This window comes from Duganella violaceipulchra, from assembly GCF_019166075.1.
Classification (GTDB): Bacteria; Pseudomonadota; Gammaproteobacteria; order Burkholderiales; family Burkholderiaceae_D; genus Rugamonas; species Rugamonas violaceipulchra.
The window spans coordinates 114,069-227,713 of the sequence record NZ_JAHTGR010000010.1 but is presented as its reverse complement, the minus strand read 5'-3'; the positions used below and the strand labels follow the sequence as shown (position 1 = coordinate 227,713).

General features: G+C 64.4%; 104 protein-coding genes and 2 tRNA genes. 64 read left to right on the top strand and 42 right to left on the bottom strand.

Annotated features, from left to right (window positions below; translation table 11 throughout):
• The first annotated feature begins 88 nt into the window (after positions 1-88).
• Together rpoD and KVP70_RS19825 are read left to right on the top strand one after the other, a co-directional pair.
• Positions 89-2,581 (top strand): RNA polymerase sigma factor RpoD, encoded by a 2,493-nt coding sequence (gene rpoD, locus KVP70_RS19830; RefSeq protein WP_217943876.1) that lies wholly within the window; start codon positions 89-91, stop codon positions 2,579-2,581.
• A gap of 140 nt (positions 2,582-2,721) precedes the next feature.
• Positions 2,722-3,198 (top strand): hypothetical protein, encoded by a 477-nt coding sequence (locus KVP70_RS19825; protein ID WP_217943875.1) that lies wholly within the window; start codon positions 2,722-2,724, stop codon positions 3,196-3,198.
• A gap of 14 nt (positions 3,199-3,212) precedes the next feature.
• Here the strand turns inward: KVP70_RS19825 and KVP70_RS19820 are convergent, their stop codons facing one another.
• The 8 genes from KVP70_RS19820 to ppc form a co-directional block, all read right to left on the bottom strand.
• Positions 3,213-3,992 carry a 3-hydroxybutyrate dehydrogenase gene (locus KVP70_RS19820; RefSeq protein ID WP_217943874.1) on the bottom strand — a complete coding sequence of 260 codons (780 nt, stop codon included), beginning with the start codon at positions 3,990-3,992 and terminating at the stop codon, positions 3,213-3,215.
• Positions 3,993-4,054: 62 nt separating this feature from the next.
• Positions 4,055-7,015, bottom strand: a complete 2,961-nt coding sequence (locus KVP70_RS19815) for a sensor histidine kinase (RefSeq protein ID WP_217943873.1) — start codon at positions 7,013-7,015, stop codon at positions 4,055-4,057.
• A 39-nt stretch (positions 7,016-7,054) separates the two neighbouring features.
• Positions 7,055-8,176, bottom strand: coding sequence for a PAS domain-containing sensor histidine kinase (locus KVP70_RS19810; protein ID WP_217943872.1), 1,122 nt, complete (start codon positions 8,174-8,176; stop codon positions 7,055-7,057).
• Positions 8,177-8,256: 80 nt separating this feature from the next.
• Positions 8,257-8,982 carry a DsbC family protein gene (locus KVP70_RS19805; protein ID WP_217943871.1) on the bottom strand — a complete coding sequence of 242 codons (726 nt, stop codon included), beginning with the start codon at positions 8,980-8,982 and terminating at the stop codon, positions 8,257-8,259.
• Between the two features lie 24 nt (positions 8,983-9,006).
• On the bottom strand, positions 9,007-9,960 hold the full coding sequence (locus tag KVP70_RS19800; protein WP_217943870.1) for a hypothetical protein: 954 nt from the start codon (positions 9,958-9,960) through the stop codon (positions 9,007-9,009).
• Positions 9,961-9,968: 8 nt separating this feature from the next.
• Positions 9,969-10,484: a nuclear transport factor 2 family protein gene (locus KVP70_RS19795; protein ID WP_217943869.1), complete on the bottom strand. Its 516-nt coding sequence runs from the start codon at positions 10,482-10,484 to the stop codon at positions 9,969-9,971.
• Positions 10,485-10,562: 78 nt separating this feature from the next.
• Positions 10,563-11,495 (bottom strand): EXORDIUM family protein, encoded by a 933-nt coding sequence (locus tag KVP70_RS19790; RefSeq protein ID WP_217943868.1) that lies wholly within the window; start codon positions 11,493-11,495, stop codon positions 10,563-10,565.
• 546 nt (positions 11,496-12,041) lie between these two features.
• A complete protein-coding gene (ppc, locus tag KVP70_RS19785; protein WP_217943867.1) occupies positions 12,042-14,870 on the bottom strand; it encodes a phosphoenolpyruvate carboxylase in 2,829 nt (942 codons plus the stop codon).
• Positions 14,871-15,018: 148 nt separating this feature from the next.
• On the opposite strand from ppc, the gene hemC reads away from it, so the two are divergent.
• Genes hemC through KVP70_RS19765 form a run of 4 tightly spaced genes read left to right on the top strand, consistent with a single transcriptional unit; the run spans position 15,019 to position 19,196 of the window.
• Positions 15,019-16,044, top strand: coding sequence for a hydroxymethylbilane synthase (gene hemC / locus KVP70_RS19780; RefSeq protein WP_255575841.1), 1,026 nt, complete (start codon positions 15,019-15,021; stop codon positions 16,042-16,044).
• 7 nt (positions 16,045-16,051) lie between these two features.
• Positions 16,052-16,855 (top strand): uroporphyrinogen-III synthase, encoded by an 804-nt coding sequence (locus tag KVP70_RS19775; protein ID WP_217943865.1) that lies wholly within the window; start codon positions 16,052-16,054, stop codon positions 16,853-16,855.
• Positions 16,852-17,997, top strand: a complete 1,146-nt coding sequence (locus tag KVP70_RS19770; protein ID WP_217943864.1) for a uroporphyrinogen-III C-methyltransferase — start codon at positions 16,852-16,854, stop codon at positions 17,995-17,997. Before KVP70_RS19775 ends, KVP70_RS19770 begins: the two co-directional genes overlap by 4 nt.
• A gap of 2 nt (positions 17,998-17,999) precedes the next feature.
• Positions 18,000-19,196 (top strand): heme biosynthesis protein HemY, encoded by a 1,197-nt coding sequence (locus KVP70_RS19765; protein ID WP_217943863.1) that lies wholly within the window; start codon positions 18,000-18,002, stop codon positions 19,194-19,196.
• A gap of 55 nt (positions 19,197-19,251) precedes the next feature.
• On the opposite strand, the gene KVP70_RS19760 is transcribed toward KVP70_RS19765, so the two are convergent.
• From KVP70_RS19760 to KVP70_RS34670, 3 genes are all read right to left on the bottom strand, one after another.
• Positions 19,252-19,521, bottom strand: a complete 270-nt coding sequence (locus KVP70_RS19760) for a hypothetical protein (RefSeq protein ID WP_217943862.1) — start codon at positions 19,519-19,521, stop codon at positions 19,252-19,254.
• The gene (locus tag KVP70_RS19755; RefSeq protein WP_217943861.1) at positions 19,508-20,272 is read right to left on the bottom strand and encodes a DUF899 domain-containing protein; all 765 of its coding nucleotides are present in this window, start codon (positions 20,270-20,272) and stop codon (positions 19,508-19,510) included. The genes KVP70_RS19760 and KVP70_RS19755 overlap by 14 nt, the downstream gene beginning before the upstream one ends.
• A gap of 113 nt (positions 20,273-20,385) precedes the next feature.
• On the bottom strand, positions 20,386-20,511 hold the full coding sequence (locus KVP70_RS34670) for a hypothetical protein (RefSeq protein WP_255575839.1): 126 nt from the start codon (positions 20,509-20,511) through the stop codon (positions 20,386-20,388).
• Between the two features lie 417 nt (positions 20,512-20,928).
• Between KVP70_RS34670 and ppa the strand changes: the two genes are divergently transcribed.
• A complete protein-coding gene (ppa, locus tag KVP70_RS19750; protein ID WP_217943860.1) occupies positions 20,929-21,471 on the top strand; it encodes an inorganic diphosphatase in 543 nt (180 codons plus the stop codon).
• Positions 21,472-21,524: 53 nt separating this feature from the next.
• Here the strand turns inward: ppa and KVP70_RS19745 are convergent, their stop codons facing one another.
• Complete coding sequence (locus tag KVP70_RS19745) at positions 21,525-22,163, bottom strand: Crp/Fnr family transcriptional regulator (protein ID WP_229224940.1); 639 nt, start codon at positions 22,161-22,163, stop codon at positions 21,525-21,527.
• Between the two features lie 120 nt (positions 22,164-22,283).
• Entirely contained in the window at positions 22,284-23,426 is a 1,143-nt protein-coding gene (locus KVP70_RS19740; protein WP_217943859.1) for a GNAT family N-acetyltransferase, read from the bottom strand.
• Between the two features lie 127 nt (positions 23,427-23,553).
• On the opposite strand from KVP70_RS19740, the gene KVP70_RS19735 reads away from it, so the two are divergent.
• From KVP70_RS19735 to KVP70_RS19710, 6 genes are all read left to right on the top strand, one after another.
• Positions 23,554-25,617, top strand: a complete 2,064-nt coding sequence (locus tag KVP70_RS19735; RefSeq protein ID WP_217943858.1) for an NAD(+) synthase — start codon at positions 23,554-23,556, stop codon at positions 25,615-25,617.
• Positions 25,618-25,729: 112 nt separating this feature from the next.
• Positions 25,730-26,068, top strand: coding sequence for a P-II family nitrogen regulator (locus tag KVP70_RS19730; protein ID WP_020705920.1), 339 nt, complete (start codon positions 25,730-25,732; stop codon positions 26,066-26,068).
• Between the two features lie 188 nt (positions 26,069-26,256).
• The gene (locus KVP70_RS19725; protein ID WP_217943857.1) at positions 26,257-27,666 is read left to right on the top strand and encodes an aryl-sulfate sulfotransferase; all 1,410 of its coding nucleotides are present in this window, start codon (positions 26,257-26,259) and stop codon (positions 27,664-27,666) included.
• Positions 27,667-27,792: 126 nt separating this feature from the next.
• Positions 27,793-30,150: a TonB-dependent receptor gene (locus KVP70_RS19720; protein ID WP_217943856.1), complete on the top strand. Its 2,358-nt coding sequence runs from the start codon at positions 27,793-27,795 to the stop codon at positions 30,148-30,150.
• Positions 30,151-30,163: 13 nt separating this feature from the next.
• Complete coding sequence (locus KVP70_RS19715; protein ID WP_229224939.1) at positions 30,164-31,579, top strand: sulfatase family protein; 1,416 nt, start codon at positions 30,164-30,166, stop codon at positions 31,577-31,579.
• A gap of 124 nt (positions 31,580-31,703) precedes the next feature.
• A complete protein-coding gene (locus KVP70_RS19710) occupies positions 31,704-31,991 on the top strand; it encodes an antitoxin (protein ID WP_217943855.1) in 288 nt (95 codons plus the stop codon).
• A gap of 4 nt (positions 31,992-31,995) precedes the next feature.
• On the opposite strand, the gene KVP70_RS19705 is transcribed toward KVP70_RS19710, so the two are convergent.
• From KVP70_RS19705 to KVP70_RS19685, 5 genes are all read right to left on the bottom strand, one after another.
• Positions 31,996-32,448 (bottom strand): GNAT family N-acetyltransferase, encoded by a 453-nt coding sequence (locus KVP70_RS19705; RefSeq protein WP_217943854.1) that lies wholly within the window; start codon positions 32,446-32,448, stop codon positions 31,996-31,998.
• Between the two features lie 23 nt (positions 32,449-32,471).
• Entirely contained in the window at positions 32,472-34,640 is a 2,169-nt protein-coding gene (locus KVP70_RS19700; RefSeq protein WP_229224938.1) for a formylglycine-generating enzyme family protein, read from the bottom strand.
• Between the two features lie 58 nt (positions 34,641-34,698).
• Entirely contained in the window at positions 34,699-35,118 is a 420-nt protein-coding gene (locus KVP70_RS19695) for a hypothetical protein (RefSeq protein WP_217943853.1), read from the bottom strand.
• Between the two features lies 1 nt (position 35,119).
• Complete coding sequence (locus KVP70_RS19690) at positions 35,120-35,758, bottom strand: trimeric intracellular cation channel family protein (RefSeq protein WP_217943852.1); 639 nt, start codon at positions 35,756-35,758, stop codon at positions 35,120-35,122.
• An 88-nt stretch (positions 35,759-35,846) separates the two neighbouring features.
• A complete protein-coding gene (locus tag KVP70_RS19685; RefSeq protein ID WP_217943851.1) occupies positions 35,847-36,530 on the bottom strand; it encodes an FMN-dependent NADH-azoreductase in 684 nt (227 codons plus the stop codon).
• 115 nt (positions 36,531-36,645) lie between these two features.
• On the opposite strand from KVP70_RS19685, the gene KVP70_RS19680 reads away from it, so the two are divergent.
• The gene (locus tag KVP70_RS19680) at positions 36,646-37,548 is read left to right on the top strand and encodes a LysR substrate-binding domain-containing protein (protein ID WP_217943850.1); all 903 of its coding nucleotides are present in this window, start codon (positions 36,646-36,648) and stop codon (positions 37,546-37,548) included.
• On the opposite strand, the gene KVP70_RS19675 is transcribed toward KVP70_RS19680, so the two are convergent.
• Positions 37,545-38,213, bottom strand: a complete 669-nt coding sequence (locus tag KVP70_RS19675; RefSeq protein WP_217943849.1) for a Smr/MutS family protein — start codon at positions 38,211-38,213, stop codon at positions 37,545-37,547. The two genes, KVP70_RS19680 and KVP70_RS19675, sit on opposite strands and share 4 nt — an antisense overlap.
• Before the next feature lie 4 nt (positions 38,214-38,217).
• On the bottom strand, positions 38,218-39,171 hold the full coding sequence (gene trxB, locus KVP70_RS19670) for a thioredoxin-disulfide reductase (protein WP_217943848.1): 954 nt from the start codon (positions 39,169-39,171) through the stop codon (positions 38,218-38,220).
• Between the two features lie 249 nt (positions 39,172-39,420).
• On the opposite strand from trxB, the gene KVP70_RS19665 reads away from it, so the two are divergent.
• From KVP70_RS19665 to KVP70_RS19640, 6 genes are all read left to right on the top strand, one after another.
• A complete protein-coding gene (locus KVP70_RS19665; protein ID WP_217943847.1) occupies positions 39,421-41,778 on the top strand; it encodes a DNA translocase FtsK in 2,358 nt (785 codons plus the stop codon).
• Positions 41,779-41,792: 14 nt separating this feature from the next.
• The gene (gene lolA, locus KVP70_RS19660; protein ID WP_217943846.1) at positions 41,793-42,428 is read left to right on the top strand and encodes an outer membrane lipoprotein chaperone LolA; all 636 of its coding nucleotides are present in this window, start codon (positions 41,793-41,795) and stop codon (positions 42,426-42,428) included.
• A gap of 65 nt (positions 42,429-42,493) precedes the next feature.
• Complete coding sequence (locus tag KVP70_RS19655; protein ID WP_217943845.1) at positions 42,494-43,798, top strand: replication-associated recombination protein A; 1,305 nt, start codon at positions 42,494-42,496, stop codon at positions 43,796-43,798.
• Positions 43,798-45,096: an NRAMP family divalent metal transporter gene (locus tag KVP70_RS19650; RefSeq protein ID WP_217943844.1), complete on the top strand. Its 1,299-nt coding sequence runs from the start codon at positions 43,798-43,800 to the stop codon at positions 45,094-45,096. The genes KVP70_RS19655 and KVP70_RS19650 overlap by 1 nt, the downstream gene beginning before the upstream one ends.
• 160 nt (positions 45,097-45,256) lie before the next feature.
• Entirely contained in the window at positions 45,257-46,888 is a 1,632-nt protein-coding gene (locus tag KVP70_RS19645; protein ID WP_217943843.1) for a diguanylate cyclase domain-containing protein, read from the top strand.
• 61 nt (positions 46,889-46,949) lie between these two features.
• Complete coding sequence (locus KVP70_RS19640; protein WP_217943842.1) at positions 46,950-47,783, top strand: alpha/beta fold hydrolase; 834 nt, start codon at positions 46,950-46,952, stop codon at positions 47,781-47,783.
• Between the two features lie 4 nt (positions 47,784-47,787).
• Here KVP70_RS19640 and KVP70_RS19635 read toward each other — a convergent pair whose 3' ends face one another.
• Positions 47,788-48,201, bottom strand: a complete 414-nt coding sequence (locus tag KVP70_RS19635) for a hypothetical protein (protein WP_217943841.1) — start codon at positions 48,199-48,201, stop codon at positions 47,788-47,790.
• 86 nt (positions 48,202-48,287) lie between these two features.
• Entirely contained in the window at positions 48,288-48,611 is a 324-nt protein-coding gene (locus KVP70_RS19630; protein ID WP_217943840.1) for a DUF2917 domain-containing protein, read from the bottom strand.
• 176 nt (positions 48,612-48,787) lie between these two features.
• Here KVP70_RS19630 and KVP70_RS19625 point away from each other — a divergent pair, with 176 nt between their 5' ends.
• The 7 genes from KVP70_RS19625 to KVP70_RS19595 all read left to right on the top strand — a co-directional run bounded on the left by KVP70_RS19625 (position 48,788) and on the right by KVP70_RS19595 (position 53,086).
• Positions 48,788-50,239 carry an aminotransferase-like domain-containing protein gene (locus KVP70_RS19625; protein WP_217943839.1) on the top strand — a complete coding sequence of 484 codons (1,452 nt, stop codon included), beginning with the start codon at positions 48,788-48,790 and terminating at the stop codon, positions 50,237-50,239.
• Between the two features lie 154 nt (positions 50,240-50,393).
• A complete protein-coding gene (locus KVP70_RS19620) occupies positions 50,394-50,591 on the top strand; it encodes a hypothetical protein (RefSeq protein ID WP_217943838.1) in 198 nt (65 codons plus the stop codon).
• Between the two features lie 91 nt (positions 50,592-50,682).
• Positions 50,683-51,972: a serine--tRNA ligase gene (gene serS, locus KVP70_RS19615; RefSeq protein ID WP_217943837.1), complete on the top strand. Its 1,290-nt coding sequence runs from the start codon at positions 50,683-50,685 to the stop codon at positions 51,970-51,972.
• Positions 51,973-52,039: 67 nt separating this feature from the next.
• Positions 52,040-52,129 (top strand) — tRNA-Ser (locus KVP70_RS19610).
• A 31-nt stretch (positions 52,130-52,160) separates the two neighbouring features.
• Positions 52,161-52,250 (top strand) — tRNA-Ser (locus tag KVP70_RS19605).
• Between the two features lie 124 nt (positions 52,251-52,374).
• Complete coding sequence (locus tag KVP70_RS19600; protein WP_116989649.1) at positions 52,375-52,641, top strand: PAAR domain-containing protein; 267 nt, start codon at positions 52,375-52,377, stop codon at positions 52,639-52,641.
• Positions 52,634-53,086, top strand: coding sequence for a hypothetical protein (locus KVP70_RS19595; protein ID WP_217943836.1), 453 nt, complete (start codon positions 52,634-52,636; stop codon positions 53,084-53,086). Before KVP70_RS19600 ends, KVP70_RS19595 begins: the two co-directional genes overlap by 8 nt.
• Here the strand turns inward: KVP70_RS19595 and KVP70_RS19590 are convergent.
• Positions 53,083-53,628: a UPF0149 family protein gene (locus KVP70_RS19590; protein WP_229224937.1), complete on the bottom strand. Its 546-nt coding sequence runs from the start codon at positions 53,626-53,628 to the stop codon at positions 53,083-53,085. The genes KVP70_RS19595 and KVP70_RS19590 overlap by 4 nt on opposite strands.
• Positions 53,629-53,707: 79 nt before the next feature.
• Here KVP70_RS19590 and KVP70_RS19585 point away from each other — a divergent pair, with 79 nt between their 5' ends.
• Positions 53,708-54,211 carry a hypothetical protein gene (locus KVP70_RS19585; protein ID WP_217943835.1) on the top strand — a complete coding sequence of 168 codons (504 nt, stop codon included), beginning with the start codon at positions 53,708-53,710 and terminating at the stop codon, positions 54,209-54,211.
• A gap of 1 nt (position 54,212) precedes the next feature.
• Here KVP70_RS19585 and KVP70_RS19580 read toward each other — a convergent pair whose 3' ends face one another.
• Entirely contained in the window at positions 54,213-54,362 is a 150-nt protein-coding gene (locus KVP70_RS19580; RefSeq protein ID WP_217943834.1) for a hypothetical protein, read from the bottom strand.
• Positions 54,363-54,479: 117 nt separating this feature from the next.
• On the opposite strand from KVP70_RS19580, the gene KVP70_RS19575 reads away from it, so the two are divergent.
• The 6 genes from KVP70_RS19575 (at position 54,480) to KVP70_RS19550 (ending at position 60,843) form a co-directional block, all read left to right on the top strand.
• Positions 54,480-55,211 (top strand): SIMPL domain-containing protein, encoded by a 732-nt coding sequence (locus tag KVP70_RS19575; protein WP_217943833.1) that lies wholly within the window; start codon positions 54,480-54,482, stop codon positions 55,209-55,211.
• A gap of 5 nt (positions 55,212-55,216) precedes the next feature.
• Complete coding sequence (locus KVP70_RS19570; protein ID WP_217943832.1) at positions 55,217-56,173, top strand: phosphotransferase family protein; 957 nt, start codon at positions 55,217-55,219, stop codon at positions 56,171-56,173.
• A gap of 226 nt (positions 56,174-56,399) precedes the next feature.
• Positions 56,400-56,543: a hypothetical protein gene (locus KVP70_RS19565; RefSeq protein WP_217943831.1), complete on the top strand. Its 144-nt coding sequence runs from the start codon at positions 56,400-56,402 to the stop codon at positions 56,541-56,543.
• 142 nt (positions 56,544-56,685) lie between these two features.
• A complete protein-coding gene (locus KVP70_RS19560) occupies positions 56,686-56,823 on the top strand; it encodes a hypothetical protein (RefSeq protein ID WP_175001208.1) in 138 nt (45 codons plus the stop codon).
• Between the two features lie 141 nt (positions 56,824-56,964).
• Positions 56,965-57,330, top strand: a complete 366-nt coding sequence (locus KVP70_RS19555) for a hypothetical protein (protein ID WP_217943959.1) — start codon at positions 56,965-56,967, stop codon at positions 57,328-57,330.
• 78 nt (positions 57,331-57,408) lie between these two features.
• Complete coding sequence (locus tag KVP70_RS19550; RefSeq protein WP_217943830.1) at positions 57,409-60,843, top strand: response regulator; 3,435 nt, start codon at positions 57,409-57,411, stop codon at positions 60,841-60,843.
• On the opposite strand, the gene KVP70_RS19545 is transcribed toward KVP70_RS19550, so the two are convergent.
• Complete coding sequence (locus KVP70_RS19545) at positions 60,840-62,240, bottom strand: M16 family metallopeptidase (protein ID WP_217943829.1); 1,401 nt, start codon at positions 62,238-62,240, stop codon at positions 60,840-60,842. The two genes, KVP70_RS19550 and KVP70_RS19545, sit on opposite strands and share 4 nt — an antisense overlap.
• 4 nt (positions 62,241-62,244) lie before the next feature.
• Positions 62,245-63,558, bottom strand: a complete 1,314-nt coding sequence (locus KVP70_RS19540; protein WP_217943828.1) for a M16 family metallopeptidase — start codon at positions 63,556-63,558, stop codon at positions 62,245-62,247.
• Positions 63,559-63,834: 276 nt separating this feature from the next.
• Between KVP70_RS19540 and KVP70_RS19535 the strand changes: the two genes are divergently transcribed.
• The 7 genes from KVP70_RS19535 (at position 63,835) to KVP70_RS19505 (ending at position 71,319) form a co-directional block, all read left to right on the top strand.
• Complete coding sequence (locus KVP70_RS19535) at positions 63,835-64,314, top strand: acyl-CoA thioesterase (RefSeq protein WP_416053861.1); 480 nt, start codon at positions 63,835-63,837, stop codon at positions 64,312-64,314.
• Positions 64,315-64,323: 9 nt separating this feature from the next.
• Positions 64,324-64,602, top strand: a complete 279-nt coding sequence (locus KVP70_RS19530) for a KTSC domain-containing protein (protein WP_020705956.1) — start codon at positions 64,324-64,326, stop codon at positions 64,600-64,602.
• Positions 64,603-64,616: 14 nt separating this feature from the next.
• Entirely contained in the window at positions 64,617-65,147 is a 531-nt protein-coding gene (locus KVP70_RS19525; protein WP_217943827.1) for an SET domain-containing protein, read from the top strand.
• Positions 65,140-65,628, top strand: coding sequence for an MgtC/SapB family protein (locus KVP70_RS19520; protein ID WP_217943826.1), 489 nt, complete (start codon positions 65,140-65,142; stop codon positions 65,626-65,628). The genes KVP70_RS19525 and KVP70_RS19520 overlap by 8 nt, the downstream gene beginning before the upstream one ends.
• Positions 65,629-65,760: 132 nt before the next feature.
• A complete protein-coding gene (locus KVP70_RS19515) occupies positions 65,761-68,514 on the top strand; it encodes a type VI secretion system Vgr family protein (protein WP_262311750.1) in 2,754 nt (917 codons plus the stop codon).
• A 298-nt stretch (positions 68,515-68,812) separates the two neighbouring features.
• Complete coding sequence (locus tag KVP70_RS19510) at positions 68,813-70,240, top strand: esterase/lipase family protein (protein WP_332844095.1); 1,428 nt, start codon at positions 68,813-68,815, stop codon at positions 70,238-70,240.
• A gap of 104 nt (positions 70,241-70,344) precedes the next feature.
• On the top strand, positions 70,345-71,319 hold the full coding sequence (locus tag KVP70_RS19505) for a T6SS immunity protein Tli4 family protein (RefSeq protein ID WP_217943824.1): 975 nt from the start codon (positions 70,345-70,347) through the stop codon (positions 71,317-71,319).
• A 108-nt stretch (positions 71,320-71,427) separates the two neighbouring features.
• On the opposite strand, the gene KVP70_RS19500 is transcribed toward KVP70_RS19505, so the two are convergent.
• Positions 71,428-74,274, bottom strand: coding sequence for a bifunctional diguanylate cyclase/phosphodiesterase (locus KVP70_RS19500; RefSeq protein WP_217943823.1), 2,847 nt, complete (start codon positions 74,272-74,274; stop codon positions 71,428-71,430).
• A 178-nt stretch (positions 74,275-74,452) separates the two neighbouring features.
• Between KVP70_RS19500 and KVP70_RS19495 the strand changes: the two genes are divergently transcribed.
• On the top strand, positions 74,453-76,039 hold the full coding sequence (locus tag KVP70_RS19495) for a flavin monoamine oxidase family protein (RefSeq protein WP_217943822.1): 1,587 nt from the start codon (positions 74,453-74,455) through the stop codon (positions 76,037-76,039).
• A 21-nt stretch (positions 76,040-76,060) separates the two neighbouring features.
• A complete protein-coding gene (locus KVP70_RS19490; RefSeq protein WP_217943821.1) occupies positions 76,061-76,528 on the top strand; it encodes a Rid family hydrolase in 468 nt (155 codons plus the stop codon).
• Between the two features lie 45 nt (positions 76,529-76,573).
• On the opposite strand, the gene KVP70_RS19485 is transcribed toward KVP70_RS19490, so the two are convergent.
• On the bottom strand, positions 76,574-77,359 hold the full coding sequence (locus tag KVP70_RS19485; protein ID WP_217943820.1) for a spermine/spermidine synthase domain-containing protein: 786 nt from the start codon (positions 77,357-77,359) through the stop codon (positions 76,574-76,576).
• Positions 77,360-77,495: 136 nt separating this feature from the next.
• On the opposite strand from KVP70_RS19485, the gene KVP70_RS19480 reads away from it, so the two are divergent.
• The 9 genes from KVP70_RS19480 (at position 77,496) to fdhD (ending at position 86,795) form a co-directional block, all read left to right on the top strand.
• Positions 77,496-77,771 carry a hypothetical protein gene (locus tag KVP70_RS19480; protein WP_217943819.1) on the top strand — a complete coding sequence of 92 codons (276 nt, stop codon included), beginning with the start codon at positions 77,496-77,498 and terminating at the stop codon, positions 77,769-77,771.
• Between the two features lie 13 nt (positions 77,772-77,784).
• Positions 77,785-78,960, top strand: coding sequence for a GGDEF domain-containing protein (locus KVP70_RS19475; protein WP_217943818.1), 1,176 nt, complete (start codon positions 77,785-77,787; stop codon positions 78,958-78,960).
• 123 nt (positions 78,961-79,083) lie between these two features.
• Entirely contained in the window at positions 79,084-80,538 is a 1,455-nt protein-coding gene (locus KVP70_RS19470; RefSeq protein ID WP_217943817.1) for a Ppx/GppA phosphatase family protein, read from the top strand.
• A 15-nt stretch (positions 80,539-80,553) separates the two neighbouring features.
• Entirely contained in the window at positions 80,554-81,348 is a 795-nt protein-coding gene (locus KVP70_RS19465) for a substrate-binding periplasmic protein (RefSeq protein WP_217943816.1), read from the top strand.
• Complete coding sequence (locus KVP70_RS19460) at positions 81,302-83,992, top strand: ATP-binding protein (RefSeq protein ID WP_262311751.1); 2,691 nt, start codon at positions 81,302-81,304, stop codon at positions 83,990-83,992. The genes KVP70_RS19465 and KVP70_RS19460 overlap by 47 nt, the downstream gene beginning before the upstream one ends.
• The gene (locus tag KVP70_RS19455) at positions 83,989-84,366 is read left to right on the top strand and encodes a response regulator (RefSeq protein WP_217943815.1); all 378 of its coding nucleotides are present in this window, start codon (positions 83,989-83,991) and stop codon (positions 84,364-84,366) included. The genes KVP70_RS19460 and KVP70_RS19455 overlap by 4 nt, the downstream gene beginning before the upstream one ends.
• 64 nt (positions 84,367-84,430) lie before the next feature.
• On the top strand, positions 84,431-85,042 hold the full coding sequence (locus KVP70_RS19450) for a hypothetical protein (RefSeq protein WP_217943814.1): 612 nt from the start codon (positions 84,431-84,433) through the stop codon (positions 85,040-85,042).
• Positions 85,043-85,149: 107 nt separating this feature from the next.
• On the top strand, positions 85,150-85,923 hold the full coding sequence (locus KVP70_RS19445) for a GNAT family N-acetyltransferase (protein ID WP_217943813.1): 774 nt from the start codon (positions 85,150-85,152) through the stop codon (positions 85,921-85,923).
• A gap of 53 nt (positions 85,924-85,976) precedes the next feature.
• On the top strand, positions 85,977-86,795 hold the full coding sequence (gene fdhD, locus KVP70_RS19440) for a formate dehydrogenase accessory sulfurtransferase FdhD (RefSeq protein WP_217943812.1): 819 nt from the start codon (positions 85,977-85,979) through the stop codon (positions 86,793-86,795).
• Here fdhD and KVP70_RS19435 read toward each other — a convergent pair whose 3' ends face one another.
• Positions 86,796-89,117, bottom strand: coding sequence for an FdhF/YdeP family oxidoreductase (locus tag KVP70_RS19435; protein WP_217943811.1), 2,322 nt, complete (start codon positions 89,115-89,117; stop codon positions 86,796-86,798).
• 72 nt (positions 89,118-89,189) lie between these two features.
• Between KVP70_RS19435 and KVP70_RS19430 the strand changes: the two genes are divergently transcribed.
• Positions 89,190-89,447, top strand: a complete 258-nt coding sequence (locus KVP70_RS19430; RefSeq protein ID WP_217943810.1) for an ArsR family transcriptional regulator — start codon at positions 89,190-89,192, stop codon at positions 89,445-89,447.
• 112 nt (positions 89,448-89,559) lie between these two features.
• On the opposite strand, the gene KVP70_RS19425 is transcribed toward KVP70_RS19430, so the two are convergent.
• Entirely contained in the window at positions 89,560-89,955 is a 396-nt protein-coding gene (locus KVP70_RS19425) for a hypothetical protein (protein ID WP_217943809.1), read from the bottom strand.
• A gap of 83 nt (positions 89,956-90,038) precedes the next feature.
• Here KVP70_RS19425 and KVP70_RS19420 point away from each other — a divergent pair, with 83 nt between their 5' ends.
• The 3 genes from KVP70_RS19420 (at position 90,039) to KVP70_RS19410 (ending at position 91,724) form a co-directional block, all read left to right on the top strand.
• Entirely contained in the window at positions 90,039-90,596 is a 558-nt protein-coding gene (locus KVP70_RS19420; protein ID WP_217943808.1) for a cytochrome b, read from the top strand.
• An 86-nt stretch (positions 90,597-90,682) separates the two neighbouring features.
• The gene (locus KVP70_RS19415; protein WP_217943807.1) at positions 90,683-91,150 is read left to right on the top strand and encodes a nuclear transport factor 2 family protein; all 468 of its coding nucleotides are present in this window, start codon (positions 90,683-90,685) and stop codon (positions 91,148-91,150) included.
• Positions 91,151-91,169: 19 nt separating this feature from the next.
• Positions 91,170-91,724 carry a TetR/AcrR family transcriptional regulator gene (locus KVP70_RS19410; protein ID WP_229224935.1) on the top strand — a complete coding sequence of 185 codons (555 nt, stop codon included), beginning with the start codon at positions 91,170-91,172 and terminating at the stop codon, positions 91,722-91,724.
• Here the strand turns inward: KVP70_RS19410 and KVP70_RS19405 are convergent, their stop codons facing one another.
• Genes KVP70_RS19405 through KVP70_RS19395 form a run of 3 tightly spaced genes read right to left on the bottom strand, consistent with a single transcriptional unit; the run spans position 91,725 to position 95,304 of the window.
• Positions 91,725-92,513, bottom strand: coding sequence for a transporter substrate-binding domain-containing protein (locus KVP70_RS19405; RefSeq protein WP_217943806.1), 789 nt, complete (start codon positions 92,511-92,513; stop codon positions 91,725-91,727).
• 47 nt (positions 92,514-92,560) lie between these two features.
• Positions 92,561-93,748, bottom strand: coding sequence for a DUF1501 domain-containing protein (locus KVP70_RS19400; protein WP_217943805.1), 1,188 nt, complete (start codon positions 93,746-93,748; stop codon positions 92,561-92,563).
• Positions 93,749-93,759: 11 nt separating this feature from the next.
• Positions 93,760-95,304: a DUF1800 domain-containing protein gene (locus KVP70_RS19395; protein ID WP_217943804.1), complete on the bottom strand. Its 1,545-nt coding sequence runs from the start codon at positions 95,302-95,304 to the stop codon at positions 93,760-93,762.
• Between the two features lie 80 nt (positions 95,305-95,384).
• Here KVP70_RS19395 and KVP70_RS19390 point away from each other — a divergent pair, with 80 nt between their 5' ends.
• Together KVP70_RS19390 and KVP70_RS19385 are read left to right on the top strand one after the other, a co-directional pair.
• Complete coding sequence (locus KVP70_RS19390; protein WP_217943803.1) at positions 95,385-96,719, top strand: hypothetical protein; 1,335 nt, start codon at positions 95,385-95,387, stop codon at positions 96,717-96,719.
• Between the two features lie 28 nt (positions 96,720-96,747).
• Entirely contained in the window at positions 96,748-97,347 is a 600-nt protein-coding gene (locus KVP70_RS19385; protein WP_217943802.1) for a YdeI/OmpD-associated family protein, read from the top strand.
• Between the two features lie 154 nt (positions 97,348-97,501).
• Here the strand turns inward: KVP70_RS19385 and KVP70_RS19380 are convergent, their stop codons facing one another.
• The 6 genes from KVP70_RS19380 to KVP70_RS19355 form a co-directional block, all read right to left on the bottom strand.
• A complete protein-coding gene (locus tag KVP70_RS19380; RefSeq protein ID WP_008447145.1) occupies positions 97,502-97,789 on the bottom strand; it encodes a hypothetical protein in 288 nt (95 codons plus the stop codon).
• 181 nt (positions 97,790-97,970) lie between these two features.
• Complete coding sequence (locus KVP70_RS19375) at positions 97,971-98,654, bottom strand: ABC transporter ATP-binding protein (protein WP_217943801.1); 684 nt, start codon at positions 98,652-98,654, stop codon at positions 97,971-97,973.
• 18 nt (positions 98,655-98,672) lie between these two features.
• Entirely contained in the window at positions 98,673-99,467 is a 795-nt protein-coding gene (gene phnE, locus KVP70_RS19370) for a phosphonate ABC transporter, permease protein PhnE (RefSeq protein ID WP_217943800.1), read from the bottom strand.
• Entirely contained in the window at positions 99,464-100,291 is an 828-nt protein-coding gene (locus tag KVP70_RS19365; protein WP_217943799.1) for a PhnE/PtxC family ABC transporter permease, read from the bottom strand. Before KVP70_RS19365 ends, phnE begins: the two co-directional genes overlap by 4 nt.
• A complete protein-coding gene (locus tag KVP70_RS19360) occupies positions 100,291-101,109 on the bottom strand; it encodes a phosphonate ABC transporter ATP-binding protein (RefSeq protein WP_217943798.1) in 819 nt (272 codons plus the stop codon). Before KVP70_RS19360 ends, KVP70_RS19365 begins: the two co-directional genes overlap by 1 nt.
• Positions 101,110-101,112: 3 nt before the next feature.
• A complete protein-coding gene (locus tag KVP70_RS19355; RefSeq protein WP_116989690.1) occupies positions 101,113-101,988 on the bottom strand; it encodes a putative selenate ABC transporter substrate-binding protein in 876 nt (291 codons plus the stop codon).
• A 156-nt stretch (positions 101,989-102,144) separates the two neighbouring features.
• On the opposite strand from KVP70_RS19355, the gene egtD reads away from it, so the two are divergent.
• Together egtD and egtB are read left to right on the top strand one after the other, a co-directional pair.
• A complete protein-coding gene (egtD, locus tag KVP70_RS19350; RefSeq protein ID WP_229224934.1) occupies positions 102,145-103,167 on the top strand; it encodes an L-histidine N(alpha)-methyltransferase in 1,023 nt (340 codons plus the stop codon).
• Between the two features lie 15 nt (positions 103,168-103,182).
• Entirely contained in the window at positions 103,183-104,436 is a 1,254-nt protein-coding gene (gene egtB / locus KVP70_RS19345) for an ergothioneine biosynthesis protein EgtB (protein ID WP_217943797.1), read from the top strand.
• A gap of 3 nt (positions 104,437-104,439) precedes the next feature.
• Here the strand turns inward: egtB and KVP70_RS19340 are convergent, their stop codons facing one another.
• Positions 104,440-106,026, bottom strand: coding sequence for a cytochrome c peroxidase (locus KVP70_RS19340; RefSeq protein WP_217943796.1), 1,587 nt, complete (start codon positions 106,024-106,026; stop codon positions 104,440-104,442).
• A 153-nt stretch (positions 106,027-106,179) separates the two neighbouring features.
• Here KVP70_RS19340 and KVP70_RS19335 point away from each other — a divergent pair, with 153 nt between their 5' ends.
• From KVP70_RS19335 to KVP70_RS19325, 3 genes are read left to right on the top strand one after another with little or no spacing between them, the layout of a single operon-like run.
• Entirely contained in the window at positions 106,180-107,709 is a 1,530-nt protein-coding gene (locus KVP70_RS19335; RefSeq protein WP_217943795.1) for an ATP-binding protein, read from the top strand.
• Positions 107,710-107,720: 11 nt separating this feature from the next.
• Positions 107,721-108,389 carry a response regulator gene (locus tag KVP70_RS19330; protein ID WP_217943794.1) on the top strand — a complete coding sequence of 223 codons (669 nt, stop codon included), beginning with the start codon at positions 107,721-107,723 and terminating at the stop codon, positions 108,387-108,389.
• Between the two features lie 30 nt (positions 108,390-108,419).
• Positions 108,420-108,947 (top strand): GNAT family N-acetyltransferase, encoded by a 528-nt coding sequence (locus tag KVP70_RS19325; protein WP_217943793.1) that lies wholly within the window; start codon positions 108,420-108,422, stop codon positions 108,945-108,947.
• On the opposite strand, the gene KVP70_RS19320 is transcribed toward KVP70_RS19325, so the two are convergent.
• Positions 108,922-110,469: a methyl-accepting chemotaxis protein gene (locus tag KVP70_RS19320; RefSeq protein ID WP_217943792.1), complete on the bottom strand. Its 1,548-nt coding sequence runs from the start codon at positions 110,467-110,469 to the stop codon at positions 108,922-108,924. The two genes, KVP70_RS19325 and KVP70_RS19320, sit on opposite strands and share 26 nt — an antisense overlap.
• Before the next feature lie 135 nt (positions 110,470-110,604).
• Between KVP70_RS19320 and KVP70_RS19315 the strand changes: the two genes are divergently transcribed.
• Positions 110,605-111,576 (top strand): CE1 family esterase, encoded by a 972-nt coding sequence (locus KVP70_RS19315; RefSeq protein ID WP_217943791.1) that lies wholly within the window; start codon positions 110,605-110,607, stop codon positions 111,574-111,576.
• Between the two features lie 9 nt (positions 111,577-111,585).
• On the opposite strand, the gene leuA is transcribed toward KVP70_RS19315, so the two are convergent.
• Entirely contained in the window at positions 111,586-113,286 is a 1,701-nt protein-coding gene (gene leuA, locus KVP70_RS19310) for a 2-isopropylmalate synthase (RefSeq protein ID WP_217943790.1), read from the bottom strand.
• Positions 113,287-113,645 lie beyond the last annotated feature (359 nt).

Sequence of the window (113,645 nt, the reverse complement as noted above, 5' to 3'; positions counted from 1 at the left end):
ACAACATTTCCATCTGTGCGCACCGGCAACGGGCGGCGCCGGCCATGGCAATTGTATTTGCTGGCGAATACGCATTGAGAGATATTTAATGACAAAAACGCCGAAAACTTTAACGTTGTCCGTCAAGGCCGCCCGTACCAGCTCGGCTCCGCTGGTGGTGCCCAAGACGACTCTATCTTATGTGATCGATAATGCGCAAGAGGCAGCGAGCAAAGTAACGGTAGTCAAAAAGAAAACCCGCCTGAGCGCCGCGGCCGATGCGGCCCAGGCGGAAGCGCAGGTGGCGGTGCAGCACGCTGACGCGTCCGACACCCCGGTCAAGACCGTCAAGGTGGCGCGCAAGACCGCCGTGCTGCCGGCCGCCGAGACCGGCGCGCCGGTGGTGGTGGTCAAGGCCGCGCCGAAGTCCAAGCTGGTCAAGGCCGCCAAGGCCGAGCCTGCTCCAGTCGTCATCGTGACCGCCGGCCCGGCCGTCAGCCAGGTGACCGACGCCGCCACGCTGGCCTCGATCGACACCTCCGGCTACCTGCTGCCTAGCGTCAAGGTGCCGGGCCGCCGCGGCCGCAAGCCGTCCGAATTCACGCCGGAAAACGACGAAGTCGCGGCACTGAACGCGGTCGAGCGCGCCGAACTGAAGGCCGTCTCCAAGGCCCGCGAACGCAAGGCCAAGGGCGGCGCCGCCGACCTGCTGGGCGTCGATTCGAAGAGCACGGCCGAGGAACTGGAACGCCGCCGCACCCAGATCAAGAACCTGATCAACATGGGCAAGGAGCGCGGCTTCCTGACCTACGCCGAGATCAACGACCAGCTGCCGGAAAACATTGTCGACCCTGAAGCGATCGAAGGCATCATCGCGACCTTCAACGACATGGGCATCGCCATCTACGAGCGCGCGCCGGAAGCCGATTCGCTGCTGCTGACCGACAGCGTCGCCACCGTGACCTCCGACGACGAAGTGGAAGCGGCCGCCGCGACCGCGTTGTCGACGGTCGACTCCGACTTCGGCCGCACCACCGACCCGGTCCGCATGTACATGCGTGAAATGGGCGCCGTGGCGCTGCTGACGCGCGAAGGCGAGATCGAGATCGCCAAGCGTATCGAAGGCGGCCTGAAGGACATGATCCAGGCCATCTCCGCCTGCCCGACCACGATCGCCGAGATCGTCGCGCTGGCCACCAAGATCGAAGCCGACGAGCTCAAGGTCGATGAAGTGGTGGACGGCTTCGTCGACCTGAACGAATCGAGCAACACGCCGGCCGTTGCGGCCGCGCCTGCCGCCGCGTCGGACGACGATGAAGAAGAGGAAGAGGAAGTCGAGGAAGAAGACGGCGACGCCAACGGCGGCGCGGCGGGCTTCTCGACCGAGCAACTGGCGCAGCTGAAGAAAGCCGCGCTGGAAAAGTTCGACGTCATCTCGACCCAGTACGACAAGATGCGCAAGGCCGCCGGCGGCTACGGCTCCAAGGCGTATGTGTCGGCGCAGGAAGCGATTTCGGCCGAACTGCTGGGCATCCGTTTCACCGCCAAGGTGGTCGAGAAGCTGTGCGACACGCTGCGCGGCCAGATGGAAGAAGTGCGCCACATCGAGCGCGCCGTGCTGGAACTGTGCGTGAACAAATGCGGCATGCCGCGCGCCCACTTCATCAAGGTCTTCCCTGGCAATGAATGCGACCTGGACTGGGTAGACGGCGAAGTCGACTGCGCCTATCCGTACAGCGCCATCCTGGGCCGTAACGTGCCGGCGGTGAAAGAGCTGCAAAAGAAAATGATCGACCTGCAAGCCCGCGTGGCCTTGCCGCTGGCCGACCTGCGCAAGATTAACAAGCAGATGGCCGCTGGCGAAAAACGCGCGCGCCAGGCCAAGCGTGAAATGACGGTTGCCAACTTGCGTCTGGTGATTTCGATCGCCAAGAAGTACATCAACCGCGGCCTGCAATTCCTGGACTTGATCCAGGAAGGCAATATCGGCCTGCTGAAGGCGGTCGACAAGTTCGAATACCGTCGTGGCTACAAGTTCTCGACCTATGCGACCTGGTGGATTCGCCAGGCCATCACCCGTTCGATCGCCGACATGGCCCGCACCATCCGCGTGCCGGTGCACATGATCGAAACGATCAACAAGATGAACCGCATCTCGCGCCAGATCATGCAGGAAACCGGCAGCGAGCCGGACCTGGCGACCCTGGCGGTCAAGATGGAAATGCCGGAAAACAAAGTCCGCGAAATCATGAAGATCGCCAAAGAGCCGATCTCGATGGAAACGCCGATGGGCGAGGACGGCGATTCGCAGCTGGGCGACTTCATCGAAGACAACACCACGCTGGCGCCGCTGGACGCCGCGCTGCACGCCTCGATGCGTAACGTCATCAAGGAAGTGCTGGACTCGCTGACCCCGCGCGAAGCCAAAGTGCTGCGCATGCGCTACGGCGTGGAAATGTCGAACGACCACACGCTGGAAGAAGTGGGTAAGCAGTTCGACGTGACCCGCGAGCGTATCCGTCAGATCGAAGCGAAGGCCATGAGCAAGCTGCGCCAGCCGTCGCGCTCGGACAAGCTGAAGACTTTCCTGACGCAGAACTAAGCGTCGGCGAAATGAAAAAAAGGGAGGCTGCGGCCTCCCTTTTTTTACGCCGTAACAAACCGCGCATTTTTTTTGTGGCCAGATTGCAATACACTGGCGATATTGCCCAAAAAACGGCTTGCGTTGTGATGATGAAAGCAATGATCAAATCAATTTTTCTTAGTGTTGTCCTGGCTGGCGCATCCGCGACGGCCGGCGCGCAGGCGGTCGATGTCGCCACCGGCATCCAGATGGCGCAGATCGACTTCGATGCGTATCACGCGCTGCTGCTTGAGCGGTGCAAGGCGCTGGCGCCGGACGCGGTCGATACCCTGGCGGCCGCCATGACGCAATGGAAGCAGCAGAACGCCGATGCCCTGGTGATCCTGCGCCAGCTGTACAAGGCGCAGCTGATACAGCTGAAGCGCGCGCGGCAACCGGATGCGACCGAGGCCGACATCGATGCGCATGTCGCCGCGGTGCTGCGCCTATTCAATGCGAACCTGAGGGAAAAGGTGGCCGGCGTGCCGGCCGACGAGGCCAGGGCATCCTGCGAGGGCGAGTACGCCAACACCCTGTTGAACCGGCCCGCCATGGACTTCAACGTTTTACTGAAACGGATGACGCTGGGGCGTTGAGCGGGCCGGGCCCTTTACTGCATGAACCAGCCGTGACTGACCACCAGCGATTGCCCGGTCAGCGCGTTTGAAGGGAAGCTGGCGAACAGCAGCGCCACCTCGGCCACGTCTTCCACCGTGGTGAACTTGCCGTCCACGGTATCGGCCAGCATCACTTTCTTGATGACGTCTTCCTCGGAGATGCCCAGCGTCTTGGCCTGCTCGGGGATCTGCTTGTCCACCAGCGGCGTGCGCACGAAGCCGGGGCAGATCACGTTGGCGCGCACGCCATGTTCCGCGCCTTCCTTTGACACCGCCTTGGCCAGCCCGATCAGGCCGTGCTTGGCCGTCACGTAGGCCGACTTGAGCTTGGACGCTTCCTTCGAATGCACCGAGCCCATGTAGATCACGCTGCCGCTGCCGGCCTTGTACATATGCGGCAGGCAGGCCTTGGTGGTCAGGAAGGCGCCGTCCAGGTGGATGGACAGCAGCTTCTTCCAGTCCTCGAACGGGAAGTCCTCGACCGGGTGGATGATCTGGATGCCGGCATTGCTGACCAGGACGTCGATCTGGCCCCAGGCCTCGATCACGTTGGCGATGCCGGCGTTGACCTGGGCTTCGTCGACCACGTTCATGGCGATCGCCATGGCTTGGTGGCCGCCGGCCTTCATTTCATCGGCGGTCGCTTGCGCCGCTTCCAGGTTCAGGTCGGCGATGACGATCTTGCCGCCTTCGCGCGCATACACCAGGGCGATTTCCTTGCCGATGCCGCTGGCGGCGCCGGTGACGATACAGACTTTGTCTTGCAGCTTCATTAGTTCGCTCCTCGTTGAGTGGGAATGCAAATCGTGATTACAACCATCCTGCGCTGCGCCGTCTATGCGCTGGCGTACATTGCGGGCACAGTCAGACGCAGAAACGCGCCGCCCTGGTCCTGGTTGCCCATCTCCAGCACGGCGCCGATGCGCGCCGCCCGCTCGCGCATGCCGACCAGGCCCCAATGGCCGCTGCGCCCGCCTTGCGCCAGCGTGTCCGCCGCGATGCCCTTGCCGTTGTCGCGCACCAGCAAGGTCAGCCGCTTGACGCCGTAGTCCAGCTCGACCACGATCTCGCTCGCCTGCGCATGGCGGAAGGCGTTGCAGATGGCCTCGCGGCCGATGGAAAACACTTCGTCGCCGGTGATGACGGGCAGGGCGTATGGTGCGCCTTTTTGCTCCAGCCGGAAACTGGCCGAAAGTCCAGCCGCCAGCCGCTGGCCGAAGCGCTCCAGCGACTGCCCCAGCGTCTCATCATCGCGCAGCGGCGAGCGCAGGCCGCGCACTTCGTCGCGGCCCTCGATCAGCGCCTGCTCGATGTAGCCGATGCCGCGCTCCATGGCGGCGCGCGCCGGCAGCGCCGGCGGCACCTGCTCCATCGCCAGCTGCATCATCAGGATGGTGCCTTGCGCCTCTTGCAGGAAGGTGTCGTGCAGCGCGCGGGCGATGCGCTCGCGCTCGCCCAGGCGTTCGACGTGGCGCGCTTCGATCAGGCGCGCCATCTGCGCCAGCCGCCAGCGCCAGGCCAGCCCCAGCGCCGCCGCCAGCGCCAGCGCGCACAGCAACTTGAACCACAGGCTCTGCACAAAGGTCGGCGGGATCGTCACGTCCAGCGTGGCGCCCTCGTTGTTCCACACGCCGTCCTTGTTGGCGGCGATCACCTGGAAGCGGTATTGGCCCGGCCCCAGGTTGGTGTAGAAGGCTTCGCGCCGGCCGCCGGCCGCTTGCCAGTCGCGGTCCAGGCCTTGCAGCCGGTAGCGGAAGGCGATCCGTGCCGGCATGGCCAGGCCGAGCGCGCTGAAGCTCAGGTGCAGATTGTTCGCGCCTTGCGGCAGCGTCAGTGGCGCGTCCACCGGATAGGCTTGGCCGTTGCTTTCCATGGCGCGCAGCTCCACCGGCGGCGGCGTGGCGTCGCGGGGGATCTGGCCGGGCGCGATCAGCACGGCGCCGCTGTGGCTCGACAGCCAGAGCTTGCCGTCGCTCGCTTCCACCATCGACGGAAACGGCCCGGTCGGCTGGACCGCGCCGGTCAGGCCGTCGTCGACGCCCAGCAGTTCGTAGCCGGCCGCGGCGCCGCTGCGCAGGAAGCCTGCCAACTGCGCGGCCGGGATGCGGAAGGCGCCGTCATGACCGTGCAGCCACAGCTCGCCGCCCGCCGTCTCCACCAGGCCGCTGATGCCGCGCAGCGCGTGGCCGTCGGCCAGGCGCAGCGGCACGAAGCGCTGGCCGTCGTACAGCGCGGCGCCCAGTTCGCCCGCCACCCACAGGTGGCCGTTGCGCTCGAACAGGCTTTGTACGTTGCCGATGGCCAGGCCCTGGGCCGTGCCCAGCACGCGGACGTCGGCGCCGTCGATGAGCGCGATGCGGTTGCCGACGTAGCCTATCCAGACCCGGCCGCGCTGGTCGGCCCGCATGGTCAGCACCCGCGCGGCCGGCAGCCGGGCGTCGCTGACCGGGCGCCAGTTGCCGTCGTGCAGGCGGTAGAGGCCCAGGTTCACGTAGCTGGCCCACCAGTCGCCGCCGCCGTCCTGGGCCAGCGCGCGCATCGCCAAGGCGTCGCGCAGCGCGGCCGGCGGCGCGGCGATCAGCTGGCCGCCGCGCGGGCCGGGCAGCCAGATACCGTGGTCGGTGCCATACGCCGGACGGCCGTCGCGGGCGGTGGCGGCCGTGGCGTAGGCATGCGCCGTATGCTCGTATTGCCGGCCGTCGGCGTCCAGCAGCCAGGCGTCGGCGTTGTCGTTGCTGGCCCGGACCTTGCCGTCGCGCTCGGCGTACAGCGCCGGCGTGGCCATCTCCAGGCGGCTGGGCAGCGGCGTCACGCGGTTGCGGCGGAACTGGTCCAGGCCATTGATGGTGCCGATCCAGATGGTGCCGTCGCGGTCCTCGAAAAAGGTTTGCGGGTTCATGCCGCTCAGGCCCTGCTCCTGCGTGACGCGCTGGCGCGGATCGGGAAACACGTCTGGCAACATGCGCTCGACCCGGTCTTCGCTGAGCAGCCACATGGTGCCGGCGCGGTCGAACCACATGCCGCTGCCGGGCAGCTCGGGCCGCGGCGGCGGGCCGGCGGCCGGCGCGGCCTGCGACATTTTGTAGTGGGCGTCGTTGCCGTTGGAGGCCCAGACGGTGCCGTCCGGCGCGGCCGCCAGCGACGCCACCCGGACGTTGGCGGGGCTGGCGACATCGTAGCGGCGCTCGCCCTGGCGGCGGTAGTAGACCGCCTGGGCGCTCGACACCCACTGCGTGCCGGCGCGGTCGAACAGCACGTGCCAGACCGCCTTGGGGCCGGGATCGAAGCCGCTGTCGGCGCCCACCCGCACCCAGCGTCCGCCGTTCAGCCAGGCCAGGCCGTTGGCGGTGGCGACCCACATGACGCCGTCCGGCGCGCGGCGGAAGCAGTAGGTGGCGCCGGGCGGAAAGCCGTCGGCGGCGCCGTAGTGGCGCACCTGGCCATCCTTGAACACGCTGGCGCCGCCGAAGCGGTAGCCGACCCACAGGGCGCCGTCCGGCGCGGTGTACAGGGGCAGCACGATGGTCGACAGCAGCTTGTGGCCGCCGACCTGGTCGCGCCGCTCGAAGGTGAGGCCGTCAAAGCGGTACAGGCCGGTCGGCGTGGATAGCCACAGCCAGCCGTCGCGGGTCTGGGTGATGGCCTGGATTTGCGCCGGCGCGCCCTGGGCGGCGGTCCAGGCGCGATGGCTGTAGTCGCTCAGCAGGCGTGCGTGTTCGGCCGCGGCGGCCGGGCGCCACAGCGCCAGCAGCAAGGCGCCGGCCAGCAGCCAGCGGCTGCGCAGGGTAAGAGTCATGGGCGCAGCATAGCATCGCCCGGCCGCGCCGCGCATCCGTTAACCGGCAGAGGGCTTGCCCGGCAAGTTCATGCGCAGCACGGTGCCGGCGCCGGGCAGCTGCGCCACCGCCAGCTCGCCGCCGAAGTCGGCCAGGCGGGCGCGGATGGCGCCCAGGTCGAGCGCGTCGCGCGGCGATTGCTGCTCGGGCTGGCCGTCGCCGCTGATCACGATGGACAGCTGCTCCGGCCGCAGGTTGAGCGTGGCTTGCACAGTGCGCGTGCCGCTTTGCTCGCACAGATAGCTCAGCGCCGACAGCATGATGCGGTAGATCGCCGTGACCTGGCGCTGGTCCAGCATGGCGCTGTCTTCGATCAGCTCCAGCCGGCACTGCAGGCCGCGGCGGCGCTCCAGCTGCTGCATCCGCCATTCGATGGCGGCCGACAGGCCCAGCTCCAGCATGCTGGGATGCAGTTCGTTGATCAGTTCGCGCACCGCGAGGATGCTGGCGTCGAGCGTATGCAGCGCCTGCGCGGCGCGCTGGTGCAGCAGCGGCTGGTGCTCGGCGGTGCGCCGGTACAGGGTGGTCACGTCCAGCTTGAGCGCGAGCAGGTTTTGCGCCAGGTCGTCGTGCACGTCCTGGGCAATGCGGCGGCGCTCGCTTTCCTTGGAGGTGTGGTGGTGCTCGGACAGGGCGCGCAGCTCTTGCAGCGAGCTCTGCAAAGCCGATTCCGCCAGCTTGCGCTCGGTGATGTCGACACACATGGCGATCAGCAGCTTGGGCTGGCCGAATTCGTCGTAGGTGGGTTGCTTGTAGGTTTGCATCCAGCGGTTTTCGGCCCGGCCGGCGTGCCACAGCTGTTCTTCGTACACTGTGTTCTGGCCGCTGTCGAAGGCGATGCGGTCGTGCTTGAGGAAGTAGGCGGTTTGATCGGCCGGGAAAAAGGCGGCGCCATCGGTGCCGTGGATGTCGGCGAAGGCGATGCCCCACAGGGCCTCGCAGGCCGGATTCATCAGCACGACCCTCGATTGCGCATCCTTGATGAACAGGGCCAGCGGCATGACCGCGATGATGTTGTGCAGTTCGCCGGCGGCCGGCGCGGCGCCGCTGATGCCGGCTTGAAGGAGGGAAACCACACTGTCGATTTCCGATTTGCCCAGCGAGTCGATCAAGCTTTTCATGTTGAGGACAAAAGTAGTTTTTTGACATTCTAATGCCAAAATTGCCAGTTTGACCAATCCTTAAGGAAATAAAAATGGTGCTACTTTAACGTCGCGTTCAGCTTCGCTTCCAGCGCCTGGCGGTCGAACGCGGTGCCGGTGCGCGAGCCGTCGCTGAAGTAGACGGTCGGCGTGCCGGCCACATGCAGTTTCTTGCCCAGTGCCAGCACCTGCTCGTTCGGTGTCGGGCAGGCGGCCGGCGCGGCCGGTGCGGCCTTGGTGTTGACGATCCAGTCGTGCCATGCCTTGGCGCGGTCGGCGGCGCACCAGATGTCCCTGGATTTGAACGCCGAGTCGTCCGACAGGATATTGAGCAGAAAGGTGTAGATGGTGACGTTGTCGATGCCTTCCAGCGTCTGGTGCAGTTTGCGGCAGTACGGGCAGTTCGGATCTTCGAACACCGCCATCACGCGTTTTCCATCGCCCCTGACGGTCTTGATCGCGGCCGCCAGCGGCAGGTCGGTAAAACGGATACCGGCCAGCTGGTCGGCCCGGGCCCGCGTCAGGTCCTGGTAGTTGTCGCCGGTGTCGACCACTTTGCCGATGAACAGATAGCGCGCGCTTTCATCGGTGTAGAAGATGTCGCCGTTGGTGCTGATTTCATACAAGCCGCCATACGGCGTCCTGGTCACCGAATCAACCTTGATGTTGACGCCCAGGCGGGGCGTGATCAGGGCCTTGATGCGGGCTTCCGCCGGTGTCTCGGCGTTGGCGGCGGACAGCGCCAGAAGGCTCGCTGCCAGCAGCAGCGCGGTGCTTTGCTTCATAGGGTGGGTTCCTGTCGGATGAGCTTATTCGATGCCGCTGGCGCGCGCGCGGATGCGCTCGCGCTCGGTGGGGAAATGCCGTGCCTGCAGTGCGTCCAGCTGCAGCCGGCGCGCGTCGCTGCCGGGGGCGGCGGACAGGCGGGCGGCGTCGGCCCGATAGCGCAGATAGTGTGCGCGCCATTGGCGCTCTTCGCCGGCGGCCGCTTCATAGCTCAGGGTGGCGGCGGCCAGCAGTTCGCTGTTGTCGTTGTCGCGCGCCGCGTCCCGCGTGGCGCCGTGCAGGCGGCGTTCGCGCAGCGTGTTGGAATCGGGCTCGGCCTCGCCCCCATCGGCTGCGGCCGGGATGGCGGCTGGCGCGGCGCGCTCGCGCAGTCCGGCCAGCGCCTGCGCCAGTTCGGCATCGTCGGCGCCGAACCACAGCTCGGCCAAGGCCGGCCCGAAGCTGCTCTGGCGCAGGCGCGCGCGCTGTTGCTGCCACGTCGCCAGCTGTTCCACCTGCTGCGCGCTGGGGGCGGCGCCGGCGGCCAGTGCGATGCGCTGGCCGGCCAGCAGCTCGTCATGCGCGCGCACGTAGGCCGCATAGCGGCTGGCCAGCGTCTTGGCCTGGACGCCAGCGGCGCCGCTGACTTGCCGGTCCAGATAGGCGCGCAATTGGTCGGCGCGCGCATTCAGGTCGGCGCCATCGGCGCGCACCAGAAAGAATTCGAACAGCATGCGCAGCGGCCGATCGACCACCAGATTGCCGGCGGCATCGGTCGCCAGCGCCGACGGGGCGAGTTGATCGTCGAGCGCCAGTTCGCTCGGCTGCGGCAGGCCGCTGCCCACGGTGCTGGCGCCGATGCGGTCATACCACGCCGGTGCGGCGGCTGGCTGCGCCGCCGGCGGCTTGTCGGCGGCTGGCCAGTACCATGCCAGCGCCACGCCGGCCAGGGCGGCCGCGCCTAGCCAGTAGCGGCCCTGGTGCTGGGATGTCGTCATGGCCGGCTTCAGTATTTTTTATGGATGGCCGGCGCCGCCAGGTCGGAACCCGGCACCGCCTTGCTGGCGCCATCGACGGTGGCGGCGTATCGGGCCACCGCCTTCCAGCCGCCTTCCATCTGCTTCCAGGTATCGACCACGAACACCTGGGTCGGCACGGCGCTGTGCTTCGGCGCGGCGATCTTCCACATGAAGCTGACGACCGCCAGCTCGCCATATTCGTGCACCGCCATTTGCTCGATGCTCGACTCCAGCGCGGGCGCGGCGAAGGCCTGCTGCTGCCATTCGGCGCGCGCGGTGGGGCGGCCGGGCGCGCTGGCGCTGCGCAGTTCAAATTCGTCCGCGACGATTTTTTTCAGAGCTTCGGCGTCGCGCTGGTGCACCGCGTCCAGCCAGTCGCCTTCCAGGGTGCTGAACAGTTGTACCGTGCGGGTGACGGTCGGCACGGTGCGCGGCGGCGCGGCTTGTGCTGCGGTCATTGCCAGGGCCAGCAGCGCCGGCCCGATCAAAGCAGTCTTTTGCATGAACATTCCAAGGGGTGGGCGGCCGCCGCGCTGCGCTGCGGCGGCCTGGATCAGTTCAGAGTGATTGTACTAGCCCGCTCAAGGATAGTGCTGCGCGCACGCCTGGCTAGGCTGCAGCACCCAGTTTTGCTGGATCAGATACTTCATGGTGCCGAAGGTCTGGTTGTACTTGGCGCCGTTCGATGCGGTGGCGGTGGTGCCGAAGTTCCAGGCGCACTTGTCGCCGTTCTCCATGCCGCTTTGGGTCGAGTACCAGGCGTTGCCATCCGGGTCGGTCACCGCTTCCTCCAGCTCGTGGGCGAAGATACTGGCCATGGCGTCCGCGCCTGGCGTGCCGTTCGGGCTCGGCGTGGTCGCGCCGCAAGCGGACGCGCACTGGGTTTCCGGATTGCCGACAAAGGCGTACTTGATGTTCTGGCCGTTGAAGTTGGTGTTGGTGTGCCAGCCGCAGTACTGGGTGCAGAAGCCCGAGGTGGCGGTGGTGTTCTTGTCGGTCATCACGAAATAGATGGCGTTCGAGTCCAGCGGCAGCGCGCCGGAGCTGATGGCGCTGGTCACCACGGTCTGGATGTTGGCGTCGGTCAGCTTGGCGCCCAGCGTGCCGGAGTTGGCGGTGCTGCCGGCCAGGGTCACCTGGTTCACCACGTGGGTATTGCTGGCGTTGTAGTAGGTGGTGTTGATGTTGAAGTAAGGCGAACCGCCGATGTGCGAGGCGATATTGTTGAGCACATTTTGCGATGCGCTATCCCAGGCCGAGCCGTACCAGATGTAGTACACCTTGGTCGGCGCCACCATCACCGGGCCGCCCTGGTAGGTCAGGTTGGCGCTGCGTTGCGCCCGCAGCGTGGCGGCGCGTTCCGGACGGCTCATGGTGTCGATGTCGAGCTCGCCCCAGCCTTTACCGGTCGGTTTGAACAGGGAGTCCTTGTCTTCCTTGATGGCGCCGGCGTGAGCGGCGGATACACAGGCCAGGCAGGCTGCCAGCATGGTCAGTTTACGGCTGAATGTCATGGTGATCTCTCCAAAAGGTGTGTCAACTGAATAAAGTCGTCCTGGGGGACGATCTGATTTATGCGTCGCTACGCAAGACTGCAGCCAGGCGCGGCGCGCACGCTTCCAACGCCCGCCATGCTGGCAAGCGTCAAAAAGGGGGGGGGAGTGGCTCTAGAGCAAGAGCGCTTGGTGGTTGACGGCGGGGCTATCCGTGTGCAGCAGGCGACGGGTACTCAACTTCATATGAACTCTCCGGGTCAGATGTTGCCGTTCCGCTCCGCGTGGCACTTATGGCGCTGGCGGAAATATTGTTTATATCGTTATAAAGGTTCGAACAGCTGTGTTTAATTCTACTGAAATGTTTCGTGTTGTCAGCGGTATTTCGTCCGGTATGTCTGAAAATCCATACACCTTTCCTAAATGATAGCTAATCTGTCCATGCTGAAAACCATCACTGGTTGACAACGTTTTGACAGGCGGTAGGTTTTTTTTCGTTTCATAACAAACGTGCAAAAAAAACACCCCGGACCTTGCGGCGCGGGGTGTGGTTTGTGGTGTGGCGGCTTAGCCGGTGTTGCGCAGGCCGGCGGCGACGCCGTTGATCGACAGGTGGATGCCGCGATGGACCCGCTCGTCAGCCTTGCCCGGCTCGCTCGACAGCGCGCGGTGGCGCTTGATCAGCTCGACCTGCAAGTGGTTCAGCGGATCGAGGTAGGCGAAGCGGTTCTGGATCGAACGCGCCAGCAGCGGGTTGCCGGCCAGGCGCTCGGTGGCGCCGGTGATGCTTTGCAGGATGGCCAACGTGCTCGCGTGCTCGTCGGTGATGCGCTTGAAGATGCGTTCGCGCAGTTCCTTGTCCTGCACCAGCTCGGCGTAGCGCGAGGCGATCGCCAGGTCGGTCTTGGCCAGCACCATGTCCATGTTCGACAGCAGGGTGGCGAAGAACGGCCATTGCTGGAACATCGCTTGCAGCTGGGCTAGGCGCTCGTCGCGCTTGCCGTCGGCGATCCAGGCGCCGATGGCGCTGCCGAAGCCGTACCAGCCCGGCAGCAGCAGGCGGCACTGGCCCCACGAGAAGCCCCATGGAATCGCCCGCAGGTCCTCGATGCGCTTGGTCGACTTGCGCGAGGCCGGGCGCGAACCGAGGTTCAGCTCGGCGATCTCGGCGATCGGCGTGGCGGCGAAGAAGTAGTCGGTGAAGCCCGGGGTTTCATAGACCAGGTTGCGGTAGGCCTGGTAGGCGCGGTCGGAGATCTCGGCCATCACGGCCTCGAACTGGCGCAGCTGGGCCAGGTGCGCGCCGTCGGCCGACTGCGGCATCAGGCTCGCCTCCAGCGTGGCGGCGACCAGCAGCTCCAGGTTGCGGCGGCCGATGTCCTTGTTGGAGAACTTGGAGGCGATGATCTCACCCTGTTCGGTCAGGCGGATCTGGCCGTTGACGGTGCCGTGCGGCTGCGCCAGGATGGCCTCGTACGACGGACCGCCGCCGCGGCCGACGGTGCCGCCGCGGCCGTGGAACAGGCGCAGCTTGACGCCGGCTTTTTCAAACACGGTCACCAGGTGGGTCTCGGCCTTGTACAGTTCCCAGTTGGAGGTCAGGAAGCCGCCGTCCTTGTTGGAGTCCGAGTAGCCCAGCATGACTTCCTGGATCTGGCCTTGTTTCGCGATCAGGGCCTTGACCAGCGGGATCGCCATCACGGCTTCCATGATGCCGGCCGCGCGCTGCAGGTCGGGGATGGTTTCGAACAGCGGGATCACCATCAGGTCCAGCTCTTGCTCGGCGATGCGCAGCAGGCCCATTTCCTTTTGCAGCAGCAGCACTTCCAGCAGGTCGGACACGGTTTCGGTGTGCGAGATGATGTAGTTGCGGATGGCGCGGGCGCCGTACAGCGCGCGGATCTGGCGCGCCGCGCGCAGCACGCCCAGCTCGGAGTCGGTCTCGGCCGAGTAGGCGATGTACGGCGAATACAGCAGGCGCGGTTGCGACAGCTCGCTCAGCAGCAGCGCCACTTTGGCGTCCTCGTCCAGCGACGGGTAGTCCGGCTGGCCGCCGGCCTTGACGAACAGCTCGGCCAGTACGCGCTCGTGGATGTCCGACGATTGGCGCATGTCCAGCGAGGCCAGGTGGAAGCCGAAGATGTCGGCCGCGCGCTTCAGGGTCGACAGGCGCGGCTGCACCAGCACGGCGCCGTGGTTGGCGTTGAGCGAGTCGATCAGCACTTGCAGGTCGGCCGAGAATCCGGCGGCGGCCGAATAGGGTTCGGCGTGGCCCACTTCCTTGCGCAGGATGTTGGTCGCGCCCAGCGCGCGGGCGGTGCTGGCCAGGCGGGCGTAGATGCCGATCAGGGCGCGGCGGTAAGGTTCGTCGGCGCGGTGGTCGGAGGTGTCCGGCGACTGGTCGGCCAGCGCCTGCAACTGCGGGCTGCAGGCGATCATCAACGTCGACACCGACAGCTCGGCGCCCAGCGTGTGCGCCTCTTCCAGGTAGAAGTCGAGGATGGTGGTGGCCTGGCGCGTCAGCGCGTGCTCCATGGTGCCGCCGTTGACGTTGGGGTTGCCGTCGCGGTCGCCGCCGATCCAGCTGCCCATCTGCACGTAGGGCGCGCTGATGGTTTTGGCTTCGCCGTCGCCGTCGCCATAGTGGGCGGCGATGTCGGACTCGATGTCGTCGTACAGGCCCGGCAGTTCGCGCAGGAAGGTGATGCGGTAGTAGGACAGGGCGTTTTCGATCTCGTCGGCCACGGTCAGCTTGGAGTAGCGCAGCATGCGGGTCTGCCACAGCGTGGCGACGCGGGCGCGCAGCAGGTGCATGTTGGCGGCCTGTTCCTTCGGCGTCAGCGGCAGGTCGCGCTCGGCCAGCAGCCGGGCGATATCGTGTTCCGCATCAAGAATCGACTTGCGCTGCACTTCGGTCGGGTGGGCCGTCAGCACCGGGGCGATCAGCGCGTCCTGGAAGAAGGTGGCCACGGTTTCCTGGCTGACGCCGGCTTCCTTGAGCTTGCACAGCGCGAAGTTGACGCTGCCTTGCTGCGGGTTGGAGCCGGCCAGCAGGTGGGCGCGGCGGCGGCGGATGTGGTGCTGGTCTTCGGCGATATTGGCCAGGTGCGAGAAGTACGAGAACGCGCGCACCACGGAAATGGTCTGCTCGCGCGTCAGGATCTTCAGCATGCCGTCCAGCTCCTTGGCGGCGCCGGCGTCGGCTTCGCGGCGGAAACGCACCGCCGTCTGGCGGATGGTTTCGACCACGGCGTAGACTTCTTCGCCTTCCTGGTCGCGCAGCACGTCGCCCAGCAGGCGGCCTAGCAGGCGGATGTCTTCTTTAAGTGGCGCGTCTTTGTCTACGCCAGGTTGTTCAGCCGTTTGATCGTTCGTTGCACTAGATTGGTTTGCCATGAGATAAGCCGCAAAGATGTGAAAAGTCGGTGCAAAGGCTTGTGGCCCGGTTCTGCAAGAAGGTGAGCGTGATAAAATTTGTGATCTTAAACACGCGCGTGAGACTGGCCTGCGCCGGTTAGCGCCCGCTACAGCGAAAGAACTGGTTTTGAAAATATCGGAATTACTACAAAATCCTCCGTCCACCTTGGTGATCGCGTCGCGTGAAAGTCGGCTTGCCATGTGGCAGGCCGAGCATGTACAGGCGCGCTTGGCATTATTATATCCGCAGTGCGATATTAAAATTGTAGGAATGTCGACAAAAGGCGACCAAATTCTTGATCGCACCCTGTCCAAGGTGGGTGGCAAGGGGCTGTTTGTCAAGGAACTCGAGGTCGCCATGGCCGAAGGCCGCGCCGACCTGGCCGTGCACTCGCTCAAGGACGTGCCGATGGAGTTGCCGGAAGGATTCGCCCTGGCCGCCGTGCTGGAGCGCGAAGACCCGCGCGACGCCTTCGTCTCCAACGATTACGCCTCGCTGGCCGAGTTGCCGGCCGGCGCCGTGGTCGGCACCAGTAGCCTGCGCCGCCAGTCGCTGATCGCGGCGCGCTACCCGCACCTGGTCATTAAACCGTTGCGCGGCAACCTCGACACCCGCCTGGGCAAGCTCGATCGCGGCGACTACGCGGCCATCATCCTGGCCGCCGCCGGCCTCAAGCGCCTGGGCCTGCCGCAGCGCATCCGCGCCTTGCTGGACCCGGCCGACAGCCTGCCGGCCGCCGGCCAGGGCGCGATGGCGATCGAGATCGCCGAGCGCGACGATGGCATCGACCTGATGGCGCTGCTGGCGCCGCTGAACCATGAAGCCACCGCCCAGGCCGTGACGGCCGAACGCAAGGTGTCCAAGGTGTTCGGCGGCAGCTGCCAGGTGCCGCTGGCGGCCTTCGCCACGGTGGAAGACGGTCAGATGCACCTGCGCGCCATGGTCGCGACGCCGGACGGCGTCCGCATGGCCAGCGCCGAGGTGCGCGGCGCCGCCGCCGATCCGGAAGCGCTGGGCCAGCAGGTCGCCGACCTGCTGCGCGCGCAGGACGCGGTCGGCATCCTGGCGTCCTGCCTGAGCGAAGCCGCCCAGGCCGACGCCGACGCCCGTTCGGCCACGCTGGCCGGCGGTGCGCCGGCCGCCGACGCTTGACCAGCGGATGACCGGCGCCGTCGTCATCACCCGCCCCCTGGCGCAAGCTTTGCCGTTGGCGGCCCGTGTTAGCGCGCTGGGCCGCAACGTGACGTTGTTGCCGCTGCTGGAAATCGAGCCCTTGCCCGAGCCGGCCGCCCTGCTGGCCGCGCTGGAGCGGCTGTGCGCGCCGCAGCCGGGCTACCAGCTGGTGGCCTTCGTCTCGCCCAACGCCATCGACGCCGCCTTCGCCCATATCAAGCAGTGGCCGGCCGGCGTCAGGCTGGCGGTGCTGGGGGAGGGCAGCCGCGCCGCCCTGGCCGCGCACGGCGTGACGCCGGCCACGGTCGATATCGTCAGCCCTGCCGACAGCGCCCACAGCGACTCCGAACACTTGCTGCAAACCCTGGACCTGGCCGCGCTGCGCGGCCAGCCGGTGCTGATCGTGCGCGGCGAAAGCGGCCGCGAGCTGATGGCCGACGGCCTGCGCGCGGCCGGCGCCGTGGTCGACGTGGTGCCGGCTTACCGCCGCTCGGTGCCGCGTCTGACGCCGCAGCTGGCGGCCACGCTGCGCGCTTTGCTGGCGCAGCAAAATGACTGGATCATCACCAGTTCCGAAGCCCTGCGCGGACTGTGCGCGCTACTGGCGCAACTGGACGCGCAGCAGGCTGATGCAACGCAGCAGAGCTGTGTTGTGTTGATGCAACAACAGCATTTGATCGTCCCGCATGCCCGAATTGCCGAAACGGCAAACAATTTAGGGTTTTCCCGACTGACGCTCACCGGATCAGGCGACGAACGCCTGCTGGCCGCGTTACAATCACGCCTATGAACGATTTGCCTACCTTACCCGATCCTGTCGTCTCCGCCGGCGCCGCCGCCGAGACTCCGCCTGCGGCCAAGCCGCAGCCTGAACCGAGCCTGCTCGAAACCGTGCAACAGCCGCAAATGCTGCTGGTCGGTATCGTCGTGCTGGCCATTTTGCTGGCCGGCCAGACCTGGTCCGCGCACAACCAGGTGCGCAACCTGCGCGAGGAAATGGCGCGCCGCCTGCAAAAGGGCGACGCCAGCAATGCCGAAACCGGCACCCTGGCGCGCGCCGTGCAGGAGACCAGCAAGGAGCTGCAAGGCAAGGTCGCCCTGTTGGAAAGCAAGCAGCAGGAAGCGCAGAGCCAGCAACTGGCGCTGGAGCAGCTGTACCAGGACCTGTCCAAGAACCGCGACGAGTGGGCGCTGACCGAGATCGAGCAAGTGCTGTCGACCGCCAGCCAGCAGCTGCAACTGGCCGGCAACGTGCCGGGCGCGCTGATCGCGCTGCAAAACGCCGACCGCAGCCTGTCGCGTTCGGACAAGCCGCAATTCATCACCATCCGCCGCGCCATCGCCAAGGATACGGAAAAGCTGAAGGCTTTGCCGAGCGTCGATTCGGTGGGCATGGCGCTGCGCCTGGACAACGTGATCGCGCAGGTCGACACGCTGCCGATGCTGTCGGACGAAAAGCCGACCTTGCCGGCGCCGCCGGAAAAGAAAGCCAAAGCCAAGCCGGCCGTGGGCAAGGGCGGCAAGCCTGAGCCGGTCGAGCAGACCAGCCCGTGGCTGCAAGCGCTGCAAGACACCTGGAACGGCTGGAGCAGCGAGATGTGGAACGACGTGCGCCAGCTGATCCGCGTGCGCAGCGTGACCACACCGGATGCGCTGATGCTGTCGCCGACCCAGGCTTACTTCCTGCGCGAGAACCTGAAGCTGCGCCTGCTGAACGCGCGCATGGCCTTGTTGTCGCGCAACGAGACGGCCTTCCGCGCCGACCTGATCGCGGCGCAGGAAGCGCTGGTCAAGTATTTCGACGTCCGCGCCAAATCGACGCAGACCGTGCAGATGCTGCTGCGCCAGGTGCAGACCAGCAATCTGGCGATTGAGATGCCGACCCTGTCGGACAGCCTGAACGCTGTGCGCAACTACAAAGCGAAGCCATAGTCATGCGTTTATTTCTCTGGATAGTCGCTTTGATGGCCGCCGCCATCGGTATCGCCGTGACGGCGCGTTTTAATCCGGGCAATGTGGTGCTGTTCTACCCGCCGCACCGGATCGACTTGTCGCTGAACTTCTTCGTGGTGCTGGAAGTGGCGCTGTTCGCCTTCCTGTACGTGGTGATCCGCGCCTTCCGCGCCACGGTCAAGATGCCGGGCAAGGTCGCCGCCTACCGCCAGCGCAAGCGCGAGCGTGACGGCAACAAGGGCCTGCGCGAAGCGTTGAAGGCCTTGTTCGAAGGTCGCTTCGGCCATGCCGAAAAGGCCGCGATGCGCGCCTCGGAACTGCCGGAAAACGCCGGCGTGGCCGCGCTGATCGGCGCCCGCGCCGCGCACCGCATGCGCCAGGGCCCTCGCCGCGACAACTGGCTGGCCAAGCTCAGCGACGACAACGCGATGAAGACCGCGCGCCTGATGACGATGACCGAACTGCTGGTCGACGACCACCAGCCGGAGCAGGCCTTGGCGGCGGTGCGCGAACTGAACGCCAGCGGCACCCGCCACATCCACGCCTTGCAATGGTCGCTGAAGGCGCAGCAGCAAGCCAAGAACTGGCCGGAAGTGCTGCGCCTGGTGCGTTCGCTGGACAAGCACCGCGCGCTGCATCCGGCGCTGTCGTCGCGCCTGCGCGAGCTGGCCTACGACGACATGTTGTCCGACAGCGGCCACGATGCGGAATCGCTGCAACGGGTCTGGTCGACCGTGCCGGGCGCCGACCGCGTCAAGCCTTACGTGGCCTGCCGCGCCGCCACCGCGCTCAATGCGCGCGGGCTGCACGACGAGGCGCGCCTGGTGGCGGAAGAATCGCTGGCCGCCGACTGGGATGACCGCGTGGTGCGGGCCTACCGCGAAGCGGCCGCGCCGGCCGGCTCGGCCGCCCTGCTGCTGCAGATCGAGCACTGCGAAAACTGGATACACACCCGTCCGACAGACGCCGAGCTGGCGTTGACCTTGGGTTCGCTGTGCCTGAAGCAGAAATTGTGGGGCAAGGCGCAGCGCTACCTGGAGCAAGCCCTGTCCGACGCCGCCGACCCGCGCATGGTGCGCGAATCCCATCTGAAGCTGGCGCAAATGCACGAAGCGCTGGCCCAGCCGGAAGACGCCGCCAACCACTACCGCCAGTGCGCGCTGGCGACCATCCTGTAAAAAAACCACCAGCCTGAACGCGCTCAAGATCGCGTTCAGTACAGGTGGGTTTTTTTTACGTCGCGTAGTACCGTTTCAGCAGCGCGTTGACGGCGGCGGTCATGCCCAGCATCGCTGCCGCGTGCATGGCGGACGCCGTCAGCAGAAGCGTCTGCGAACCCGTCACCGCCACCTCGCGCACGGTGCCGTCGCTGCCGCACAGCGGAACCAGCATCGGCGCCAGCATCATGCCGGCGCCGTGCACGGCTGCCATCAAGGCGGCCGAGGCGGCGTGGCCGGCCGCGATCGGCGCCATGACCTGCAGCGCCGGCTTAGGCGGCTGCATGACAGCACGTGGCCGCAGCTGGCGCGGCCTCGTAACGGTCGTGGTGGCGCACCCACGCCATCGTATAGGGCAGGTCTTCCTCGTGGCGGCCCAGCGGGGTCAGGTCGAGGAAGTTATAGGTGTGCATCATCACCTCCACGCCGCGCCCATAGGTCGAGTAGCTGTGGTAGACCACGCCGTCGTCATCCTTGTAGAACACGCTGACGCCGGGCATGTCGGGGTTTTTGATGGGCTGGCGCTGGTAGTTGTAGTTGACTTCGCCGCTGGCCAGCTCTTCGGGCCGGAAGCTGACGTGGAAGTCGTAGTTGAAATCGCCTTCCCCTGACGATACCCAATTGAAGCGCCAGCCCATGCGATGGCGGAATCTCTCGATGTCGACCAGCGCCGCGCGCGAGACGGCGACGAAGGTCACGTCGCGCTGCGCCAGGTGGGCGAGGGCGCCGTCGGTATGGTCCGCCATATAAGAGCAGTGGCTGCATCCCTGTTCGGCGCCGGGCGTGAACATGAAGTGCTGCACCACCAGCTGGCGCCGGCCTTCGAACAGATCGGCCAGCGTGCGCTTGCCTTGCGGCGTGTCGAACACATAGTTTTTTTCAACCCGCACCCACGGCAGCGCCCGGCGTTCGCGGGCGACCTGGTCCTGCATGCAGGTCAATTCCTTCTCGCGCGCCAGTAAGTTCTGGCGTTGCCGCAGCCACAGTTCGGGCGAGACGACGGTGTGGTTCAAGGTTTCGGTAGTGGTGCTGGTCATAGTTGCCTCCTGTAGTAGCGCCTCGGATCGGCGCTGCAGGACAACTCTATGCCTTTGGCAGTGGCGCAGTGAGTAACAAGATTGTCGTGAAACCGCTTACGGCCTTCTGACGTTCAGGACTGATCATCTTCCGCTTTGCTTTCGGAATGCGGCTTTCCGGTCTCAAGAAACACCCAGATCGAAACTCCCAGTCCGACAATCATTGCGATGACAGTGACGATGGCATGGATCAGGTTCATCTCTCCCTCACTTTCGGAAGGTAATAAAACGCTACCACGCCCAGAAGCACGGACGCGGTGGAGAAGCTAATGCTGATTATGAACATCAAGCTCGGGTCGACCAGGCGAGGGTCATGCTCGGCGACAACGTTGAGCGCGCAGAGCGCTCCGTATAAAGTGATGAATAGCAGCGATATGCTATTAAGAATGCTTTTCATGCTAGTTGCGGTCTAGGTAAGCCACTTACTGTTAGTCGGTTTCATATGCAGATCCCGAAATCCTCAGTTTAGGCGGATTGCCGGGTTTCGCTATTGAGTTCGCTCACGGTGCGCAACGTGGTCTGGAGAACTGTTTTGCAGTGCTGCGCCGCACAAGCAGGCTGTACTTCGCTATAATTACGCGGTTAAACATTTGCCAGCACTTACGAGGAAAAATCCCATGAGCTTGAACAAAGTATCTTCCGGCCGCGACCTGCCGAACGATTTCAACGTCATCATCGAAATCCCGATGAACGCCGATCCGATCAAGTATGAAGTCGACAAGGAGTCGGGCGCGATCTTCGTCGATCGTTTCATGGGCACCGCCATGCACTACCCGTGCAACTACGGCTACGTGCCGAACACCCTGTCCGCCGACGGCGACCCGGTCGATGTGCTGGTCATCACCCCGTTCCCGCTGATCCCGGGCGTGGTGGTGCGCTGCCGTCCTGTCGGCGTGCTGAAGATGACCGACGAAGCCGGTGAAGACGCCAAAGTGCTGGCCGTGCCGGTCGACAAAGTACTGTCGATCTACAGCCACTGGCAGAAGCCGGAAGACCTGAACGAACTGCGCCTGCGCCAGATCCAGCACTTCTTCGAGCACTACAAAGACCTGGAAAAAGGCAAATGGGTCAAGATCGACGGCTGGTACGGTCCGGACGAAGCCAAAGCAGAGATCCTGAGCAGCGTCGCCGCTTACAAGAAGGAAAACGGCATCGCGTAATTCGCGCTGTCTAAAACAAGAAAGCCCCGAGCGCCAGCGCCAGGGGCTTTTTTTTATCCGCGCGGCGCGCCGCTGGCCGCTTCGGCCTCGCGCCGCAAGCGCGACATGTATTGCGGGGTGATGCCCAGGTAGGACGCGATCGCCCGCTGCGAGATGCGCGCCTCCAGCCCCGGATACTCTTCGCGGAAGGCCGCCAGCCGCTCGTGGGCCGAGGTTTCGCCATTGGTGTAGGCGCGCTGCGCCAGCGTCTGCAAACCGTGCATGGCGATGTTCAGATGGTAATGCTGCATCACCTCGTGCTGCGCGCGCAGCTCGCAGGAATGCTTCCAATCCAGCGTAAAGCCGTGGATCGGCGTTTCCGCGATCAGGAACTGCACCGCCGGCTGGCCGGTCTCGCCGCTGATCAGATCGGTCAACGTGGTGGCCGATTCGCCTTCGCGGTAGAAACGCAGGGTCACTTCGATGCCGTCGCGGTTGAAGAAACCGCTGCGCACCACGCCGCTGCTGATCCAGTGCACCTGGGTCGCCGGCACGCCGGCGCGCTGCATGTATTCCCCCTTGCGCACGTGGAAAGGCTTGGCGATGGCGGCCAATAATTCGGTTACGTTGCTGTAGGACTCATCGCTGACGTCGATCCGCTTCATCGTGGCGGTCTTGAACCGCTCACGTTGTCTAATAAAATCTGCATTCATGCTTGGCTTGCCACGTTCCTGATAAAACCCTACAAAGGGGCACAGAGTATAGGCCCGTTTGAAATTGCTGTGAAGCAAACTGGTTTCATGCTTGTATCGATAGTAGGTACCGCTACCATTCTACTCCGAAGCCGCGGAGACGGCTTTGAACGGCACGTGCTCGGCCAGTTCGTCGATGTAGTCGTTCATGGCGGCGGTTTCTTCGCGCAGGAAATCGGCGATGGCGCCGGCGAAGCGTGGGTCGGCCACCCAGTGGGCCGACCAGGTCGGCGTCGGCACCAGACCGCGCGACATCTTGTGCACGCCCTGCGCGCCGCCCTCGAAGCGGGCGATGCCGTGGCGGATGCAGTAGTCGATCGATTGCACGTAGCAGGTTTCAAAGTGCAGACCGGAGACGAATTCCAGCGTTCCCCAGTAGCGGCCGTACATGATGCCGCCGCCCACCAGGTTCAGCGCGGCAGCCACCGGCGCGTCGCCGCGCCTGGCCAGCACCATCATCATGCTGTCCGGCGTCTCGCGCAGGACGCGTTCGAAAAATGCCAGCGACAGGTAGGGCTTGGAATAGTGCGCGTGGTAGGTCGACACGTAGCAGTCGTAGAAGAAGCCCAGCACCCCAGCGGTGATCTGCGCGCCGGCCAGATGCTCGAAGACGATGCCCGCATCGTGCACGCGGCGGCGGTCCTGGCGGATCTTCTTGCGCTTCTCCATCTTCATGCCGGCCAGGAAGGCCTCGAAATCCACATAGCCGGGATTATCCCAATGGAATTGCACGCCTTCGCGCAGCATGAAGCCGGCATCGGCCAGCGCCTGCTTGTCCTGCTGGTCGGGGAACAGGATGTGCAGCGACGAGGTGCCCAGCTGGCGCGCCACCTGGAGCGCGGCGCGCGCCAGCAACTGGCGGTCTTGCTGCGTGTGCGCCAGCAGCCGGCTGCCGGTCACCGGCGTGAACGGCACCGCCGACAGCAGCTTGGGGTAGTACTCGATGCCGTTGCGGTGGAAGGCGTCGGCCCAGGCGTGGTCGAACACATACTCGCCGCGGCTGTGATCCTTCAGGTACAGCGGCATGGCCCCGGCCAGCACGTCGTCGCGATGCAGCACCAGATAGCGCGGGCTCCAGCCGGTGTCGGGCGAGGCGCAGCCGCTCTCGTGCAGCGCGTGCAGGAAGGTGTAGCTGAGCGTTGGATTGTCGCCGGCCAACGCCTGCCATTGCGCCGGGTCCACCCCGTCCAGTGAGTCGATGATGGTAAATACTGCTTCTGACACGCCTGCCTCCGGCCTTTGATGTTGGCGCAAGTCTAGCCTATCTGACGCCGGTCTGTTGGCGGCGGCACGGCTGTCCCCGTGAGATAATTCGATTTTGCATGTCCCTTGTGCTCGCGAAAGACTACACATGACCTCGAATTTCCTGAATCTGTACACCCACGATTTCGCCCGGGTCGCCATCGCCGCGCCGATTTGCCGGATCGCCGACCCCGCCTACAACGCCCTCCAGACCATCGCCCTGGCCGAACAGGCCGCCGCACAAGGCGCGGCGCTGGTGGCCTTTCCCGAGCTGGGCCTGTCGGCCTACACCTGCGACGACCTGTTCCACCAGCGCGCCTTGCTCGATGGTTGTCTCGATGCGCTCGACAGCATCGTCGCCGCCTCGGCGCAATGGAAGCTGGCGCTGGTGGTCGGCGTGCCGCTGCGCGTCGAGCACCAGTTGTACAACTGCGCGGTGGTGATCGCCAACGGCCAGATCCAGGGCGTGGTGCCGAAGAGCTATCTGCCCAACTACGGCGAGTTCTACGATGCGCGCCAGTTCAGCAGCGGCGACTACGCGGTCGCCACCGAGTTCGACCTGTTGGGCGAGCGGGTACAGTTCGGCTCCGGCCTGCTGTTCGAAGTGGCCGACATGCCGCTCTTCAAATTCCACGTCGAGATCTGCGAGGACGTGTGGGTGCCGATTCCGCCGTCGTCGTTCGCGGCGCTGGCCGGCGCCACGGTGCTGGTCAACCTGTCGGCCTCGAACGCGCTGGTGGGCAAGGCCGGCTACCGCAACCAGCTGGTGTCGCAGCAATCGGCGCGCTGCATTTCGGCTTACCTGTACACCTCGGCCGGCACCGGCGAATCGACCACCGACCTGGCCTGGGACGGACAGGGCGTGATCTGCGAGAACGGCGAGATGCTGGCCGAGTCCAGGCGCTTCAGCGACGAAGCCACGCTGACCTTTGCCGACATCGACCTGGAGCGCCTGTCGCGCGAGCGCATGCGCATGAACACCTTCGCGCAGTCGGTGCAGCGCCACGCGGCCGAAGTGAACAAGTTCCGCACCGTGTTCTTCGAACTGGAGATCGGCCGCGAAGAGCCGCTGGCGCTGAAGCGCTGCGTCGAACGCTTCCCCTACGTGCCGGCCGACGCGCGCCGCCGCGACGAGCGCTGCAACGAGGTCTACAACATCCAGGTGCAGGCGCTGGCGCAGCGTCTGAACTCCAGCAACATCAAGAAGATCGTCATCGGCATCTCCGGCGGCCTCGACTCGACCCACGCGCTGCTGGTGTGTGCGCGCGTGATGGACAAGCTGAACCTGCCGCGCACCAATATCCTGGCCTACACGATGCCCGGCTTCGCCACCAGCGAACGCACGCTGACGCAGGCGCATGCGCTGATGAAGCTGGTCGGCTGCTCGGCGCAGGAAATCGACATCCGCCCCAGCTGCATCCAGATGCTGAAGGACTTGAACCATCCGTATTCGGAAGGGCAGGCGCAGTACGACATCACGTTTGAAAACGTGCAGGCCGGCGAGCGCACCAACCACCTGTTCCGCCTGGCCAACCACCACAACGCCATCGTCTGCGGCACCGGCGACCTGAGCGAGCTGGCGCTGGGCTGGTGCACCTACGGCGTGGGCGACCACATGTCGCACTACAACATCAACGCCAGCGTGCCGAAGACGCTGATCTCGCACCTGGTGCGCTGGGTCGCCGAGTCCGGCGTGATCGGCCGCAACGACGCGCAGGTGCTGCTCGACATCCTGGGCACCGAGATCAGCCCCGAGCTGGTGCCGGGCACGGCGGACGGCCAGCCGGAGCAGCGCACCGAGAGCACCATCGGTCCTTACGAGCTGCAAGACTTCAACCTGTACTACGTGCTGCGCTTCGGCTTCCGTCCGTCCAAGGTCGCCTTCCTGTCGCTGACCGCCTGGCAGGACAAGGAGAAGGGCCGCTGGCCGGATGGCGACCACGTCACCCGCAACCAGTACGGCCTGGGCGCGATCAAGAAAAACCTGGGTATTTTCCTGGACCGCTTCTTCCGCACCAGCCAGTTCAAGCGCAGCTGCGTGCCGAATGCACCGAAGGTGGGCAGCGGCGGTTCGCTGTCGCCGCGCGGCGACTGGCGCGCGCCGAGCGATGCGCAAAGCGTTGTATGGCTGGAAGAATTACGCTCCATTCCGGTGCAAGAAGCAGGGAATTGACAGGTATTCGCATACGTTGATGGACAGTGCGTGCGTGTCGATTACAATACAAAGTAAACGCGCGCGGCTCGCCCGGCACCAGATTTTCGTTGAAACAAAATAAGGAGAAGTCATGAAACAGATTACCGCTGTGATCAAGCCGTTCAAGTTGGACGAGGTGCGCGAAGCACTGGCCGAAGTCAATGTCACCGGCCTGACCGTTACCGAAGTCAAAGGTTTCGGCCGCCAGAAGGGCCACACCGAACTGTATCGTGGCGCCGAATACGTGGTCGACTTCCTGCCGAAAGTGAAGGTCGAAGTGGTGGTCGACGACGGCGTGGCCGAGCAGGTGGTGGACGCCATCATCAAGGCCGCCCGCACCGGCAAGATCGGCGACGGCAAGATCTTCGTGCAGAATGTCGAGCAGGTGATACGCATCCGTACCGGCGAGACCGGCGCAGAAGCTGTTTAAACCCGCACGGCCAGGCGGGGTCAGACCCCGTACGGGGTCTGACCCCTAAGCGGCGCGGCAAGCGTATCGCTGACCGCACACGGGGTTCCCCGACGTTTTTTGTATATCGTTGCTTGGTTATATTAGTTCGAGTTCTCTGCGTGGATTTGTAATATAGACCCACTGTCCACCCACCGGGAACTCGTGTCATGACCACTCGCACACTCGCAGCACTGTCGTTGTTCGCTGCCGCCGCCAACCTGGGCGCCGCGCCCAGCGTCTATCCCACCGGCGTGACCCGCTACGACACTGCCACCGCCTACAACAGCTACGTGATCTTCAGCGGTCAGGACAAGAACACTCACCTGATCGACATGAACGGCAACGAGGTCCATCGCTGGAACGCCGAAGGCTTCCCGCCGGTGCTGCTGGACCCCGCGCTGACCGGCGGCAGGCGCGGCCACGTGCTGGTGCAATTGGCCAGCACCGTCGGCACCTCCAACGAGGGCAACGGCCTGCGCAACCAGGCTATCGGTGAGCTGGACTGGAACAGCAAGGTCGTCTGGCAGTGGGGCGCGGCCGGCGGCGCGCAGGATGCATATGCGGCGCCGGTGGAAGGCAAGGCGTCCTCGCAAGTACCCGGCGGCAGCGCCAAGCAGCATCACGACTGGCGCCGTCTGCCGAACGGCAATACGCTGGTGCTGGCCAACCTGGTGCATCCGCTGGCCGGCTTCGCTGCGCCGCAGGTGCTCGACGATGTGATCTACGAGGTCACGCCGGGCGGCGATCTCGTCTGGAAGTGGCTGGCCTCCGATCATTTGAACGAATTCGGCTTCAGGCCGGAATCGCTGAAGCTGGTGAAGAATGGCGCCTCGCCGCGCGGCAAGGCCGCGCCGTTCGACTACCTGCACGTCAACAATATGTCGGTGCTGGGGCCGAACCGCTGGTTCGACGCCGGCGACCAGCGCTTCAATCCCGAGAACATCCTGATCGATTCGCGCGAGGCCAACTTCATCGTCATCATTGACAAGCAGACCGGCAAAGTGGTGTGGTCGCTGGGGCCGGACTATCCGGCGCAGGTACGCGGTCCGCGCGTGCTGCCACGCCCGGTGGACCAGATCATCGGCCTGCACGATGCGCACGTGATCGAGCCGGGCCTGCCCGGCGCCGGCAACATCCTCGTGTTCGACAACCAGGGCGAGGCGGGCTATCCGCGCGTCAGTGTCGGCGTGCAGCCGCGTTCGCGGGTGCTGGAGATCGATCCCGTCACCAAACAGATCGTGTGGGAATACACCGGCGGCGATTCGAACGGGCCGGACTGGGGCTTCTACAGCTCCTTCATCAGCAGCGCGCGCCGCCTGCCGAACGGTAACACCCTGATCGATGAAGGTACGTTTGGCCGCATTTTCCAGGTCACCAGCAAGGGCGACATCGCCTGGGAATACATCAGTCCGTACTTCGCGCCGACGCCGGTAGCCGGCGCGGGCAAGCCGGTGTTGAGTAATTGGTTGTACCGCGCCCAACCGGTGCCGTACAACTGGGTGCCGGAAGGCACTCCGCGTTCCGAAAAAGCGGTCACGCCGCCGGAGCCAGGCAAGTTCCGCGTAGCCACGAACTAAGCGCGAACACGCCACCGCGCCGCTGATCGCAGCGGCGCCATCACCCACCTACGACAACAGAACGCGCCGGCCGCCAAGCCGGCGTGCGGGGCGCATCACGCCCGTCATTTTGAATGGAAGACTGCTATGCAACAGAATAAATTGGCCGCCGCCGTCGCCGCGGCATACGGACTCCTGCTGGTTGCCGCGGCGCCGGTGCAGGCACAGAACGCTGCGGCGCTGGGATTGTCGACAGTTTCCGCCACCGCCGCCGAAGCCGCCACAGCTGAAGGTGCCGAGCCTTCGGCCGCCGCCGCCGATGCCTCGCTGGAAGTGGTGGCCCGCGTCACCGTCTCCACGCGCCGTCGCAACGAGACCTCGCAAAGCGTGCCGACGTCGATGAGCGTGCTTGACAGCGGCGCGCTGGAAGTCAACCGCGTCTACCGCGTGCAGGACTTGCAACAACTGCTGCCCAGCACCACCGTCAACTACGTCCATGCGCGGCAGATGAGCTTTGCCGTGCGCGGCCTCGGCAACAACCCGGCCAGCGACGGCCTGGAGGGCAGCGTCGGCGTCTATCTCGACAATGTGTACCTGGCCCGTCCCGGCATGGCCGCCTTCGATGCGCTGGACATCCAGCAGCTGGAACTGTTGCGCGGTCCGCAAGGCACGCTGTTCGGCAAGAACACCACTGCGGGCGTGCTCAACATCACCACCAAACAGCCGACCTTCCGCAGCGAGAACAGCGCCCAGCTGTCGCTCGGCCAGCAGGACTACGTGCAGGCCAAGGCCGTGCTGTCGGGCGCGTTCTCGGACACGGCGGCCGGCCGCATCGCCGTCTACAAGACGCATGAGGGCGGTTACATCACCAACGTCTACAACGGCAGCAAGGTGCAGGGCGGCGACCGCGAGGGCGTACGCGCCCAGCTGCTGCTGGAACCGAACAGCAAAGTCAGCGCCCGCCTGATCGCCGATTACAACGTCGAGGATTCCAACAACGGCACGCTGATCTTCTACAGCGCCGGACCGGGCGGCAAGTTCCTGTCGCAGGCCGCCGCCGTCGGCGGCCACCCGGTCACCGACCCGACGCTGCGCCAGGTCAACCTGGACAGCGGCTCGCATGTGGACGTGCACCAGGGCGGCGTCTCGGGCGAGGTCAACTGGAAGCTGGAGAACGACTACAAGCTCACCTCTATCAGCGCCTACCGTTTCTGGAACTTCACGCCGCACAACGACGATGGCCTCGACGTGCCGGTCACGTTGAACGTCGGCGCCTCGGCGCGCCATCGCCAGTTCACGCAGGAGCTGCGGCTGGCCACGCCGCTGGGGCGGCCGCTGGAATCGGTGCTCGGCGCGTACTACTATTATCAAAATCTGGACAACGTCAACTTCACCTACAACGGGCCGCTGGCCGACAAGTTCAACGCCACGCCGGCCGGCGCCTGGAGCAATGTCACCAGCATCGGCAACGGCCACTTGCGCGTCAACAGCTACGCCTTGTTCGGCCAGTCGATCTGGCACATCGATCCGAAGTGGGACCTGACCGGCGGCCTGCGTGCCACCTACGAAGACAAGATCGCCCAGGTGACGCGCGACGCGCCGTTCGGCGGCGCGGTCGTCAGCGGTCCCGCGCTGGCTTCGCGCAACGCCCGCTACGGCGTGTACAACTCGGGCGACGTCCACCTCAACAACCTGAGCCCGTCGGCGCTGGTCACGCTGGCCTACAAGGTCGATACCGACGTGCTGGCCTTCGGCAGCCTGTCGCACGGCGAGAAATCGGGCGGCATCAACCTGTCGGTGCCGGGCGCGGCGGGCGTGTCCTCGCTCAGGGTCAACAACGAGAAGGCTAACAACCTGGAGCTGGGCATCAAGAGCAACCTGCTGGAACGCCGCGCGCAAGTCAACGCCAGCCTGTTCTGGAACGAGGTCAAGGGCTACCAGAGCAACGCCTACGATCCGGTCAGCGCCACCTCCTACCTGACCAACGCCGGCAACGTGCGCAGCCGCGGCCTGGAGCTGGACACCAGCTTTGTCGTGGCGCGTGGGTTCACGCTGGGCGCCAACGGTTCGTTCAACGACGTCAAGTACAAGCAGTACAAGAACGCGCCTTGCCCGAGCGAGCGGCCGGGCGCCTCGTGCGATCTGTCGGGCCGTGCCGCGCTGGTCAATGCGCCGCGCTGGATCGGCAACCTCAGCGCGCAATACGCCACCGCGCTGGAGGCCAACGTCGAAGGCTATAGCAACATCAATTATGCCTACCGCAGCGGGACTTACGGTACGCTCGATGCTTCGGAGTACTCGCGCATTCCGGCCTACAGCCTGACCAACCTGTCGGCCGGCGTGAAAGTGAAGAACGGCCAGACCCGCTGGGATATTTCGGTCTGGGCCAAGAACGTGTTCGACAAGACCTATTACACCAGCACCTGGAATACCAACCCGGGCGCCTACAACGCCGTGATCGGAACGCCCCGCCAGGTCGGCGTGACCGCCCGCGCAGATTTTTGATTGGAGACCCTGCATGACGAACAACACCCGCCGCCGCGTTCTTAAATCCCTGCCTGCGCTGGCGCTGGCCGGCTATCTGCCGAACGGCCTGGCCGCCGGCAAGGAGCAGCCCAACATCCTCTTCATCCTGGCCGATGACCTGGGCCATGCCGACCTGGGCGTCTACGGCCAGACCGACTTCCGCACACCCAACCTGGACAAGCTGGCCGGGCAGGGCATCCGTTTCACACAGGCTTATGCCAACTCGGCCGTGTGCTCGGCCACGCGCTTCGCGCTGATCACCGGCCGCTACCAGTACCGCCTGCGCGGCGGGCTGGAGGAGCCGATCGCCGGCGCCTCCGACACCATCGGCCTGCCGCGCACGCATCCAACCTTGCCGTCGCTGCTGAAGCAGCAGGGCTACGGCACCGCGCTGATCGGCAAGTGGCACCTGGGCTACTTGCCGACCTTCGGCCCGCTGAAGAGCGGCTACGACAGCTTCTTCGGCAACTACGGCGGCGCCATCGACTACTTCACGCACAAGCCGGGCGTCGGCCCGCAGGTGAAGGAGGACTTGTACGAAGGCGAAGTGCCGGTGCATCAGATCGGCTACTACACCGATTTGCTGGGCGCGCGCGCGGTGGACTTCGTGCAGAAGCAGCAGGCCGGCAAGCCCTTCCTGCTGTCGCTGCACTACACGGCGCCGCACTGGCCGTGGGAAGGTCCGGGCGACGAGACCATTTCGCGCGACATCGACAACATCTTCCACTACGACGGCGGCGACCTGGCCACCTACGGCCGCATGGTGGAATCGCTGGATGCGTCGATCGGCCGCGTGCTGAAGGCGCTGGAGGACAAGGGGCTGGCGGAGAACACCATCGTCATCTTCACCAGTGACAACGGCGGCGAACGCTTCTCGAAGACGTGGCCGCTGACCGGGCAGAAGACCGAGCTGCTGGAAGGCGGCATCCGCGTGCCGGCCATCGTGCGCTGGCCGGGCAGGATCGCGGCGGGGCAGGTGTCCGAGCAGGTGGCGATCAGCATGGACTGGTTGCCGACCTTGCTGGCCGCAGCCGGTGGCGCGCCCGATCCGGCCTATCCGACCGATGGCACCAATCTGCTGCCGCTGTTGCTGGGCCAGGCGAAGCAGCAGGAGCGCACGCTGCTGTGGCGCTACAAGGCCAACGCCCAGCGCGCCATCCGCGCCGGCAATTGGAAGTATCTAAAAATCGGCGGCAACGAGTTCCTGTTCGACGTGGTCAAGGACCAGCACGAGCGTGCCAACCTGGCGCAGCGCCATCCAGAAGTCTTCGCAAAGCTGAAAGGGCAGTGGGAGCAATGGAACAAGGAGATGCTGCCGATCACCGCCGACGTCCGCACGCACGGCGTCAGCGGCAAGGTGCAGGCGGACCGCTACGGCGTGCCGCCTGCGGGCAGCGTCGCTGATTGAGAAGCTGTCGAGGTCAGTCGGCGATCTTTCTGCCCCGGATGCTTTGCAGCTATTTTACGATCGTACCTGACGTCCTCTTGGCGTAATATGGGAATACACGTTTGCGTGTCCCAAGGAGGTCTGTATGAGTCACGTCGCAAAACTTATTATGAGCGGCGGCGCCCAACTGGTATGCCTGCCGACGGCCTATCGATTTGATTCCAAGGAGGTTTTCATTCGAAAGGACCCGGAAACAGGGGAGGTCATACTGTCGTGCCGTCCTGATAACTGGGATAGTTTCTTTGATGCGGTCAAGCGGGCTAACATACCTGCAGATTTCCTCAGCCCAGAGGAACGTCGGCAAGATGTTCAGCAGCGAGATCCATTTGCCAATGCTGCGGGTCGAGGACTGGACCCGCTAGCATTTTCGTGAAGGATTATTTCTTAACGGTGCAGGTGTAGAAGAAATCGTCGTCACGCTCCCAGCCTTCGGCTTCGTAGAGCGCTTGTGCGGTCGTGTTTGTATTGGCGGTTGATAGCGCAAGGCGAATTGCACCGACCGTGCGCGCGAAATCGGCGGCGGCCTTCAGCAGTTTGGCGCCCACGCCTTTCCGACGGCCCAGTTCATTGACGAACAAGTCGTTCAGGACGTAGATCCGCCCAAGCGAAACGCTGGAAAAGCTTGGGTACAACTGCGTGAAGCCGATCGGCTCGGACCCGTCATGCGCGATAAACAGCACCGACTCGCCATTGCCGATTCGGTCGATCAGGAATTGCTTTGCCGCCGCGACATCGCTTTCGCGGCCGTAGAACTGGCGGTAGCCGTCGAATAAAACGGACAATGCTTCAATATCGGTGAGTGCTGCCTGACGAATACTAATTGTGCTCATGCGGGTTCCATTTATAAACTTTGTTATTCGGTAGTGATGTCTTTCGCGCCCCGGAATCCCAGGCCGCCGGAGCGGTCTTTGGACGGGGCCATCAGCAAATACTTCCCGTGTTCATTCAGCTTGTAGGCTTGTGGGAAGTACCAGTATGAATCTTGCGGCTGGTAGTAGCTGCCGCCGCGCAGGATCGCTGTGCGGGTATGCTCATCGGCGAACTCGTTGGTCCATTGCCAGACGCCGCCGATCATGTCCTCGACGCCAAACGGGCTGGCCGCGCCCGGGTGCTGGCCGACCTGTTCCGGCGCCGGAAGGTCGCGTCCCTTGGCCGGTGCCGGGACCATCGCTGCATCCCACTCATTGCCCCATGGGTAGAGGCGGCCGTCGTTGCCCTGGCCAGCATACTGCCACTCCCATTCATTCGGCAAGCGCTTGCCGGCCCATAGCAAATATGCGCGGGCGTCTTCCAGCGCAACCCAGGTCACCGGCCGGTTCTCATCGCCGGAGCGAGGGCTGCCGTTCACCCAATGCTTGAGGAAGTTGTGGTCGTCCTTGGGCTGATAGGCGGTCGCGCTGACGAATGCCTTGAACTGGGCGTTGGTGACCGGGTACTTGTCGATGTAAAACGGCTTGATCGTCAGGCGATGCACATGGCCGCGCCTGGCGGACGGCTCCCAAGGGTACTGCACATCCAGCCCCGGTTTGTTTTCGCCTTCGATTTCAACGCCGTGCACCTGGAAGTCAAAGACGGTTCCCGGTATCTTGACCATGCCGTCGGGTTGGTTGCTGGCGGGAGGGCTGGCTGCGATCGGCGTCATTTTCTGCGGCAGCGGTCGCCACTGGTCGGAGTAGGATCGCAGGGGTTTGGCGGCCTGCCGCGCCAATCGCTTCAAGGTGAGGTCCAGGTTGGCGACGCTCACGTCGCGGTCGACGCGCAGCACGGCGCCGTAGCCGTGCGCTTCCAGTGGCATGCTCAGTTCGGCGTGACCGTCGCCGATCAGTGGCGCGATTTCCTTGCCGTTCCAGACGTCGAAGTAGCGCTGACCCGGCTGGTGCGGAACCCGCATGATGCTCTCGTTCACGCTCCAGTCGGTGCGATTGATGATGGTCCACAGCGACTTGCCCGCCAGCGGAAATTCGCTGGCGTAGACGCCGTAATGCAGCGTCGGGACATGGGGTCGCCAGTCGGCGCTGACCAGATGATCGGGGAAGGCGCGATAGATGGTCGAGATGCGCCGCATCGCTTCGCCGTCGCGCGGCGTGAACTGGTTCCACCAGCCCCAGACGTTCTCCCAGCTTTCGATGCCGACGCCATTGAAGAAGGCGTCCTGCAAAATATTGGTGCGGTCGGTGGCCCAGCGGTCGCACACATGCACCATGTGGCGCGGTTCCATCCACTTCCATTTGCTGACCAGGGGCACCAGCGAGCTCGGCCAGTAACCCCAGCTCTGCTGGTTGTAGGCCAGCATGGCATCGTCCTTGAACGCGAGCTCCGGTTCCAGCGCGACCGGATGGCCGGTGGCGTCGGAGGCGGTGCGGTATTCCAGCGGCAGGCCATCCATCGTATCGCCGTTGATGCCATCCGCGCCGATCTCCGCCGTCAGCGCGGCGGTGGCCTGATGCATGGTCGTGCCGACGTCGCGCGAGCCTGTATCCCATGGCATGGTGGGGAAGAACACCTTGACGCCGCGCGCGTGGAAGTTCTTGATCAACTGACGAACCCCGGCAATGCCGCCGGGCAGGTCGCGCACCATGTCCCACTGGTTGCGGTTGTCGATGCCGATGTTGGGGTAGACCGGCCACAGCAGCACGCTGTCGATGCCGCCGTAGCGCTGCTCAAGGTCTTGCAGATAGCGGTCGACCGTGTAGTGCCCGGCGACCGGATCGTACAGATAGCGGTCCTCCACCATCGCCTGCGGCTGCACGAAATTGCGCTGGGTCCAGCGCAGCTCAGGGCGGCGATACTGGGCGTCGTCGTCCTGGATTTTAGCCAGCTGCCCGGTGCGCCAGCCGCGCATGGCGGCCAGCCATGCTTCGTGCTTGCCGTTGGGATCGCGCTTCCAGTTGTTGAGACGGGCGAGCCAATCCGCTTCTCCGGCGTCTTGCTGGTCTGGGCCGAGGATCTGGCTGCCTCGTACGTCAACCACGATGGGCGCGGCCACGGCGACCGGAAACGCTTGCGCAAGCAACGCACTCAACAGGCAAGCTGCTAACGAGGTTCGTTTCGGATGTTTGTTCCGCATTTTTTATAGCCTCTTATCGCTGAAGAATGCTTTTGCCTGACTCTGCGCGCCAGGCAATGCGGATCGTCGACATCACGAATATCAGGAACAGTGCCTGTGCCAAAAACGATGGGATATCAAAGCCGTAAGTCGCTCCAACCCAGGAATTAATGATCACGTCGCATACGATAATCGCGGCCGCGAGGCTTAGGCCGACTAAGGGTTTGGTTATCAGTAAGATGACAGCAAGCGCGTCAATAAATGTCAACGCAGTCCAAAAGACGCATACGAATACGGGCAATCCACCATAATCCCAATTTAAGCCGTGTGCGGCAACTATGCTCGCGTGATTGTAGGTGGCACCGGTAAGACAGATGACATAAACAAGGCGTATCCAGAACGATGGGTCTCGAACGATATTCACAAATAATTTCTCATTACGGGAGGTCGTCAACTCAGTTCTTGTGGTAGTGCAGGTGCAACTCGAACTTCCACGTCACCAGCCGCAGCACGGTGATGCAGGCGGCGCTGGCCCACAGCGCGAAGTCGTCGGAGACGTCGGTGTACTGCAAGCCGATGTACATCCAGCAGCCGAAGAAGGCGCAGATGGCGTAGGGTTTGCCGTCGCGGAAGACCATCGGCACTTCGTTGCAGACGATGTCGCGCAGCACGCCGCCGAAGATGCCGGTGATTACGCCCATCATCGAGGCGATGAACAGCGGCATGTGCGCCGCCTGCGCCTGCGACACGCCGGCCACGGCGAACAGCCCGAGGCCGATGGCGTCGGCCACCACGATCAGGCGTTCGGACAAAATCTGGCGCAGCGTGCGCATCAGCGGCGCCGCCACCAGCGCCAGGATGAAGATCAGGATCGCGTATTCCTGGTGCAGCACCCAGAACAGCGGCCTTCGGTCGAGCAGAATGTCGCGCAAGGTGCCGCCGCCGAACGCGGTGATGAAGGCCACCGTGAACACGCCCACCACATCCATGCGTTTGCGGCGCGCTTCAACAAAGCCGGAAAACGCACCCACCAGTATCGCGACAACTTCGATGACGGTGATCAGGGAAACGTGCGGAACAGGGACGTGCTTCATGTAGGCTTCTGGACAAAGTGATGATGCCATAGGTTAACATGACAAACCGACCACGTGTCATCATTCTGCTGTCCATTGCGGCGGACGGCTACGCGGGTCGCCGTTGCGTGCTCAGCAGGGTCACCAACTCTGCGACCTGTGACTCCGCCGCCACAAGCGACGCCTTCAATCGTCCGTCGCCGAATTCGTCGAATTCAACCGCCGCCCCGTGCACGTCGGTGATGCCGATATAGCGCAGCGCCGTGGTGATCGACGGTTCCACGTGATTCATATGGGCGATGCGTTGGCCTTGGCCGTAACCATGGTCGCCGCGCGAGCTGAGGATGACGAACGATTTGCCATGCTGGTCCAGCAGTGGCCAGTAGGGCGCGCCGGCGCGGCCGCGGTCGAAGCCGAACGTGCGGCCCACGCGCACGATGTTGTCGATGTAGGCCTTGAACTGCGCCGGCACGTTGAAGTTATACATCGGCACGCCCGCCACGATGACGTCGGCCGCGCACAGTTCATCGATCAACTGGTCGCTTTCTTCCAACGCCGCGTGCATCCACGGCAGGCGCTGCTCCGGCTTGGTAAAAGCCGCATGTATCCAGTCGCCCGTCACGTGCTGCGGCGGCTGGGCGCCCAGGTCGCGATAGATTACCGTGTCGTCGGGATGCGCAGCCCGCCAGCGCGCGACAAAGCGCGACGTCAGGCGCCGGGTGTGCGAGCCGAACGGCTGGTTTGCGGAATTGCCGGGGCGGGCGCTGGAATCGAGGTGTAGCAGTGTGGTCATGATCTAGGTGCGGTATGCTCGCGAGTTGTCGAGCAATGACTATAGGTCGCGCCGTCATGCCCGGCAAACCAGCTGAATTGCTGCCAGATGAATTGGATTCACTCGAGGACACACCATGTTTCGTGCTTTACCGGTTATCGCGCTGCGCACTTTCGAATCGTCGGCGCGCCACCTGAGCTTCAAGCTGGCGGCCGACGAACTGGCGGTGACGCCGGGCGCCGTATCGCACCAGGTGCGCACGTTGGAGGAGTGGCTGGGCGTGGCGCTGTTCGATCGCTTGCCGCGCGGCGTCCGGCTGACGCCCAAGGGCGAGACGCTGTTCCACTCGCTGCACTCGGCGCTGGCCGACCTGGCGCAAGTGACCAGCAGGCTGCGCGCGGCGCCAGTGGCGGGCCGCCTGACCGTGACCACGCCCTCGTCGTTTGCCGCGCTGTGGCTGGTTCCCCGCCTGGACCGGTTCTACGCCAAACATCCGGAGGTCAACCTGCGGCTGGACACATCGACCGCAACCATCGACCTGCAGCAGGACGCCAGCGTCGACGTGGCGATACGCTACGGCGGCGGGCCGTATCCGGACATGGTCAGCCCGGGCAGCATGGCCGAGACCTTTGGCGTCTATGGTGCGCCGGGCAGGGTGGATGAGTTGATGGGGCAGGCCGCACCGTCGCTGATCTCGGTGCATTGGGCTAAGTCCACACTGTACCGCGACAGCTGGCGCGCATGGTGCGACGCGGCCGGCAAAGGGTGGTTGTCGGGGCTGCCTGGCCTGGCGTTGCGGGAGTATGCGGAGGAAATGTATGCGCTGCAGGCGGCGATCGCCGGGCAGGGGCTGGTGATGGCCAGTTCCATCCTGGTCGCCGATACGGAGCAGAGGGGGCTGTTGAAGGCCGCGCGGCCGGACCTGCAAATCGCCGGCGGCACTTATACCGTGTTGTGCGTGCCGGGCCGGGAGCGGCATCCGCCGGTCCAGGCTTTCTTCGATTGGCTGCGCAGCGAGTGGGCAGCCGTTAGGTCTTAGCGCTGGACTTGCAGCGCGGCGCGCAGCAGCACGATCAACGCGCCTTCGCCACCCTCGGACGGCCGCGCCTGGCAGAAGGCCACCACTTCTTCCTTCTGCACCAGCCAGCTGTGCACCATGGACTTGAGCACCGGCTCCTGGCTCTTGGAGCCAAAGCCGCGGCCATGAATCACGCACACGCAGCGGTGGTTGCGCATGGCCGACTTGCGCAGGAAATCGCCGATGGCGTCGCGCGCGTCGTCGCGGCGCAGGCCGTGCAGGTCCAGCTCGTCCTGCACCGGCCAGTGGCCCTTGCGCATCTTCTTCACCACGTCCGGGCCGACGCCGGGAGCGGCGTAGTTCAGCGCCGGATCTTCTTCCAGGTAATGGTCGACTTCAAACAGGTCGGACAGCGACTCGCGCAGCACGGCCGCGTCGTCCTCGGCCTGCGTCAGCTTGCGGGCCGGCGCGGCGGCCACCGACGCCGTCTTCGGCATCTGCGGCACGTAGCGGTCCGACACCGGCATGCGTTTGACGCCGCCCACGCTGGACTGGAAGATATTCGCTTCCACTGCCTGCACCTTTTCCCGCTTGACGCGTTCCGCCTCGGCGGCGGCGCGCGTGTCGGCCTGCTCCTTGAGCTGCTTGGCCAGCGATTTCAGATCGGCGAAGTCTTTCAGTCCCACGGTATTACTCCTGGCCTTCGAGGTAGCGCTGGGCGTCCAGCGCGGCCATGCAGCCGGTGCCGGCGCTGGTGATGGCTTGACGGTAGATGTGGTCCTGCACGTCGCCTGCGGCGAACACGCCCGGTACGCTGGTGGCGGTGGCCATGCCTTCGGTGCCGGTCCTGGTCTTGATGTAACCGTTGTGCATGTCCAGCTGGCCTTCGAAGATGCCGGTGTTCGGCTTGTGGCCGATGGCGATGAACAGGCCGTGCACGGTCAGCTCGCTGACGGCATTGCTGTCGGTCGACTGGATCTTGATGCCGGTAACGCCACTGTCGTCGCCCAGCACTTCCTGCAGCGTGTGGTTGTACTTGATGACGATCTTGCCTTCGGCGACCTTGGCGTTCAGGCGGTCGATCAGGATGGCTTCGGCGCGGAACTTGTCGCGGCGGTGGATCAGCGTCACTTTGGTGGCGATATTGGACAGGTACAGCGCTTCCTCGACGGCGGTGTTGCCGCCGCCGACCACGGCCACTTCCTGGCCACGGTAGAAGAAACCGTCGCAGGTGGCGCAGGCGGACACGCCCTTGCCCATGAACGCCTGTTCCGACGGCAGGCCCAGGTACTGTGCCGAGGCGCCGGTCGAGATGATCAGCGTGTCGCAGGTGTACTCATGGCTGTCGCCGATCAGGCGGATCGGTTTTTCTTGCAGCTTGACGGTGTGGATATGGTCGAACACGATGTCAGTATTGAAACGTTCCGCGTGTTGCAGGAAGCGTTGCATCAGGTCCGGGCCTTGCACGCCCAGCGGGTCCGCCGGCCAGTTTTCCACGTCGGTGGTGGTCATCAGCTGGCCGCCTTGTTCCATGCCGGTGACCAGCATCGGTTTCAGATTGGCGCGGGCGGCGTAGACAGCGGCGCTGTAGCCGGCTGGGCCGGAGCCAAGGATCAATACACGAGCGTGTTTAGGTGTGGTCATGGAAGGCTTCTTAATATGTTGGATTAATCCGAATTTGGGGGCATTTAGTGTGACGGCAAGGGCGGCAGCATGGCGACCGCTATTGCATTCACGAAGGCAATACAAGATTATAGTGCAAGCAGCGCATCAGGATGAATCGTCGGGCCGGTTGGGGCCCATATGCCTTAGAATAGCCATATCTGAATATTTCCTGACCGATAAGATTGCAACACCTTTATACCTATGAGCAGTAAAAAAGTTCAGGAACGCATGCCAAAAGCCTCTTCCGCCGGATCTTCCGCCTATACCCGCACCCCGACCGAACGCCAGCCCCTGCCGAATCGGCTGGTGCGGCTGCTGTCCGAGGCGCGCTGGCTGGCGCTGGCCGTGCTCGGCCTCTATTTCGTGCTGATCCTCGTCAGCTACGACAAAATGGACCCCGGCTGGTCCCATGAGACGCTGGTGCCCAAAGTGCACAATCTTGGCGGGCGCGCGGGCGCCTGGCTGTCCGACTTGCTGTTGTATATCTTCGGCTTTTCGGCGTGGTGGTGGGCGTTTTGCCTGCTGCGCATCGTCTGGCTGGGGTATCGCCAGCTGACGCAGAAATATGTGCTGTCCAGGGAGCCCGATCCGGAGCACGCGCAGGAACCGCTGATACGCGGGATAGGCTTCGTGCTGCTGTTTATCGGCAGCGTCGGGCTGGAATACCTGCGCATGTACTCGCTGCATGTGCAGCTGCCGCGCGCGCCGGGCGGCGTGCTGGGCCAGCTGATCGGCCATTCGGCCCACGTGGCGTTCGGCTTCACCGGCGCGACCTTGTTGCTGTTGCTGCTGTTCGGGCTGGGGCTGAGCCTGTTCTTCCACGTCTCGTGGCTGACCCTGGCCGAGCGCATCGGCGGCGGCATCGAGCTGATGATCGACTGGTTCATCCAGCGCTACCAGTACCGCGAAGACCGCCGCCAGGGCGAAGTCGCGGCCGTCAAGCGCGAGGAGGTGGTGGTCATCGAGCGCGCCAAGCACGTGGAGAAGCATCCGGTGGCGGCGCCGCCGGTCAAGATCGAGCCGCAGGTCGTCACCGTCATCAAGTCCGAGCGCGTGGAGAAGGAGCGCCAGGCCAATCTGTTCCAGGACCTGAGCGGCGACAGCCGCCTGCCGGCGCTGTCCCTGCTGGACGAGGCGGCCGAGGTGCAGGAAACGGTGTCGATCGAAACGCTGGAATTCACCAGCCGCCTGATCGAGAAGAAGCTGTCCGACTTCGGCGTCGAAGCCAAAGTGGTGGCGGCCTATCCGGGCCCGGTGGTCACGCGCTACGAAATCGAGCCGGCCACCGGCGTCAAGGGCAGCCAGATCGTCGGCCTGGCGCGCGACCTGGCGCGTTCGCTGTCGCTGACCTCGATCCGCGTGGTCGAGACCATTCCGGGCAAGAACTACATGGCGCTGGAGCTGCCCAATCCGAAGCGCCAGATCGTGCGCCTGAGCGAGATCGTCGGCTCCAAGGTCTACAACGACAATCCGTCGCCGCTGACCGTGGCGCTGGGCAAGGACATCGCCGGCAAGGCCGTGGTGGCCGACCTGGCCAAGATGCCGCACTTGCTGGTGGCCGGCACCACCGGTTCGGGTAAATCGGTGGGTATCAACGCCACCATTCTGTCGCTGCTGTACAAGTCCGACCCGGCCGACGTGCGCATGATCCTGATCGATCCGAAGATGCTGGAGATGTCGGTGTACGAAGGCATCCCGCACCTGCTGGCGCCGGTCGTGACCGATATGCGCCAGGCCGGCCATGCGCTGAACTGGGCGGTCAACGAGATGGAGCGCCGCTACAAGCTGATGTCCAAGCTGGGCGTGCGTAACCTGGCTGGCTACAACGCCAAGATCGCCGAAGCCAAAAAGAAGGAAGAGCACATCCCGAATCCGTTCAGCCTGACGCCGGATTCGCCGGAGCCGCTGGACAAGCTGCCGACCATCGTCATCATCATCGACGAGTTGGCCGACCTGATGATGGTCGTCGGCAAAAAGGTGGAAGAGCTGATCGCCCGCATCGCGCAAAAAGCCCGTGCCGCCGGCCTGCACTTGATTCTGGCGACGCAGCGCCCATCTGTCGATGTGATCACCGGCCTGATCAAGGCCAACATCCCGACCCGTATCGCCTTCCAGGTGTCGTCGAAGATCGACTCGCGCACCATTCTGGACCAGATGGGGGCGGAAGCGCTGCTCGGCATGGGCGACATGCTGTACATGCCTCCGGGCACGGGCTTGCCGGTGCGGGTGCACGGCGCCTTCGTGTCGGACGAGGAGGTGCACCGCGTGGTCAAGCATCTGAAGACCACCGGCGAGCCGAACTATATTGAAGGCATCCTCGAAGGCGGCACGCTGGAAGGCGAAGCCGGCGGCGGCGACGCGGTGGCGGGCGAGGCCGGCGGCGAAGCCGATCCGATGTACGACCAGGCGGTGCAGGTGGTGTTGAAGAACCGCCGCGCCTCGATCTCGCTGGTGCAGCGCCATCTGCGCATCGGCTACAACCGCGCGGCGCGCTTGCTGGAACAAATGGAAAATAGCGGCGTGGTCTCCGCCATGCAATCGAACGGCAACCGCGACATCCTGGTGCCGGCTGCCAGTGCGGAATAAATAGGATAAATCGTATGATGCGTTTCAAACATATCGTGGTGCTGGGCGCCGGCCTGCTGGCCGTGGCCTTGGCCCAGGCCAGCGCGCTGGAGCAGTTCAAATCCTTCGTCGCCTCGACCAAGGCCGCCAAGGGCGAGTTCACCCAGAAGCAAGTGAAGAACACCAACGGCGAGGCGCCCAAGGTCTCGACGCCGGCCAGCGGCACCTTCGTGTTCGCCCGTCCGGGCAAGTTCATCTGGACCTACGTGAAGCCCTACGACCAGGTGCTGCAAGCCGATGGCGACCAGCTGTTCATCTTCGACAAGGACCTGAACCAGGTCACCGTGAAGAAGCTGGGCGACGCGCTGGGCTCGTCGCCAGCCGCCATCCTGTTCGGCAGCAACGACCTGGAAAAGAACTTCACGCTGTCGGAAGCGGGCGCCAGGGAAGGCCTGGAATGGCTGAAGGCCGTGCCGAAAGCCAAGGACACCAGCTTCGAACAGATCACCATCGGCCTGCGCAACGGCTTGCCGGAAGCGATGGAGCTGAAGGACTCGTTCGGCCAGACTTCGGTGCTGTCGTTCCGCAAGATCGAAAAAAATCCGGCGCTGACTGCGACGAGTTTTAAATTCGTCATGCCGAAGGGCGCCGACGTATTCAATAATAATTAAAATCCTGCTGTTGCGGGCGCCAACGCCGCAGCTGCGACGCTGCGGCGTTTTTCCTTTTAGAGATCATGGCAGATTTATTTTCCACCGAGCCGCGCCAGCCGCTGGCCGAAGCGCTGCGGCCCAAGACGCTTGACGACGTCATCGGCCAGCATCACCTGCTGGGGCCGGGCAGGCCGCTGCGCCTGGCGTTCGAGTCCGGCCAGCCGCATTCGATGATCTTGTGGGGCCCGCCTGGCGTGGGCAAGACCACGCTGGCGCGGCTGACCGCCAACGCCTACGAGTGCGAGTTCATCGCGCTGTCGGCCGTGTTCTCCGGCGTCAAGGATATCCGCGCCGCGATGGAGCAGGCCCAGCACAACCTGGACATGGGCAAGCACACGATCCTGTTCGTCGACGAGATCCACCGCTTCAACAAGTCGCAACAGGACGCCTTGCTGCCCTACGCCGAATCCGGCCTGGTGACCTTGATCGGCGCGACCACCGAGAACCCTTCGTTCGAAGTCAACTCGGCGTTGCTGTCGCGCTCGCAAGTCTATGTGCTGCATTCCTTCGACGACGCCGAGCTGCGCCAATTGGTCGACAAGGCCCGCGCCAAGGTGCTCACGCATCTGGAGTTCGACGAAGCGGCGATCGACACGTTGATCGGCTACGCCGACGGCGACGGCCGCCGCCTGCTGAACCTGCTGGAGCAGACCAGCACCGCCGCCAACGCCGCCAAGACCAACCAGATCACGCCGGAGTTCATCCAGAACGCGCTGACCCTGAACGCGCGCCGCTTCGACAAGGGCGGCGACAATTTCTACGACCAGATCTCGGCGCTGCACAAGTCCGTGCGCGGCTCGAACCCGGACGCCGCGCTGTACTGGCTGTGCCGCATGCTCGACGGCGGCGCCGACGCCAAGTACCTGTCGCGCCGCATCGTCCGCATGGCGTGGGAAGACATCGGCCTGGCCGATCCGCGCGCGATGCAGATGGCCAACGACGCCGCCGCCACCTTCGAGCGCCTCGGTTCGCCGGAAGGCGAGCTGGCGCTGGGGCAGGCGGTGATCTACCTGGCCATCGCCGCCAAGAGCAACGCCGGCTACAACGCCTTCAACCAGGCCATGGCCTTCGTCAAGAAGGACAAGTCGCGCGAGGTGCCGGTCCACCTGCGCAACGCGCCGACCAAGCTGATGAAGGAGCTGGGCTACGGCCACGAATACCGCTACGCCCACGACGAGCCGCACGCCTACGCGGCCGGCGAAACCTACTTCCCCGACGACATGCGCGAACCCGGCTGGTACCGGCCCGTGCCGCGCGGCCTCGAAAGCAAGATCGCCGACAAGATGGCTTTCCTGCGCCAGTTGGACGAGGAAGCCGGCAAGCCCTGATGCTCCCCGACGCCAGCCAAACCGCCGCCGCGCCCGCGCGCGACTCCGCCACCAGCTGGCTGAAGAAACTCGGCCCCGGCCTGATCACCGGCGCCGCCGACGATGATCCGAGCGGCATCGCCACCTATTCGCAGGCCGGCGCCCAGTTCGGCTTCCAGATGTTGTGGACGATCTTGTTCACCTATCCGCTGATGGTCGGCATCCAGGTGGTGAGCGCGCGGATCGGTCGCGTCAGCGGCAAGGGCCTGGCCGGCAATATCCGCGAACATTTCCCGTCCTGGCTGGTGCGCGCCATCGTCGCCTTGCTGCTGATCGCCAATACCGTCAACATCGCGGCCGACGTCTCGGCCATGGGCGAGGCGGTCACGCTGATCGCCGGCGGCTCGTCGCGCTGGTATGCGGCGCTGTTCGGCCTCATATCGCTGCTGCTGCAAGTGCTGATACCGTACCACCGCTATGTGCGCTTCCTGAAGTGGCTGACGCTGGCCCTGCTGGCCTATGTGGCGACGGTGTTCACGGTCCACGTGCCGTGGCTGCAAGTGGCGGCGGCCACCGCCATGCCGCGCCTGGAATGGTCGCCGGCCTACATCACCACCATGGTGGCGGTGTTCGGCACCACCATCAGCCCCTACCTGTTCTTCTGGCAGGCTTCGCAGGAAGTGGAGGAATTGCAGGCCTGTCCGCAGTCTCAGGCGCTGCTGGAGGCGCCGGCGCAGGCGCGCGCCAATTTCCAGCGCATCAAGGTCGACACCGTGATCGGCATGGGCTTCTCCAACCTGGTGGCGTTCTTCATCATGTTGACCACGGCGGTGACGTTGCACCTGCACGGCATCGCCGCGATCGACACCTCGGCCCAGGCGGCGGCGGCCTTGCGTCCGCTGGCCGGCGAGTTTGCGTTTGCCTTGTTCAGCGCCGGCATCATCGGCACCGGCATGCTGGCGGTGCCGGTGCTGGCCGGCTCCGCGGCCTACGCGGTGGCGGGCGCCCTCCAGTGGGAGAAGGGGCTGGAGAAAACCGCGTCGCAGGCCAAGGGCTTCTACGGCATCATCGCGGTTTCCACCATCATCGGTATTTTGCTGGGCTTTACTGCCATCGACCCGATCAAGGCCCTGTACTGGAGCGCGGTGATCAACGGTGTGATCTCGGTGCCTATCATGGTGGTGATGATGTTGATGGCTGGACGCGCCGTCATCATGGGCCGTTTCGTGATCGGCCGCCGCCTGCGGATACTGGGCTGGGGCGCGACAGCGGCCATGGCGCTGGCGGTGCTGGCCATGTTCTGGACGATGTTGTCCTGATACGTTGTTTCATGGCAACGGAGTCGGCGCGATCCACAACTGGCGTAATATACTGGTAACACACAGTGGTAATACCTAGTGCCGCCGAACTCCCGCGTGCAACGATGGCTAGTCCATTCGATCCGCAGTGTCCTGACGGGCTTGCACTTCAGGAGTTCTCATGCGGCCTTTATCTGGCTTCTTTTTAAGCTTTAAGTTCAAGATCACCGCCCTGGTGATCGCGCTGGTGCTGGCCGCGGGCATCGGCACGGGCGGCATTTCCCTGCTCATCGCCGAGTCGGAACTGCGGCAGGTGATCGCGCGCCAGGAGTTGTCGCTGCTGACCAGCGCGGCCGCCTTGATCGACAGCGACCTGCAAGACAAACGGCAACTGCTGCGCCTGCTGGCCGAGCAGTTCCAGGCGCACGAACTGACGCTGGACCAAGTCCAGCTGGAACTGGAAACCCACGAAACCTTGCGCGAGGAGTTTTTCAATGTCTCGGCCTTCGACGCCACCGGCAAGCTGATCGCCAGCCTGCGCGACCGCAACGCCAAGCGCATCAACATCTCCGACCGCAAGTACTTCCAGGAGACCTTGCGACTGAAGGAGGGCGTGATCTCGGCGCCGTTCAAGAGCGTGCTGTCGGGGAAGCCGGTGTTCGTGCTGACCCAGCCCCTGCGCGATTCCAGCGGCAAGATCGTCTGCGTCCTGCTGGGGGCGATCGACCTGCTGCGGCCGTCGTTCTCCGCTCAGATCGACTCGCTGCGCACCAGCACCGAGGGCTACCTGTTCATCGTCACCGACGATGGCGTGATCGTTCACCATCCCAATAAAAAACTGCTGCTGGAAAAGGGCGACGATGGTGTCGGCACCGTGCTGGAGGCGGCCTTGCAGGACGGCGAGGGCTGGCAGGATGGCATCCTCGACGATGGCGTGCCGGTGCTGCTGGTGCATAAGCATCTGCGCGAGGCGCCGTGGACCATCGCCTTGTCGTATCCGGTGGAGAGCGCCTTCGCGCCCATGCGCAGCGTGCGGCTGCGGGCCTTTGCCGGCGCGGCGATATTGACCGGATTGGCCGGATTGTTCGGCTGGGCGGTCACCAAGAAGTTGCTGCGACCGCTGGGCCGGCTGCACCGGCACGTGGAGGACATCAGCGCCGGCGAGGCCAGCATCGAAGTGTTCGACGTGGACCGGGCCGACGAGTTCGGCCACCTGAGCCGGGCGTTCTATGCGCTGTCTCAAAGCCGCGCGCGCGCCGAGCTGGAGCTGCACCGGCTGGCCACCACCGATGTCCTGACCGGCATCGGCAACCGCCGCATGTTCGACGATTTCCTGCCGAAGGCGCTGGCGCGGGCCGCGCGCGCCGGCCAGCAGGTGGGGCTGGCCTTCCTCGATGTTGACCACTTCAAGGAGATCAACGATACGCTGGGCCACGCCGCCGGCGACCAGGTGCTGGTGGAGTTCGCCCGGCGCCTGGTGGCCTCGGTGCGCACCACGGATACGGTGGCGCGCCTGGCCGGCGATGAATTCGTGATCGTGTTCGAGCAGCTGGCGTCCAACACCGAAATCGATGTGCTGGGGCGGAAGATTGTGGAGGCCATGCATGAACCCTTCCCGTGCGGCGCGACCCAACGCCGGGTCACGGCCAGCATTGGCATCGCGCTGACCACCAGTCCGACGGTGACGGTCGACGAAGTCATGCGGGCGGCGGACCAGGCGCTGTATGGCGTCAAGGCTGCCGGGCGCAACGGCTTTGCCGTCAACCAGGTCGGGGCCGAGCGCGTCTTGCGGGTGCGGCAACCCGGCCGATGATTTCGGCCGGGTTCAAATGTTGTAAGATGAGGGATTGAGGAAGCGGTGAGCGAGGAGCAGCATGCAGCAGGTGACCAAGGTTGACGGCATCGAAGTCTATAGCGAAGGCGAGGGCGCCGAGACCATCGTGATGATACACGGCTGGCCGGATACCTACCGCGTGTGGGATGCCCAGGTTGAAGAACTCAAGCACCGCTACCGTTGCGTGCGCTTCACCCTGCCCGGTTTCGACATCAACAAGCCGCGCCGCGCCTACTCGCTCGACGCCACCATCCGCCTGATTTCCTACGTGGTCAACAGCGTGAGCCAGAAGCAGAAGGTGATCCTGATGCTGCACGACTGGGGCTGCATGTTCGGCTACGAATACTACATGCGCAACAAGCAGGCGGTGTCGGCCATCATCGGCGTCGACATCGGCGACGCGCAGTCGAAGGCGGTGCAGGACTCGCGCACCTTGTCGCAGAAAATGATGGTCAAGGGCTACCAGGGCACGCTGGCGCTGGCCTGGGCGATCGGCGGACCGATCGGCAATATGATGACGCGCTACATGGCGCGCGTGCTGCGCGTGCCGTCGCCGAAGGAATACATCAGCGTCAAGATGAACTTCCCGTACTACATCATGGCCGCCGGCGAGGCCGGCTCCTACCGCAATATGGTGCGCTTCGTGCCACAGGTGCCAATGCTGTTCATCTACGGCGCCCGCAAGCCCTTCATGTTCCATTCCGCCCCCTGGGCCGACAAGCTGGCGGCGAAAGAGGGTTGCAAGGTGGTGGGCTTCAACACCGACCACTGGCCGATGTTGCGCCAGCCCGAGCGCTTCAATGAAGTGGTGCTGGGCTGGCTGGAAAAACCGGCCGACAACGACGAGGCCGCCGAGCAGGACGCGGCGGCCTGATCCATTAACGCAGCTTGATCGGCTTCAGGTAGGGCGCGAACGGCGGCGCCGGCAGCTGGGCCGAGGCGTAGGCCTGGCGGAAGCATTCGGCCTTGCTGTTGTCGACGTCGGTGGTGCTGCGGATAACCTTGCCTGCAGAGTCCAGCGTCAGCACGATCACCACCGGATACTTGGACTTGTCGTGGCAGTTGCCGCGCTCATCGAGCTTGTTCGAGTTGTTGAAGTTGATCGACACTTCCTCGTACTTGCTGGCCTTGTCGTTCGGGAACTGGGCGTTGAATTTGGCCATCTCGCCGGCAAAGGCCGGGTTGGCCGGCGGCGGTGCTTCGACCTTGGGCGGGCCGCCCAGGGTCGAGCAACCGGCGGCGATCATCATGACGGCGCCGGCGGCGGCTATTTTCAGGAATGGCTGGTTCAAATTGTTCTCCTCGGTGTCTGTACTGTTGATACATCGTACATAGTCCGGGGATATCACGGCGCACGATTAGTTGCGTAGGTGAAATCCTACAATCCCCACCCCTGCAGCGCCGAGGCGAACCTGGCCTGGATCGTCGCCCATCCATGCGGCACTTCGGTGTCGGCCGGCAGGCGCACCCGCACCGCGCGCGGACCGACCGCGTCGATCAAGGTCAGGCCGTCGTTGGGCACCTCGAAGCTCTGGCCCTGGCGCAGCATGAAGTCGGTATGTTCGCCGTAGGCGGTGATCCAGGCGGTGCCGGCCAGGCATTCGATGTGGCGGCCCGCCGCGCCGGCGATGCGCAGCGGATGGTTCTCCGACAGGCTGTATTCGGCCTGTCCCTGCGTCAGTGCGAGTAGTTCCGGTTTCATGGTGGCTCCTGCGGTGGTGATTCGTGCAACCAGAATACGCAGCGGCGGCCGACCATAACAGATGCAGCAAATCGAAATTGTGACCATCACAATGACGAATGGACTAAACTGTTATGGTCGAAATTTGCGCTCGCTGTACCTGTCGCCATCGGGCGGGGCGGGGCCACAATAGCCGGATGTCCCATCAACTCACTCTGTATGAAAACCTGGCCAACGAACTGGGCGGGCTGATCGCCAGCCGCGTCTTCGCGCCGGGCGACCGGCTGCCGTCGATCCGCCACCTGGCGCAGCAGAAGCGCCTGTCGGTCAGCACCGTGATGCAGGCGCTGCGGCTGATGGAGGACCGCGGCCTGGTCGACGCCAAGCCGCAGGCGGGCTACTACGTGCGCCATCGCCCGCGCATGAGCGTGGTGATGACCGACGCCGAGCATTTGCAGGAGCCGGCCTACGTCGGCATCAACAACCTGCTGATGCGGGTGCTGAGGGCCAACGAGGACCCCGGCCTGGTGCAGATGGGCTCGGCTTGGCCGCTGCAGGAGCTGCTGCCGATGAAGCGCATGCAGAAAACCGTGGCCGCCGTGGCCCGGCGCGATCCCGGTCTGTTGAGTACGGTCAGCTGCTACGACACCAACCATCCCGAGTTCATCCGCCAGATCGCCCGCCGCGCGCTGGACTGGGGCCATCTGGACCAGAGCGAGATCGTCGTCACCGGCTCCTGCACCGAGGCGCTCAGCCTGTGCCTGCGCGCGGTGGCCAAGGCCGGCGACACCATCGCGATCGAGTCCGCCACCTATTTCGTGCTGCTGCAGCTGATCGAGTCGCTGGGCATGAAGGCGCTGGAGATACCCACCCATCCGAAGACCGGGCCGTCGATCGACGCGCTGGAGCTGGCGATGAACGCCGGCCTGGTGCAGGCCGTGTTGCTGATCCCGAACGCCAACAATCCGCTCGGCTGCATCATGCCGGAGGCGAACAAGAAGCGGCTGGCCAATCTGCTGTCGCAGCACGATATTCCGCTGATCGAGGACGACGTCTACGGCGACCTGTGCTTCACGCCGGAGCGGCCGTGGCCGGTCAAGGCCTACGACACCAGCGGCCACGTGATGCTGTGCGCCTCGTTCTCCAAGGCCATCAGTCCCGGTTCGCGGGTCGGCTACGTGGTGGCGGGGCGCTACGCGCAGGACATTGTGGTGCAGAAGATGCTCTCCAGCGGCGCCACCAGCCAGTTCTTCCAGGCCGTGCTGGCCGATTTCCTGACCGGCAGCGCCTATGAGAACCAGGTGCGCAAGATGCGGCGCGCGCTGTCGCAGCGCATCGCCCGCATGTCGGATGCGATTTGCGAGACATTTCCGCACCAGTGCACCGTGTCCGAGCCGCAGGGCGGCTTTGTGCTGTGGGTCAGCCTGCCGGAGCAGGTCGACGCGCTGGCCCTGCACGGCGACGCCGTGGCGGCCGGCGTGGCGTCGATGCCGGGGCAGCTGTTCTCGGCCACGGGTAAGTTCCGCAACTATCTGCGGCTGAACTGCGGCAATCCCTGGGGGCCGCGCACCCAGGCCGCCATCGCCACCCTGGGCCAGCTGGTGCACCGGCATGCCGACCGGCCGGCCGGACTGCGCAGCGCCGCCTGAATTGTTCGCTACCCACCGGTTTTTTGCACTTCAGGCGCCGTTTCCGGCGCTTCGTCGCATCCCGATGGCGACGCGTAGGGCCTTTAGGTACAGTACAACCATACCAAGCAGCGTTACCAAACAACGCGAAACCAACCACCTGAAGGAGTACATCATGAACATCGCTAAAAACATGGAAATCATCTTCGTCGCCGCTACCGTACTGGCCGCCGCCACGACCTTCGCCACCGCCGCCGACACCGCTGTCGCCCCGGTCGCTCCAGCCGCCAAAGTCGCCGTCTCGACCGCCAAAATGCAAGTCGTGACCGTGACCGCCAAGCGCCTGACCGCCGCCGAAAAAGCCGCACTGTAATCACCGCAGCCGGCGGGCTGCTCAAAACTCGCAGGGAAGTGGCATCCTCTTGGTACAATTGTCGTTTTCGATACCACGGCACTTGTTCCCCATGATTGATATCCAACTTCTCCGTAAAGATATAGCAAACGTCGCCGCGCGCCTGGCGACCCGCAAGTTCCAGCTCGACGTGGACGGTTTCAACGCCCTCGAAGCCGAACGCAAAGCGATCCAGACGCGCACCGAAGAGCTGCAGGGCAAGCGTAACTCGCAGTCCAAGCTGATCGGCATGATGAAGGGCAAGGGCGAAGACACCACCGCCCTGATGGCGGAAGTGGCCGGCCTGGGCGACGAGCTCAAGGCCAACGAAACGGCGTTGTCGGCGGTACAGGCCAAGCTGGGCGATTTCATGCAGGCCATCCCGAACCTGCCGCACGAATCGGTCCCGGTCGGCACGGATGAAAGCGGCAACGTCGAGGTGCGCAAAGTCGGCACGCCACGCACGTTCGAATTCGACGTCAAGGATCACGTCGATGTCGGCTCCCCGCTGGGCCTGGATTTCGACGTGGCGACCAAGCTGACCGGCTCGCGCTTCTCGGTCATGAAAGGCGGCATCGCCCGTCTGCACCGCGCGCTGGCGCAGTTCATGCTGAACACCCACACCGACGAGCACGGCTACACCGAGTGCTACACCCCGTACATGGTCAACGCCGATTCGCTGCGCGGCACCGGCCAGCTGCCGAAGTTTGAAGCCGACCTGTTCTCGGTGAAAAAAGGCGGCGCGGAAGGCGAGGGCGAGAACTTCTACCTGATCCCGACCTCGGAAGTCACGCTGACCAACCTGGTGCGCGACGAGATCGTGGCGGCCGACACGCTGCCGCTGAAGATGACCGCGCACACCCCATGCTTCCGCTCGGAAGCGGGCAGCTACGGCCGCGACACCCGCGGCATGATCCGCCAGCACCAGTTCGACAAGGTCGAGATGGTGCAGGTGGTGCATCCGGACACCTCGTACGCGGTGCTGGACGAAATGGTCGGCCATGCGGAAACCATCTTGCAGCGCCTGGGCCTGCCGTACCGCGTGATGTCGCTGTGCACCGGCGACATGGGCTTCGGCGCCACCAAGACCTACGACCTGGAAGTGTGGCTGCCGGCGCAGAACACCTACCGTGAAATCTCGTCGCTGTCGAACTGCGAAGCCTTCCAGGCGCGCCGCATGCAGGCGCGCTTCCGCAACGCCCAGGGCAAGCCTGAACTGCTGCACACGTTGAACGGTTCGGGCCTGGCGGTCGGCCGCACTTTGGTCGCCGTGCTGGAGAATTACCAGCAGGCCGACGGCTCGGTGGAGATCCCGGCCGTGCTGCGTCCGTACATGGGTGGATTGACTCACCTGAAGGCGTAAAATAGCCCTTCCTTTTTCCCGGCGGCCTGCTATAATCTTGCCTTCTCGCAGCAGCAGGTGGGAAAACGGAGAGGTGGCAGAGTGGTCGAATGTACTTGACTCGAAATCAAGCGTACGTTAAATCGTACCGTGGGTTCGAATCCCACCCTCTCCGCCACAAAACGCTGCTGTAAGAAAATGTACCACCAGGAGAGGTGGCAGAGTGGTCGAATGTACTTGACTCGAAATCAAGCGTACGTTAAATCGTACCGTGGGTTCGAATCCCACCCTCTCCGCCACGAATAGCAGTAGAGAAAAAAGCTTCCGGGAGGAAGCTTTTTTTTCGTTCAGATTTATTGCAGCCGTGCGACGTAGCGAAAATAGCAATGCTATGATCGCCGCATTGAATCAGTGCGAGGCGATATGGGCGGGAAAGCAATCATCAGGCTGGGCGACAAGACGTCGCACCACGGCACGGTACTGGAAGGCCATCAGGACGTGATCGTGATGGGCAAGCCGGTGGCCGGCGTCGGCCACAAGGTCAGCTGCCCCAAGTGCCGGGGCACGCCGACCATCGTCGAAGGCGCGGTCACGCACACCATCATGGGCGTCAGCACCGCCGTGGAAGGGATGAAGACCTCCTGCGGCGCCGTGCTGATCGCCTCCCAGCAGACCGATACCATTGGTTGAACTGCCCGTCGCTGTGGCGCTTGCGGATTATCCGTTCAAGGAGCTGGTCGACAGCCGCCACGGCAAGGTCTATCACTGCCAGTTCGTGGTAACGGACGACGACCTGCCAGGCGTACTGAACTTGCTGGCCGCGCACGCCAACGATGCGGGCTGCATCACGCGCCACGCGGCGCGACCGGAGTTTGGCGGCAGCGTCATCGAGCTGGCCACCAACTCCGTGGCGTTGCTTCGGGCGCTGGACGCCATGCGCCCGCGTCCACCGGCTCCGTGGCTAGCCTTTCCCGATATCGACGCGGCGGCCTACGGAAGTCTGCAAGGCAGCCTGGATTATTGGTGGACCTGGCTCTGGATGCCGTACTGGAATAACGCCACGCCGGACGAGCGCGAACAATTACTCGCGCTGGCCTCCGACGACTGGCGCGAGTTCTTCGACTTCCATGTCTAAGCGGCGTCGCCGCAGCACTTCTTGTACTTCTTGCCGCTGCCGCAAGGGCAGGGATCGTTGCGGCCGACTTTCGGGCCTTTCGGCGGATGCCAGTAGGCGTTGATCTGGATGACCGCTGGCGTCACCGCGTCGGCCCATGCGTCGCCTTCGCGCTGGAACGGCGCCAGCCATTCCGGGTGGGCCGCCTGCAGCGGCGCCCAGGCCGCCGCGTCCACCTGCATGCCGGCCGCGAAACCTTCGCACCACTGCTCGGGCCCCCAGTTGCCGCCGCATTCGTAGATCGGCTCGAAGCTGGCCGGGTCCTTGCTCATCCAGGTTTGCATGTAGTGGTAGTGGCGCAGCGCCAGCGGCTCGGCGGCGGGATTTTTCAAGGCCGCCGGCAGCCAGCCTTGCGGCGCCAGTTTGGCCGGGCCGATGACGATGGCGGTCAGGAAGCCTTCCAGCCAGGATACGTCCTGCATCGCGTCCAGCGCATCGTATTCATCGTCGTTCAGTGGCGTGTGCTGCATGGTGGGGACCTCGTAGTCTATGTGAGCCGACATTCTACGCATCAATCATGTGGCCATGTTTGCGACTTTGGCAATATCATGCATGCCAATACCACCATCCCAAGGAGCAGACATGAAACCAATAAAAATGCTGGCCGCAGCCAGTTTGCTGATGAGCGCGATGTTGGCCAGCGCCGCCGCGCCGGACGCCGCCCAGGTCAAGGCCGCGCACGATCTGCTGGCCTCCATGCAGGCCGAGAAAATGCTGCGCACCACCGCCGGCATGAGCAAGTACCCCAGTCCGGCCCAGCGCGAGCTGATGATGGCCAAGCTCGACAAACTGCCCAACGAAACCATCTACAGCCGCCTGGCGCTGCCGGTGGCGCGCCTGCTCAGCACCGGGACGGCGCTCGAGATGACCCAGTACTACCAGTCCAGCTATGGCCAGAAAGTGCTGGCCCAGACCTACAACGGACCGCCGCGCCTGTATCCCGCCGACCCGACCCCGAGCGCCAAGGAAAAGGCCGAGCTGAAGAAGCCGGCCTTCGTCAAAGCCAACCAGGAATTCAAGGCCGCCGAGCAGGCCATCCACCACGAAGCCTTCCTGCTGATCGCCGAGATCAACAAGGCTAAATAGTTTATTTCGTTTTCGGCGGCGCGGGCTTGAGCTTGGGCGTTTCGACTATCAGCACATGCTTGTCGACGGCGCCCGATTTTTCCTGCTTGACCACCTGCACCGCGACCGGGCGGTTGTCGTGCACCGAGCGTGGACGTCTTGGAGCCAGCATGTTCTTCCCCTGAGTGATTGTTGTTGGAGTGGCAAATGGGTATGTTCCCACTGTTTGCAAGTTGTCAAATAGTAAAAAGTATTGGATACTCCAGCTTTCACTCTTGAAAGTCGCTCAATGCTGAAGAAACTCGCACTTGCCGTTGCCCTATTGCCCTTGGCTGCACACGCTTCCAACCTGCCGGATTATCCCTTCATCCACGTCGGCGGCGAAGGCTTCCTGCGGGTCATGCCGGACATGGGCGAGATCGATTTCGACATCAGCGCCTTCGACGCCGACACCAACGCCGCCGTGGCCGTCGTGCAGGCGCGCGTGGCGGAAGTGCAGGCCTTGCTGGCCGAGCAGGGCGGCGATCCCGGCAAGGATACCGAGGCCGAGGTGAGCTTCCGCGACATGCGCAAGGAAATGCGCAAGGCCGCCAATCCCGATCCGAGCGCGTCGCCCGAATATGAGATCCGCAGCGCCGTGCACGTGGTCGTGCGCGACCTGACCAAGTGGCGCGCCATCATGCAGGGCCTGCTGGGCAAGCCGAATATCGACCACATGAGCACAGGCTTCGGCAAGAGCGACCGCCTCCAGACCGAGCAGGACCTGACGGCCGCGGCGATCAAGGACGCGCAGCGGCGCGCCGAGGCCATGGCGGCTGGCTTCGGCAAGAAGGTGGGCGCGGTGACGGCCATCTCGTCCGGCCAGCTGCGCAACCTGACCAATGCCGTCGGGCTGCTGCCGGTGGACTTCTACAACAAACGTACGCGCGGCACCGCCGCCAACGGGGCGGAAAAAGACTTCCTGTCGATCCAGACGCTGCAATGGACGCAGACCGTGGATGTGATCTTCCGCATCAAATGAAAGCCGTGCTCAATTGCCTGCCGCGAGGCGTCGACAACGCCGCCTGCCGCGACTTCATTGAAAACGCGCCGCTGACGTCCTGGCTGCCGGTGCTCGACCATCTGCGCCAGGCGTTTGGCCTGGCGGACGGTCCGTGGGAGAACATCCCGCAAGGATCGAACGCCCTGTTCGGCTTGAAGGGTGTGATCGTCAAGCTGGTGCCGCCCAACTGGCGCCGGCAGGGCGACAAGGAAATACTGGTCGCCCCGCTACTGGAAGGCAAGCTGTCCTTGCAAACGCCGGGCTTGATCGGCAACGGCGAAGTCGACGACTGGGTCTTCGTGATAACGACGCGCCTGGACGGCGTGGTGCTTGCGGACGTGTGGCCGACGCTGGACATCGAACAGAAACGCGCGATCATGATGCAGACCGGGCAGCTCCTGCGCGAATTGCGCGCGGTGGCGTTCGCTGACGATATCGCGATCAAGGTGGATTGGCCGTCGTATGTGCAAGGTCTGGTCGATGGTTGCATGGCGCGCCATCGACGCCGGATGATGCCCGAGGGTTTGCTGGAGCAGGTGCTGCCCTATATCGCCGCGGCGCGGGATTTTGCGCAGCAGGGAACGCTGCGCTTCATCCATATGGACATCCATCCGTGGAACCTGATGGCGAAGCAGGAAGAGGGCGGCTGGAAGCTGACCGGCCTGTTGGATTTCGGCGACGCGATCATCGGCAACAGCGACCGCTTCGAGTTGTTGACACCGATGATCTTCATGGCGCAAGGCAGTCCCGTGCTGCTCAAGGCGCTGCTTGAATCCTACGGCGCGATCGGCGACATCAGCCCGTCCGCATTGCAGCGCCAGCTGACGGCCTGCATGCTGGTCCGGCCGGATTCCGACGTCATGTTCTGCATGCGGCAAGTGCCGATCAGCGGCCCGCGCGACAACTGGGAACAGATCGCCGCGCAGATGTTTCCCATCTAACACCGGGGTCAAGTCTGACATTCGGACACGAGCTCTGCCGTAAACGAGAATACGGCAGAGCTCGTGTCCGAATGTCAGACTTGACCCCGGCGGTGAGAGTCCTTACGCCAAGCGACGGCCAGCGTGCGGCAACGCACGCTGGCCGTCAATCGGCCACTTGTTTATCCGCCGCTTCCCCTAATCTGCCTCTTGAACACCTCATTTTCACTTCAAGGAGGACAGTCCCATGAATATCCGCGCCCACACCACGCCCGAGCCCGATTTGCCGACGCCACAACCGGAAAAAGATCCGCCGCCGGACAATATGCCACTGCCCGACCAGGCACCCATCGAAGAGCCCCAACCCAAGCAGGTGCCGATCAAAACCTGACCGCGTTACCCCGTGAGAAAGTGTGAAAGTTGTTGCTCAATGGATACATATTTTAAACTTTGTGCTGAACGTCACATTAGGGTAATCAAAGAGTTTCTATAATTAAGTCATGTCATCGATTCACCCTCTCACGGAGAGCATCATGGGCAATTCCTTACACAACAAAATCTACCTCGGCCGTCGTAGCGTCGCTTTCAGCGCGAAGCGTGTTCAAGCCCTGATTTGTGTAGCGGCATTTGCCACCATCGGCCTGATCTGGCTGGCGATCCGAGCGTTTTGAGCCACACTTTATTCTCGTTTTGAGGCGGCCATGCCGCCTCCGGTCGCGTATCGGAGGCGTCGGGTCGGCGCATTGTCTTGCCGTCGCTGCGTCGGGCGCGTACCATGAGGGCCGCAGCAGTCTCTTATGGATAAAATGGCAATGAAGAACGAGAAATTAACGCAAGACGAATACAACGCACTCGATGAAGTGAAGCGCGGCATCAAGGGCGAGCGCGTCAGCGCCTGTGTCGGACGCAACACCAAGCGCCTGACCGGCATCAAGCTGTTCACCATCGCCAAGAATGGCCGTATTTCGCTCACCGACAAGGGCGAGGAAATCCTGTTCCTGCGCCGCTGCGTGCTGGGCTTGCGCGCCGTCGAAGCCGATCCGGCCAGCGTCCTCGACGCCGACGTCGCCCAATTCCTCGGCAAGAAGTCCCATATCGTGCCACGCGCCGAAGGCGGCTACGATATCAGCGACAAGGGCCGGGAGTCGCTGGCCGATATCGCCAGGCAAGGCTTGTAAGACCAAAAAACGCTCCTCCGGGGCGTTTTTTTTGCGTTAATGTAGAGGCATTAAAACAAGAAGAGACCGCCGGTCCCCATGAAAGTACATACGCTGCAGAAATTCCGTAAACTGTTCGGCGTACTCGTCGCGGCGGTGGCAGCAGTTCTGCTGCTGGTGTCGCTGTTCGTCGGCCATGTGCTGCGGGTGAGCCAGGCGCGCTACTACGCCAACGCGGCCGAGACGGCGCACAACCTGTCGGTCTCGCTGGAGAACTTCCTGCACTCCCATTTCGAAGAGGTCGACCTGGCGATGCGTCGCGCCGGCGTCGAGTTCCGCGCCATGCACGCCGCCGGACATTTCGACGACGCGCAGTTCAGCGCCTACCTGCGCACGCTGCGCGAACGCATCCCGAACGCGCAGGCGGTGCGCGGCTCCGACGCCGCCGGCCGCGTGATCTACGGCGAACAAGTCGATCCAGCCCATCCGCAAGACCTGTCCGTGCGCGAATTCTTCTCGCGCGCCAAGGTCGAGCACGACCTGATCATCGGCGTGCCGGTCAAGTCGCGCATCACCGGCGAATGGGTGCTGCCGCTGGTCTACCCGCTGGCCATGGCGGACGGCAGCTTCGGCGGCACCGCCTACACGCTGATGAACAGCTCGCGCCTGACCGAGCTGTTCTCGTCGCTCAACGTCGGCGCCAACGGTTCCATCGTGCTGCTGGACGACCGCCGCCGCGTGCTGCACCGCCATCCCCAGGTCGACGGCATGCCGATCGGCAGCACCATCGAGGTCTCGCCGCGGACCCAGTCCATCCTGGATGGCAGGCACCAGGGCGACACCTACACCATCCTCAGCGAGCGCGACAACCGCGAACGCACCGTGAGCCTGGCGCGCATCGGCAGCTATCCGATCTATGTGGCGGTGGGGCTGGCCAGCGAGGATTTCCTGGCGCCGTGGCGCCGCGAGGTGCGCAACGCCATGCTGTTCCTGGCGGTGCTGGCGGCCATCGCGACGGCGCTGCTGGCCGGTGTCTGGTATTCGATGCGCAGGCAATACCAGTCGGTGCTGCAACTGCTGGAGGCCGACCGCGCGCTGCAGGCATCGATGGCGCGGCTGACGGCGTCGGAATCGCGCTGGCGCTCGCTGACCGAGGGCCTGCCGCAAATGGTGTGGACCGTCACGCCGCAGATCCGCCTCGATTTCATGAGCCACCATTGGGAGCGCTTCAGCGGCGTGCCGTCGGCGCTGCTGATCGAGGCGGGCGACGGGGTGCCGGTGCTGCATCCGGACGACCGGCCGGCGCTGCTGGCCGAGTGGCGGCGCGCCAGGGCCGCCGGCGACGCTTTCCGCTGCGATTGCCGGCTGCGCCGCGCCGACGGCGTGTGGCGCGTGTTCGACAACCACGCGCTGCCGCAAAAGGACGGCAATGGCAAGGTGCTCGGCTGGGTGGGCAGCAGCACCGACCACACCGAGGCGCGCGCCGCGCACGACGCGCTGCTGCTGGCGAAGGAGGAGGCCGACAAGGCCGGCCGCGCCAAGTCCGAGTTCGTCGCCAACATGAGCCATGAGATCCGCTCGCCGATGAACGCCGTGCTGGGCATGCTGCAACTGCTGCAGCAAACCGAGATGAGCGAACGCCAGCAGGACTACGCGGCCAAGGCCCACGCGGCCGCCAGCGCCTTGCTGGGGCTGCTCAACGACATCCTCGATTTTTCCAAGGTGGAGGCCGGCAAGCTGGCGCTCGATCCGCACCCGTTCCGGCTCGACAAGCTGTGGCGCGACCTGGCGGTGATCCTGTCGGCCAACGTCGGAGGCAAGAACATCGAGGTGCTGTTCCGCATCGATCCGCAATTGCCGGCGCTGGTGGTGGGCGACGCCTTGCGCCTGCAGCAGATCCTGCTCAACCTGGCTGGCAACGCCATCAAATTCACCGAGCAGGGCGAGGTGGTGCTGTCGGCCCGGCTGCTGGCGCGCAGCGACACCACGCTGTCGGTCGCCTTCGCCATCCGCGACAGCGGCATCGGCATCTCGGCGGAGCAGAGCCTGCGCATCTTCGACGGTTTCTCGCAGGCCGAGGCCTCGACCGCGCGCCGCTACGGCGGCACCGGCCTGGGCCTGGCGATCAGCCAGCGCCTGGTGCGCCTGATGGGCGGCGAGCTGAGCGTGACGAGCGAACTGGGCAAGGGCAGCGTGTTCGAATTCACCGTCGATTGCGGCGTCACCACCACGCCGGCCGAGGCGCTGGACCTGGCGCCGGCGTCGCCCGAGCATGCGTTGTTGAAGGACCTGGCCTGCCTGGTGGTGGACGACAATCCGGTGGCGCGCATGGTGTTGAGCGAAATGGCGGCCTCGTTCGGCTGGCAGGTCGACGTGGCCGAGGGCGGCCGCGAGGCGCTGGTCGCCGTGGCGGCGCGCATGGCCCAGCAGCGCGCCTACGACGTGGTGTTCATCGACTGGCGCATGCCGGCCTTCGACGGTTGGGAAACCAGCTGCGCGATCCGCAAGCTGGCGCCGCACGGCAAGCTGCCGCTGATCGTCATGGTGACCGCGCACGACCGCGAACTGCTGGCCCAGCGTCACCTGGAAATGGAACCGGTGCTGGACGGCTTCGTGGTCAAGCCGGTCACGGCGTCGATGCTGTTCGACGCGGTGGCCGATGCGCGCATGGAAAAGCGGGCGCCGCTGGCCGCCGTGGCGCTGCCGTCGCTGCGGCGGCTGGAGGGCTTGCATTTGCTGCTGGTGGACGACAACCCGGCCAACCAGCAAGTCGCCAGCGAACTGCTCGGCAACGATGGCGCGCAAGTCGAGGTGGCCAGTTCCGGCCAGATGGCGCTGGCCGCCGTGTCGCGCCCCGGTCCGCTGCCGGACCTGATCCTGATGGACATCCAGATGCCGGAGATGGACGGCTACCAAGCGACCCTGGCGATCCAGCGCAGGCTGGGCGCGCAGGCGCCGCCCATCGTGGCGATGACGGCCAACGCCATGCCGGCCGACCGTGTCGCCGCGCTGGACGCGGGCATGGTCGACCACATCGGCAAGCCGTTCGACCTGGTGCAGCTGATTGCGGTGATCCGCAAGCACGCGCGCAGCGGGCGCGCGCCTGTGGGGACGGTCACGGAAACCGCAGCCGCCGATACGGCCGGCGCGGCGCCGCTGGCGGAAGCCGGCATCAACAGCGCCGCGGCGTTGAAGCGGCTGGGCGGCCTGCATTCGGTGTATCTGATGGCGTTGCGCAGTTTTGCGGCGGAGGCGGGCGGTATGGCGGAGCAGCTGCAAGCGGCCTGCGCCGGCCAGAGTCTCCACGTGGCCATGCCCTTGTTGCACACGCTGCGAGGCCTGGCCGGCACCGTCGGCGCCGACCGCCTGTCCGGCCTGGCGCACCTGGCCGAGCAGGCGCTGAAGGCCGGCGCCAGCACGGCCGCGTGGGACCAGCTGGCGCTGGTGGTGGACGCCATCCCCGGCACCGCGGGCGACGTCGAACAATTGGCGCGCCAGCTGGACCCGGCCGGCGCCCTGTCCAAACTGGCTTAACGCGGCTGGAAACCGTCCGCGCTGATTTGCAGCTCGGTCACCTCGCCGTAGCTCTTGGCGATCTCGCGGATGGCCTCGGCTTTCCCCACCAGCACCGTCTGCAGGTTCTTGCGCGGGAAGTGCTTGTCCACCAGCGCCTTGGCGCGTTCCGGCGTCAGGCTGTCGACATCCTGCATGAAGTGGTCGATCTGCTCGCGGCCCACCTTGGACGCGTACATATCGCCCAGCAAACCGGCCAGCTGCTCGCTGGTCTCGTAGCGCGGCGGGAACTGGCCCTTGACGTAGGCCTTGGCCGATTCCAGCGTCGCCTGGTCGATGCCCTTGTCCCACAGGCGCTGGTAGGTCTTGTGCGCCAGGGCCAGCGCCGCCTCGGTCTTGGGCAGCGCGGTGAAGCTGGAGATGGCGAAGGTGCCGGTCTGCGACAGGGCGGCGAACTCGCTGCGGGCGCCGTAGGTCAGGCCCGAGTTGACGCGCAGCTCGTCGTTCAGCCACGAGGTGAAGCGGCCGCCGACGATGGTGTTGAGCACTTGCAGCGGCACGTAGTCCGGGTCGTTGCGGGCGATGCCGGCGCCGCCGATCAGGAAGGTGGTCTCGATCGCGTCCGGCTTGTTGACCAGCCACACGCGCGCCTTGTCGGCCTGCACCTTGCCGTTGTCCTGCTGCGGCAGCGCCGGGCCGCTGGCCTGCCACGCGCCGAACAGCGATTCGATCTGCTTGCGCATCTCGGCCGCCTGGAAATCGCCGACCACGATGATGGCGGCGTTGTCCGGACGGTAGTAGTGCTGGTAGTAGCCTTGCACGTCAGCCTGCTTGAGCGCGCCCACGCTGCTGACCGTGCCGCTGGCCGGGATCGCATACGGCGTCTCGCCGAACAGCATGGCGCGGTAGTAGTTGCCCACCACATTGCGCGGCGCTTCCTTGGCCTGCTTCAGGCCGTTGACCTTGCGGTCGCGCAGCTTGGCCAGCTCGGCCTCGTCGAAGCCCGGTTGCTGGATGATCTCGGCGAACACCGGCAGCAGCGCGGCGCTGTCGGCGCGGGCGAAGTTCGCCTGCACGGTGCTGGCCTCGGTGCCGGCGCCGCCGGCCAGGCGGGCGCCGCGGAAGTCGAAGGCCTGGTCGATGGCGGTCTTGTTGTGGGCCTTGCTGCCCAATAGCAGGGCGTCGCCGGTCAGGTTGGACAGGCCGGGCTGCCTGGCGTCGTTGACGGCGCCGGCCTTGACCACGGCGCGCACCGAGATCAGCGGTACTTCATGGCGCTCCATCAGGTACACGGTCAGGCCATTGGGCAGGGTGACGGTGTCGAACGCCGGCAGGCGGAATTCAGCTGCTGCGGCACCGGCGGCGGCCAGCACGGCGGCGGCGATTGCGGTTGCGTTGATGCTCACTTTGATGCTCATGGGATCAATCCTCCTTCGCGGCCAGCACGCCGACGGTGCGCTGCGATTTTTTCAGGTATTTGGCGGCGACGGCCTGGATATCGGCGGTCGTCAGTTTTTCGTAGGCTGCCGGGGCGTCGAACATCTTCTTGTAGTCGCCCATGAACACCTCGTAGTTGCCCAGCTGCTGGGCCTTGCCGTTGATGGTTTCCTGTTCGCGGTACAGGTTGAGCAGCTTCTGGTTCTTGACCTTTTGCAGCTCGTCGGCCGTCACGCCGTTTTTTACGACGTTGTCGACTTCGGCCAGCAGCGCTTTTTCCAGCTGCGCCGGTTCGGTCTTGGCGGTGGCCACGGCCGACAGGTAGAGCAGGCCCGGATCGAAGCCGTCCATGCTGCTGGCGCTGACCTGGGTGGCCAGCTGCTGCTCGACCAGCGTCTTGTATAGGCGCGAGGTCTTGCCGTCGCCCAGTATGCTTTGCAGCACCTCCAGCGCGTAGTAGTCGGCGCTGTTGGCGGCCGGGACCTTGTAGGCCACCACCAGGTTGGCCGAGGTGGCCGATTCCTTGGCGACGAACACGCGGCGTTCGCCTTTCTGTTCAGGCTCGACGGTGCGCACGGCCGGCGGCAGCGCGCGCTTGGGGATGCCGCCGAAGTATTTGGTGGCCAGCTTCCTGACGTCGTCGGTCTTGACGTCGCCGACGATCACCGACACCGCGTTGTTCGGCGCGTAGTAGGTGGTGAAGTAGCGTTGCAGGTCGTCCTGGGTCCAGGCCTTGATGTCGGATTCATGGCCGATCACCGGCCACGAGTACGGGTGGGCCTGGAAGGCGACGCCGTTGATTTCCTCGCGCAGCGCGCGGATGTTGGAGTTCTCCAGACCGGTGCTGCGCTCGGACAGCACCACGCCGCGCTCGCTGGCCACCATCTTCGGGTCGATGCTCAGGTGGGCGATGCGGTCGCTTTCCAGCGTGAAGATGGTCTCCAGCGACGAGGCCGGGAACCAGTCCTGGTACACGGTCAGGTCGTTGCTGGTGTAGGCGTTGTTGGAGCCGCCCTTGGCTTCCATGGTGCGGTCGAACATTTTCGGGCCGAAGTTTTTCGAGCCGTTGAACATCATGTGCTCGAAGAAGTGCGACAGGCCGGTGATGCCGGGCGCCTCATTGCGCGAACCGACCTTCCAGAACGTGTACATATTGGCGTTGGGGATGGTGTGCGATTCCAGCACGATGAACTTCATGCCGTTGGCCAGCGTGAAGGTGTGCACCTCGTCGGCCGTAACGGCCTGGGCGGTGGCGGCCGCGCCGAGCATGATGCTGGCGGCCAGGACTTTCCATTTCATGAGTGCTCCTCGTATTCGTGAAGCGCAAAGCATACGATAAAGTTGGTGAACTGTAACGTTTAAATCGGTAGCGCCTGCCGCGCGGGCAACGCGCATGGCGGCGTTGCAAATGCTCGCGATAGCTAGCTATCGCTGCGCTTTGCGCCTTGCCCTGCGCGCCGCCCGCGCGTCCTTCGCTCCCAATTTAAACGTTACAGTCCACCTGTTGTTTCTGATAACTATTTGCGAATGACAAGTTTAGCGGATAGCATGGAGAAAACAACTAGGGAGTATGCAATGGAAAAACCGATGAGCTGGACCGCGCACGAACTGAGCATGACCGTCCTGATGACCCCGGACATGGCCAATTTCTCCGGCAACGTCCACGGCGGCACCATCCTCAAGTACCTCGACAGCGTGGCCTACGCCTGCGCCAGCCGCTATTCGGGCAGCTACGTGGTGACGCTGTCGGTGGACCAGGTGATGTTCCTGCAACCGATCCACGTGGGCGAACTGGTGACGTTCCTGGCGTCGATCAACTACACCGGCCGCACCTCGATGGAGGTGGGCATCCGCGTGATAACGGAAAACATACAACAGCGTCTGGTGCGCCACGCCAATAGCTGCTACTTTACGATGGTGGCGGTCGATGAGAGCCGCAAACCGGTCGAGGTGCCGGCGCTGACGCCGGAAACCGAAGAGCAGAAACAGCGCTGGGACCAGGCCCTGCTGCGCAAGCAGGCCCGTCAAATGGTGCATGGAGCCCGCAAGGCCTGAGGAGGCTGTATGGAAATGAAACGCATCAATGCCGGCAAGCTGCGCGCCATCGGGTACGATGCGCGCGATCGCATGCTGCGGGTGGAGTTCGACGACGGCCGCGCCATCGAATATTCGGGCGTGGGCAACGAGGTGTGGCGCAAGCTGTCGACCTCGGCCGCCGCCTGGAGCTATTATCGCGATCATATCGAGGATGAATTCACCGGCCGTCGCGACGTGGTGCGCAAGCCCACCAGCCGCGCCGACCTGGAAGACCTGTTCAAGCCGCCCGGCGGCGACGCCACTTAACCTTACCCGTACCTATGCTCACTGAAAACGTCCTGGAAAGTCCCGCGGAATTGTCCGACCAACTGGCCTATGTGGTCAGGATCTCGCCGGTGCATGGCCGGGGCGTGTTCGCCAACCGCGATATCGCGGTCAGCGAATGCGTGATCGAATACACCGGCCGCGAGATCCCGTGGTCGGTGGCGCTGGAGCGCGCGGCCGAGCAGGACATGCCGCACAACCACACCTTCTTCTTCAGCCTGGCCAACGGCAACGTCATCGACGGCGGCGACCAGGGCAACGAGGCGCGCTACATCAACCACTCGTGCGAGCCCAACTGCCAGGCCATCGAGGACGAGGGCCGCATCTACATCTATGCGCTGCACGACATCAAGTGCGGGGAGGAGCTCAGCTATTCCTATCCGCTGATCTACGATGGCCGCCACACGCCGGCCATCAAGCGCTCCTTCGCCTGCCGCTGCGGCGCGCCGGGCTGCACCGGCACCATGCTGGCGCCCAAGAAGCGGCGCCGCAAGCAGAAGGGGCCGGAGCAGGCATCGCATGATTGATTATTGGAGCGTGGCCGGCAGGCTGGTGATCGCGATGCTGTTCGGTTGCGTCATCGGCCTGGAGCGCAATCTGCGCGGCAAGCCCACCGGCATGAAAACCCTGGGCCTGGTGGCCTTGGGCGCGGCGCTGGTCACCACGGCCAGCATGGAGTTCGCTTCAGTTACCGGCGAGTTCAGCCACGATGCGCTGAGCCGGGCCATTCAGGGCGTCATCACCGGCATTGGCTTCCTGGGCGCCGGGGTGATCGTGTTCCACCATGAGACCTCGAAGATCAAGGGGCTGACCACGGCCGCGTCGATCTGGGTGACAGCCGGCATCGGCATCACCTGCGGCATGGGCGCGTGGCAAATCGCCGGCATCGGCCTGATCCTGGTGCTGCTGCTGTTTTTCGTGGGCCAGCCGCTGGAGCGCATGCTGCACCGCCGTTGGCTGGGCATGAGCGAGAAGGAGCGCGCCGAAATCGACCTGCATGAGGAATAGAGAAGCAAAGCGGTTGTTGATTGCTGTAAGTCAAAAGGAGAATCTACGACAGTGACATGATCGCCAACCTGAGCGGCACATCCGTGGTGGCAGTCGAGAAGGAAAGACTGCTGCCTTGCCGGGGGAGCGATTGTGGAAAGCGATAATGATTTCTTCAGCTTCATGGGCCTGGCCAAGGAACTGGTGGCCAGCAACCGGCCGCTGCGCCTGCGGCTGGATCTGCCGGGCGGCGTCAACGACAACATGCTGCTGCCGCAGCGGGTGTTCGGCTCGGAGACCTTGTGCGGCGGCATCGAGTATCGCGTGCTGTGCGTGTCGTCCGACGCGTATCTGCCGCTGAAGCAAATGATCGCCGTGCCGGCCGCGCTGGAATTCGTCACCGATGTGGGCGACTTGCGCAGCGTCTGCGGCATCATCACCGAGGCCAGCTCTGGCGACAGCGACGGCGGCCTGGCCAGCTACCAGCTGGTGCTGCGCGACGCGCTGGCCATATTGGAAAAGCGCACCAACACGCGTGTGTTCCGCAACATGAACGAGGTGGAGATCGTCCAGCGCATCCTCAACGAGTGGCGGCACAAAAATTCCACGCTCGGCGTCTACTTCAAGCACGACGTGGATGACTGTTTCCACCAGCGCAAATATCCGCAGCGCGAGTTCACCATGCAGCACAACGAATCGGACGCCGCCTTCATCCGCCGCCTGCTGAAGCGGCGCGGCATCGGCTGGTACGTGCGCGCGCAGGGCGGCGAATATCCGGTGCATACGTTGGTGCTGTTCAACAACGCCGACATGCTGCGCCAAAACGCCGCCGGCACCATCCGCTATCACCGCGACGCCGCCACCGAGCAGCGCGACACGATCACCTCCTGGAGCGCGGTGCGCAGCCTGCAACCGGGCACGGTGACGCGGCACAGCTGGGACTATCGCAATTCGCAAGGGCGCGACTTCATGATGATGGACGTCGGCAGCGGCGTGAACCAGGGCGTGAACGGCAACGAACTGGCCGCCAGCCTGGACGACTATCAAATCCTGACGCCGCATGCGGGAAACGACAACGAGGACCTGTGCCGCCTGGGCAAGCTGCGCATGCAGCGGCACGATTACGAAACGAAATGCTTCCACGGCGAAGGCAGCGTGCGCGATCTGTGCGCGGGGGAGTACTTCACGCTGGCCGAGCATCCGGAGGTGGACCAGCATCCGGCGGAGGAGCGGGATTTTATCGTCACGGCCTTGCAGGTGAACGCGCAGAACAACCTGCCCAGGGCGCTGGCGGCGCGCGTGGAGCGCCTGTTCGCCCGCAGCCGCTGGATGCAGGGCGCGCACGAGTTGCAGATGCAGAGGGACGTGGCGGACAAGGTGGCGTCGGGACCGCTGCGCATGCATATCCAGTTCACGGCGGTGCGGCGTGGGGTGATCATCGTGCCGGCTTACGATCCGCGCACGGATCTGCCGCAGGCGCTGATGCAAAGCGCGATCGTTGTCGGGCCGGAAGGGGAGGAGGTGCATTGCGACCAGATGGGCAGGGTGAAGATTCGCTTCCCCGGCACGCGGCCGGCGGATCACGAGGAGGCTGCCTACCGCGGCGCATCCGATAGCGAGCGCGACTCCGCCTGGGTGCGCGTGGCGTCGAACTGGGCCGGCAACGGACCCGGCAGCCTTGAACAATGCGGCACCGTCGGCCTGCCGCGTATTGGCACCGAAGTGCTGGTCAACTTCATTGGAGGCGACCCGGACAAGCCGGTGATTGTCGGCCAGCTCTACAATCAGCAGGCTTGTCCGCCAGCGCTGAGCAATGCCGGCGATTTGCCGGGTAACCGCTACCTTTCGGGCATAAAAAGTCGCGAGGTGAAAGGTACGCGCGCGAATCAACTCCGTCTCGACGATACTCAAGGGCAGATTAGTGCCCAGTTGGCTAGCGATCATGGGCGCAGTGAATTGAATCTCGGCTTTCTAACGCGGCCGAGAGTAAATGGTGCAGGCAATTCGCGAGGTGAAGGTGCTGAACTTAGAAGCGACAAAGCAGTCGCGATTCGAGGAGTTAAGGGCGTATTGATTAGCGCAAGCCGACAGGCTAATTCGACGGAATCGCAGTTGAGTCGAGACGAATTGTCGAGTACTGCGGAGCTATCTCAGCAAGTGGCTCAACAACTATCCAGTTTGGCGGCAAAACATGCCGAGGACGCGGCGGACGGTCCCGAACTTGATCAACTAGTGGGGCGAATAAGAAAGTGGGATGGAGAGGGGGAGCCGATTGTCGCCGTCAGCGCACCAGCAGGTGCTTTCATAGGCAGCCAGCAATCGCTCGCATTGGGAGCGAAGTCGACTATTGAAATGGTCAGTGTCGCGGATACGCGCATCGGTTCCGGACGAGATTTGATGCTAAGGGCAACACGTGGCATCAGCATGTTTGCTTTCAAGCTCGGTATCAAGTTGATCGCTGCCAGTGGAAACATTCGGATACAGTCGCAAGACGGCGACATTGAGATTATGTCATTGAAGCGCATCAAATTGATCGCTAACGAAGGCATCGAGCTTCAGTCTCCTGCTGTCAAAATTATCGCGCAAGGGTGCCAAGTTAACTACGGCGGCGGCGCGATTACCCAGCAGAGCAGCGGTGTTCACACGATCAAGTCCTCCAAGTTAGTTCACGGCGGTGACGGCGATGGTTCTCCGGAAAAGCTAAACCTCCCCAGCACGGAAGTTGAACATGACCAGCATGTTCTAGTGACGGATCTTCGTACTGAAGAGCCTATCGCAAATAGGAAGTATCGGGTCACTTTGGAAGACGGCCAAGTGTTTGAGGGAGTAACAAATAATTCGGGGCTGACCGAAAAATTCACCACAAAAATAGCATTCGCTTCGTACCAGATCGAATTGTTGGACTAGGGGGCAGGATATGGCAACTCAGCTAGGGATAAATGTGGCAAGTGGAGGTGTGATTGCAAAGGGATGCTGCACTCCCAAGGAGGACAGGGCACCCCAAAAAATGGCCGCCCCACCAAGAAGGGTTGTTCCCATAATTTTTTTGCCTGGGATTATGGGATCAAACCTTCGCAATACGGAGGCCAGACAGCGGGAATTAGGGAATGCCAACAATATTGCGTGGCGTCCAGATAGCGCGAAGGCAATGCTACCTCTAGTGAACGCTGCCCCTGCTAGGCGGCAGCTCCAGTTAGACCCCAAAGTGACCGAGATTGATATTTATGAGCCTAAAAGAAACTTGACAGGGAACTCAAACGAGACTGCTGCTCAACGCCACGAAATTCCATTTTTTTTTATGAATTTGGATAGTGAATGCGACACCCCATTGCTTGCAGACGATCCATTGGGAACGCCAAACTTTAAGACAAAGGAAATGAAAGCTATGGAACGTGGCTGGGGTGAGGTTCTGTTCAGCAGCTATGGGTTAATTTTGCAGCAGTGCGAGGCGATGTTGAATTGCAACCGTCCATGGCTGCTAGGTGAGGTTTTGAATACGGATCCTGCCAAATGGGGAGCATCTCCAAAAACTCCGATGCAGCCGATAACGGACGATGAGTTCAAGAAAATTACGGCGAAGTGCTGGTATCCAGTACATGCAATGGGATACAACTGGCTTATGTCTAACCGAGATTCAGCACGACTCATTAGTGCGCGGATCAAGGCATTGATGGAAAAATATCGGGAGAAATACCAGTGCGAGAAGGTGATCCTCATGACGCATTCGATGGGAGGATTACTTGCGCGTGCGTTGATACATCCAGAAATGGGCAATCTGCAATCTGAAGTGCTTGGGGTTGTACACGGCGTCATGCCTGCCGCAGGTGCGGCGGCGGCATACAAACGGATGCGTGCTGGAACTGACGAAGGTGCGCTGGGGCTAAGCATCTCTTCAAGAATACTTGGCAACTATGGCTCTGAGGTTACGGCCGTCTTGGCAAATTCACAAGGTGGCCTCGAACTTCTTCCCAGTCGTGAATATGGGAATGGTTGGCTCGAAATTTATCGGAATAATGAATTGCTTCAGAGCTTGCCAAAAAACAACGACCCATACGGAGAAATATATTCTTTACGAAGGGGATGGTACCGACTTATTCGGGAGGAATGGGTAAATCCTGCGCGTCGACGTGGTGTGAATTTCGATCGCACGTGCGAGCTAGTCAATCTGGCCGGATCCTTTCATGATGGCATCGCCACAACCTATCATCCGGTTAGCTACGCGCACTATAGTGCGGAAGTGACTCGTCCGTCTTGGGAAAAAGTGAGCTGGACCCTCGACAAAAAATACCGCGGTGTGCAATGGGAGAACCTCTCCATTCTGGCAGATAAAGAGCAAGGGATATTTGAGCTCTTTGAGTCCGAGACCGATTCAGTGAACACCGATGGCACCACTCCGCGTAAGGCGCTGACCCGAGACGTGTCGTTCACCGTACGCGTCGGCGCCAATCTCGGCCCAGGCGATCAAACTGTTCCGTTACGTTCAGCCGAGCATCAATTTTCGAGCGGAAAATTCAGCGGGGTTTTTCGTCAAGCAGGTTATGAGCATCAAGATAGTTACAAAAGCTGGCCAGCAATATACTCAACGATCTACAGCCTTCTTCGCATTGCTTCGACGATGAAGTGGAGCAGTTGATGTGCGGGAGAGGTTTACGGATTTTTCTAACAGGAGCCTTCTTGTGCTTAGGTGTGATGTTCTTGTGCTTACAGAAATTTAACCAGCGCGCTTTAGGAGGCAACATGGTCGAAACGCCGAGGATTACCAAGTTATTCGAGAATAGCCGCACAGTGTGTATTGGCAGATTTCTTATCGATGTGCCTGCTGATGCGCAAGTGGTTTATGGTCCTTCGGAAGTGCCATATCCAGTGAAGGTGTATCGTGGAAAAGCGAATGAAATGGAGGGCATGATCGCTGAAAGACTGGCGCAAATACAGAAGGAAAAACCTGATGTATATGGTGCTTTACGAGGCAAAGACTCAATGGTTGGAAAAGTAATTAACGGCCTGGCCCCTGGTCAGAAGATTGTCTTTGGTGTCAGCAGCGCGAGCTTTGCTTTTTATAACATTGAGTCCTATGTGAAGGTCGATGACGATATCGTCATGCAGAATGCTGAGGCGAGCGGTTCTCCTGAAAAGTACAGCACGGTTGTGCTAGAACTCAACTCGATGGCGCCCTTGTTTCGTAGTCGCAGCGATCTGCAAATCCCTGCTGAAACTGGCGTATGCATTGAGGATGGTTTTGTGAAGGACGCAGGAAAATCTAGCTTCGAAATGGTTGGCCTGGGCATTAGATTGACAAGCTACCCAGATGTTCACTTTTCGCTTTCACTAACCAATAAAGATATTCTTGTGCCATCCGATGCGCTAGAGCCGAGGATAGGTCAAGCTGAGCAGATTGCACGGAGCAGTGGCCAAGGAGCTTGGCATGAACGGATCAAAAACTTGAGACGAGGGAGGCGCGAAATCGGCCGATGGGTGGGTTACGAAGTACTGGCCAGGATGCCTGCGCAGGAAGCCGCAGGAGAGTCCCATGAATTTGCATTTCTTAGCCAAGGTGAACCGAAAAATCCGTATTTACCGGTACTGGAGCTGGAGCTGCACTCGGGGATGCGAGAGAATCAGATTGGTGGTAAAAAGCCTAGCGTAACGGATGACGAAGCGGTGGCAATTTGGGATAGGCTTACATCGTCCATCCGCCTACGCCCCCATCTGTGAAATTTAGGCCCTCATCATTTCACCGTTAGCGGGAAGGCAGTTGCGCTGGTTGGTGATAAATGAGCTTGTCGAATCTTCAAGGCACTACCCAGCGGTCGCCTTCAAGGCTTATATAGCGACTGGCTGCGGCAGCAGATTCCTGCCCTCGACCAGCAGCCGCTCGAAAGCCGCCACCGGCACCGGCTGGCTGAAGTAATAGCCCTGGATTTCATCACAGCCGTTGCGCCGCAGGTAGTCCAGCTGCGCCTCGCTCTCCACGCCTTCGGCGATCACCCGCAGCTTGAGGTTGTGCGCCAGCGCGATGATGGAGACCACGATGGCCGCCTCGTCGTCGGCGCCGATGTCGCTGACGAAGGAACGGTCTATCTTCAGCACGTCGATCGGGAACTTGCGCAGGTAGGAAAAGCTGGAATAACCCGTGCCGAAATCGTCGATCGACAAGGCCAGCCCCAGCGCCTTGAGCTTGTGCAGCAGCTCCACCGCCAGCGCCACGTCGTTCATGAACAGGCCCTCGGTCAGTTCGATGTCCAGGCAGGACGGCGGCAGGCCGGTCCGCTCCAGCACCGCCGCGATCGACGCCAGCAGGTTGGGCTCGCCGAACTGGCGCGGCGACAGGTTGACGGCGATCCGCAGCGGACCGAACCCCGCATCCTGCCAGGCCTTGGCCTGCGCGCAGGCGGTGGCCAGCACCCAGGCGCCGATCGGCACGATCAGGCCGGTCTCCTCGGCCAGGCCGATGAAGCGGTACGGCGCCACCATGCCCAGCTCAGGATGCTGCCAGCGTATCAGCGCCTCCATGCCGACGATGCGGCCGCTGCGCAGGTCCACCTGCGGCTGGTAGTGCAGCACGAATTCATCGCGCTCCAGCGCGCTGCGCAGCGCCGTCTCGATGCGCACCCGCTCCAGCGCTTCCTCGTTCATGGCCGGCTGGTAGAACTGGGTGTTGTTGCGGCCCAGCTTCTTGGCGCGGTACATGGCGATGTCCGCGTGCTCGATCAGGCGCTGCGCCGGCGTGCCGTCCGGATCGTAGACCGCCACGCCGATCGAGCAGGTGACGAAGAACTCCTTCCCCTCCAGCAGCACCGGCTGCGCCACCGCCTGCATGATGCGCTGCGTGACGTCCAGCGACAGCGCCTCGTCCGGGTATTCGGTCAGGATGGCGACGAACTCGTCGCCGGACAGGCGCGCCACGGTGTCGCTTTCGCGCACGCTGTCCTGCAGGCGCTGGGCCACGGTCTTGAGCAGCAGGTCGCCGGCCTTGTGGCCCAGGCTGTCGTTGACGAACTTGAAGCGGTCCAGGTCGATCAGCATCACCCACAGCGGGTTGCCGCTGCGGTTGGCGAAGGCGGCCGCCTGCGTCAGCCGGTCTTGCAGCAACACGCGGTTGGGCAGCCCGGTCAGCACGTCGTGGTGGGCGATGTGGTGGATGCGCTGCTCGGACAGCTTGCGCTCGGTGATGTCGGTGCCGGTGCCGCGATAGCCCTTGAACACGCCATCCTTGTCGAACAGCGGCTCGCCACTGATGCTGAACCAGTGCAGCTGACCGTCGGTGCCGGGCAGCGCGTAGTCGAAGTTAAGGAAGGGCAGGTGCGCTTCCAGCAGCGCGATGTGGTCCTGGCCCCAGCGCGCCTGCAGCATTTCCGGATGGTGTTCCCAGCGCGTCTTGCCGATGAAGCTGTCCGGGTCCTGCTTGCCCTTGTCGAAGAAACCGCTGGTGATGCTGGTGAAGCGGAATTGCGGGTCCTGCTCCCAGTACCAGTCGGACGACAGCGCCAGCAGGCGGCGGAAGCGCAGCTCGCTTTCCTGCAACGCCTCCTCGGTGCGCTTGCGGGCGGCGACGTCTTCGTTCAGGCGTTCATTGCTCAGTTGCAGGGCGCTGGTGCGTTCGTCGACCAGCCCTTGCACCCGCACCGAGCGGCGCGCCAGCGAGTTGACGAAGGCCGCCGTCAGCAGCGAGAACAGCAGGCCGCCGATCAGGGTCGACAGCGAACCCAGGTGGCTGGCCAGGAAGGGCCGCGGCAGCGGCGTCACCTGCACGTGCCAGGCCTTGCCGGCCGCGCTGAAGGTGCGGGTGTAGAGGTCGTGGTAGTCGAAGGCCAGCCAGCGCTGCAGAGGCTTGGCGGCCACCGTCTGCTGGCCCGGCTGGCCGAGGCTGTAGATCAGGTTGTCCGGCCGGACATCGTCGCCGACGTAGACCCGCACCACCAGCGAGGCGTCGTCCAGCAGGTCGGCGGCGAACAGGATCTTGTGGATCAGGTCGGTGGAGCGGATGACGGCGCCGGTGTTGCCGATCCAGGCCGCGCGCCGTTGCGCCGCCGTGGTCGTTTGCGCGCCGGGACGGTAGACCGGCATCAGCAGCACGAAACCTTTCTGATTGCCCCGTTCCTGTTCCAGCCGCAGCAGCGGCGTGGCCATGATGGCGCCGGCCGCCACCGCCTGGTTGATGGTGTTGGACATCGGCAGCGACATCACGTCCAGCCCGAACGCCGCCTCGTTGCCTGACAGCGGCTCCAGGTAGTCGACGATCGCATGCTGCGGGCGCGACGACAACGGCTGGTGGCGGCCGTCGAACATGGCGTAGCCGGGATAGTGCGCTTGCATCGCGGCGACCTGGCGGCGCGCGCCGTCGTCGTCCAGCACGCGATGGTAGTTGAAAGCTTGCACAAAGGGATAGCGCGCCAGCAGCGGCCGGGTGAAATCGCCGAACTGTTCGCGGCTGACCGGGCCGACCGACTTGACCAGGTCGTTGAGGATGGTGACCAGCTCCAGCGTGTCGTCCAGGCCGCGACGGATGGCTGCCGCCCGCACCTGGGCGCGCTGCTGGAAACTGAGCTCCATTTTTCCGTACTCCAGCGCGCTGACCGCCACGAACAGCATGCCGGTGACCGCCATCCCGGTGACCAGTGTCAGCGTCGCGGCCAGCGAAAACGGCGGTGGCTTGGAGAACAGCGGCATACGGCGCTTTCTGGGTGGGGACGACAGGGCTGGCGGATGATTCTAGTGTGTCATAACTCATGCTTTTGCGACAGTTATTTGGCCCCTTGGGGGCGACGGGATTGTCTTATGCAAGCCACGGTCCGGGGCGGAATTGATGTTATATTGCCATGTCCCCAGCCCTGGAGGAGTATCGCGCATGAAATCCGCTCCTGTCGTCAGCCGCCGCAGCTTTCTTGCGCACATCGCCCGTAGCGGCGGCGCCGCGGCCGCGTTTGCCGCGCTCGACGCCTTGGGCTGCGCCAGCCTGGCCTGGGGCGAGGACCTGGCCTACCGGGGGCCGCCGGTGCTGCCCGGCGGACTGGGCAAGGGCAAGCGCGTCACCATTCTCGGCGCCGGCGTGGCCGGCCTGACGGCGGCCTACCAGCTGGGCAAGGCCGGCTTCGCCTGCGCGGTGCTGGAAGCGCGCCACCGTCCCGGCGGGCGCAGCTGGACCGTCCGCGGCGGCGACCGCTTCGAGCAGAGCGACGGCGTGCAGCAGGCGCGCTGGCCCAAGGCGCCGCACCTGTATCTGAACCCCGGTCCGGCGCGCATCTCGCACCACCACCGCGCGGTGCTGGGCTATTGCCGCGAATTCGGCGTGCCGCTGGAAATCATGATGAACGACGACCGCGCCGCCTTGCTGCAGGACGACGGCGTCTTTGGCGGCAAGCCGGTGCAGGCGCGCCAGGTGCTGGGCGACACGCGCGGCTACTTCGGCGAGCTGCTGGGCAAGGCCGTCTCCACCGGCAAGCTGGACCAGGAACTGAGCCAGCAAGACCGCGAGCGCCTGCTTGGCGCCATCGCCAGCTTCGGCGATTTGCAGCGCGACGGCCGCTACGCCGGCAGCGCGCGCAGCGGCTACAGCGCCACGCCGGCGCCGGGCCTGCCGCACGGCGCGGTGCGCGCGCCGCTGCCGCTGGAGCAGCTGCTGCGGGCCGACTTCTGGCAGTTCAAGGCATCCTTCGCCGAGGACTTCGACCAGGCCGGCACCATGCTGCAACCGGTGGGCGGCATGGACCGCTTTCCGATGGCGTTCGCCCGGCGGGTGGGGCCGGTGATCCGCTACGACACCGTGGTCGATGAAATCCGCAAGACGGCGCAGGGCGCGCGCGTGGTCTGCCATCGCGGCGGCAACCACATCGTCATCGACAGCGATTATGTGATCTGCACCCTGCCGCTGTCGGTGCTGCGCGGCATCCCCAACGATTTCACGCCGGCCTACCGGCAGGCCATCGCCGAGGTCGAATATGCGCGCTCGGCCAAGACCGCGTTCTACGCGCCGCGCCGCTTCTGGGAGCAGGACGACGGCATCTACGGCGGCCTGTCGTGGACCAGCCGCGACGTCACGCAAATCCTCTATCCCTCGCACGGCATCGGCCAGGCCGACGGCGTGCTGGTCGGCTCCTACTGCTTCGGCGCTTTCCCCGGCGACGACATGGGCCAGTACCCGCTGGCCGAGCGCATCGAGAAGGCGCTGGCGGCCGGCGAGGCGATCCACCCCGGCTACCGCCGCATGGTGCGCGACGGCGTCAACATCGCCTGGCCCAAGGTGCCGTACAGCCTGGGCTCCTGGGCCGAGTGGAAGCCGGAACAGTACGACACCGTCTACCAGTTGCTGCAACAGCCTGACGGCCCGATCTACTTCGCCGGCGAGTACCTGGGCTACCTCAGTTCGTGGCAGGAGGGCGCGGTGCTGTCGGCCCACCACGTGATCGAACAACTGGCGGCGCGGGTGCGCGCCTGAACTTTCCCTGAAAGGATGAACATGAAATTGACCGCCTCCATCGCACTGCTGTCGGCCGCCCTGGCTGCCCTGGTCCCTTTGCCGGCCGCCGCCCAAGTCAAGGTCCAGCACCTGCAGAGCGCCGACAGCGCCATCGCCAGCGCCGTGTGGGCCGGCGACACGCTGTACGTCTCGGGCAAGCTGGCCAAATCGTTCGACGGCGACACCCGCGCGCAGACGGCGGACGTGCTCAAGCAGTTCGAGGCCACGCTGCGCGAGCAGGGCCTGGGCCTGGGCGACGTGGTGCAGATGCGGGTCTACCTGGTGGCGGACGGCGCCGGCAAGCTCGATTTCGCTGCCATGAACGAGGCCTACAAGGAATACTTCGGCACGGCGGCCCAGCCCAACAAGCCGGCCCGCGCCACGGTGCAGGTGGCGGCGCTGGTGGTGCCCAAGGCGCTGGTGGAGATCGAAGTGGTGGCGGTGCGCGGCCTGCCGGCCAAAAAATAGCGTAGTCCAACCCGGCACGCTCCAGCGATGGGCCAGCCGCACCACTTAGGGGTCCGACCCCGTACGGGGTCGGACCCCGCTTGGCAGTGCGGGGTTCCAGCTCAGGCGCAGCACGATCCAGTGCGCCAGCAGACGGTTGAACAGGGCGAAGCCCAGGCCGTGGCTGCGCGCCACCTTCCGCTGCATGGCCAGCGCCGGCGACGGCTTGCCGCCCTTGACCGCGAACAGGATGCGGTTGTTGCCGGCGATGCCGCGGAACCAGCAGATGCGGCCCTGGAAGGTCTCGCGCAGGCGCCGCAGCATGGGGCCGTACTGCGGATCGTAGCTGAAGATGTTGGCCACCAGCACGCCGCCGGGCCGCAGCGCGCGGCGGCAGTCGGCGTAGAAGGCGGCGCTGCCCAGCGCCGGCGGCAAGCCCTCGGCGTCGAAGCCGTCCACCAGCAGCACGTCGGCGGCGCCGGCCAGGCCGGCCATGTAGGCGGTGGCGTCGGCCTGGATGATGCGGAAGCGGGCGTTGTCGCGCGGGATGGCGAACTGCTCGCGCAGCGCGATCACGTCGGCGCGCAGCTCGAGCACGGTGATGCGGCTGTGCGGCAGGTAGCGGTAGCAGAACTTGGCCAGCGAGCCGCCGCCCAGCCCGACCATGACGATGTGCTCCGGCCTGGGCTGGAACAGCACGAAGCACATCATCGCGCGCGCATAGCTGAGCACCAGGTGGTCCGGACGCGACAGCCGCATCTCGCTCTGGACCATGCCGGGCTGGAATTCGAGCGAGCGCTTGTCGCCGCGCGTATGCACTTGCGGCAGATGGGAGGGCGGGGGGGCAGTCATATTGTGGATTTGCAAGGTCAATTTATAGTAGCATGCCGGCCAGTAAGCCACATTGCATTTACAGAAGCAACATTTGTAGGTACATTGGCGATAGCATAGGCCAGCCCCTCCGGCGGCCTCCATGGAGACAGAGACGATGTTTTTAGACCACCCAACGCTTACCGCCACCAACAGCTTCACCGAACCCGACCGCATGGAGCGCCTGCTGCGCGTGTACGGCTACGTGGCGGCGCTGGCGGACGTGGCCGGCAAGCCGGCCTTTATCGAAAAAGTCAGCCAGCTGCACGACCACAAGGGCACGCTGATCGTGTTCTGGCACGACGCGCCGACCGACGACGAGAAGGCCTATTTCTCCCAGGCCTGGGCCAGCAAGATGGGCGACGGCAGCACCAACGTCGAGCACGAGGTCTGACCCGCCCCAGGTCATGGATATAAAAACTTTGGTACTGGCGCTGGCGCTGGGCAATCTGAGCCTGTGCGCGGCGCTGTTCTTTTTTGAGCAGCAGCGGCGCCGCGACGGCCTGCCTGCGGCCGCCGCCACCTGGGGCATGGCCAGGCAGTGCCAGGCCGTGGCCTGGGGCTTGCTGTTCCTGCGCGGCACGCTGCCGGACTTCCTGACCATTCCCTTCGCCAACGCCCTACTGTTCGCCGGTTACGCGCTGGACGCCTCGGCCTTGTGGGAGCAGGCCGGCCGCCGCGTCTGGCGGCGCTACCTGCTGCCGGCGCTGGGCGCGGCGATCGGCGTGTTCACCGGCGCCTGGCTGCTGGAGCTGCCGGTCGCCGAACGCATCGCCATCGCCTCGCTGATCATCGGTTTCTTCTTCATCGCCGGCGCCGCCGCGCTGGGCCGCGGCTGGAGCGCCGGCACCCTGCTGCGGCGCTACCTGGTGCTGTCCTCGCTGCTGCTGGCGCTGGCCGTGATGGCGCGCGGCCTGCTGACGGCGCTGCTGCCGGACGGCTGGGGCTGGGTGAGCCCGGCCATCATCCAGGGTGTCGGCATTGGCGCGCTGTACCTGATGATGCTGGGCAATGCTTTTGGCTATCTGTTGCTGACCCGCGAGAAACAGCAGGCCGAACTGGCGCGGCTGGAGGTGGTTGACGCCCTGACCGACGTGCCCAACCGGCGCGGCTTCTACCAGACCTTGACGCCGTGGATCGCGCTGGCGCGCCGGCCCGGCATGCCGACCGCGCTGATCATCCTCAACCTCGACCATTTCAAGCGCGTCAACGACAACTACGGCCACCCGGTGGGCGACCTGGTGCTCAAGGCCATGGTCGACGTCTGCAAAAAACAACTGCGCGACAGCGACCTGATGGGCCGCCTGGGCGGCGCCGAATTCGCCATCCAGCTGCCGCGCACCTCGCTGGAGGACGCGCTGACGGTGGCCGAGCGCATCCGCAACGCCGTCGCCGCGCAGCCGGTCAAGGCGGAAAAGGCCGTCATCAACATGACCGCCAGCCTGGGCGTGACCACCATCCGCGCCGACGACACCACCGTCAGCCTGTTCAAGCGCGCCGACGAGGCGCTGCAACTGGCCAAGCAGGCCGGCCGCAACCGCGTGGTCGAGGCGCAGGCCGGCGCCGGCGCGCTGGAAGCCTGATTTGCCACACCGCTGTCATCAGCCGGTAACAAACTGCGCCTATCGTGATTATAATCATGTAAATCGTTTAGTTTGATTCATCCGCGAGCCTTCGTTGCCGTTTGCCGAGAGAGGCTTCCAAATATGTACGCAGCAGTAGATCTGGGTTCCAACAGTTTTCGCCTCCACATCGGCAAGCATGACGGGGAGGCGATCCGCGTCCTGAAATCCGTGCGCGAACCGATCCGCCTGGCCGCAGGGCTGGACGCCCAAGGCAACCTGACCCCCGCCGCCATGCAGACCGCGCTGGCCTGCCTGAAAAACTTCCGCGTCGTGCTGGCCGCCTACAAGCTCGATGGCGTGCGCGTGGTCGCCACGTCGGCCATGCGGGTGGCGCGCAATGCCGCCGCCTTCCTGCCCGAAGCCGAACTGGCGATCGGCTATCCGATCGAGATCATCTCCGGCGAGGAGGAGGGGCGCCTGATCTACATGGGCGTGGCCAATGCGCTGGCGCTGCCGGGTGAACGGCGGCTGGTGATCGACATCGGCGGCGGCTCCACCGAGTTGATACTGGGGCGCGGCCAGGAAATCGAGCGGGTCGAGTCGTTCAGCGTTGGCACGGTCAAGCAAAGCCTGTCGTTCTTCATCGGCGGCCGGGTCGATTCGGCTTCCTACGAGGCGGCCATCCTGTCGGCGCGCAGCCATTTCGAGGATGCGGCGCCGCCCTACCATCCGCAGTACTGGAAGCAGTGCTACGGCTCGTCCGGCACCGCCCGCACCATCGCCGACATCATCGTCAAGAACGGCATCGGCCGCGAAGTCAATCTCGACACGCTCAACGCGCTCAAACAGCGCTTCATCGAATTCGGCCACGTCAGCCGGATCGAGATGGCTGGCCTGCGCCCGGACCGCGCCGGCACCATCATCGGCGGCCTGGCGATCCTGATCGGCCTGGTGCACGAGTTGGACATCCCGGTGGTGCAGCCGATCGAGGCCGGCCTGCGCATGGGCGTGATGTGGGACTTGCACCTGCGCTCGACCAAGCGTGACCGCCGCGAACAATCGGTGCAGGCCTGCCTGCTCAAGTTCCATTGCGACGAGCGGCGCGCCAACCGCGTGGCCGACGACGCGCTGGCGCTGTATATGCAGACCAAGCCGGCCGGCGAGCAGTACTCCCGGCACCTGTATTGGAGCGCGCTGCTGCACGAGATGGGCATGGTGGTGTCGCACACCGGCTATCACAAGCACGCCGCCTACATGATCGAGAACGCCGACCTGCCGGGCTTCACGGCACGCGAGCAGAAGACCATGGCGCGCCTGATCTCCGCCCACAAGGGCAATCTGCGTAAGGTGGCCGACGCGCTGGCGGAACCGGATTTCGTCAAGGCGGTGGTGGCGCTGCGGCTGGCGGTGCTGTTCATGCACTCGCGCATGGACATCGACTTCACGCTGATCAAGCTGCGCATGAAGAACCGCATCGAGCTGGAAATCCGCCGCGAGTGGATAGGCGACCATCCGACCCTGTCCTACTGGCTGGAGAAGGAGCAGGAGCAGTGGGATGAAGTTGGGGTAGACTTCAGCATACGCACCATCGGCTAAACTCTGGGGAGGGCTATGACGATCGACGGCATCTATCGCGGCTGCGCTGGAGCGTTGCTGGCGCTGTCGCTGGCGTCGCTGGCGTCGCCGGCCGGCGCCGCCGGCAAGAAGGAAACCGTGATCCTGTGCTTCGAGCAGCAGGACGTGCGCCCATGGCGCACCGAGCAGGGTGGCGGCCTGAATTTCGCGCTGCTCAAGATGGTGGAGCAGCGGCTCGATATCCGTTTCGATTACGAGGGCATCCCGTGGAAACGCTGCCTGGCCGAACTCAAGGCCAACGCCGTCGACGGCGCCTTCGCCGTCAGCTACAAGCCGGACCGGCGCGAGCTGGGCGAATACCCCGGCGGCCAGCAGATCGACGCCAGCAAACGCATGCACATTGACAGCTATATGGTGGTACGCAAAAAAGGCAGCAAGGTGGAATGGGACGGCAAGAGTTTTCATAACCTCGACGGCGCCATCGGCTTCCAGCTTGGCTACTCGGTGGGCGACGTGCTGCGCGCGCAGAACGTCGAAGTGGACGAGGGCAGCCAGCGCGCCGACGAACTGGCGCGCAAAGTGATCGCCGGCCGGGTGGCGGCGGCGGCCATCGGCGGCAGCGACGCGCATGGCCTGATGAACGGGCCGCTGGCGCCACAGTTGGAGGAACTGCCCATCCCCATCATCGAAAAACCCTACTTCCTGATCCTCTCGCACGGCATGCTGGCGGCGCGCCCGCAATTGGCGGAACGCATCTGGCACGCCATCGAGGAAGCCCGCAACAGTGCCGCCTACCGCAAGCTGGAAGCGGCTGAAGGAGTTCGTCATTGATGCGCCGGAGCCGGAGCTGAGCGGCGGCCCGCTGGCGCGCCTGCGCGGCGCATGGCGCCGCAACATCCTGCTGCGGCTGGGCTTTGGCATCTTCATCTCGGTGGCTGCGTCCACCGCCATCTACACCACCTACGTGATGCAGACGCTCAAGAGCGAGGCCGAACAAAACGTCCGCGAACGCGCCGAACGGCTGGCGGCGGTGCTGTCGCAGGCGCTGGCGCGGCCGCTGTTCGACATCAACAGCGCGGCCGTCTCCAGCGTGGTCGACGCCTCCGGCGCCACGCCGGAAGTGCTGGTGCTGCGGGTACTGGCGCCCAACGGCGCGGAGCTGGCCAGCTACGTCTCGCCGTTGCGCGAACCGGTGGCGGCGATCAAGGTGCATCGCGACATCAGCTTCACCGACGCCCGCCGCAGCTATCCGGTCGGCTCCATCGACCTGGCCTTTTCGCGCCAGCAGATCGACCAGGACCTGCGGCGCCAGATCTACAACACGGTGGCCGCCAACCTGCTGCTGGCGCTGGGCATTGTGCTGTCGATCTTCGTGGTCGGACGGCGCGCGGCGCGGCCGTTCGCCGACATCCAGACCGGCCTTGAAAAACTGACGCGCGGCGAGACCGACATCAAGCTGTCCGGCATCGGCCGCGAGGACCAGGTGGGCCGCCTGTCCGGCGCCGTGCTGCGCTTCCGCGACACCCTGACCCGGCTACGCGACGCCGAGCAGGAGCTGCGCGAGTTGAACAGCGACCTGGAACTGCGCATCGCCGCCCGCACCGGGGAGCTGACCAGCTCCATGCAGCAGCTGGGCGACAGCCAGGCCAAGCTGCAAACCATCCTCGACACCGCGCTCGACGCGGTGGTGCGCATGGACCTGGCCGGCCGCATCGTCGGCTGGAACGCGCAGGCCGAGCGGATTTTCGGCTGGAGCCGCGACGAGGCGCTGGGGCTGGCGCTGGACAAGACCATCATCCCGGCGCGCTACCGCTACGACCACCGGCGCGGCATGCAGCGCTACATGGCCGGCGGCGGCGCCGCCCCGGTGCTCGACGCCCGCATCGAAGTGGTGGCGCTGCGCCGCAACGGCGAGGAGTTCCCGATCGAACTGGCGATCACCCAGGTCAAGTCGGAAGGGCAGGACAGCTTCGAGTTCTGCGCCTTCATCCGCGACATCAGCGAGCGCCGCGAGCGCGAGCAAAAGCTGGTCAACGCCAACGTGGCGGCGGAGGCGGCCAACATCGCCAAGTCCGAATTCCTGGCCAATATGAGCCACGAGATCCGCACCCCGATGAGCGCCGTGATCGGCATGGCCTACCTGGCGCTGCGCACCGAGATGTCGCCCAAGCAGCACGACTACATCAGCAAGATCCACCGCGCCGCCTTGTCGCTGCTGGGTATCATCAACGACATTCTGGATTTCTCGAAGATCGAAGCGGGGCGGCTGGAGGTGGAGGCGATCCCGTTTGCGCTGGAGGATGTGCTGGCCCATGTCTCCAGCGTGACCGCGCAGCGGGCCGCCGACAAGCACCTGCGCTATCTGGTCTCGACCGCGCCCGAGGTGCCGCGCTACCTGGTGGGCGATCCGCTGCGCCTGGGGCAGGTGCTGGTCAACCTGGCCAACAACGCCGTCAAATTCACCGCCGAGGGCGAGCTGGAATTGCGCTGCGAAGCCAGTCGTGTCGATACCCAGGAAGGCAAGGCCACGCTGCGCTTCACGGTGCGCGACAGCGGCATCGGCATGACGCAGCAGCAGAAGGCGAAGCTGTTCCACGCCTTCAGCCAGGCCAACGGCTCGACCACGCGGCATTACGGCGGCACCGGCCTGGGGCTGTCGATTTCGCAGCAACTGGTGCGGCTGATGGGCGGGCGCATCGAAGTCGAGAGCGAGCCGGATCAGGGTTCGAGCTTCCATTTCGAGCTTCAGTTCGCGCTGTCCGACGTGGCGGCGGTGGCGGTGCAGGCGGCCGTGCACCAGGGGCCGGTGGGCGACCTGACGCTGCTTGCCTCGCCGCGCCGCGCGGCGCGCATACTGCTGGCCGAGGATAGCCCGGACAACCAGGACGTGACGGTGGAGCTGCTGGAGTTGCAGGGCATCGTGGTCGACGTGGTGGCCAACGGCCGTGAGGCGCTGGACCGCTTGCAGGCCGCCGAACCCGGCGCCTATGACCTGGTGCTGATGGACCTGGGCATGCCGGTGATGAACGGCCACGAGGCCACGCGCCTGCTGCGCCAGGACAGCCGTTTCAGCGAGCTGCCGGTGATCGCGCTGACTTCGCACGCGCTGGCCGGCGTGGAGGCGCGCTGCATGGAGGAGGGCATGCAGGACTACATCACCAAGCCGGTCGATCCGCAGCGGCTGTTCAGCGTGTTGTCGCGCTGGCTGGGGGTGTCGATGAAGGCGATCCCGCCGCTGCCGCCGCGCGCCGACGCGGGCCTGGTCGATCCGCAGCTGGCGCTGGCTGAGCTGCGCGGGCTGCTGGCGGACTTCAGCGGCGACAGCGTGGATTATTTCGGCAGCGTGCAGGCATCGCTGGCGACGCTGCTGCCGCCGGTGACCTTGACCCGCCTGGCCAGCCACATGATGCATTATGAATTCGAGGCCGCCGGAAAATTGCTGGCGGCGGTCGTGCAAGAACTGGAGAAACCATGAACGGAAAAATCAGCCGGTCGACTATCCTGATTGTCGACGATACGCCGGACAATATCACGCTGCTGTCCAATCTTCTGAAGGACAAGTACAACACCAAGGTCGCGACCAGTGGCGCAACGGCGCTGCAGATCGTCGCCGCCTCGCCGGTGGACTTGATCCTGCTCGACATCATGATGCCGGACATGGATGGCTTCGAGACGTGCCGCCGGCTCAAGGCCGATGCGCACAGCAGCGCCATTCCGGTGCTGTTCCTGACGGCTAAGAGCCAGTCCGAGGACGAGGCCAGGGGACTGGCTTTGGGAGCTGTAGATTTCTTACGCAAGCCCGTCAATCCCGACGTTTTATTTGCCCGCGTCGCTCTGCATTTGCGCTAGGACAAGCAAAAATACCGTAAATGATATATATTGTTTATATTGTTGATTAATAAATGGAGTTGGTATGAACAAATCTGTCAATGGCGTGCTGAATGGTAAAGAACCTGCGCTGCCGAAAAAACCTGTTGTGAAAGCGCCTGCCAAAGCAGCCGCCAAGCCGGTGGCCAAGGCCGCAGTCAAGCCAGCGGCACCGAAAGCCGCAGTCAAGCCAGTCGCAACGAAGGCCGTACCTAAAGCCGCCGCCAAGCCTGCCGCCGCCAAGGTCGCGCCGAAAGCAGCAGCTAAGGCCGCGCCTAAGGCCGTACCTAAGGCCGCCGCCAAGCCAGCGCCTAAAGCCGCCGCCAAGCCAGCCGCCAAGGCAGCTCCAAAGGCCGCCGCCAAGCCGGCACCTAAGGCCGCGCCTAAAGCCGCAGCCGCCAAGCCGGCGCCAGTGGATGCCGCCAAGGACAAAACCCGCAAGGAAAAACTGGTGCGCGACAGCTTCACCATGCCGGAGCAGGAATATGCGGTGCTCGGCCAGGTCAAGAAGGCTTGCCTGAAAGCCGGCTTCGAAATCAAGAAAAGCGAATTGCTGCGTATCGGCGTGGCCCTGATCAGCCAGATCGACCTTGCCACGCTGCAAAATGTGTTGGCAGGCCTGCCGCAGCTGAAGACCGGCCGTCCAAAGAAAGCCTAATTAAAAAACAACACTTCGGCACATGTCACGGAACTGACACCTCGATGTCATTTTCCTGAAGTATTCGACCGTTACGCTTGCTTCGTCTCCCACAGAAAGGATGAAGCATGCAAACTTCGATCATACAAGCCGACGTGCGAGCAGCGTCCGGTAAGCTGGTACTCAGTATGGCAAGCACACCGGAAGAGCTGCGCGAGGTACAGCGCTTGCGCTACAAGGTGTTCATCGAAACGATGGGATTGAGTTCGCTGGTCCGCGAGGATGGCCTGGACAGCGACGAATTCGACGAACACTGCGATCACCTGATCGTGCGTGATTCGAGCACGCTCAGGGTGGTGGGCACTTATCGCCTGCTGAGCGCATCGCGCGCCCGCAAGCTGGGCCGCGTTTATTCCGAAGGCGAGTTCGACCTGGGCCGCCTGAACAACCTGCGTGGCCGCATGGTGGAGGCGGGCCGCGCCTGCATCCATCCCGACTACCGTGGCGGCAGCGTCATCATGCTGCTCTGGTCCGGCCTGGCCGAATACATGCGCCGCGAGAACTGCGACTACCTGGCCGGTTGCGCCAGCATCAGCCTGGCCGATGGCGGGCATAATGCGGTCGCCGTCTACCAGTCGCTGGTCGGCGCGCACCTGGCGCCGTCCGAGTATCGCGTGACCCCGCACCTGCCGTTCCCGTTCTCGAAGCTGGAAGCCTCCCAGAAGCCGCAAGTACCGCCGCTGCTGAAGGGTTATGTGCGTTCGGGCGCCTGGATTTGCGGCGAACCGGCCTGGGACCCTGATTTCGAAAGCGCCGACCTGTTCCTGCTGCTGCCGCTGGCGAACCTGGATGGCCGCTACGCCCGCCACTATGGCGTGGCTGGCGAACAGCTGGCTGCCTGAGGTAGCGCCGCCCCGTGTAGAATAAGCCGTTGTGCTTATTCAGCGGGGCGGCGATGAAGTTTGAAACTGAGACGGAACGAACCGGATCGCAAGAGCGGTCCGTGTTGCGCCGTCGCGGCCTGGCGGCGCAGGACGCCAGCCGCAGCACCGACCGCGTTGCCGAAGAAGTCCCGGTGGCGCTGGTCGTCAATGGCATTTCGCATGCCGTCATGATGGTCACGCCGCGTGAGCTGGAAGCGTTCGCGCTCGGCTTCGCACTGACCGAGGGCCTGGTCGGCAAGGTCGCCGACGTCTTCGATATCGAACTGCGGGAACACGCGCGCAGCTTCGAAGTCGCCCTCACCATCGCCCAGGAAGATTTCATGCAGCTCAAGCAGCAGCGCCGCTCGATGGCGGGCCGCAGCGGTTGCGGCGTGTGTGGCATCGAGAGCCTGGAACTGCTGGATTTGCAGCCCGACCGCATCGCGGCGGCGGCGCTGCACGATGCGGATGCGCTGTCGCCGGCCATCGCGCGCGCGGCGGCGCAGCTGGGCGCGCACCAGCAACTGATGCATGCCACCGGCGGCGTGCATGCCGCCGCATGGTGCGCGGCGGATGGCGCCGTGCTGCGGGTGTGCGAGGACGTCGGCCGCCACAACGCGCTCGATAAACTGATCGGCCATTTGGCGCGCGACGGCGTGGACATGCAGCGCGGCTTTGTGTTCATGTCCAGCCGCGCCAGTTATGAGCTGGTGCGCAAGGCGGCGCGCATGCATATCCCGATGCTGGCGACGATCTCCGCCCCCAGCACGCTGGCGATCGACATCGCCGCCGAAGCGGGCATCAAGCTGGTGAGCTTCTGCCGCCAGGACGGCTGCGTCGAATATACCTAGCTATTCGGCCGACGACTGCTCCGCCGACAGCTGCAACAGCACCGGGATCGATTTCGAGGTCGGCGTGCCGGCGCCGTCGGCGGTGCTGTGCAGCGGGATCAAGCCGTTCGTCTCCGGGAAGTAGGCGCCCAGGCAGCCGCGCGGAATGTCGTATTCCACCAGCAGGAAGCGCTCGGCGCGGCGTTCCACGCCGTCGTCCCACACGCCGGTCAGGTCGGCCCACTGGCCGTTCTTCATGCCCAGCAGCGCCAGGTCCGCCGCATTGATGAACACCACGCGCCGCAGGCCGAACACGCCGCGATAGCGGTCGTCCATGCCGTAGATGGTGGTGTTGTACTGGTCGTGCGAACGGGCCGTCATCAGCGTCATCAAACGCTCGCCGTGCAGGGCGCGGGCGCGGTGGATGGGGGTGTCGGTGTCGACCGCGTGCGGCACGAACTGCGCCTTGCCGCTGGCGGTGCGCCACTCGCGCTCGCGCGAGGCCACCTTCAGATGGAAGCCGCCGGGCCTGGCCACGCGCGCGTTGAAGTCGTGGAAATCGTCGAACACGGTTTCGATGGCGTCGCGGATGCGGGCGTAGTCGCCGCCGTAGCCCAGCCAGTCCACCTTGGCGCTGCCCAGCGTGGCGTGCGCCATGCGGGCGGTGATCATGGTCTCGGACAGCAGGTTGCCGGAAGCCGGCGTGTTCATGCCGTAGGACAGGTGGACCATGCTCATCGAATCCTCCACCGTCACGCCCTGCGGCACGCCGGCCTGCATGTCGATCTCGGTGCGGCCCAGGGTCGGCAGGATCAGCGCGTCCTTGCCGTGCACCAGATGGCTGCGATTGAGCTTGGTGGCCACGTGCACCGTCAGGTCGCAGGCGCGCAGCGCGGCGAAGGTCAGCGGGGTGTCCGGCGTGGCCATCGCGAAGTTGCCGCCCATGCCGAAGAAGACTTTCACTTTCCCGTCCAGCATGGCCTGGATGCTTTCCACCGTGTCGTAGCCGTGCGCGCGCGGCGGCTCGAACGCGAACACCCGCTGCATGCGGTCGAGGAATGCCTTGGTGGGCTTTTCCTCAATGCCCATGGTGCGGTCGCCCTGCACATTGGAGTGGCCGCGCACCGGGCACAGGCCGGCGCCGAGGCGGCCGATGTTCCCGCGCATCATCATCAGGTTGGACAGCATCTGGATCGTCGCCACCGCGCCCTTGTGCTGGGTCAGGCCCATGCCCCAGGTGCAGATGACCTTCTGGCCTTTGATGTAGATCTCGGTCAGCTCGTCGATCTGGGCGCGCGGCACGCCGGATTCGGCCAGCAGCTGGTCCCAGTCCTGGGCGCGCAAATCCTGTTCGAAGGCCTCGTAGCCGCTGGTGTGGGCGGCGATGAAGTCGCGGTCCAGCAGCGAGGCCTGGCCGGCGGCCAGCGCGGCGTCGTCGCGTTCGACCAGGCGCTTGGCGACAGCCTTGATCAGCGCGAAGTCGCCGCTCAGCTTCGGCTGCACGAACATGCTGCTGATGCTGGTGCTGGAATTGGTCAGCATCTCCATCGCGTGCGCGGGGCTGGTGAAGCGTTCCAGGCCGCGCTCGCGCAGCGGGTTGATCGAAACGATGGTGGCGCCGCGCTTGGCGCAGTCGCGCAACTCGCCCAGCATGCGCGGGTGGTTGGTGGCCGGGTTCTGGCCGAAGATCAGCAGCGTGTCGGCGTGCTCGAAATCCTCCAGCGTGACCGTGCCCTTGCCGACGCCGACGGTGCCCGGCAGGCCGCGGCTGGTGGGCTCGTGGCACATATTGGAGCAGTCGGGGAAGTTGTTGGTGCCGTACATGCGCACGAACAGCTGGAACAAAAAGGCCGCTTCGTTGCCGGTGCGGCCGGAGACGTAGAACGTGGCCTGGTTCGGATCGGGCAGGGCCGTCAGGTGGCGGGCGATCAGCGCGAAGGCGTCGTCCCAGGCGATAGGCAGGTATTTGTCGCTGGCGCTGTCGTAGACCATCGGGTCGGTCAGGCGGCCATGTTGTTCGAGCTGGTAGTCGGATTGCGCCAGCAGCTCGGCCACGGTGTGGGCGGCGAAGAAGTCGGGGCGCGCGCGTTTGCTGGTGGCTTCGGCCGCCACCGCCTTGACGCCGTTCTCGCAGAACTCGAAGGTGGACGCGTGTTCGCGGTCCGGCCAGGCGCAACCGGGACAGTCGAAACCGTCCGGCTGGTTTTGCTTGAGCAGCGTCTTGTAGTTGCCGCCGCTGACCTTTTCGCGCACCAGATTAATCGCCACCTGCTTCAACGCGCCCCAGCCTGCGGCGGCGTGTTGATACGGTTCGATGCGTCCTTCGGGTTTCGTCTTCTGCATGCCTTGTTCCGGTAGTTCCTGTTGAGCGGAGTATAGTGCAGAATTGTGTTTTTGAGCTCACGGGTGCGCAGCATGGATGAAGAGGTAATGGCCGCGCTGGTCGGCGTGCTGGAGGCGCTGTGGCGCATCAACGCGGAGTGGCCGGACAAGCCCTGCACGCTGGCCAAATTGAGCAAGCAGTCGGAGCGGCCGATGTCGGTGCTGCGGCGCCAGCTGACCATGCTGGTCGATGCCGGCTGGGTCGAGCTGCGGCTAGAGGAGGGTGGCGTCGCCGGCGCCGTGCTGCTGACCGATAGCGGCCGGCAGCTGGGCCGGGAACTGTTCGCCTGAACGTGTTGGCCTAGACGCGCTGGCGCTCGCGGCGGCGCACCGCCAGCAGATCGCTCGGTGGCTGCGGCAGGTGCAGCACTTCCTCCACCGCCCCGGTGAGCAGATTGCTGCGCTAGATCAATTGGGCGTCGTTGTCCGAGGCCATGTAGAGCCAATCGCCGACCACCTTGGCGCCCTGGATGCGGCCCAGCGACTTGTCCAGCGTGTGCGTGTGGCTGAAGCTCCAGTCGCTCAAATTGTAGACATTGATGGTGTTCCCGTCCTGCCACTCCTTGCCGTAGCCGAAGCCGCGCTTGGCGTCCACCGCGACCCAGCTGGCCAGGGCCTTGTCCGGATTGGCGGGCGTGCCGCCCAGTTCAAAGCTCGTGCCGGTGTAGCTCAGGTCCGACGCGTTAAACAACGCCACATGTGGTTTGGTGTAGCCGGAGGTAGAATCAAGCGACACGTAGATGATGCCGTTGTAGTAATCGATGTCGCCGACCAGGACCAGCAGGGCAGGGATGCGCATGACTTCCTCCGTTATCAGGTTTAATTGTTTTTATGGCAATCACGCATTGTGACCGGCCCACGACTAAACGTTGAGGAAACGATATGGACAAGCAAATGAACGTAGCGCCGGCTGCTGATCGCAGCTGGAAATATCAACGGCCGGCGATCTGGCTGCACTGGATCTCCGCGCTCCTGATCATCGGGCTGCTAGGCGTGGGCTGGTACATGATGTCGATTGAAGACGAGCCTGGTAGCGGCTGGTATTTTGCTCAACACAAATCCTTCGGGCTGCTGCTTTTCGCGCTCGTTCTGGTTCGCCTCGTTTGGCGTATCACACACAAGCCTGCCCCCTTGCCGGACAGCGTGCCGCTTTGGCAAAGAAGACTGGCAAGCCTTGCCCAGTGGCTGCTGTACGGCTGCATGGTGGCCATGCCCATCGTCGGATTGCTGGGCGCACTCCATACCAAGCGGGGTGTCGCTTTATTCGGAATGCAGCTCCCCACCGGCATAGTTCCCAATCATGACATCGCGGAGCAGTTTTTTGATGTCCATTCAAGCCTGGCGGTCGTCTTGACAAGTCTGATTGTCCCCCACGTGCTTGCAGGCCTCAAGCACCTGCTGCTGGACAAAGACCGGGTCTTTTATCGCATCTGGTTCTGAATAGAAAAATCCGCTTGCAATCGCTCAGGGCGAGGATTACACTTTGCTTGTACCGATCGGTACAAACAACTTGACGAGGTAATCCCATGACACGACCACCCCTGCCGCCGTTCACCCGTGAAACCGCGATCCTGAAAGTCCGCCTGGCCGAAGACGGCTGGAACAGCCGCAACCCGGAAAAGGTCTCGCTGGCCTACACCGAGGACTGCCGCTGGCGCAACCGCGCCGAATTCGTCACCGGCCGCGCCGCCATCGTCGGCCTGCTGTCGCGCAAATGGACGCGCGAACTCGAATACCGGCTGATCAAGGAATTGTGGGCATTTGAAGGCAACCGCATTGCAGTTCGCTTCGCCTACGAATACCATGACGACTCCGGCCAGTGGTATCGCGCCTACGGCAACGAGAACTGGGAATTCGCCGAGGATGGCCTGATGCGCCACCGCCTGGCCAGCATCAACGAAGCGCCGATCGCGGCGGCCGACCGCAAGTTCCATTGGGACCTGAACGGCCCGCGTCCGGCCGATCATGCGGGCTTGAGCGAGTTCGGATTTTGAATGATTTAAGAAAGTAGCTATGGCAAGAACGATGGTCGAACGCGGCGACGTGATCCCGCTGCTGGCGGAAGTTTTCCGGACTTACGGATACGAAGGCGCGAGCCTGTCCCGGATTTCCGAAGGCACCAAGCTGGGCAAGGGGAGCATGTATAACTTTTTCCCCGGCGGCAAAGACGAGATGGCCGACGCCGTGCTGGCCGAGATCGACGGCTGGTTCCGCGACCAGGTGTTCCAGCCGCTGCGCAGCGCCGACGATGCGGCCGAGGGGATAGCGCGGATGTTCGTCGCGGTCGGCCGTTACTTCGAGTCGGGCCGCAAGGTGTGTCTGGTGGGCGTGTTCGCGCTGGGCCATGAGCGCGACCGCTTCACGCTCAAGGTGCAGGGCTACTTTGCCGAGTGGGTGGCGGCGCTGGCCGATGCGCTGGAGCGCGCCGGCCGCGACGTCGACACCGCGCTGGCGCTGGCCGAGGACACGGTCGGCGGCATCCAGGGCGCGCTGGTGCTGGCGCGCGCGGCCGGTGAGCCGGAACTGTTCATGCGCGCGCTGGAGCGCCTGCAGCGCCGCCTGGCCTAGTTACTTCTTTTGGCTCTTCGCCAGTTCCTCCAGCGCTTTGCGTTGCGTGGCCTGGAAGGCAGGCGTGCGGCGGATGCGGCCGATGGCGTCCCACAGCTGTTCCACCAACTGCGGGTTGGCCTGGTAAAAGCGGTGCGACGTGCCGAGGAAGTAGGGGGCGTCGGTGAAGGGAACCGGCAGCTCCTCGATCTTGCCGGCGTACTGCGGCAAAGCCAGCAGCTCGCGGCCATGGTATTCGGTGCCGACCGCGACGTCGCTGCGGCCCGCCAGCATCTTGACGAAATTGGCTTCCATCGTCTTGCCGCTGTTGTCCATGCCGATCTCCAGCGCTTTCAGGCGGTCCTGCAGCATCGCCATGCCGAAAGGGACCAGCACCGGCGTGCTCAGATGCGCGAAGCGCCGGCCATCCCACTCCGTCTTGCTGCCGACGCGGCGAAACACCGTCGTGCGGCCGTTGCTGACCGCGCGCGCCGCATCGATGCCGGCGCCGCGCATCGGGTAGACGAAGACCGGGGCTAGCGACGGCGAATAGGGAGTGTAGGGAAAACCGTCGGCGATGTTGTTGCGTACCTCTTCGCGGCAGCGCGTCAATGGCGCGACATGGTATTCGACAGCGATGCCGACTTCCTGCGCGGCCTGGCGTATCAACTGGTCGACTACGCCGGTGGCGTCGACCGTGATGAAGGGGGGATTGCCTGACTCCATGGTACACAGGTGCAGCGTGACGGCGCCGGCCAGGCAACATGGCAGAAAAGTTAAAGCGAGCGCTGAAACGGCAAGGCGAGTCATGTCGATCTCCACCGGCGGGTGGCCCATTCTACATGACGGCGTTGCGCTCAGACCAGCCCGATATCGTGCCCCTTGGCGCCGAAAATGTGTTCGACCTGCGCGGCATTGAGGCCGTACATGCGCGACAGCAGGCCACCGAATATGGCGCGGTATTCGTTGAGCACCGGGTAGTCGCGGTTCTGGAACAGCGTGGCCTGTTCCAGCCGCACCTGCTCGCCGCGCACCTTGCCGCCCTGGACGCCGCCGCCCAGCACCCAGTAGACGGTGCCGTGTCCGTGGTCGGTGCCGCGGTTGCCGTTCTCGCGGAAGGTGCGGCCGAATTCACTGACGACGATCACCACCGTGTCCTTCCAGTCTGCGCCCATCTCCTGCGCGAAGCCGGCCAGGCCGCGTCCCAGCTCGTCCAGCCGCCCGGCCAGGTAGCCGGTGGCGCCGCCCTGGCCGACGTGGGTGTCCCAGCCGCCGACGTCGACGAAGCCGATGTTGTATTTGTCCTTCATCAGCTTGGCGATGCGGCGCGCTTCCAGCTCGAAGCCCTTGGCGGTGATGGCGTTGCGGTTGGCCGCATCCATCTCGCCGATCATTTCCTTCATCACGTCCTCGCGCACCGCGAAGCCGTCTCGCACCTGCTGCGACAGGGCGCTGCCGTCGTACATGGCGGAGATCAGCTTGGCCTGGCGGGCGTCGACAGAGGGCTTGGCGATGGAACGCAGCGCCATGTTCGGCAACTGCACGCCGCCCTGCATGATCAGCGGCAGCTGGTCGGTGAAGGAGATGGCGCTGGCGCGGTCGGAGGTCAGCGTCTGGGCCAGCCGGTTCAGGAAGCCGGAGCGGTAGTCGCGCGTGCGGTCCAGCGCCTGTCCGAGTTCGATGCTGTCCTGGGTTTCGAAGTGGCTGCGCGAGATGTCCTCGGTGCCGGCGAACGGCACGAACGCCGCCTGGCCGGCCGTGAACAGCGGGTAGATGCTGTCGCGCAGGGCGGGGTGCAGGCCCCAGTCGCCATCAATCGGCAGCGCGGAATTGAGGTCCGCGCTGGGCTTGGGGATGGCGATGTTGGGTCGCACCTGGTAGTAGTACTGGCTGGAGATCGGCACCAGCAGGCTGGTGGCGTCGTAACCGCCGCGCATGAAGACGAACAGCAGCCGGGCCTTGCTGGCCGGGGCGGCCCACAGATTGCCGGCCATCGCCGGCAGCGCCAGCGCGGACAGGGATTTGAGCAGGGTGCGGCGTTTCATGGCGCGAGTCCTTAGCGGTGCATCAGTTCTGGGGACGACAGCAGGAAGGTGTTCCATTCCTGCGGCGAGGTGGCCTGGTCCAGCACCTGGCGGGTGGCGGGGGCGATGGTTTTTTGCAGCGACTGGTAGTACAGCGCGTTGGCCAGTTGCGGGAAGGCGGCGCGTTCCTGCGCCTGCGGGCCGTCGGTCTTGAACAGGCCCGCGCTGCCGGAGCCGATCGCCTTGGCGATCTCGAAGCGCGTGGTCATCTGGCCCGGACTGGCCCAGCCGGACTGCGTGAGCTGGTAGCCGTCCGGCGTCTGGCGGCCGTACAGCGGCTCGGCCATGCGCGTGAGCCAGTACAACATCGGCCCGGTGTTGAGGACCACCTTGTCGTCGTAGGCCAGGCGCACGGCCGACACCACGTAATGCGCCGGGTCCTTGAATTTGTGGCCGAGCGACTGCGCGAATTCGGCCGACGTGAACATGGTGCGCACCACGGCGGCGATGTCGCCGTCGGTGGACAGGTAGGTGGCCGACATGCGCTCCACCAGCGCCGGCGGCGCTTCGTCGGCGACGAAGTAGAGCGCCAGCTTGCGGCTGATGAAATGCGCGGTGGCCGGATGGCGGCTCAGGCGGTCCAGCGCTTCGTCCACTTCGGCCAGGCCGCGTCCCTTGACGGTCTGGCCGAGGAATTCCTTGTTGCCGTAGTCGTGGCGGTTCGGGTTGAATTCAAACAGTCCTTGCCGCAGATACTGCGCCTGCAGTTCCTTCTTCACGTTGGGCGCGGTGGCGCCTAGGTTGACGCCGACGCCGGTCAGGATGCGCGCCAGTTCCTGCACATCGCGCTGGCTGTAGCCGCCGTCCACGCCCAGCGTGTGCAGCTCCATCAGCTCGCGCGCGTAGTTTTCGTTGAGGCGGCCGGCGGCGTTCTGCTCGTTGTCCAGGTAGCGGATCATGGCCGGATGGCGCAGCGTGGCTCCCAGCAGCTCCCGGAACTTGCCCAGCGCGTGGGCGCGCGCCGCGGTGTCCTCGTAGTCGCCGACCAACGCGCGCAGGTTGCTCTTGCCCTGGTGGACGTTGAAGTGGTTCATCCAGAACCACGTCATCTGCTCCTGCAACTGGTTGGGCGAATACAGATCGCGCAGCAGCGAGCGCGTGGCCGCCTCCCTGGCGATGCGATTGAGCTCCTGCTGGTAGGCCTGCTGCGCGGCTTTCTTCTCGTCGTCGTTGGCGATCTTGTCGGCGTCCTTGCGCTGCTGGTCCAGGTCCTGGTTCAGCTGCACCAGCGTTTTGCGGGTGATGGTCATGGCGTCGATCTGCGCCTGCGCGGCGGCTGGCAGCCGCGCGGCGACAGGGTGCAGCTGCTGCTCCAGCCAGGCGTCGTAGCCGAGTTTTTCGGCCTGCTGGTAGGTGCTCAGGTTGACGCCCCAGCTGACGCGGTTCAGCGCTCCGCTGAGCTGCTCGGGCTTGACGGCGGACGGACCACCGGCGCCGTTGCCGGTGGCGGCGCAGCCGGCCAGCATCAGCAGGGCGCCACAAGCGGCCAGTAAATTCGGCGTGGTGCGAGGTCTCATGAGTTTTTGTGTAAAAAATGTTGTCTTAAATGATAAGCCCGTCTAGCATGAGTTTTTTTACTGACATCAGACGAGTACCCATGAATCGAATTCAGTTGCTGGCCCTGTTGGCGCTGGCCTATGGCGCCAGCTGCCAGGCTGCCGTCACGCTGCAAGTCACGACGTCCGTGCATCACGAGCCGCTGAAGTCCGTCACCAAGTCGCCGGCCGACAGCAAGTCCACACTCTACGTCACCCTGGCCGACGACTACATTACCGCCCAGTCAGACAGTGCGACGACGATATATGATTTCAAGAACCGGCGGCGCGTGGTACTCGATGGCGCAAGTAAAACCTATGTCGACTATTCGCTGTTCGACACCGCCGGTTTCCGGGTCTTTGAAATGCGCAACCGCATTGGCATGAACGCCATGCTGGCCAAGCTCAATTCCGAGTTGAAGCCTGCCCGCAAGGTGGACCTGGAACAGGAGCTGTCGCTGGCCGAGGACAGCGCCACCGTGATCGACGCCTCCACCAGCGGCGACGCGCTGAAATTCTCCAGCGGGGGCAGTCCGCTGGCCCAATGGAGCAAGCATGGCGCCAAGGTTGGCGCGCGCGACGCGGCGCACTTCGCGCAGCTGCTGCGCTACACCCAGTCGGTCCATCCGCAAGTGCTCGCCAGGCTGGCCGAAGGCGGCCTGATTCCGGATAGCCTGAACTTCACCGTCAACACGGCCATGGGTGTCAGCACGGTCAGTGTCAGCGTGGAGCAGGTGCGGAGCGCTACGCCGCCGGCCTATACGCTGCAAGGCTACACGCCCCGCCAGGCCGCGCCGCCGCAAGGCGCGATCGAGGCGCTGCTGGACCGCATGGCGGCGCAAACGCCGGAACAACTGGCCGCGCTGCGCGCCGCGCACCCCTGCGACACCGAGGCAAATTATCGCGCCGACCAGCTGCTCGACACGATGCTCGGCCGCTTGGAGTGTACGCTGTCGACCGGCGCGGCCATGCTGCCCTTCACGCCTGCGCAGCTGGAGCAGATCCGCGCCAGCACCCCGGTCAGCCTGGCCTTCAGCGCCACCAGCGTCAGCAAGCAGGAAGACTTCGCGCCCGCCGCGGCGACCTTGTCCGGCTTGCGCAGCCAGGCGCCGCGCAAGGCTTATGTGCTCAAGCTCATGGAAGCCAACAACCGCGCCAGGCTGGGACAGTACAAGGAATGCGACCAGCTGTTTGGCGAGGTGCTGGAGGCCAATCCGGTGCTGGGCGGCGCGTGGAAGGACATGGGCGACCTGATGATCATGCGCTTCGATACGCCCAGCGCGTGGCGTAGTTGGGACATCGGCCGCCGCATCGCGCCGACGCTGCCGAATTTCGCCTTCGTCAACCAGCTGGAGGGCGAAATCGCCAAGCGCCAGCCCGAGTATTTGGTATATTGAGGCAAACAACAACCAGCCGAGCATCATCATGCCCACCATCGATCCGCGGGTTGACGCCTACATCGCCAAGTCCGCCGAATTTGCGCAGCCCATCCTCAAGCACCTGCGCGCCGTGGTGCACGAAGCCTGTCCCGACGTCGAAGAGACGATGAAATGGAGCTTCCCGCACTTTATGTACAAGGGCATGATGTGCGGGATGTCGGCCTTCAAGGCCCACTGCGCGCTGGGTTTCTGGAAGGGCGAGCTGTTGATGGCCGATGAGGCCAACCGCGAAGCGATGGGGCAGTTCGGCCGCATCGAAACGGTCAAGGACCTGCCGTCCAAGAAAATCCTGACCGGCTACATCAAAAAGGCGATGAAGTTGAACGACGACGGCATCGCCGCGCCGGCCCGCGCCAAGCCCGCCGAACCGCGCCCGCTGCTCATTCCCGCCGATTTCACCGCAGCGCTGCGGGCGGTGCCGGCGGCGCAGCAGCACTTCGAGGCCTTCAGCCCAAGCAAGAAACGCGACTACGCGGAATGGATCGCCGAGGCCAAGACCGAGGCCACCCGCACGCGCAGACGCGAACAGGCCGTCGAGTGGATTGCCGAGGGCAAGGCACGCAACTGGAAATATGAGAAGTGCTGAAGGGACGGACTGGGACTGGAAAACAGTGTGTGGGGGAGGCGTTACCGTAAGGGATAATGCAGCGTTCAGCGGGGTTTGGGCTGTACGCAATGTGCATTAGAGGGCGCCGGATACCGCATGCCGGCGCCTGGCATGGCAAGATCAGCTGGGCTGCTCAATGCATAGACGCGGTCGACAGATCCTTCAATTCCCGTATGCTGATATCTGACTTTTCATGCATACGCAGCAAGATGGTAGCCCCGACGGCCAATTTCCGGTGTCGGATCTTGCTGATGATGGGTGGCTGCACCTCCAAAACTCGGCAAAGTTCCGCGTCGTTTTTCAGGTTCATCTTTTCGATCAAAGTATCAAGAAGCTTGTTCGGAACAAAACTGGATGGTTCCAGCGCCCGAGCGCGATTCATGGCTTCGATCAGTTCCAGCTTTTTTTGCCGTACGTTCATGATTGCTCCTCCTTTGCTCAAAACGTGAAAAAATATTAACGTTTCCCGGCAAGGCCAGCGTCCACACTTTTTTGGTCTGAATGTGGTACGCAACTCAACATTCTTGATAACCATGCAAGTTAATTTCAATAATACTACGCGGAGAACAGAATGGGAGGGTTTGATAAAAAAATTATCTTGTTTATTGCTTAAACGTGTTGACGATTGTTGTTTCTTGTATGCCTGATTTTGAAAGTTGTAGGGTTTTGTCTGTCATCTCGGCCGCCGCCTGCGAATGGGTGACCATGATCGCGCAGGCGCCGGTGGCTTTGATTTCTCGTCGGAGCAGGGTCAGGATGCTGTGGGCGGTATCCGGATCGAGATTGCCGGTCGGTTCGTCGGCCAGCACCAGGGCCGGACGGTGCACCAGCGCGCGGGCGATCGCCACCCGCTGCATTTCGCCGCCGGATAGTTGGTGGGGGAAGTCGGCGCCGCGGCCGCCGAGGCCCACGGCCTCCAGCATTTCCGCCGCGCGTCCGGTCGGCAGGCCGTTCAGCAGCAGCGGCAGGGCGATATTTTGCAGCAGCGTCAGGTGCGGCAGCACATGGAAGGCCTGGAAGATGAAGCCCATGCGCGCGCGCCGCAGTTTTGTGGCGGCGTCGTCGTCGAGGCCGGACATCGGCACGCCGTCGACGATGATGGGCGAGTCGCCCGGCACGGCGTCCGGCGTATCGAGGCCGGCGATCAGGTTCAGCAGCGTCGATTTGCCGACGCCGGAATCGCCCATGATGGAGACGAATTCGCCTGCCTTGAAGTTCCAGGACAGGTTGGACAGCACCGGACGGCCGCTGGCATAGGACTTGGACAGGTTATGCAGTTCGAGCATGGGTGACTTGATGAAGGGTTAGCGGGTGAGGACGCGGCGCAGCGCGAAGCTGATGCCGTCGACCAGCGCGACCAGCAGCAGCATGGCGACGATGACGGTGGCGGCTTGCTGCATCTGGAACAGCGACAGGTGGTACTTGAGCATCTGCCCCAGGCCGCCGGCGCCGACCACGCCGAGAATGGCGGCGGCGCGGATGTTGTTCTCCCAGCGGTACAGCGTGTAGGACAGCATCTGCGGCAGCGTTTGCGGCAGCGTGGCGTAGAAGAAGGCCGCGCCGGCGGAGGCGCCGTTGGTGCGCAGGCTTTGCTCCGGCAGCGGCGCGGCGTTTTCCAGCGAATCGGCGAACAGGCGTCCCAGCACGCCGGCGGTGTGCGCGGCCAGCGCCAGCGTGCCGCCGAACGGCCCCAGGCCGCAGGCGATCAGCAGGATCGAGGCCCACACCAGTTCCGGGATCGAGCGCAGCACGTTGAGCAGGGCGCGCATCAAGGCGCGCGCCGGACGGCCGAAGCGGCCGGACGCGGACAGCGAAAACGCCAGCCCGGCCAGCACCGCCAGCAGCGTGCCGAGCGCCGACATGGCCATGGTCTCGACGGCGGCCCAGCCGGTCTTGATCAGGAAGGGCGCGGACAGGTCGGGCGGCGCGAAACCGGCCAGGAGTTCCAGCGTGCTGTTGACCGCTTCCAGCGTGAAGAACTCGCGCCACTTCAGCGGCAGCGAGGCGAAGCTGGCGATGATCAGCACCGCCACCATCGCCAGCATGGCCAGCACGGTCCAGTCGCGGCGCGGCGGCTTGGGTATCAGGGCATGGTTCATCCGAGGCGCCTCCGCAGGATCTTGGAGAATTGGTCGGCCAACGCCACCAGCAGCACGAACACCAGCAGCATGGACGACACTTCGGCGCCGGCCAGCATTTTCATCGATTCGTCCATGCGCTGACCGAGGCCGCCGGCGCCGACAAAGCCCATCACCACCGAGCCGCGGATCGCGCACTCCCAGCGGTAGACGGTGTAGGACATCAGTTCCGACGCCGCTTCCGGCAGCGCGCCGTACAGCAGCGCGGCCAGTCGCCCGCTGCCGTTGGCCAGCAGCGTGTCGCTGGCGTGGGCGTCGGACGATTCGAGGATCTCGGCGTAGACCTTGCCCAGCATGCCGCAGTAGGTGAGGGCGATGGCCAGCACGCCGGCCGTCGGCCCGAGGCCAATGATGCGCACGAACAGCAGCGCCCACACCAGCTCCGGCACGCTGCGCAGCAGCACCAGCGTCCAGCGCACCGCATGCCGCACGATGCGCGCCAGCGGCCGCATGCGGCCCGTGCCCAGGCGCGAGATCGACAGCTGCTCACTGATGACCAGCGCCGCGGGGATGGCGCCCAGCAGCGCAAGCGCCAGGCCGGAGGTGGCGATGGCGATGGTCAGCCAGGTCTGCTCCAGCAGCATGGTGAGGAATTCGGCGCCGTGCGCCGGCACCAGGAAGTCGGCCAGGAAGCGGCCGGTGGAGGTGAGGCTCTGCCAGTCGAACAAGGTCCACGGCTTGAATTCGGTGACCACCAGCGTCGGCCAAAGGAGCAGCAGGCAGACGGCGGTGGCGATGACGCGGCCGCGCCAGGCCGGATCGGGATGGGCGTTCAACGTCGCCATTACAGACAGGCGCCGACGCCGAGCTTGACGGTCATGGCCTCGTCCAGCGGCCGTGGGCTGGCGGCGGGCTGTTCGCCCTGGTACAGCGCGGCGATCATGTCGGGGGTGACCTGGGCGCGCGGCAGGTCGAATTCGATGCGACCGTCGCGCAGGCCGACGATGCGCGGGAAGTGGCTCAGCGCCAGGTCGACCTGGTGCAAGCTGCAAATCAGTGTGGCGTTGCGCGCCCTGGCTTCATCGCGCAGCGTGGATAGCGTCAGCTCGGACAGCACCGGGTCGAGCGCGGACAGCGGTTCGTCCACCAGCAGCGCCTTGGCGGGAGACAGCAGCAGGCGCGCCAGGCCGCAGCGCTGTCGCTCGCCGCCGGACAGGCGGTCGACGCGGGAATACAGTTTGTCGCCCAGGTTGAAGCGCGACAGCGCCTGCCACGCAGCTTCCGGGTCGGCCGGCTTGACCAGCGATACCAGCGCGCGCCACAAGCTCCATTGCGGCAGGCGCGCGGCCAGCACCGCCGTCACCACGCGCTGGCGCGGCGGCAGCGGCGGCGTCTGCGGCGCCAGGAACAGCTGCGCGCGCAGGCGGTGGCGCTCGGCGTGGCCCAGCGCCCACGGGTCGACGCCGAAGGCCTGGAAGCCGCCTTCAGACGGCTGGTGGGCGCAGGCCAAGGTCGCCAGCAAGGTGGTCTTGCCGGCGCCGGAGGGGCCGATCAGGGCCAGTTGCTCGCCCTGTTGTATCGTCAGCGAGATCGCATGCAGTGCGGCCGCCCGCGATGCGCCGAGATGGCGCACCGTCAGGTTCTGCAGGTGGTAAGTGGACATCGATTACTTCTTCAGCAGGCCCGCGTTCTGTGCCGCCGCTTCGATCGCGGTGTAGTTCTCGGCCTTGGTCGGGATGAACTTGGAGGCGCGCTGCAGGTCCATGATGACCTTGTCCTGCGGGTTCTTCGGATCGAGCGCCAGGAAGGCGTCGGTCAGTTTTTTCTTCAGGTCCGCGTTCATGTCGGTGCGCACGCTCCAGTTGTAGTCGTAGTAGCCTGGCGTTGTGTAGAACACGCGCACCACGGCCGGATCGACCTTCTTCTCGGCGATCAGTTTTTCCCAGACCGAGATGTTCAGCGCGCCGGCATCGACCTTGCCACCTGCAACGGCGGCCACGGTGGCGTCATGCGCGCCGGAGAAGGCGATGCGTTTCAGGTCGGTGTCCGGGTTGATCTTGGCGGCCAGCAGGAAGGAGCGCGGCATCAGGTGGCCCGAGGTCGACGACTCGGAACCGAAGCTCAGGGTGTGGCCCTTCAGGTCTTCCAGCTTGTTGATGTCCTTGTTGGTGGTGATGAAGACCGAACGGAATTTTTCGTCCTCGGCGCGCTGCACCAGCGGCGTGATCTGGTTCTTGCTGCGGTCCTTGGCCTGCACGAAGGTGAATCCGCCGAACCAGACCATGTCGACCTTCTTGTTGATCAGCGCTTCGACCGATGCGGCGTAGTCAGTCACCGGCGTGAATTCAACCTTCATGCCGATCTTCTTCTCCAGGTATTCGCCCAGCGGCTTGAACTTGCGCTGCAATTCGGTCGGCGCTTCGTCCGGGATGGCGGACACGCGGAACACGTGGTCGGCCGATTGCGCCTGCGAGTGGGCGGCTGCCAGCATCAGGCCGGCGGCAAACAGGGATTTGATCGTGCGCATGGCGGAGAATGTCATAGTCGTGTGCCTTTTTTGTAAGATTTGTGCTTCAGTTGCGACGAATGTGAAGGGCCGCACAGTTTTGTCGGCCCGGCGCTGCAAAATGGATATTCGGCTATCATAACAAAAATGTTATCCGCGAATGGGATGACCTCCTTTAAAGGCAGAGCAACTATGCAGATGTCCCGCTCCTCGGCGATCCGTGTTGTTTCGACCGATACAAGCAACACGCCGCCGCAGCAGCAACTGAAGCAGGGGCCGCGCGTGCACGGCAGTGCCGGGGTGGTCGCGGAGATCAGCGCCGGCTTGCTGGCCGCACGGCCGCACATTTCGCCCAAATACCTGTACGACGGCCTCGGCTCCAAGCTGTTCGAGGCCATCTGCGAACTGCCCGAATATTATCCGACCCGCACCGAGGCCGGCATCTTCGCCGAGCATGGCGCGGACATGGCGGACGCGATCGGCGCCGGCGCCACCTTGATCGACCTGGGCGCCGGTAATTGCGCCAAGGCCGCCAGCCTGTTCCCGCTGCTGCAACCGGCGCAGTATGTGCCGGTCGATATCTCGCGCGATTTCCTGACCGAGGCGGTGAGCCGCCTGCGGCAGCGCTTCCCTGACATCGAGATGACGGCGCTGGGGCTGGACTTTTCCCACGGCTTCGCGCTGCCGGACAGCGTGCGGCCAGGGCGCCGCCTGTTCTTTTATCCCGGTTCGTCGATCGGCAATTTCTCGCCGGAGCAGGCGGTCGGCTTCCTGCGCGGCCTGCGCGCCAACGCGGGCGCGGACGGCGGCCTGCTGATCGGCGTGGACCTGATCAAGGACAAGGCGGTGCTGGACGCGGCCTACGATGATGCGCTGGGCGTCACGGCGGCCTTCAACCTGAACATGCTGCGCCATCTGAACCACCTGATCGGCGCCGACTTCGATGTCGCCCAGTGGCAGCACCGCGCCTTCTTCAACGAGGCCGACAGCCGCATCGAAATGCACCTGGAAGCGCGCGCCGAGCTGACCGTGCGCTGGGCCGATGGCGAACGCCATTTCGCGCGCGGTGAGCGCATCCACACCGAGGACAGCTACAAGTACACGCGGCAGTCCTTCGTCGGCCTGCTGGAACGGGCCGGCTTCGACACGGCCCAGGTCTGGACCGATCCGTCGAACTGGTTCGCCGTCATCCACGCCCGGGTAGCACCTCTCTGAAAGCCGATCACGCCTATGGACATGCGCCCGCCGCAGCAAGACCTCCACGCCCGCTATGACAAGGTGCGCCGCCGCTCGCTGGCGCTGGCCGAGCCGCTGACCGACGAGGACTGCGGCGCGCAGTCGATGCCGGACGCCAGTCCGATCAAATGGCACCTGGCGCATACCACGTGGTTCTTCGAGACCTTCATCCTGGAACGCATGGAGGCCGGGTTCGCGCCGTTCCATCCGGCGTTCCGGGTGCTGTTCAACTCCTACTACAACGGCATCGGCGAGAAGCATCCGCGCGCGCAGCGCGGCCTGCTGACGCGGCCGGCGATGGCGCAGGTGCGCGCGTATCGCGCCGACGTCGACGGCCGCGTGGCCCGCCTGCTGGCCAGCGATCTCGATGCGGAACGGCGCGCGCAGCTGACGATGCTGGTCACGCTGGGACTGGAGCACGAGCAGCAGCACCAGGAGCTGATGCTCACCGACGTCAAGCACCTGCTGGCGCAAAGCGCGCTGCTGCCCGAGTACATGGACGTGCCGCTGGCGCAGGCCAAGGCCGCGCCGGCGATGGCCTGGCTGCCGTTCGCTGGCGGCCTGACCGACATCGGCCATCACGGCAGCGGTTTTTGCTTCGACAACGAACTGCCGCGCCACAAGCAATACGTGGCGCCGTTCGAGCTGGCGTCGCGGCTGGTGACGAATGGCGAGTATCTCGAGTTTATCGCCGCCGGCGGCTATTTCAACGCGGCGCTGTGGCTGGCCGAGGGCTGGGATTGGGTGCGCTGCCAGAACCTGAATGGTCCGATGTACTGGCAGCAGGACGAGCAGGGCCGGTGGCGGGAATTTACGCTGCATGGCGCGCAGCCGCTGGACCTGTCGCGGCCCGTGACGCATCTGTCGCTGTTTGAAGCGGATGCTTATGCCAATTGGGCCGGCGCCCGCCTGCCGACCGAGGCGGAGTGGGAATTCGCCGCCGCCCAGGCGGAGGTGGAAACCGGCACGCTGCATCCGGCAGGCGCCGCCGATGACGACGGCCTGCTGCAGATGTTCGGCCACTGCTGGCAATGGACCAGCAGCAGCTACGCCGCCTATCCCGGTTTCCAGAGCGCGCCCGGCGCGCTGGGCGAATACAACGGCAAGTTCATGCTGAACCAGTACGTGCTGCGCGGCTCGTCCTGCGTCACGCCGGACGGCCATGCGCGCGCCAGCTACCGTAATTTCTTCCCTGCCGGCGCCCGCTGGCAGTTCACCGGCATCCGGCTGGCGCGGCTGGCGCCGTAAGCTTTACAGCGCCTTCATGAAGGCCGCCAGGTCGGCCGCCTCCTGCGCGGTGAAGCCGATGTTGAAGCGCTTGTCGTAGAAGGTCACGATATCTTCGATCGTGTGCACCGAGCCGTTGTGGAAGTAGGGCGAGCGCGATTCGATGCCGCGCAGGCTCGGAACTTTGACGCGGCCGATGTCCTTCCATTTACCTGTTTGCATGGCCGCACCCGGATCGGTGGTGGCGACCGTCTCGCCGCTGACGTTGTTGCGCAGCGTGTAGAGCGGCATGTCCGCCGTGCGGCGTGTTCCATCCGATACGCCGGTGTTGAACATGCGGACCACCGAATGCGTGCCGGAGTTGGGCGTGTCGTGGCAACTGGCGCAGGAGCCGCGCTGCAAGGGGCGCCGCAGTTCGTCGTTGAAGCCGGCCACGCCGCTGATGTTGAACGGCTTGTTGTTGAAGATTTGTTCGCCGCGCGCGATCGAGGCGCGCGCCAGGTTCTGCGGGCTTGGGGCGGCCGGCGGCGGCGGAGCGGGGCGGCCGCGCGCCGGCGGAGGTGGCGGCGGTGCGGGGCGGTCCAGGTTGCGCCAGGCGCCGAAGATGGCCATCACATTGCGGTTGAAGGGCGCGGCGGTCTGGTAGTCGCCGGCTTCGAGGTCGTTGATGCCGAAGTGGAAGGCGCTGGCTGCCAACCGCGCCGGGCCGCCCAGCGCCCCCGCATCGGTCAGGCTGCCGGCGTCGATGGAACTGACCTGGGTGGTGAACAGCGTTTTTTCGAAATTGACGATGGCGCGCTGCTCGGCGGCGGTCAGGTCTTGCGCCGCTTCGGCGTGGCCGCGCACTGCGCTGTTGGCCTGGTGGAGCAAGCTGGCGTCGAGGGTGGCGAAGCACTGGGCGGGACGCACGTCCTTCAGGCACAGGGCGGAGGCGGGATCGCTGGCGGTTTCGCGGCTGTCCCACATCACGCTGCTGTTGAATTTGAGGTTGGCGGTGGGCAGCGGGCGGCGGAACAGCGACAGTTCCTTGGCGCTGGCGTAGTTGTAGGGGTCTTCGGTTTTGGCCAGCGAGAACTCGGCGCCGGCCGGCATTGGCAGGCCGACGCGGATCAGGCCTTTGGTCAACAGCATGCTGTAGGCGACGCGCTTCTGGTCCAGCGTGGCGGTGGCGGCCAGCGGCGAGACGGCGCCGTCCACCAGCCGGAATACCGGATCGGCGCCATTGCTGTTGGCGAAGCGGACGGCCAGTTTGTCCGGGCCTATGCTCCAGCCGTTGTCGGGCTGGTGGCAGGTGGCGCAGGAGCGGCCGTTGCCGAACGGTTTGAAGAAGGGATTGGCGGTGTCCACCGCGCCCACTGTGCTGAAGGTGAGGGAGGCCCCTTCGTCGTTGGGCACCGGCGCCAGCACGATGGGCGGAGGTGCCGCCGGCGCGGCTGCCGCCTGCACGGTGATCGCAGCCAGCGTGGTGTTGGCGGTGGGTGCGCCGCCTTGCAGCACACGCGCGGTGGCGCTGGTCGTGGTGTCGGCCGTCATTGGATCGCTGCCGCCGCATGCGGCCAGCAGGGCTGCGGCGGCGATGGCCGGTGTCAGGTAAAGCGCGCGTTGATACATGGTGTTCTCCGTCTGGTGTGATGACGGTGCGAGATTGACGTCCAATTGTGTAGAAAAAATGAAGACTGGCGGCGGTGTCGCGTTTTTGTCAGTCGCTCATAATTTCTCCACATTTGGCGGTTATGATGGAGGCATGAAGCCAAGGAACCAGCCATGCGGTTGACCATCGCCCGCAAGATCGCGCTGGCGGTGATCGCTATCGTCATCCTGTGCGTGGGCACGATGGCGTGGGTCGCCAGCAGTAACCTCAAGCGCGGTTTCGTCGCCTACCTCAACGATCTTCAGGTCCAGGATTTCGACCAGCTGCGCGAGCTGCTGGAGGACCGTTACCGGACCGAGGGCAATTTCGATTGGCTGCGCGGGCAGCCGCGCGCGCTCGGCGAGCTGCTCAACAGGATCACGCCGCGCAGCCAGGTCTTCGAGCCGGATGGCGATGCGCGCCGGCCGCGCCACGAACGCCGTCGGCCACCGCCGCCGCGAGGCGGTCCGGCGCCGGAACATGAGGATGAACGGGGCGAGTATGGCGATCCATCCAGGCCGCCGCGCCGCGAGCCGCCGCCGGAAGCCGATCCACCGCCGCGCCGCAACGACCCGATGGATTTCGCACAACGCCTCTCGATCACCGATGCCCAGGGCCATAAACTGATCGGCCCTCCGGACATCCAGGTCGGGGCCGAACGCGCCATCAAGGTCGATGGCGTGGTGGTTGGCCACATGCGCCTGATGCCGCTGCGCGAGACGGGCGGCGCCGACGCCAGCGCCACCGTCTTCCTGCGCGAGCAACTGCAATCTATCCTGTTGCTGTCCGCCGGCTTGATCGGTCTTGCCGTGCTGGCGGCGATCTGGCTTGCCCGCCATCTGCTGCGGCCCGTGGCGGCGCTACGCGATGTCACGGCGCGGCTGGCGCTGGGCGAATTGAGCGCCCGCGCTCCCTTGCTGTCGCGCGACGAAGTGGCGGAACTGGCGCTGCACGTCAACGCCATGGCCGAAGCGCTGGAGGAGAGCGAACGCCAGCGCCGCAAGATGCTGGCCGACGTGTCGCACGAACTGCGCACGCCGCTGACGGTGATACGGGGCGAGATCGAAGCGCTGCTCGATGGCATCCGCAAGGCCGACGCCAGCGCGCTGCAATCGCTGCATGCCGAGGTGCTGCGCCTGAATAAACTGGTCGACGACCTGCACCAGCTGACCATGGCCGATGCCGGCGACCTGCACTACCACTGGCATGAACTGAATCTCGTTGAACTGCTGCGGCCCACGCTGGAGCGCTACCAGCCGCGCGCGCAGGCTTGCGGCCTGGATCTGAGCTGGACCCTGCCGCCAGCGCCCGTGCTGCTGCAAGGCGATGCCGGCCGCTTGCAGCAGGTGGTCACCAATCTGCTGGAGAACAGCCTGCGCTACACCGACAGCGGCGGCCAGATCGTGGTGGCGCTGAGCTGCGCCGGCGGGTTCGCCGAAGTCGTGGTGGAGGACAGCGCGCCGGGCGTGCCGTCCGCTGTCCTGGGGAGCATCTTCGAGCGGCTGTACCGCGTGGACGGCGCCCGCACGCGTGAACGCGGCGGCAGCGGACTGGGACTGGCGATTTGCAAAGCGCTGGTGGAGGCGCACGGCGGCACCATAGTCGCCACGCCGTCGGTGCTGGGCGGCGTCAAGATGGTGGTGCGCCTGCCGTTGAAAACATAGGAAGCAATCACGTGCCCAATATTCTGATCGTTGAAGACGACACCAAGATCGCCGCGCTGCTGGCGGACTACATGAACGCCGCCGGCTGGAGCACGCGGCTCGCCGCCGACGGCCGCAGCGCGGTCGACGCTATCCGTCACGGCGGCGTGGACCTGGTGCTGCTGGACCTGATGCTGCCGGAACTGGATGGCATCGGCGTGTGCCGCGAGGTACGTGCCTTCTCGCAGCTGCCGATCATCATGCTGACCGCGCGCGTGGACGAGATCGACCGTCTGCTGGGACTGGACAGCGGCGCCGACGACTACGTCTGCAAGCCATTCAGCCCGCGCGAGGTGGTGGCGCGCGTGCGCGTGCACCTGCGCCGTAGCGGAGCGTCGGTGGTGGCGCCGACTGCGCCCGTCTCGCCGTTTCAGATCGACCGCGCCGGCATGCGCGTGCTGCACCAGGGCGCCGCGCTGGCGCTCACGCCGCTGGAGTTCCGCCTGCTGGCCGAGTTGATCGACAATCCAAGCCGGGTCTACACGCGCCAGCAACTGCTGGACTTCGCGCACCAGGACCAGCGCGACATCAGCGACCGCACCGTTGATTCGCACATCAAGAATATCCGCCGCAAGCTGCCGGACGCCGAATGCCTGCAGTCGGTGTATGGCGTGGGTTACCGCTTCGAGCTGCCGCTATAATTGGCGATTCACTTGCAGCCTGGGAGCGCCATGTCTATTCGCCGTTTGCTTTCATCCGATGCCGCCGCGTTCCGCTCCCTGCGGCTGGCGGGCTTGCGCGAGTCCGCCTCCGCTTTTGGTTCCAGCTACGAAGAGGAATGCGATATGCCGCTTTCCACCACGGAGGCGCGGCTGGCGCCGGATTCGGGCCGCATCGTGTTCGGCGCCTTCGACGGCGACCAGCTGGTCGGCATCGTCGGCCTGGCGCGGGAGACGGCGCTCAAGGTGCGTCACAAAGCCTTTGTGTATGCGATGTACGTGGCCGAGCCGCACCGTGGCCGGGGCCTGGGACGGCGTTTGATGGAGCAGGTGCTGGCGTGCGCCGCCACGCTCGATGGCGTGCTGCGCATGACGATCTCGGTCACCGCCGGCAACGCGGAAGCGGTCGGCCTGTATGAATCGCTGGGCTTCATGGAGTTCGGCCGCGAGCCGGACTCGATGATCGTCGACGGCCGGTTTTACGACGAAATCATGATGTCGCGCGCGCTCGCCGTCATGCCGCCAGCCGGAACTGACTGACCACCTGATTCAGCTGGCCGGCCTGGTCCTGCATGGCCGCCGCCGCGGCCGCCGCCTGCTCGACCAGCGCGGCGTTCTGCTGCGTCACGTGGTCCATCTGGCTGATGGCGATATTGATTTGCTCGATGCCCCCGGTCTGCTCGCGGTTGGCCAGCGTGATCTCGGCGACGATGTCGGTCACCTTGCGCACGCTGTCCTGCACCTCGTTCATGGTGCTGCCGGCCAGGTCGACCAGGCGCGCGCCGGCCGCCACCTTGTCCACTGAATCGTCGATCAGGGCCTTGATTTCCTTGGCCGCGCCGGCCGAGCGCTGTGCCAGATTGCGTACCTCGGACGCCACCACCGCAAAGCCGCGCCCCTGTTCGCCCGCGCGCGCCGCTTCCACTGCCGCATTCAGCGCGAGGATGTTAGTCTGGAAGGCGATGCCGTCGATGACGCCGATGATGTCGACGATCCTGCGCGACGAGTCATTGATCGAGTTCATGGTGCCGACCACCTGCGCCACCACCTCGCCGCCGCGCTGCGCCACCTGCGTCGCCGACAGCGCCAGTTCGTTGGCCTGCTGTGCGTTGGCGGCGTTCTGCTTGACGGTGCTGGTCAGTTCCTCCATCGAGGCGGCGGTTTCTTCCAGCGAGCTGGCTTGCTGCTCGGTGCGCGTGGAAAGGTCCATATTCCCGCTGGCGATTTCCGCCGAGGCGGTGGTGATGGCGCCGGTGCCCGTGCGCACGCGGCCGACGATGCTGGCGAGGTTGTCGTTCATCTTGCCCAGCTCCCCCAGTAGCTGGCCCATTTCGTCGCGCTGTTCATTGCCGATGCGGCAGGTCAGGTCGCCGGAGGCCACGGCGCGCGCCATCTTCAGCGCATGGCCGATCGGATCGGTGATCGAGCGCGTTACGCGCCAGGCGAAGGCCAGGCCCAACCCCAGCGCCACGATGCCGAGCCATCCCATCATCTGGCTGGCCATGGCGATGTCGTGCTTGACCAGTTCTCCGTTGGAGGCGACCACGGATTTTTGCAGGTCCGACAGCTGGCGTATGCTGGCCTGTACCTTGGCCAGCTTGGGCAGCATGTCGGCGCGCAGCGCTGCTTGCGCTTCGTCGCGTTGGCCGCCGGCCAGCATCTTGGCGACCTGCGTGAACGATACGACGTAGGCCTTGCGCTGCTCGCGGATGGTCAGCAGCAGGGCCTTGCCTTCGTCGGTGTAGAGCAGGGTGTCGAGGGTTTCCAGCGCGGTGCTGATGGTCTTTTTGTTGACTTCCATCTCGCGGTAGATTTCCGCCGTGCGCGCCGCGTCGGTGGTGGTGAAGAGTTCCAGCGTCAGCGCCGCGTTGGCGCGGGTGGTGCTGCCGACCGTGGCCGCCGCATCGGCCTTGACCCAATCCTTGTCGATGATGACCGCATTGAGCCGGCTGATGCTGTTCAGCCGTTGCAGGCCGACGCCGATCAACACCGCCATCAACACCAGCACCGCTCCAAATGCGACCGCGAGCCGCACACCGATTTTCAGGTTCGAGATATTCATGCATGACTCCATGAGAACACCGGGCGAGAATCCAGTATAGCGGCAATGGTGCGGTGCGGCGAAATTGGTTGGCGGGGGCTGTTGCGCGGGAGTGACGACGCATAGTATTGTGACACTATTGTCTAAGGAGGTTGAATGTTGGGACGCATACGCGCGGGCTTGAAGGCCGCGTTTCTTGGTACTGCCGTCGTGAATGCCGCGTGTGCGCAGGCCACGCGGGAGACGCTTTTGCGGCCGGATGGATTGCGCCGTTATCTGCTGGCGCGATCGGGGCGGCCGACATCCGGCAAGCGTCCGCTGGTCATCGTCGTGCATGGTGCTGGCGCTTCGGCGGAGCAGGTGATGGGCAAGGCGTTTCCGCCGTCGCCGTTGTCGGTGTGGCTGGAGATCGCCGAACGTGAAGACATCGTGGTGATCGCGCCGGACGCCGGCGCTGGCGGCTGGAACGACTGCTTTGCGAGCGCGCAGAAGGTGGCGAAGAAGGACGACGTGGCGTTCATCGCGTCGCTGATCGACAAGGCGGTGGCCGACTACGATGTGGATGCCAGCCGGGTTTATCTGATCGGCGTTTCCCGTGGCGGCCTGTTGACCTACCGCGCGGCGGTGGAGATTCCGCACAAGCTGGCCGCCTTCTCGACGGTCCTCGCCTGTATGCCGCCGCCGCACGCTGCGCAGATGCCCACGGCCGCGCTGCCGGCGCTGATCATGGGCTGCACGGCCGATCCGCTAATGCCTTACCGAGGTGGCAAATTTTTTCATGTGCTGGGTTTCCTGGACCCGGTCAGCAGCATCGAGGACAGCGCCAGGATCTGGCGCGAACTGGCCGGCCTTCCTGACGAACCGAGCGTGCTTGAGATCCCGCATCGCAACCAGTGGGACAAGACGCGGGTGACGCGCACGATGTGGGGCGAGGCGGGAAGCGGGCTGCAAGTGGGGCTGTATAAAATCGAGAACGGCGGCCACGCGGAGCCAAGCAGCAGCAAGCGCTATCCCTATTTCGTCAACAAGCTGACAGGCCGGCAGAACGCCGACTTCGAGGTGGCGGAAGCCGCCTGGGAGTTCTTCAGGGAGAAGCGCGCGGCCGCCTGGCGGCAGCCGCGCTCCTGATCGTCGTTGTTACGCGGTGGCGTCGGCGCCCGCTGGTGCCGGCGCGGCTTGCTGCTGCGAGAGCTGGCGGTTGACGGCGCTCAGCACAGCCTTGAACGAGGCGGTGACGATGTTGCTGTCGATGCCGGCGCCGAACAGCGTCGGGCCGTTGGCCAGGCGCAGTTCGACATAGCAGGCCGCCTTGGCGTTGGCGCCGGAGCCGATCGAGTGCTCATGGTAGTCCATCAGCTTGATGTCCAGGCCGAGCGCATCGACGAAGGCGTCGATTGGGCCATTGCCGCCCCCTTGCAGCGCCAGTGGCGCCTTGCGGTGGGTGAGGGCGATGTCGATCTGCACCGGCTCGTCGCTGCTGGTGTCTTCCACCATCTTGTGCGCGTTGTAGGCATACGGCGAGTTCTGCTCGAAGTATTCCTTGTTGAAGATGTCGTAAATGCCTTCGGCGGTGATCTCCAGGCCGGTGGAATCGGCCACGGCCTGCACCGCGCGGCTGAATTCAATCTGCAAGCGGCGCGGCAGCACCAGGCCGTAGTCCTGCTCCAGCAAGTAAGCCATGCCGCCCTTGCCGGACTGGCTGTTGACGCGGATGACGGCGTCGTAGCTGCGGCCCAGGTCCTGCGGGTCGATCGGGAGGTAAGGGATCTCCCACAGCGCGCCTTCCTGCTGCTGGGCGAAGCCCTTTTTGATCGCATCCTGGTGCGAGCCGGAGAAGGCGGTGAACACCAGGTCGCCCACGTATGGGTGGCGCGGATGCACCGGCAACTGGTTGCACTCTTCAACGCATTTGCGCACTTCGTCGATGTCGGAGAAGTCCAGGCCCGGATGCACGCCTTGCGTGTACAGGTTCAAGGCCAGCGTGACCAGGTCGACGTTGCCGGTGCGTTCACCGTTGCCGAACAGGCAGCCCTCGACGCGGTCGGCGCCGGCCATCACGGCCATCTCGGCCGAGGCGACGGCGGTGCCGCGGTCGTTGTGCGGGTGGACGCTGATGATCAGCGAATCGCGGCGCGCCAGTTTGCGCGACATCCATTCGATCTGGTCGGCGTAGACGTTGGGGGTGCTGCACTCCACCGTCGACGGCAGGTTGATGATCATCTTGTTGTGCGGCGTCGGTTCCCAGATCGCGGTGACGGCGTCGCAGATATGCTTGGAGAAATCGAGTTCGGTGGTGGAGAACGATTCAGGCGTGTACTCGAAGCCCCATTCGGTCTGCGGGTGCTGCTTGATCAATTCCTTCACCAGCTTGGTGCCGGTGGTGGCGATGTTGGTGATCTCTTCGCGCGACATGCCGAAGACGACCTTGCGGAACACCGGCGCCACCGAGTTATACAGGTGGACGATGGCGCGCTTGGCGCCGGCCGCCGATTCCACGGTACGGCGGATCAGTTCATCGCGCGACTGGGTCAGCACGATGATGGTGACGTCGTCGGGGATGCGGTTTTCCTCGACCAGCTTGCGCACGAAGTCGAAGTCGGTCTGCGAGGCGGAAGGGAAGCCCACTTCGATTTCCTTGAGGCCGACCTTGACCAGCAGTTCGAAGAAGCGCAGTTTTTTCTCGGCGCTCATCGGTTCGATCAGGGCCTGGTTGCCGTCGCGCAGATCGGTGCTCATCCAGATCGGCGGCTTGGAGATCACGTTGTTCGGCCACTGGCGGTCGGACAATTGCACGGGTGGGAAGGCGCGGTACTTCGCTGCTGGGTTCTGCAACATCATGGGGTGCTCCTGAGTCTCAAATGGGGAAATGCGGTTGCCGCGGTCCGAGGTATCGGCGCTGGCGCTCTGTTGTGGCGAGGGGCTGCCGTGCGGCCACGGGATACTAGGCTCGGCAACCGATCGGTAGTTTTAGCAGTAGCGACAAGGCTGGGAACATCGGTGCAAACTTTCCTGGGATTTGTAGACAGGTGCGGCTTATGGCCGGCACTGGGGTACAGCTGGAACGCGGATTAAGCGCGTGCTAGTAGGCGCGCCGCTAGCGATAGGGCGCTAGCAGACGGCAGCAGGAAAGCGGATAGGTGCAGATGCGAGGTCATGGCCTTAAATGTACGAGATCGATGGCCAGGCTGTCAAGGAAA

Bases quoted from the DNA above. Each gene is read 5' to 3' on its own strand.
- KVP70_RS19535 (WP_416053861.1), top strand. From the start codon at position 63,835: ATGGAAAAACCGATGAGCTGGACCGCGCACGAACTGAGCATGACCGTC.
- KVP70_RS19395 (WP_217943804.1), bottom strand. From the start codon at position 95,304: ATGAGACCTCGCACCACGCCGAATTTACTGGCCGCTTGTGGCGCCCTG.
- KVP70_RS19820 (WP_217943874.1), bottom strand. From the start codon at position 3,992: ATGAAGCTGCAAGACAAAGTCTGTATCGTCACCGGCGCCGCCAGCGGC.
- KVP70_RS19800 (WP_217943870.1), bottom strand. From the start codon at position 9,960: ATGACGACATCCCAGCACCAGGGCCGCTACTGGCTAGGCGCGGCCGCC.
- KVP70_RS19485 (WP_217943820.1), bottom strand. From the start codon at position 77,359: ATGACTGCCCCCCCGCCCTCCCATCTGCCGCAAGTGCATACGCGCGGC.
- KVP70_RS19480 (WP_217943819.1), top strand. From the start codon at position 77,496: ATGTTTTTAGACCACCCAACGCTTACCGCCACCAACAGCTTCACCGAA.
- KVP70_RS19645 (WP_217943843.1), top strand. From the start codon at position 45,257: ATGCGGCCTTTATCTGGCTTCTTTTTAAGCTTTAAGTTCAAGATCACC.
- KVP70_RS19650 (WP_217943844.1), top strand. From the start codon at position 43,798: ATGCTCCCCGACGCCAGCCAAACCGCCGCCGCGCCCGCGCGCGACTCC.
- KVP70_RS19720 (WP_217943856.1), top strand. From the start codon at position 27,793: ATGCAACAGAATAAATTGGCCGCCGCCGTCGCCGCGGCATACGGACTC.
- KVP70_RS19505 (WP_217943824.1), top strand. From the start codon at position 70,345: ATGGTCGAAACGCCGAGGATTACCAAGTTATTCGAGAATAGCCGCACA.
- KVP70_RS19475 (WP_217943818.1), top strand. From the start codon at position 77,785: ATGGATATAAAAACTTTGGTACTGGCGCTGGCGCTGGGCAATCTGAGC.
- KVP70_RS19630 (WP_217943840.1), bottom strand. From the start codon at position 48,611: ATGAAACCGGAACTACTCGCACTGACGCAGGGACAGGCCGAATACAGC.
- KVP70_RS19445 (WP_217943813.1), top strand. From the start codon at position 85,150: ATGCAAACTTCGATCATACAAGCCGACGTGCGAGCAGCGTCCGGTAAG.
- egtB (WP_217943797.1), top strand. From the start codon at position 103,183: ATGGACATGCGCCCGCCGCAGCAAGACCTCCACGCCCGCTATGACAAG.
- KVP70_RS19365 (WP_217943799.1), bottom strand. From the start codon at position 100,291: ATGGCGACGTTGAACGCCCATCCCGATCCGGCCTGGCGCGGCCGCGTC.
- KVP70_RS19410 (WP_229224935.1), top strand. From the start codon at position 91,170: ATGGCAAGAACGATGGTCGAACGCGGCGACGTGATCCCGCTGCTGGCG.
- KVP70_RS19680 (WP_217943850.1), top strand. From the start codon at position 36,646: ATGTTTCGTGCTTTACCGGTTATCGCGCTGCGCACTTTCGAATCGTCG.
- KVP70_RS19745 (WP_229224940.1), bottom strand. From the start codon at position 22,163: ATGAATGCAGATTTTATTAGACAACGTGAGCGGTTCAAGACCGCCACG.
- KVP70_RS19730 (WP_020705920.1), top strand. From the start codon at position 25,730: ATGAAACAGATTACCGCTGTGATCAAGCCGTTCAAGTTGGACGAGGTG.
- KVP70_RS19355 (WP_116989690.1), bottom strand. From the start codon at position 101,988: ATGACATTCTCCGCCATGCGCACGATCAAATCCCTGTTTGCCGCCGGC.
- KVP70_RS19585 (WP_217943835.1), top strand. From the start codon at position 53,708: ATGAAACCAATAAAAATGCTGGCCGCAGCCAGTTTGCTGATGAGCGCG.
- KVP70_RS19490 (WP_217943821.1), top strand. From the start codon at position 76,061: ATGAAATTGACCGCCTCCATCGCACTGCTGTCGGCCGCCCTGGCTGCC.
- KVP70_RS19335 (WP_217943795.1), top strand. From the start codon at position 106,180: ATGCGGTTGACCATCGCCCGCAAGATCGCGCTGGCGGTGATCGCTATC.
- fdhD (WP_217943812.1), top strand. From the start codon at position 85,977: ATGAAGTTTGAAACTGAGACGGAACGAACCGGATCGCAAGAGCGGTCC.
- KVP70_RS19805 (WP_217943871.1), bottom strand. From the start codon at position 8,982: ATGAAGCAAAGCACCGCGCTGCTGCTGGCAGCGAGCCTTCTGGCGCTG.
- KVP70_RS19760 (WP_217943862.1), bottom strand. From the start codon at position 19,521: ATGCAGCCGCCTAAGCCGGCGCTGCAGGTCATGGCGCCGATCGCGGCC.
- KVP70_RS19550 (WP_217943830.1), top strand. From the start codon at position 57,409: ATGAAAGTACATACGCTGCAGAAATTCCGTAAACTGTTCGGCGTACTC.
- KVP70_RS19320 (WP_217943792.1), bottom strand. From the start codon at position 110,469: ATGAATATCTCGAACCTGAAAATCGGTGTGCGGCTCGCGGTCGCATTT.
- KVP70_RS19565 (WP_217943831.1), top strand. From the start codon at position 56,400: ATGAATATCCGCGCCCACACCACGCCCGAGCCCGATTTGCCGACGCCA.
- KVP70_RS19625 (WP_217943839.1), top strand. From the start codon at position 48,788: ATGTCCCATCAACTCACTCTGTATGAAAACCTGGCCAACGAACTGGGC.
- lolA (WP_217943846.1), top strand. From the start codon at position 41,793: ATGATGCGTTTCAAACATATCGTGGTGCTGGGCGCCGGCCTGCTGGCC.
- KVP70_RS19690 (WP_217943852.1), bottom strand. From the start codon at position 35,758: ATGAAGCACGTCCCTGTTCCGCACGTTTCCCTGATCACCGTCATCGAA.
- KVP70_RS19725 (WP_217943857.1), top strand. From the start codon at position 26,257: ATGACCACTCGCACACTCGCAGCACTGTCGTTGTTCGCTGCCGCCGCC.
- KVP70_RS19435 (WP_217943811.1), bottom strand. From the start codon at position 89,117: ATGCAGAAGACGAAACCCGAAGGACGCATCGAACCGTATCAACACGCC.
- KVP70_RS19405 (WP_217943806.1), bottom strand. From the start codon at position 92,513: ATGACTCGCCTTGCCGTTTCAGCGCTCGCTTTAACTTTTCTGCCATGT.
- KVP70_RS19500 (WP_217943823.1), bottom strand. From the start codon at position 74,274: ATGCCGCTGTTCTCCAAGCCACCGCCGTTTTCGCTGGCCGCGACGCTG.
- KVP70_RS19545 (WP_217943829.1), bottom strand. From the start codon at position 62,240: ATGAGCATCAAAGTGAGCATCAACGCAACCGCAATCGCCGCCGCCGTG.
- KVP70_RS19715 (WP_229224939.1), top strand. From the start codon at position 30,164: ATGACGAACAACACCCGCCGCCGCGTTCTTAAATCCCTGCCTGCGCTG.
- KVP70_RS19385 (WP_217943802.1), top strand. From the start codon at position 96,748: ATGCCCACCATCGATCCGCGGGTTGACGCCTACATCGCCAAGTCCGCC.
- KVP70_RS19540 (WP_217943828.1), bottom strand. From the start codon at position 63,558: ATGAAATGGAAAGTCCTGGCCGCCAGCATCATGCTCGGCGCGGCCGCC.
- KVP70_RS19425 (WP_217943809.1), bottom strand. From the start codon at position 89,955: ATGCGCATCCCTGCCCTGCTGGTCCTGGTCGGCGACATCGATTACTAC.
- leuA (WP_217943790.1), bottom strand. From the start codon at position 113,286: ATGATGTTGCAGAACCCAGCAGCGAAGTACCGCGCCTTCCCACCCGTG.
- rpoD (WP_217943876.1), top strand. From the start codon at position 89: ATGACAAAAACGCCGAAAACTTTAACGTTGTCCGTCAAGGCCGCCCGT.
- KVP70_RS19415 (WP_217943807.1), top strand. From the start codon at position 90,683: ATGACACGACCACCCCTGCCGCCGTTCACCCGTGAAACCGCGATCCTG.
- KVP70_RS19315 (WP_217943791.1), top strand. From the start codon at position 110,605: ATGTTGGGACGCATACGCGCGGGCTTGAAGGCCGCGTTTCTTGGTACT.
- ppa (WP_217943860.1), top strand. From the start codon at position 20,929: ATGAGCTTGAACAAAGTATCTTCCGGCCGCGACCTGCCGAACGATTTC.
- KVP70_RS19685 (WP_217943851.1), bottom strand. From the start codon at position 36,530: ATGACCACACTGCTACACCTCGATTCCAGCGCCCGCCCCGGCAATTCC.
- phnE (WP_217943800.1), bottom strand. From the start codon at position 99,467: ATGAACCATGCCCTGATACCCAAGCCGCCGCGCCGCGACTGGACCGTG.
- KVP70_RS19400 (WP_217943805.1), bottom strand. From the start codon at position 93,748: ATGAAACGCCGCACCCTGCTCAAATCCCTGTCCGCGCTGGCGCTGCCG.
- KVP70_RS19825 (WP_217943875.1), top strand. From the start codon at position 2,722: ATGATCAAATCAATTTTTCTTAGTGTTGTCCTGGCTGGCGCATCCGCG.
- KVP70_RS19705 (WP_217943854.1), bottom strand. From the start codon at position 32,448: ATGAGCACAATTAGTATTCGTCAGGCAGCACTCACCGATATTGAAGCA.
- KVP70_RS19325 (WP_217943793.1), top strand. From the start codon at position 108,420: ATGTCTATTCGCCGTTTGCTTTCATCCGATGCCGCCGCGTTCCGCTCC.
- KVP70_RS19390 (WP_217943803.1), top strand. From the start codon at position 95,385: ATGAATCGAATTCAGTTGCTGGCCCTGTTGGCGCTGGCCTATGGCGCC.
- KVP70_RS19810 (WP_217943872.1), bottom strand. From the start codon at position 8,176: ATGAAAAGCTTGATCGACTCGCTGGGCAAATCGGAAATCGACAGTGTG.
- KVP70_RS19520 (WP_217943826.1), top strand. From the start codon at position 65,140: ATGATTGATTATTGGAGCGTGGCCGGCAGGCTGGTGATCGCGATGCTG.
- trxB (WP_217943848.1), bottom strand. From the start codon at position 39,171: ATGACCACACCTAAACACGCTCGTGTATTGATCCTTGGCTCCGGCCCA.
- KVP70_RS19420 (WP_217943808.1), top strand. From the start codon at position 90,039: ATGGACAAGCAAATGAACGTAGCGCCGGCTGCTGATCGCAGCTGGAAA.
- KVP70_RS19655 (WP_217943845.1), top strand. From the start codon at position 42,494: ATGGCAGATTTATTTTCCACCGAGCCGCGCCAGCCGCTGGCCGAAGCG.
- egtD (WP_229224934.1), top strand. From the start codon at position 102,145: ATGCAGATGTCCCGCTCCTCGGCGATCCGTGTTGTTTCGACCGATACA.
- KVP70_RS19640 (WP_217943842.1), top strand. From the start codon at position 46,950: ATGCAGCAGGTGACCAAGGTTGACGGCATCGAAGTCTATAGCGAAGGC.
- KVP70_RS19735 (WP_217943858.1), top strand. From the start codon at position 23,554: ATGACCTCGAATTTCCTGAATCTGTACACCCACGATTTCGCCCGGGTC.
- KVP70_RS19665 (WP_217943847.1), top strand. From the start codon at position 39,421: ATGCCAAAAGCCTCTTCCGCCGGATCTTCCGCCTATACCCGCACCCCG.
- KVP70_RS19815 (WP_217943873.1), bottom strand. From the start codon at position 7,015: ATGACTCTTACCCTGCGCAGCCGCTGGCTGCTGGCCGGCGCCTTGCTG.
- KVP70_RS19470 (WP_217943817.1), top strand. From the start codon at position 79,084: ATGTACGCAGCAGTAGATCTGGGTTCCAACAGTTTTCGCCTCCACATC.
- KVP70_RS19755 (WP_217943861.1), bottom strand. From the start codon at position 20,272: ATGACCAGCACCACTACCGAAACCTTGAACCACACCGTCGTCTCGCCC.
- KVP70_RS19495 (WP_217943822.1), top strand. From the start codon at position 74,453: ATGAAATCCGCTCCTGTCGTCAGCCGCCGCAGCTTTCTTGCGCACATC.
- KVP70_RS19765 (WP_217943863.1), top strand. From the start codon at position 18,000: ATGCGTTTATTTCTCTGGATAGTCGCTTTGATGGCCGCCGCCATCGGT.
- KVP70_RS19455 (WP_217943815.1), top strand. From the start codon at position 83,989: ATGAACGGAAAAATCAGCCGGTCGACTATCCTGATTGTCGACGATACG.
- KVP70_RS19530 (WP_020705956.1), top strand. From the start codon at position 64,324: ATGGAAATGAAACGCATCAATGCCGGCAAGCTGCGCGCCATCGGGTAC.
- KVP70_RS19450 (WP_217943814.1), top strand. From the start codon at position 84,431: ATGAACAAATCTGTCAATGGCGTGCTGAATGGTAAAGAACCTGCGCTG.
- KVP70_RS19575 (WP_217943833.1), top strand. From the start codon at position 54,480: ATGCTGAAGAAACTCGCACTTGCCGTTGCCCTATTGCCCTTGGCTGCA.
- KVP70_RS19340 (WP_217943796.1), bottom strand. From the start codon at position 106,026: ATGTATCAACGCGCGCTTTACCTGACACCGGCCATCGCCGCCGCAGCC.
- KVP70_RS19795 (WP_217943869.1), bottom strand. From the start codon at position 10,484: ATGCAAAAGACTGCTTTGATCGGGCCGGCGCTGCTGGCCCTGGCAATG.
- KVP70_RS19555 (WP_217943959.1), top strand. From the start codon at position 56,965: ATGAAGAACGAGAAATTAACGCAAGACGAATACAACGCACTCGATGAA.
- KVP70_RS19620 (WP_217943838.1), top strand. From the start codon at position 50,394: ATGAACATCGCTAAAAACATGGAAATCATCTTCGTCGCCGCTACCGTA.
- KVP70_RS19360 (WP_217943798.1), bottom strand. From the start codon at position 101,109: ATGTCCACTTACCACCTGCAGAACCTGACGGTGCGCCATCTCGGCGCA.
- ppc (WP_217943867.1), bottom strand. From the start codon at position 14,870: ATGGCAAACCAATCTAGTGCAACGAACGATCAAACGGCTGAACAACCT.
- KVP70_RS34670 (WP_255575839.1), bottom strand. From the start codon at position 20,511: ATGAACCTGATCCATGCCATCGTCACTGTCATCGCAATGATTGTCGGA.
- KVP70_RS19770 (WP_217943864.1), top strand. From the start codon at position 16,852: ATGAACGATTTGCCTACCTTACCCGATCCTGTCGTCTCCGCCGGCGCC.
- KVP70_RS19790 (WP_217943868.1), bottom strand. From the start codon at position 11,495: ATGACATTCAGCCGTAAACTGACCATGCTGGCAGCCTGCCTGGCCTGT.
- KVP70_RS19600 (WP_116989649.1), top strand. From the start codon at position 52,375: ATGGGCGGGAAAGCAATCATCAGGCTGGGCGACAAGACGTCGCACCAC.
- KVP70_RS19525 (WP_217943827.1), top strand. From the start codon at position 64,617: ATGCTCACTGAAAACGTCCTGGAAAGTCCCGCGGAATTGTCCGACCAA.
- KVP70_RS19430 (WP_217943810.1), top strand. From the start codon at position 89,190: ATGGATGAAGAGGTAATGGCCGCGCTGGTCGGCGTGCTGGAGGCGCTG.
- KVP70_RS19580 (WP_217943834.1), bottom strand. From the start codon at position 54,362: ATGCTGGCTCCAAGACGTCCACGCTCGGTGCACGACAACCGCCCGGTC.
- KVP70_RS19375 (WP_217943801.1), bottom strand. From the start codon at position 98,654: ATGCTCGAACTGCATAACCTGTCCAAGTCCTATGCCAGCGGCCGTCCG.
- KVP70_RS19380 (WP_008447145.1), bottom strand. From the start codon at position 97,789: ATGAACGTACGGCAAAAAAAGCTGGAACTGATCGAAGCCATGAATCGC.
- KVP70_RS19560 (WP_175001208.1), top strand. From the start codon at position 56,686: ATGGGCAATTCCTTACACAACAAAATCTACCTCGGCCGTCGTAGCGTC.
- KVP70_RS19465 (WP_217943816.1), top strand. From the start codon at position 80,554: ATGACGATCGACGGCATCTATCGCGGCTGCGCTGGAGCGTTGCTGGCG.
- serS (WP_217943837.1), top strand. From the start codon at position 50,683: ATGATTGATATCCAACTTCTCCGTAAAGATATAGCAAACGTCGCCGCG.
- KVP70_RS19590 (WP_229224937.1), bottom strand. From the start codon at position 53,628: ATGTCGGCTCACATAGACTACGAGGTCCCCACCATGCAGCACACGCCA.
- KVP70_RS19775 (WP_217943865.1), top strand. From the start codon at position 16,052: ATGACCGGCGCCGTCGTCATCACCCGCCCCCTGGCGCAAGCTTTGCCG.
- KVP70_RS19710 (WP_217943855.1), top strand. From the start codon at position 31,704: ATGAGTCACGTCGCAAAACTTATTATGAGCGGCGGCGCCCAACTGGTA.